Origin of the sequence: Dactylosporangium darangshiense, from assembly GCF_039537565.1 — a bacterium.
Taxonomy (GTDB): Bacteria; Actinomycetota; Actinomycetes; order Mycobacteriales; family Micromonosporaceae; genus Dactylosporangium; species Dactylosporangium darangshiense.
Genome location: NZ_BAABAT010000017.1, coordinates 1 through 114,065, shown reverse-complemented (window position 1 = coordinate 114,065; position 114,065 = coordinate 1). Strand labels below are relative to the sequence as shown.

Sequence of the window (114,065 nt, the reverse complement as noted above, 5' to 3'; positions counted from 1 at the left end):
TGAAGCCCAGCTCGACCGCCTCGTGCGCCGGCAGCGCCTCGTGCTCGCGGCCCACCAGGTGCGGGCACGTCGGCACGTGGTAGCGGGGCCGGCCGTCGATCACCAGGACCTCGGCGTCCAGCGTGGCGACGCGGGCGACGTCGGCGGCCGAGGAGTGCTGGATCGGCGGCTCGTCCGACAGCTCGTCGTCATCGTCGTCCTTGGCAGGTCCGGCGGCGCGGTCGTACCCGGACGGGAACTCCTCGTAGCGGCCCGGCTCGTCGCCGCCGTGTGCGGGCGGTGCGGCCTCGGGCTCACTGCGCACCTGCGCCGTCGTCTCGTCCGGTGCGCCGCCGATCGAGGGGCCGTAGGTGGTGCCGGCGCGGGCGCCCACGCCCACGGCCTGCCGCTCGGAGCGGCGGCCGAACTCGCCGGAGCCGGACAGGTCGAGCTCCTCGCCGAGGTGCGACGCGAGCGGGTCGTAGCGCTCCGAGGGCACCTGCCGCCCGGGGCGGGTGCGGGCCGAGCGCGCCGCCGCGGCCTGGCGACCGCCGACGATCAATGCGACCGCGGCCAGCAGGCTCGCCCCGAGCGACGCCACGAGCAGGGCGTCCGAGCCCTGCAGCAGCCCCAGCACGAGCAGGCCGACGGCCACCACGATCAGCAGGCTTCCGACGATCACGGCCCTGTCCCTCCGCAATGCCAATCCCGGTGCGAGTGTCTCTCAGCGGGTACAACGAACGAACCAGGCGGAAGTCTCCCAGAAGCGACCGGCGCCCCAGCCGAAATTCGACTGGGGCGCCGCGTGTCGCTTGACGGGCCGTTGGCTCGGTGCCGTCGGTTCACTCGTGTGGGTGCCTGCGCGTCCGGAGACGGGTCAGCGGCTGGCGCCCTCGTAGCCGCCCGCGAGGCCGGCCGTGGCCAGGCCGCCGCCGCCGCTGACGGCGGGACGCGCCGCGGTCTCGCCGCGAGCGGCCATCTCGGCCTCGAGGCTCTGCTCGCGGCCCGTGAGGTCGCGCAGCTGGCTCTCCAGGTAGGCCTTGAGACGGGTGCGGTACTCGCGCTCGAACTGCTTGAGCTCCTCGATGTGCTTCTGCAGCGCGGTGCGCTTGGCGTCGAGGCCGCCCATCGCCTCCTGGTGGCGCTGGCGGGCGTCGCGCTCGAGCGCGTCGGCCTTCGCCCGCGCGTCGCGCGTGACCTCCTCGGCCTTCGTCCGCGCCTCGGAGAGCAGCTTGTCGGCCTCGCGGCGCGCGTCCGACACGTGGTCGTCGGCGGTGCGCTGGGCCATCATCAGCACGCGCAGCGCCTGCTGCTCGCCGTCGCCGGAGCCGCTGGGGCCGCCCTGCGCCCGGATCTGGTCGAGCTCCTGCTGCATGCCGCGGGCGGCCTGCTCGGCCGACGTCTTCTCCCGCTGCACGCGCTCGAACTGCGACTTGAGGTCGGTGAGCTCAGCCGCGAGGCGAGCGTCACCACCGGCGCCGGGGGCCACGCGGGCCGGGCCGCCGCCGCGCTCGAGCTGCGCACGCAGCTCGTTGTTCTCTTCGATCAGCCGGGCGAGCTCACGCTCGACCTCGTCGAGGAAGGCGTCGACCTCCTCCTCGTCGTAGCCCCGCTTGCCGATAGGGGGCTTCTTGAAGGCGACGTTGTGAACGTCGGCCGGGGTCAGCGGCATCGAAACTCCTCGGGTCAGTTGCGGCCGCGTGGCCGCCGAGCGGTGCGTGTCACGAGAACGCCGCGATCAGCCGCCCTAACACGACGTACATCAGCACGAACAGGATAACCAGCAGCACAAGCGAAGACAGGTCCACGGCCACGGTACCAATACGCAGTGGACGAATCACCCGTCTCAACGCTTTGAGCGGCGGATCGGTGACGCTCCACACCAGTTCCATCGCGGCCGCGGCCCCCCGGCCGGGCTGCCAGCGACGTCCGAACTGCATGACGTAGCCCATCACAAAGCGTGCGAGGAGCGCCACCAGGAAGAGGTAGAGCAGCAGATGCACGATCTGCAAGGTGATGGACACCACGGTCGTTGAGTCCTCGCATCAGCTCTGGTTGAAGAACCCGCCCTCGGCGATCTTAGCTTTGTCCTCGGCGGTGACCTGGACATTTGCCGGTGAGAGCAGGAAGACTCGGTTGGTCACCCGCTCGAAGTTACCACGCAGCCCGAATACGAGCCCGGCGGCGAAGTCGACCAAACGTTTGGCGTCCGCCTCGTCCATTTCGGTGAGGTTCATGATCACTGGAACGCCGTCGCGGAAGTGCTCCCCGATCGTGCGCGCCTCGTTGTAGGTGGTGGGGTGCAGCGTGGTGATCGCGTAACGACGGTCGTCGCTGTCCTCTTCGACCTGCGCGCGCTCCCGGATCGAGCTCGACGGGGTCAACGCGAGATTGTCGCGCGTCGGGTAGCTGACCGACGCGCTCGGGCGCGTGATCGAACGCACGGTGCCGGCGCGGCTCGCGGCGCTGGCCTCGAGACGCTCGGCCGCCGACAGCCGCTCGGCCGCGGACAGCCGCTCGGACGCGCTCAGCCGGTCCGACGCGCTCAGCCGCTCCGAGGCCGACAGCCGCTCGGACCCGCCGAGGCGGTCGGAGGTGTTGAGCCGGTCGGAGGTCGTGCGGGCCCGCGGCGCCGGCACCTCGTCGAGCTCGTCTTCGTCGTCGAGCATGTCGTCGCCGCCATAGCGGTAGTGACGATCGTCGTAACCACGATCGTCCTCGTCCTCGACGAGACCGAGCCAGACGCCCGCCCTGCGCAGAGCACCCATGCGCGCTCCTCCGTCCACCGCCATGCGGCACTTCCCCCCGTTGCCGGTGCCACCGTTCACGTCGTGCGACACCGCCCGCCGGCGCAGAACCACACCCGTGTAGTTTTTTCCGTTCCCGCGGCCAGGCTACCGCAGCGGGGTGCGTTTTCCGAGCAATGCACTGCCGACACGGACATGTGTCGAGCCGTGCAAAATTGCGGATTCAAGGTCATCGCTCATACCGGCGGAAATCCAGTCCGGCTCTCCGTGCGGGCCGGAAAAGCGCTGGCGAATCCGCGCGGACATCGCGGCGAGGCGCCCGAACGCCTCATCGGGCGCCCAGTCCAGCGGCGCCACCGCCATGACGCCGAGCAGCCGCAGCGACGGGCTCGCCGTGATGGCCTCGGCGACCCGTTCCACCGCGCCGGTGACCGCGCCGCCGCGCCGATCGTCGTCGTCGAGGCTCACCTGCACGAGTGCGCCGAGCGGGCCCTCGCGGCCCGAGCGCGCCGCGGCCTCCGACAGCGCCTCGACCAGGCGCAGGCTGTCCACGGAGTGCACGACGTCGGCGTAGCCGGCGACCGAGCGCGCCTTGTTGCGCTGCAGCTGCCCGACGAAGTGCCAGCGCACGCCGGGCACGGCCGCGGCCTTCGGCGCCGCCTCCTGGTCGCGGTTCTCCCCGACGTCGTGCACGCCGAGCGCGGCCAGGCGGGCCACGTCCTCGGCCGGATAGGTCTTCGTGATCGCCACGAGCGTCACCGTGTCGGGTTCACGACCGGCGGCGCGGCAGGCGTTCGAGATCCGCTCGCGCACCGCCTCGAGATTGGCCGCGATCTCCTCGGTGCGCGCGTCCACGAAAACTCCCCCGAATATGCCGATGGGTAGGCCGCCAGAGGCGGCCTACCCAATTCAAGCAGAGCGCAATCAGGCGCCGTTCTTGAGGAAGTCCGGCACATCCACGTCGTCGAAGAGAACCCGCCGGGGCGGCGGCGGGGCCTGGCGCTCGGGCGCCGGCGACTCCTTGGTCTGGCTGTGCTGCGGGCCGTGCGACGTGCGCGGTGCCCGCGCCTCGACCGGGCGGTACGCCGGAGCGCCCCCGTCGAAGCCCGCCGCGATGACCGTGACGCGCACCTCGTCGCCGAGCGCGTCGTCGATGACCGCGCCGAAGATGATGTTCGCGTCCGGGTGCGCAGCGTCGGTGACCAGCTGCGCAGCGTCGTTGATCTCGAACAGGCCCAGGTCGGACCCGCCGGCGATGGACAGCAGCACCCCACGGGCGCCGTCCATGCTCTGCTCCAGCAGCGGGCTGGAGATCGCCGACTCCGCGGCCTCGACCGCGCGGTTGTCCCCGCGGGCGCTGCCGATGCCCATGAGGGCGCTCCCGGCGCCGCTCATGACGCTCTTGACGTCGGCGAAGTCGAGGTTGATCAGGCCTGGCGTGGTGATCAGGTCCGTGATGCCCTGCACACCGGAGAGCAGGACCTGGTCGGCCTGGCGGAACGCGTCCATCATGCTGATGCCGCGGTCCCCGAGGGCGAGCAGCCGGTCGTTGGGGATCACGATGAGCGTGTCGCACTGGTTGCGCAGCTCCTCGATGCCCGACTCGGCCTGCACCTGCCGGCGCTTGCCCTCGAACGAGAACGGCCGGGTGACCACGCCGATGGTCAGCGCGCCGAGCTTTCGCGCGATGTTGGCCACGACGGGCGCGCCGCCGGTGCCCGTGCCGCCACCCTCGCCGCAGGTGACGAAGACCATGTCGGCGCCCTTGAGCACCTCTTCGATCTCGTCCCGGTGGTCTTCGGCCGCATTCTTGCCGACATCGGGATTGGCGCCCGCACCGAGCCCGCGGGTCAGTTCCCGTCCGACGTCGAGCTTGACGTCGGCGTCGCTCATCAGCAGCGCCTGGGCATCGGTGTTGATCGCGATGAACTCGACGCCCTTCAGGCCAACCTCGATCATGCGATTGACGGCGTTGACCCCGCCGCCGCCGATGCCGACGACCTTGATGACCGCGAGATAGTTGTGCGGATGTGTCATCGGACCACCTTTCCTTTCGAGGTTGGCGAGCGCCGATCCCGCCCGGAGTCGTCGAACTGGAAACTCGGGTCCGGCCCCGCGGTGGGACCTGTCCCGAGCCCGACCCCCCGACGGGCGGCGTCCGCCAAATGCGAACGCACAGGATGGGGGTCCCGCAAACCCTCACCCTTTACTAGAGGCTTATAGTTATGTCAACTAATGCCTTATCGCAAGGTAAGGGCCCGACTGTCGTGATCCAAGGACCCCGCCTCGGCGTGTCGGCTAATCGCCCACGACGCCGTCGACGAATTCCCTAACGGCGTCCAGGTGCCCGTTGTGACGGGCGGTCTCCTCGATCATGTGCAGCAGCACCCACCGGACCGACACGACCTGGCCGTGACGCCGCCCGGCGCACATCGCGCCCGGGTCGAGGCCGGCGACGAGTTCGCGGGAACGATCACACTGCGCCTGGTATGCGGCCAGCGCGTCGGCCAGCCCGAACCCGGGCCGGGGCCGCCACTCCAGGTCGGGGTCCTCGTCGGTCCAGTGCCGCGGCACGTCGAGCCCGGCCACGGTCCGCTCGAACCAGTACGACTCCACCGACGTCAGGTGCTGGACCAGCCCGGCGACGCTCGTGAGCGGGCTGGCCGGCAACGGCGCCCGCCAGGCGTCCGCCTCGGCCACGCCGGCGCACTTGACGTGCACGGTCTCGCGGTGGAAGTCGAGCCAGCCGGCGAGCAGGTCGGTCTCGCCGCCGACGAACGGCACCAGGTCTCGGCTCATTTCTCCAGTACCACCCCGGGCGCGCTGACGTCCAGCGTGTGTCCCGGGTCGATCTTACTGAGCTGCAGGACCCGCACCTTGGCCGCGTTCTGGGTCGCATCGCCCCAGATCACGAGCCGCTCGTCGGTCAGCTCCAGCCGGATGCGCGTCGGCGACTCGGCGACCAGCGCCACCATCTGCGAGCGCAGCGCCGGCGGCAGCGCCGCGAGCACCGTCAGCGCGCTCGTCGTCGTGGCGTCGCCGGGCTCGGGCTGCGCCACGCGGATCACCGGCAGGCCCGGCGGCGCGGCGTCGACGGCGAGGTAGGCCACCCCGTCGGCGTCGAGCAGCGTGAAGCCGCCGACCTTGGGCACGACGGCGAGCGCGGTGCGCTCCACCACGGCGACCACGAGTGTGTGCGGGTAGCGGGCCGTGACCCTCGCCTCCCGCACGGGCTTGAGCGCCCGGACCCGGCGCTCGACGGCGCCCAGGTCCAGCCGGGCCAGCGGGGTGCCGTCGCGTACGGCGGCCGCCCGGCGTACCGAATCGGGATCCAGCGTCGAAGCGCCACTGACCTCGATCCGTTCGACGCCGAGGGCCGGGGTGAGGTAGACGACGGCCGCGGCGGCGCCGAGCAGCGCGATCACGCCCAGCACCACCAGCCAGGGCAGGGCCGCGCGGAGGCGCCGCTGCCGGGCCCGCTTCGCGAACCGCCGCACCGAGGGCGGGGCGTCGCGAGGGGCCAGGACAAGGCGCCAGCCGCGCGTCTGCGTCAAGGCAGGCTCAGTCGTCGGCTCGGGAGTGCCGGCCCACGTACCCCTCGGGCTCCGGCTCGCCCTTGAGCGCGGTGAGCAGCTCGTCGCCCATGAGCGAGATCGGCGGCGCACCCATTGTGACGACCACGTCGCCCTCGCGCACCCGGGCGACGACCTCGCCGGGCACGTCCTCCCAGGACGGCACGAACACCTTGTGCTCGTCGGGCAGGTCGACGGCGGCGGTGAGCGCCACGCCGCCCTCGCCCGGCTCGCGCACCTCGCCCGGCCCGAAGACCTCCATGATCACGGCCTCGTCGGCGAGCGAAAGCCCGGCGGCGATCTCGGCCTGGAAGTCCCGGGTGCGGTACACCCGGTAGGGCTGGAACACCACGAGGAGCCGCCCGTCGCCGGCCACCTCCCGCAGCGTGCGCAGCGCCGCGGCGATCGGCACCGGGTGGTAGGCGTACTCGTCGTAGACCCGCACCCCGGCCTCGGCGCCCTTGAACTCGAACCGCCGGCGCACGCCGGGGAAGGTCGCGAGCGTCTCGATCGCCGTCTCGGCGGGCACGCCCAGCCGCAGCGCGGTGAGGATCGCGCCGGCCGAGTTGAGCCCCAGGTGGGCGCCCGGCACCGGCAGGAACACCTCGCCGAGCGGCACGCCATCGTGGTGCGCCACGTAGCGCACGCCGTTGGCCGACGAGCGCACCTCGCTGATGCGCAGGTCGGCGTCCGGCGCGGTGCCATAGGTCACGACGTCGGCGCCGGCCGCACGGGCCCGCACCGCCATCCGCATGGCACCGGCGTCGTCGGCGCAGGTCACCACGAACCCGCCCGGCTCGAGCCGGCCGCAGAACTCGACGAACGCGTCCTCGAGCCCCTGCAGGTCGCCATACGTGTTGAGGTGGTCGGCGTCGATGTTCGTGACGACGGCGACATGGGGGTTGTACAACAGAAAGGAGCGGTCGCTCTCGTCCGCCTCGGCCACGAACAGCTCGCCGCTGCCGTGGTGTGCACTGGAGCCGGCCGCCGAGATCTCACCGCCGATCACGAACGACGGGTCGAGCCCGGCGTGCTGCAGGATCAGGGTGATCATCGACGTGGTCGTGGTCTTGCCGTGCGTGCCGGCCACGGCGATGCTGCGCCGCCCGGTCATCGTCGCGGCGAGCGCCTCCGAGCGGTGCATGACCCGCAGGCCCCGCTCCCGCGCGGTGACCAGCTCGATGTGGTCCTGCGGGATGGCCGTCGAGTACACCACCGTGTCGACGCCGTCGAGGTTGGACGGCGCGTGGGTGCTGAAGATCGTGCCGCCGAGCGCCTTGAGCGCGGCCAGTTGGGGCCACTCCTTCAGCTCGCTGCCCGACAGGGGGATGCCGCGGGTGAGCAGCAGGCGGGCGAGCCCGCTCATGCCGACCCCGCCCACCCCGACGAGGTGGACTTTGCCGAGCTCTTCCGCAGTGATGTCGCTCATGCCGTCACCTCCGCTTCGCTCCGGCGCCGGCCTGAGCCAAAGCTGTGCCTATTGTTCGCGGCCACTCCGCTGCGCTCCGTACCGCTCATGCCCCGACCACCTTCAGCACGTACCGACGAAGGGCCTCGTCGCCGTCGCGGCGGCCGTAGCCGGCGGCCGCGCGGCTCATCGCGGCGAGCCGGGCGCCGTCGCGCACCAGCGGCACCACGGTGTCCGCAATGAGCTCGGGCGACAGGTCGCCGTCCTCGACGATCAGGCCACCCCCGGCCTCGACCACCGGCAGCGCGTTGCGCCGCTGCTCGCCGTTGCCCCACGGCAGCGGCACGTAAACCGCCGGCATGCCGATCGCCGCGGTCTCCGCGCAGGTCATCGCGCCGCCCCGGCACAGTGCCAGGTCGCCGGCGGCATAGCCGAGCTCCATCTCGGAGAGGAACTTGATCCGCACGTACGGCGCGGCCAGGCCCTGCGGCACGTCGAAGTCCTCGTTGCGCGCGCCGATGATGTGCAGGACCTGCACGCCGGCGGAGGTGATCGCCTTCGCCGCGCCGGCCACCGCCTGGTTGATCGAGCGTGCGCCCGAGGAGGCGCCGAACACGAACAGCGTCGGCAGGTCGGGCGCCAGGCCGAAGTAGGCCCGCGCCCGCGCCCGCAGCGCCGCCCGGTCCAGGGTCGCGATGCTCTGCCGCAGCGGGACCCCGACGACCTCGGCATCGGCGACCGCCGGTATCTGCGCCCGCTGGTGCGGGAAGCCGAGCACGAGGTGATCGGTGAAGCGCATGCCCATCTTGTTGGCGACCCCGATCGGCACGTTGACCTCGTGGATCACCGTCGGGGTCTTGCGCCGCCAGGCGGCCAGGTAGGCCGGGACCGAGACGTAGCCGCCGAAGCCGACCACGACGTCGGCGTTGACCTCGTCCAGGATGGCGCGGGTGGCCCGGGCCGCCTTCCACATCCGGTCCGGGGTGCGCACGAGGTTCATATTGACCGAGCGTGGCAGTTGGTACGCCGGAACGTGGCGCAGGTCGTAGCCCCGCTGCGGGATGAGGTCGTTCTCCATCCCGCTCGGCGAACCGATGCAGGTGATGCGGACGGAGGGGTCGTGCCTGCGCAGGCAGTCGGCGAAGGCCAGCAGCGGGTAGATGTGCCCGCCGGTGCCTCCGCCGGCCAGCACCACCGAGCGCAGCGCTGCCATCAGGTGCTCCTTCCGCGGGGCGACCCGGTGAGCGTTTGGCTCACCGCCGGCCGGCCCGCCGTGCGTGTCGGGGGGTCGGTGCCGTCGCCGTCCTCGCGGGTGCGCGGAAGCGGCGGCAACGGCGCCCAGAGTAGTCGCACCCATTTCCGAGGCGGACGCGCGTGCATGGCTCGCGCGCAGTCCGGCTCGGCCCGGGCGGCGGAGGTGAGGATGCCGGCCGCGCCGAGCGCGACCACCAGGGCGCTGCCGCCGTCGGAGATGAACGGCAGGGGCAGGCCGGTGATCGGCATCAGCCCGACCACGCCGCCGATGTTGATGATCGCCTGGCCGACGAACCAGATGGTGATCGAGGCGGCGACGAGCCGGCGGAACGGGTCCTCGACGCGCCGGGCGATGCGCAGCCCCGTGTACGTCAGCATGCCGAACAGCAGCAGGACCACCATGCAGCCCACGACGCCGAGCTCCTCGGCGACGATGGCGAAGATGAAGTCGTTGTGCGCGTTGGGCAGCCGGCCCCACTTGAGGTTGCCCTGCCCGAGGCCGACGCCGAACCAGCCGCCCTCGGCCACCGCCCACAGGCCGTGCAGGTACTGGTACCGCCCGTTCTCCGCCTTGGGGTCGATGCTCGGGTCGAAGAAGACCTTGATGCGCTCGAAGCGGTAGGCCTTGTCGACCGGCAGCAGGATCAGCGCGACGACGGCGGTGGTGAAGAGCCCGCCGAGCCAGCCGAAGACCGACAGCCGGGCGCCGGCCGCCCACAGCAGGCCGGCGAAGAGCACGACCATGCAGATCATGGAGCCGAGGTCGTTGTAGCCGACCAGCAGCAGCAGCGCGACCGTGACCGGGAACAGGGGCATGAGCAGCTCGCGCCAGGACATGATCGTGCTGCCCTTGCGCACCAGCAGGTCGGCGCCCCAGATCACCAGGGCGAACTTGGCGAGCTCGGCCGGCTGCATCTGGAAGCCGCCGATGTGCAGCCACAGGTTGTCGACAACATCGACGAAGATCGGCCCGACGTGCACGGTGCTCCCCTTGCTGGCCGACAGCCAGCCGAGGAAGTCCACGATGCTCATCAGGACAAATGCGCAGAGCAGCAGCGGTGCCGCGAGAGCCCGGAACGTCATCGCGGGCAGGCGCTGGCAGACCCAGAAGGCGAGCAGCCCGACGACGGCGAAGAGCGCCTGCTTGGCGATCGACGTGAACGGGCTGCCCGTGGTCGCGTAGTTGTCGACGCTGGTCACCGAGAAGACCATGACCAGGCCGATGAACACGAGCAGCCCGACGCTGGACAGCAGCAGGTAGTAGGACGCGAGTGGCCGGTCCAGGAGACCACGCAGGGTACCGACGAAATTACTCGCCCAACCGCTGCTCGGAACTTCCTCCCCGTCGCTCCTCATGCGCCCATCATTCCTGCCGTGCGGCGCGTCCGGGTGTTACGACGCGCCGCTCATGACCCTCAGGAAGTCCGCGGCGAAGAGGCCGAGGGCGGCCGCGACGCCGAGACCGGCGATGATCCAGAAGCGCACGACGATATTGACCTCGCTCCATCCGGCCAGCTCGAAGTGGTGTTGCAGCGGGACCATCCGGAAGATGCGCTTGCCCGTGGTGCGGTACGAGCCGATCTGCATCACCCAGGTCACCACGATGATGACGAAGAGCAGGCCGAGCAGCGGCAGCAGCAGGATCGTCTTGGTCGCAACGGCCAGGCCGGCGATGAGCGAGCCCAGCGCCATGGAGCCGGTGTCGCCCATGAAGATCCGGGCCGGGGACGTGTTCCACCACAGGAAGCCCACGAGCGCGCCGACGGCGGCGCCGGCGATCAGGGCCATCTCCAGCGGGTCGCGCACGTCGTAGCAGTAGGCGGCCGTGTACTGCGGGTCGGCGCACCAGTGGCGGTACTGCCAGAACGCGATCGCCATGTAGCTGACGAGCACCAGGATCGAGGTGCCGGTGGCGAGGCCGTCGAGGCCGTCGGTCAGGTTCACCGCGTTGGACATCGACATGACCACGAACACGAAGAACACGACGGCGGCGATCTTGCCGATGTTGAGCCAGTCGATGTCGTGCACCCACGACAGCTTCGGGCTGGCCACGGTGGTGACGACCTGGTGGCCGGTCTTGGTGGCCGGCACGTAGAGGGCGATCGCGCCGAAGATGGCGCCGATGAGCGCCTGGCCGATGAGCTTGCCGCGCTTGTTGAGCCCGTCGCTGTTGCGCTTGGCGACCTTGAGGTAGTCGTCGAGGAAGCCCAGCAGGCCGGTGAAGACGAACAGGCCGAGGAGGACCACGGCGGTCGCGGTCGGCCCGGCGGGGCGCAGCTGCTTGTCGGGCAGCGTGGTGAGGGCGACGTGACCGCCGGTGTACGCGACGAGGGTGGCGAAGATGAACACCACGCCGCCCATCGTGGGCGTGCCCTTCTTGCCGAGGTGGGTCTGCGGGCCCTCGGTGCGGATCGGCTGGTCGGCCTTCAGGCGGGTGAAGTACCTGATCGCGATCGGCGTGCCGAACAGCGAGATGAGAAACGCCACGAAGGCCGCGACGAAGACGGCCCTCACTTCTGGACGCCTTCGGAGCGCAGGGCGTCGGCGACGTCCCAGGTCCGGTACCGCGATCCCTTGACCAGGACCACGTCGCGAGGAAGCAGCTCGGTGCGCAGCAGCGCCACGGCGGCCTCCTGATCGGTCACGAGCACCGAGTCTCCTCCCCAACTCGCCACGGCGGCCGCCCCGTCCAGGATCGGCGCGGCCTGCTCGCTCACGGCCACCAGACGGTCGACGCCGAGCTGCGCGGCGAGGCGACCGACCTCTTCGTGACCGGCTCGCTCGTACTCGCCGAGCTCCGCCATGAAGCCGAGCACCGCGATCTTGCGCCGCTCGCCGGCCACCGCGACGAGCGCGTGCAGCGCCGCCGCCATGGACGCCGGATTGGCGTTGTACGAGTCGTCGATGACCGTGACATCGTCGGCACGGTCGAAGACATCCATCCTTCGGGTCGACAAACCCTCTAGATCGCCGAGTCCGGCGGCGATCGCGGCCGGTTCGACGCCGGCGTGCGACGCGACGGCCGCGGCGAGTAACGCGTTGCCGACGCTGTGCCGGCCGGAGACGCCGAGGCGCACCGGGACCGGCTCGGCGCCGGGGATGTTCAGGGTGAAGCCGTACCGGCCGCGGTCCAGGGCGACGACCTCGGTGGCGCGCACCTGTGCGTCGGGCGCCTCGCCGACCAGCACGACCGGGGCGGTGGTGCGGGCGGCCATGGCGCGCACCCGCTCGTCGTCGGCGTTGAGCACCGCCACGCCGTCCGGCCCGAGCGCCTCGACCAGCTCGCCCTTGGCCTGTGCGATGCCCTCGACCGAGCCGAACTCCGCGATGTGTGCCACACCCACGTTGAGCACGACGGAGACGTCCGGAGGAGCGATCTCGCAGAGGTACCGCAGGTGCCCGACCCCGCGCGCGCCCATCTCGAGCACGAGGAAGCGGGTCTGCTCGCCGGCCTTGAGCACCGTGTACGGCGTGCCGAGCTCGTTGTTCTCCGACCCGGCGGTGGCCACGGTCGGGCCGTGCTCGGCCAGCAGCCGGGCGATGAGGTCCTTCGTGCTGGTCTTGCCCGAGGAGCCGGTGATCGCGACGACGGTCAGCCCGGGCAGCCGGTCCAGCATCGCCCGGGCGAGCAGCCCGAGCGCGTGGCGCGGGTCCTCGACCACGATCGTCGGCACGCCGGGCACCGGGCGGCTGCCGAGCACCCCGACGGCGCCGTCGGCCATCGCCTTGGGCGCGAACTCGTGCGCGTCGACCTTGGCGCCGGCGAAGGCGACGAAGAGCCCGCCCGGCCCGACCTTGCGCGAGTCGTACTCGACGGGCCCGTCGACGACCGCGTCCGCGTCGCCGTCGTGCAGCACCCCGCCGACGATGCCGGCGATCTCACCCAGCGACAGCGGGATCATGCTGCTACCTCCCGCAAGGCCGCGGCGAGCTCGACGCGGTCGTCGAACGGCAGGACCTCGCCGTTGATCTCCTGGCCGCGCTCGTGGCCCTTGCCCAGCAGCGCGATCACGTCGCCGGGCTTGGCCTCGCCGACGGCGTAGGCGATCGCGTCGCGCCGCCCGCCGACCTCGACCACGCCGGCCGGGCCGTCCGCGGTGCCGGCCAGGACCTCGGCGCGGATCGCCGCCGGGTCCTCGGTGCGCGGGTTGTCGTCGGTAACGATGACCAGGTCGGCGCCCTGCGCGGCGGCCCGGCCCATGAGCGGGCGCTTGCCGCGGTCGCGGTCGCCGCCGGCGCCGACCACGCAGATCACCCGGCCGCCGCGGGAGGCCGCGAGCGTGCGCAGCGCCTTGAGCACCTCGACCATGGCGTCGGGCTTGTGCGCGTAGTCGACCACGCCGGTGATCTCGCCGGGCGCGTCGACCCGCTCCATGCGGCCGGGCGAGCCGGGCGCGGCGGCGACGGCCGGGGCCGCGACGTCGAGGTCGACGCCGACCGCGACCAGGGCGGCGATGGCCAGCACGGCGTTGGCGACGTTGTGCCGGCCGGGCAGCTGCACGCCCGAGCGGGCCGTCCGGCCGCGCCAGTGCACGTCGAACGTCTGCCCGTAGCCGGCTGTGGTCACGCCCGAGACGGAGAAGTCCGCCGGCCCCTCGGCGGAGTGCTCGGCGACCGAGTACGTCCACGACTCCGGCTTGCGCAGTCGCATTACCGACAGGTCGTCGAGGTTGAGGATCTCGACGCCGGCCCGGCCGTCGAAGAGGCGGGCCTTGGCCGCGAAGTAGTCCTCGACGCTGGGGTGAAAGTCCAGGTGATCCAGGCCGAAGTTGGTGAAGCCGGCCGCCGCGAAGCGGACCCCGCCGACCCGGCCGACCTCCAGCGCATGGCTGGAGACCTCCATCGCCACCGACTGCACGCCGCGCTCCAGCGCCGCGGCGAAGAGGGCGTGCAGGTCGGTCGCCTCGGGCGTGGTGCGGATGCTCTCCACGGTCAGGTCGCCCAGCCGCGTCTCGACGGTGCCGATCAGGCCGGTGACCTGGCCGGCGGCCCGCAGCCCGGCCTCGATCAGGTAGGTCGTGGAGGTCTTGCCCGCCGTCCCGGTGATGCCGATCGTGGTCAGCCGCCGGGTCGGGTCGCCGTACACCTTCGACGCGACCTCGCCGAGCACGTCGCGGGGCTTGTCGACGACGATGAACGGCACGCCGGCGTCGGGGCGCAGGCCGGCCGGGTCGGTGAGCACGGCGACCGCGCCGCGCTGCAGCGCCTCGGGGATGAACTGGGCGCCGTGCGCCCGCGATCCGGGCAGCGCGGCGTAGAGATCACCGGGGCGAACCGCCGAGCTACTGTGTGTCACCCCCGTGACGGCAACGTCTCCAGAGCCGCCCAGCTCAGCGATGAGCACGGGGCGGACATTCCGCGGACGGGGATAGCCGGGCACGGGGTCAGACCCTACCCGCCCCGCCGCGCGGCACCGGAGCCGGTGTCACGGGTAGATCGTGAGCTTCGGCGGCTGGGTGCCGGTCGGCACGACGCCGAAGCTCGACAGCGTCACCGCCATCATGTCGCGGAACGCCGGTGCGGCCACCGAGCCGCCCGCGCCGCCCGGGACGTGCGCGGTCACGGCCACGACGTAGCGGGGCGCCTCGGCCGGCGCCATGCCGATGAACGACACCACGTCGCCGGGCGCGTACCCGCCGTTGAGGGGCAGCTTCGACGTTCCCGTCTTGCCCGCGATCCGGTACCCCGGGATCGCCGCCTGGTGCCCGGTGGCGTCGTCCAGCGTGGTCACGCCCTCGAGCATCGTGCGCAGCTCCTGCGCGACCTGCGGGTCGAGCACCCGGCGGGTCTGCTGCGGCGCCGGCTTCGACTGCGCGCCGTCCGGCGCGATGATCTTGCGGACCAGCGTCGGCTGCACCCAGAGCCCGTCGTTGGCGATCGCGCCGTACACCGCGGCCATCTGCATCGCCGTGGTCGCCACGCCGTTGCCGATCGGGATCGAGCCCGGGCTGGAGCCGGTCCACTTGTCCGGCGCCAGTAGCTGGCCGGGCGACTCGTTGGGCAGCCCCACGCCGGTGCGCTCGCCGAGCCCGAACTTGCGCTGGTACTCGTACAGCTTGTCCTTGCCCAGCTGGTCCGCGACGGCGATGGTGCCGACGTTGGACGACAGCGCCAGGATGCCCGGGATGGTCATCTGGGTGCCGTCCTTCTGCGGCGGGTGGTCGGTGTAGGTGGTGTCGCCCTTCTTCACCTTCGAGTTCACCGTGACCGTGCTGCCCGGGGTGATGATCCCCTCCTGCAGCGCGGCGCCCATGACGATCGCCTTGTGGATCGAGCCGGGGTCGAACACGGTCGCGGTGCACTGGTCCTTGCGCTGCTCCGCCGGCGTGCGGTCGAGGTCGGCGGGCGCGAACGACGGGTAGCTGGCCATCGCCATGACCTCCATCGTGTGCGCGTCGAGCACGATGGCGGTGGCGAAGTCGGCGTTGAGCGGCCCCATCCGCTCGGCGAGGGTGCTCTGCACCGAGTACTGCAGGTCCGCGTCGATGGTGAGCTCGACCGAGCTGCCCGGGCGGGCCGGCTTGAGCTCCTCGTAGCCGTAGGGCAGGGGCTTGTCGAGCTCGCCCTCGCCGTGCTCGTAGATGTGCAGCCCGTCGACGCCGCGCAGCACGGAGTCGTACTGCTTCTCGATGCCCATCTGCCCGGCGAGGTCGGTGCGCGAGGTGTACCCGATGACGTTGGACGCCAGGTCGTAGCCGGGGATCTCGCGCCGCTCGTCGCGGGCCACCTTGAGCGCACCGATGTGCAGCGCCGCGATCCGGTCGCCGTCGGCGACGTCGATCTGGTGCACCAGGTACTCGAAGCGCACGTCGGTCTTGCCGTTCTCGGTCTTGTGCGGCGTCATCTTGCGCACCAGGTCGGAGCGCACGACGCCGTACTTGTCGAGGATCGCGAACAGCTGGTCGGCCAGGGCCTCGGGGTTCTTGACGGCCATCGGGTCCGCGGCTACGTACCGCGTCTCGACGGAGTGCACGAGGATCTTGCCGTTGCGGTCGAGGATGGCGCCGCGGGAGGCGGGCAGCACCGCGTGCACGAGCCGGTCCTTGAGCCCTTCGGCGGCGTACGCGCTCGCGTCGGTGAGCTGCAGTTGCACGAGCCGCACGCCGATCGTGGCGAACATGACGAGCGCGAGCACCGTGGCCAGGCGCAGGCGGCGCCGCGGCTCGGCGAGCTTGGGCAGGCGGGTGCGGCGCGCGATCAGGCGAGGCACGCGCACGCGGCTCTCGCGGCGCAACGTGCGCAGGCCGCCGCCGGTGCCACCAGCGCCGCCGCCCCGCCCGGCGCCGCCGCCCCGTCCGGCACCGCCAGCCCGTCCAGCACCGCCGGCCCGCCCAGCACCGCCGGCCCGCCCGGCTCCGGCGCCGCGCCCGGCACCGCCCGCGGCCGTGCCGCGGACACCTGCGCGCGAGCGTCCGATGCGATCTTTGGAGGACCGGAGCGAACCGGACCGTTCCGTTCCACGCTCGCCGGCGCGGCGGAGCGGAGCGCTCCGTTCCGTGCCAGAGCCGGCGCCGGGGGTGCGACCTGCCGTTCGGCCGTTGGTCGGGAACGGATCGGTCCGTTCCGGGTCGCGCTCCTCGCCGCGGCGGACCCGAGCGGTCCGTTCCGAGGTGCGCTCTTCACCACGGCGGACCGGAGCGGTCCGTTCCGGACCGGCGTAGGCGTCGCGATCGTCCGGAGAGGTCTCGCGGTCGTCGCGCGGGCGGCGCGTGGCGGTGCGCCGCGGGTCGGTGCGGCGCGGCTGCTCGCTGCGGCCGCCCTGGATCACCTCCAGGGCGGGGCGGAACGGGTCCTTGCGGCCGCCGGCCTCGACCGACGCGTCGCGGACCGAGCGCCCGCGCGGGGTGTAGCGCTTGGCCTCGGACATCGTGCCGCGCAGCACCGGCTCAGCGGTACCGTTGCCGCGTTCCTCTGCTTTTCCGGCATCCGCACGGGAACCCCCTTCCGCGCGGGAACGGGCGGAGGCACCGGCACCCCCCGCGCCGGTGCGACCGCCCGTTCTCTGCCGGCCGGCGTCACCCCCGCGACCGGCCGGATCCCTGCGATCGGCGCCCCCGCGCCGTTCGCTTGCGCCCCGCCGATCTGGAGTGTCGCCAGCCATCGTCCCGACTTCCCTTGTCCGTCCACTATGGACCATCACCGGCCGCCGTCACGGGCATCAGATTCCTGAGCTTCGAGCGGCGGTCGTTGAACAGCCTTGGGTGGTTCCCTGCGTTACTTGCTCGGGCCCGGCATCTCCAGCTTGGTGCCGTCGGGCAGCACCAGGAAGGCCGGCGTGCGCGACGGCACGAGACCCAGCTGCTTCGCCCGCGACGCGAGCGTCACCGGCGACTCCTTGTTGGCCAGATCGCTGCGCAGCCGCTCCTCGTCGCGGTCGAGGTTGCTCTGCTTGGTCTTCAGCGCGTCCAGCTTGAAGGCGTTCTCGGCGATCCGCGTGTTGAGCACGAGGATGCCGATGACGCCGGAGAGCACCAGCACGAGCACGAGCGCCACGAACGGCGCCCGTGGCGCACTGACCGGCGCCGGCGGCGCCACCCGCAGTCGCGGGGACGCCTGCTTCGTGTCGGACGCGTGCCGTTCGGGCGTAACGTCCGGCTTCGTGGTCTCGTGCTCCGGCTGCAGTGCCGTCGCACCGTCGGTCGGGTGGTCCCGTCGCTGCTGTTCGTTGTGCTCAGCGTCGCGCCCCGTGGTCCGGCCCCCCGACCGCGGTGCACCCTGCTGAGTCCTGCGCTGCCGGCTGGCCGGCAGTGTCGTCACGTTCATCACACCTCCCCCGATGTGTCTGTCCTGTTCGGACGTTCCTTGCGTTCCACCGCGCGGAGTCGCACGGACGCCGCGCGCGGGTTGGCCGCTGTTTCGGCCGCGTCGGAGAGTTCTGCTCCCCGGGTGAGCGCCCGCAGCTCCGGTTCGCTGCCGGGCGGCTCGAACGGCAGCTCGACCGGGACGGTCGAGCGGGTCCGCTCCGCGATCGCCTGTTTGACCAGGCGGTCCTCGAGCGAGTGGTACGACAGCACGACCAATCGGCCGCCGGGCCGCAGCGCGTCGAGGGCGGCGGGCATGGCCCGCTCGAGCACGGCGAGCTCGCCGTTGACCTCGATGCGCAACGCCTGGAAGGTCCGTTTGGCCGGGTTTCCCCCGGTGCGTCGAGCCGGCGCGGGTATCGCCTCGCGGACCAGTTCGGCAAGGCGGGCCGAGCTGGTCAGCGGGGACTTCTCCCGCTCCCGGACGATCGACGCGGCAATGCGGGAGGCGAACTTCTCCTCCCCGTACACACGCAGGACCCGCGTGAGCTGGCCGTGGCTGTAGGTGTTGAGCACCTCGGCCGCGGTGGCGCCGCGCGTCTGGTCCATGCGCATGTCCAGCGGTGCGTCCTGGGAGTAGGCGAAGCCGCGCCCCGCCTCGTCGAGCTGCATCGACGACACGCCCAGGTCGAACAGTCCGGCGTCGATCCGCTCGTCGCCGAGGACCTCGGGCAGCTCGTCGTAGACGGCGTGCACGAGGCGGATCCGGTCGGCGAACGGCGCCAGTCGCTCACCCGCGAGGCGCAGGGCCTGCGAGTCTCGGTCCAGGCCCAGCAGCCGGGCCTGCGGGTGCGCCATGAGCACCGCCTCGGCGTGACCGCCGAGGCCGAGCGTGGCATCCAGGTACAACGCGCCGGGCCGGGTCAGCGCCGGGGCGAGCAGCTCGAGGCAGCGCTCGAGCAGCACGGGCACGTGAACGTCCCGCTCCCCCATCGTCGACCCCCTGCCGGCGGCGGGTTCGCGGCCCGCCGTGGTGCTACCGCGTGCATTAAGAAGCGTGCATCGAGAAACATGTGCTGAGTGCGCGAGCGCCGTACCGCCAGCTCCCCATCCGCCCCTCCGCCCTGGCGCCGGGGAAGTGGCGTCAGGACTTCGAGAAACTCTGAGCGGCTGGAGAGCTGCCGGTACGGCGGCCTCAAAGTCGGTAACTGCAGTTGGACCTCACAGCCCTCCCGGCAGCACCCCCTCCTCGATGCCCGCGAAGTCTTCCTCGCTCTCGGCGAGGTAGGTGTCCCACGCCTGGCGATCCCAGATCTCTACCCGGGTGCTCGCCCCGATCACGACCAGTTCGCGGTCCAGCCCGGCATATTCGCGCAGATGCTGCGGGATGGTGACCCGACCCTGACGGTCGGGGACCTCGTCGTGAGCGCTGGCGAAGAACACCCGGCCGTAGGCTCGGGCCGCCTTGTTCGTCATCGGTGTGGCGCGAAGCTGTTCGGCGATCCGGGCGAACTCGGCGCCAGGGAACACGTAGAGGCAGCGCTCCTGTCCCTTGGTGATCACGACACCTCCCGCCAGTTCGTCCCGAAACTTGGCCGGCAGGATCAACCGGCCCTTTTCGTCCAGGCGAGGAGTGTGGGTGCCCAGAAACATGCGGCAACCACCCCTTCCCACCGCGAACGGTCCCCCCGGGGCCGGCCGAGCCCCCCGGCTCCGCCATCGCGCTCCACTGTACTCCACTTCCCTCCACCGTCAACGGAAAACCACCCGATCGCGCGTCAGCGTCCGTGAAGAAATCCCACGTCAGATGGGGTGGTGACGGGTGGAGGAGCCCGGGCGTGCCCGATCGGTGGAGGGTGTTCCCCGTGCCGTGAAATTCGGACAAAAATCCCATCGGTGCGATGTAGCCCGGTGCCGGAGGGCTCGCGGAGGCTTCGGGGTGGCCCCGGTGGAGGAAAGTGGTGGGCCTCCGGCGCCCGGTGGGCCGATTGGGGGCGGCCCGCGCTCCGGGTAGGGTCAGCGCATCGCCGAATACCGTGGAAGCGAGATGACGGACAACAAGCTGCCGATGCGGGCCAAGCTCGCCACCTCACTGTCGCGCGGTGCCGCCGCGCTGTCACGCGCCACCGGCCGGGGCGACGGATCGGTCATCGGCGGCCGGATCGGCCTCATGGTCGACCCGAACCTGCTCGCGGAGCTCGCCGCCGGCCGGCAGATCGCACTGGTCTCAGGCACCAATGGCAAGACGACCACCACCAGGCTGACCGCCGCCGCAATGAGCGTGCTCGGGCCGGTCGCGACCAACAGCCTCGGCGCCAACATGCCGACCGGGCACACCTCGGCCCTGGCCAAGGCGGGCGCCACCCCCTACGCGGTGCTCGAGGTCGACGAGCACTACCTCAAGCAGGTGCTCGACCAGACGATGCCGAAGGTCGTCGCGCTGCTCAACCTGAGCCGCGACCAGCTGGACCGCGCCAAGGAGGTCGCCATGATGGCGGCCCTGTGGCGCGACGCGCTGCCGGGCCGCGGCCTGCACCTCGTCGCCAACGCCGACGACCCGATGGTGGTCTGGGCGGCCGGCAAGGCGGTCGCGCAGGGCACCGGCGTCACCTGGGTCGCCGCCGGCCAGCGCTTCCACGACGACTCGTGGGTGTGCCCGGAGTGCGGCGGGTCGATCGAGCGCAACGGCGAGCAGTGGGCGTGCGTGGAGGGCAACCTGAGCCGCCCGGTGCCGCACTGGACGATCAGCGGCGACGGCGTCGTGGACCAGACCGGCGCGTATCACCAGATCACGCTGCAGCTGCCCGGCCGCGTCAACCGCGCGAACGCCGCGACCGCGCTGGCCGTGGCCGCGCAGTTCGGCGTGCCGCCGGCGAAGGCGGTGCCGGAGCTGGCGAAGGTCGCCTCGGTCGCCGGCCGCTACGCCACCGTGGTCCGCGACGGGCGCACCATCCGGCTGCTGCTGGCCAAGAACCCGGCCGGCTGGCTCGAGTCGTTCGACATGGCCGAGGACGTGCCGACGCTGCTGTCCATCAACGCGCGGGACCCCGACGGCCTCGACACGTCGTGGCTGTACGACGTGGACTTCTCCCCGCTGCGCGGCCGCCGCGTGCTCATCACCGGCGACCGGGCGATGGACCTGGCGGTGCGCCTCGAGGTCAACGAGGTGCGCTTCGAGCACGTGCGCTCGTTCAACCAGGCCCTGTCGTTGGTACCGCCTGGCAGGCTCGAGGTCATCGCGAACTACACCGCCTTCCAGGACATCCGAGCGGAGCTGGACCGTGTCAACTGAGTCGCACCTGCGCCTGATCTGGCTCTACCCCGACCTGCTGTCCACCTACGGCGACCGCGGCAACCTGCTCATCCTGGCCCGCCGCGCCGACCTGCGTGGCCTGCCGGTCGAGTGCCACGAGGTGCGCGCCGACCACCCGGTCCCGACCGACGGCGACGTGTACCTGCTCGGCGGCGGCGAGGACGGCCCCCAGGCCCTGGCCGCCCAGCGCCTGGCCAACGACGGCGGCCTGCACCGCGCCGTCGAGCGCGGCGCGACGGTGTTCGCCGTGTGCGCCGGCTACCAGCTGCTCGGCCAGTCGTTCTTCGCGAAGGGCTCGAAGTACCCCGGCCTCAACCTGATCGACATCGACTCGGACCGCGGCGAGACCCGGGCCGTCGGCGAGCTGGCCGGCGAGACCCACCCGGCCCTGGGCCTGCCGACCCTGACCGGCTTCGAGAACCACGGCGGCCGCACCCACCTCGGCCCCGGCGTGAAGCCGCTGGCCAAGGTCACGACGGGCATCGGCAACGACGGCCAGTCGGAGGGCGCCTGGAACGGCCGGATTCTCGGCACGTACTCACACGGCCCGGCCCTGGCCCGCAACCCCGCGATCGCCGACCTGCTGCTGCGCTGGGCGACCGGCCTGAACATGGAGCCGATCGACGACCGCTGGCCGACGGCGCTGCGCAACGAGCGCCTGACCGCGATCGCCAGGTAAGCAACGAAGGAAGAGGGCCGTCCCCCGCGCGGGGGGCGGCCCTCTCTCTATATATAAACCGGTCAGACGACGACCGAGACCATGCGGCCGGCGACGACGATGACCTTCTTCGGGGTCTTGCCCGCCAGCTGCTCGGCGACCGCGTCCAGCGCCGCCGCGCGCACCGTGTCCTCGTCGGCGTCGGCGGGGACCTCGACCTTGCCGCGGACCTTGCCGTTGACCTGGACCGGGTAGGTCACCGACTCGGCGACCAGGTAGGCCGGGTCGGCCACCGGGAAGTCGGCGTAGGCGACCGAGGTCTCGTTGCCCAGGCGCTGCCACAGCTCCTCGCCCAGGTGCGGCGCGAACGGGGTGATCATGCGGATCAGCGGGTCGGCCACCTCGCGCGGGGTGCCGGCCGCCGAGATCTGCGTGACGCGGTTGGTCAGCTCGATCATCTTGGCGATGGCGGTGTTGAAGCGCATCTCCTCGATGTCGACGCGCACGCCGTCGATCACGCGGTGCAGCAGGCGGCGGGACTCGTCGTCCAGGGTGGCGTCGGACACGCGCACGGCATCGGTCTGCTCGTCGACGACCAGGCGCCACACGCGCTGCAGGAACCGCTGGGCGCCGACGACCGCGCGGGTCTCCCACGGGCGGGAGACGTCCAGCGGGCCCATCGACATCTCGTAGACCCGGAAGGTGTCGGCGCCGTACCGCTCGCACATCTCGTCCGGCGTGACGACGTTCTTCAGGGACTTGCCCATCTTGCCGTACTCCCGGGAGACCTCCCGGTCGCCGTAGAAGAACCGGCCGGCCTGGCGCTCCTCGACCTTTTCGGCGTCGACGTAGACGCCGCGGGCGTCCTTGTAGGCGTACGCCTGGATGTAGCCCTGGTTGAACAGCTTCCGGAACGGCTCCTCCGAGGACACGAAGCCCCGGTCAAACAGCACCTTGTGCCAGAAGCGCGCGTACAGCAGGTGCAGCACCGCGTGCTCGACGCCGCCGACGTACAGGTCGACGCCGCCGACGTCGCCGGGGGTCTGCGGGCCCATCCAGTAGCGCTCGTTGGCCGGCTCGACCAGCTTCGCGCCGTTGCTCGGGTCCAGGTAGCGCAGCTCGTACCACGACGAGCCGGCCCACTGCGGCATGACGTTCGTCTCGCGGGTGTAGGTGCGCGGGCCGTCACCCAGGTCCAGCGTGACCTCGACCCACTCCTTGGCCCGCGACAGCGGCGTCTCCGGCATGCTGTCGGCGTCGTCGACGTCGAACGTGCGCGGCGAGAAGTCCTCCACCTCGGGCAGCACGACGGGCAGCATCGACTCGGGCAGCGCGATCGGCAGGCCGGTCTCGTCGTAGACGATCGGGAACGGCTCGCCCCAGTAGCGCTGGCGGCTGAACAGCCAGTCGCGCAGCCGGTAGGTGATCGCGCCGACGCCGTGGCCGTTGGCCTCCAGCCACTCGATGATCTTCGCCTTGGCGTCGGCGACGCCCAGGCCGTCCAGGAAGGAGGAGTTGATCGCCGGGCCGTCGCCGGTGAACGCCTTGCCCTCAAAGCCCTCGCTCGGCTGGACGGTGCGGATGATCGGCAGCTCGAAGACCTCGGCGAACTCCCAGTCGCGCTCGTCCTGCCCGGGCACCGCCATGATCGCGCCGGTGCCGTAGCCGGCCAGCACGTAGTCGGCGATGAAGACCGGGACCGACCGGCCGTCGACCGGGTTGGTCGCATACGCACCGATGAAGACGCCCGTCTTCTCCTTCGCGTCGGCCTGCCGCTCGACGTCGGTCTTGCCTGCCGCGAACGCGCGGTAGGCGGCGACCGCCTCGGCGGGCGTTGCGGCGCCGCCGGTCCACTTGTCGTTGGTGCCCGCGGGCCACTGCGCCGGCACGATCGAGTCGACCAGCTCGTGCTCCGGTGCCAGCACCATGTAGGTCGCGCCGAACAGGGTGTCGGGGCGGGTGGTGAAGACCCGGATCGGCTCGCCGCCCTCGGTGGCGAAGTCGACGTGGGCGCCGCGGGACCGGCCGATCCAGTTGCGCTGCATCGTCTTGACCTTGTCCGGCCAGTCCAGCCGGTCCAGGTCGTCCAGCAGCCGGTCGCCGTACGCGGTGATCCGCATCATCCACTGGCGCAGGTTGCGCTTGAAGACGGGGAAGTTGCCCCGCTCGCTGCGCCCGTCGGGCGTGACCTCCTCGTTGGCCAGCACCGTGCCCAGGCCCGGGCACCAGTTGACCGGGGCCTCGGAGATGTAGGCCAGGCGGTGGTCGTCGATCAGCTGCCGGCGCTCGACGGCGGGCAGCGCGTCCCACGCCCGGCCGTCCGGCGTCGGGCGCTCGCCGCTGGCGAACTCCTCGATCAGCTCCTCGATCGGCCGCGCCTTGCCCTGGTCGGCGTCGAACCAGGAGTTGAAGATCTGCAGGAAGATCCACTGGGTCCAGTGGTAGAACTCGGTGTCCGTGGTGGCGACGCTGCGCCGGTCGTCGTAGGCCAGGCCCAGGCGGCGCAGCTGGTTGCGGTACCGCTCGATGTTCGCCTCGGTCGTGGTCCGCGGGTGCGTGCCGGTCTGCACCGCGTACTGCTCGGCCGGCAGGCCGAACGCGTCGAAGCCCATCGGGTGCAGGACGTTGTAGCCGGCCATGCGGAAGTACCGCGTGTAGCAGTCCGTGCCGATGTACCCCAGCGGGTGCCCGACGTGCAGGCCGGCGCCCGACGGGTAGGGGAACATGTCCATCACGTACAGCTTCGGCGCGCCCGCGCGGGGGTGGCCGGGGTCGCTGAGCGGGCCGGTCGGGTTCGGCGCGTGGAAGGTGCCGTTCTCGGACCAGTAGTCCTGCCAGCACGCCTCGATGTCCGCCGCCATCGCCGCGGTGTACCGGTACGGCGGGATGTCGACCGCTCCGTCGGTCACTGCCTCGCTCATGACTGTCGCCCACCTAATCTCGGCTTCATCTCGGGATTCCCCAGCAGCATTGTTCCTCATCGGAAAACGGCATGAAAAAACCCCTCACGCAGGAGGGGTCGCCGTGCCGCCGCAGCTAATGCGTCAGCACGGCCCGCTAAGAAGCAGGGACGTCCGGGTCATACGGGCAGTGTACCGCAGCGGACGAGCCGTTTTCCCGCCTGTCTGTCCGAACTCACCCAGCGTCACGCTGCCGTCACCGCCGGGCTGCCGTCCGGGCAGGACACGACGTAGCGCAGCCGCCGGCCGTCACGGTTGAACTCGACGTGCGCCTTGGTGTGCACCCCGAGGTCGGCGCCGACGAGTTCGGCGCCGGGGGCCGGCAGGACCTGCAGGACGGCGACCTTGTGCCCGGCGCAGGCGGCCACGACCACGCCGCCGCCGGTCGACAGGCTGGCGCTCGGCCCGGTGGCGACCCGACCGTTCCCGTTGCCTTCGTTACCCTGATCGCCCTGTTCGCCCCGGTTTCCGTGGTCCTCGGCGGCGGGCCGCGGCACGACGCCCGGGCCCGAGGGCGTGACGGTTGGGCCACCCTGCGTGGTCGCGCCGCCGAGCGGGCCGGCCTCCCCCGTCGCCGGCCCGACCGGAGGCGAGCCGCCGGCCTCGACGCCGGTTTCGGCGACGGGTCTCGTCAGGGTGTACGCCACGAGGAGCGCGGCGATCGCGGCGAGCACGCCGATGGCGGCCAGGACACGCCGGCCCTGGGCCACGGGCTCGATCGGCGTCGAACCGTCGATGCGCGCGACCGGCGCCACGACCCGTGTCGTGTGCTCGTCGGCGTCCGGAGCAGGCTCCTGGAGTACCAAAGAAAAACGCGGAACGATGCCCGCGGCCCGGGCCAGGCGGGCGGCGACCACGACGGCGGCCGGACGGTCCGCGGGGTCCTTGGCGAGGCAGCTCATGCACAGTTCGCGCACGTCGGGCGGGATTCCGGGCAGCTCGGGCAGCGGCTCCGGCGTGACCGTCATGTGCGCCATGACCATCTGCGTCGTCGTCTCGTTGTCCCAGGGCAGCCGGCCGGTGACGCAGCGGTACAGCAGCAGCCCGAACGCGTACACGTCGCTGGCCGGCGTGACGTCGTCGGAGACCAGCCGCTCGGGCGCCAGGTAAGCAGGAGTGCCGAGCACCAGGTCGCCGCCGGGCGCGTCGGGCACGCCCGCGACGCCGACGATGCCGAAGTCCAGCAGCTTGGCCGCGTCCGGCGTGAGCATGACGTTGGCCGGCTTGACGTCGCGATGCACGAGGTCCTCGGCGTGCGCGGCGGCCAGCCCGGCCGCGACCTCGGCGCAGACGCGCAGCGCCGCGGCCGGCGGGAGCGGCCCGGAGCGCAGCCGCTGGTCGAGGTTGGGCCCGCGCAGCAGCTCCATGACCACGAACGGTGCATCGCCGTCGGTCTCACCGTAGTCGTAGACGCTCGTGATGTTCGGATGCGAAAGACGCGCAACGGCCCGGGCCTCGGCGCGGATGCGCCGGCGCCACTCGGCATCGGCGCGAAGCCGCCGCGCGAGGACCTTGACCGCGACCTCCCGGCCCAGCACCAGGTCGTCGGCGCGCCACACCACCGACATGCCGCCCTCGCCCAGCCGTTCGACCAGCTGGTATCGGCCGTTGATGAGCTGACCGGCATCCACCCGCTCAAGTCTGCCCCAATCGACCGCGGCCGACATCCCGGGCAATCGTTTACCCCGGATTTGTCGGGGTACGTCCGGGCGTTCAAAAAATCGCCGCGACCCGCCGGGCGGGATGTCCGCAATAGACGGATTCCCGTCCGGCGCCTTGTCAATTCCCCGGCTAGCCTGAGGGGATACGACGGCTCGAGTTGCGATCCGATGACAACGTTTCTACGCAACCGGGCGGTTCACCTACGGGTCTTACACCTAACGGTGGCCACGGCACGACCATGAGGAGGCCAGTTGACCAGGCACCGCACGTTCGAGGAACTCGGAGCCCCGCTACCCACGCCCGAGTTCCGCGCCGCGACCGATGCGATCGTCGCCAACATCGAACAGGTCATCGAGGGCAAGACCGCAACCGTGCGGTTGGCCTTGGCCGTCCTGCTCGCCGAGGGGCACCTTCTGATCGAGGATGTTCCCGGTGTCGGTAAGACCAAACTGGCCAAGGCCCTGGCCCGCTCGATCGACTGCACGGTCCGGCGCATCCAGTTCACGCCCGACCTGCTGCCCAGCGACGTCACCGGCGTCAGCGTCTACAACCAGGAGACGCGCGACTTCGAGTTCAAGCCGGGCGCGGTGTTCGCCAACATCGTCGTCGGCGACGAGATCAACCGGGCCTCGCCGAAGACCCAGTCGGCGCTGCTGGAGAGCATGGAGGAGCGGCAGGTCACCGTCGACGGCGCGACCTACCCGCTCCAGGTGCCGTTCATGGTCGTCGCCACGCAGAACCCGATCGAGATGGAGGGCACGTATCCGCTGCCCGAGGCCCAGCGCGACCGGTTCACCGCCCGCATCGCGATGGGCTACCCGGACATGGGCGCCGAGCTCGCGATGCTCGACGTGCACGGGCGCCACGACGCCCTGGAGGACCTCGTCCCCGTCTCCGACGGCTCGTTAATCCGCCGGATGATCGCTACCGTCCGTGACGTTCACGTCGCCGATGCGGTCAAGCAGTATGCGGTCAACATCGTCACCGCCACCCGCGAGGCCGGCGAACTCCGCCTGGGCGCCTCCCCTCGCGCCACGCTGCAGCTGCTGCGTACCGCCCGCGCCGTCGCCGCCATCGAGGGCCGGGAGTTCGTGCTCCCCGACGACCTGCAGGCGCTCGCCGTGCCGGTGCTCGCGCACCGCGTCATCCCCACGGCCGAGGCCCAGCTGTCCCGCCGGACCACCGACGCGATCATCGCCGAGCTCGTGCACCGCCTGCCGCTGCCGTCGGACCGCCAGCAGCGCTCGCCGTACGACACGCGGCAGCAGCAGCGGCCCCAGCAGTACGGGGGCCGCTGAACATGCGAGAGGCGCTGCGGGGGCTCACCACCCGGGGTCGTAGTTTCCTGGCCGCCGCCGCAGCGGCCCTGATCGCCGCCCTGATCCTCGGCGAACGCGACCTGCTCCGCGTGGCGATCCTGCTCGCCGCGCTGCCGTTGCTGTCCGCGGCGTACGTCGGGCGGACCCGCTACCGCCTCTCGTGCAGCCGCACGCTCGACCCGCACCGCGTCCAGGTGGGCGCGAGCGCGCGGGTCATCCTGCGCCTGCAGAACCTCTCCCGCCTGCCGACCGGCACCATGCTGCTGGAGGACCGGCTGCCCTACGCGCTGGGCAGCCGGCCGCGCCTGGTGCTGGAGAAGCTCGGCGCGCACCAGGCCAGCTCCGTCGCCTACACGGTGCGCGCCGACGTGCGCGGCCGCTACGAGGTCGGCCCGCTCGTCGTGCGGCTCACCGACCCGTTCGGGCTGTGCGAGCTGACCCGGGCGTTCCCGTCCGTCGACCGGCTCACCGTGATCCCGCAGGTCGTGCCGCTGCCCTCGGTGCGCCTGGCCGGCGAGTTCGCCGGCTCCGGCGACAGCCGCGCCCGCTCCGTTGCCGTGCACGGCGAGGACGACGCGGCCACCCGGGAGTACCGCTACGGCGACGACCTGCGCCGGGTGCACTGGCGCTCGACGGCGCGCACCGGCGAGCTCATGGTCCGCCGCGAGGAGCAGCCGTGGGAGAGCCGGGCCACCGTGGTGCTCGACACCCGCGCGGCCGCGCACCGCGGCGAGGGCCCGACGGCGAGCTTCGAGTGGGCGGTGTCCGCGGCCGCGAGCATCGCGGTGCACCTGCGCCACGCCGGGTACAAGATGCGCCTGGTGACCGACGGCGGCGTCGACGTCGACGCGACCGAGATCGACGGCGACGGCCCGCTGCTCGACCAGCTCGCCGACGTGCGGCTGGCGCAGCGCGGCGACATTGGCACGCTCATCGAGCGGGTGCGCCGCCGCAGCGACGGCGGCCTCATCATCGGCATCTTCGGCCTGCTGTCCTCGGCCGAGGCCGAGCTGCTCGCCTCGTTCCGCTCCAACAACGCGACCTGCGTCGCACTGTTCATCGACTCCTCGACCTGGCTCAACCTGCCGACCGCGGCGCGCGAGGAGGCTGACAAGGCGCACGGCGTCGCGTCGCTCGCGCTGCTGCGCAGCGGCTGGCGGGTCGTGGAGGTGCCGCACGGGGCCAAGCTCTCCGCCCTGTGGCCACAGACCGGCCGGGGTTCGCAGGGCTTCGCCTGGCGGGCCGCATCGGCGGAGAGCGTCGCTGGAGGGGTCCGGTGAACCAACGCAAGCACCTGACGCTGATCGCGGCCGGATCGGCGTTCCTGGCGTCGCTGCCGCTGACCAACGTCTTCGAGAACTACACCTGGGCGATCCGCTCGTTCCTGGTCGTGGCCGTCATGTGCGGCGTCGGGCTGCTCGTGCGCAGCCTCCGGGCGCCGTCGTGGGCGCCGAGCGCGGCCATGGCGCTGTCCGGGCTGCTCGCGCTCACCTGGCTGTACCGCAGCCACGAGGAGTACCTCGGGATCGTGCCCTCGCCGGGCACGATCGTGCACTTCGGGCAGCTGCTGCGCACGGCGTCGGAGGAGATGAGCGAGTACGCGACGCCGGTCGGCGACCGCGAGGGCTTCCTCTTCCTGGCCACGCTCGGCGTCGCCGCGGTGGCCCTGCTCGTCGACCTGTTCGCGGTCGTGGTCCGCCGCCCGGCGCTGGCCGGCCTGCCGATGCTGGCGATCTACTCGGTGCCGGTCACCGTCGACACGGACAGCACCAGCTGGTTCCCGTTCGTGCTCGGCGCCCTGGGCTTCCTGTGGCTGCTCGTCACCGACAACGTCGACCGGGTCCGCCGCTTCGGGCGCCGCTTCACCGGCGACGGCCGCGACGTCGACCTGTGGGAGCCGTCCCCGCTCGCCGCGGCCGGCCAGCGCCTCGGCGCGCTGAGCGTCGTCGCCGCCGTGCTCCTGCCGCTCATCCCGTTCGCGATGCCGGCCGGCCTGCTCGACAGCCTCGGCGGCGGCGCGGGCGGCGGCAGTGGCGCCGGGATCGGCAACGGCAAGAACGGCAAGTCGGTCAGCATGTTCGCGCTGCTGTCCGGCCAGCTCAACCGCAACAAGTCGGTCGAGATGGTCAAGGTGACCGACCTCGACGACACCCAACCGTTCTACCTGCGCTTCAACGTCCTCGAGGACCTCTCCGCCAAGGGCTTCAGCGCCCGGCCGATCAGCGGCGGCGCGCCCGTCGGCAATGGCTTCGGCAAGCCGGAGTGGGGCCCGTCGGTGAAGTCGGCGACCCACACCGCCCGCGTCGAGGTCACCAACGAGCTCGCGATCAACTATCTGCCGATCTACACCTGGCCGACCAAGATCGACAAGGTCAGCAACAACTGGGCGTTCGACCCGAAGACCGCCGTCGTGTACTCCAACAAGGAGACGACGGCCAAGAAGTCCTACAACGTGACGTACACGCGCCCGGAGATCTCCCCCGACGACCTGCGCGCCGCCGCGCCGGTCGACACGAGCAGCCCGCAGCTCAAGGACCTCGCGACCGCCCCCGCCAACCCGGTGGTCAAGTCGAAGGTCGAGGAGCTCATCAAGGGCAAGACGACCGAGTACGACAAGGTCAAGGCGATCTTCGACTTCTTCTCGCCGGACAACGGGTTCACCTACGACACCTCGACCGGCGCCGACACCAGCGGCACGAAGATCGCCGACTTCCTGAACAACAAGCGCGGCTACTGCGCCCAGTACGCGGCGGCCTTCGGCTGGCTGCTGCGCGAGGCCAAGATCCCGGCCCGCGTGGCGTTCGGCTTCGCCCGCGGCGGCTCGCCGGCCGGCACCAAGGCCATGATGCTCACCAACTTCAACCTGCACGCGTGGACCGAGGTGTACTTCCCCGGCTACGGCTGGCTGCCGTTCGACGCGACGCCGTCGACCGCGATCGGCGGCTCCGTGCAGACCTCGTACATGCCGGCCGCCGAGACCGCCAACGGCAACGACGACCCGAACCGGCGCGGCAGCCAGCCGCTGCCGAGCGGCTCCGCCGCCGCGGGCGACCCCGGCCTCACCGGCCACGAGAACCCGGGCAACACGGGCGGCGGCGACATCAACACCAAGCTGTCGCTCTCGCAGCGCGTGGGGAACTTCGCCGCGAGCGCCCCCGGCATCGCGCTCATGGCCGCGGTCCTGCTGCTCCTGCTCCTGGCCCTGCCCGGCTTCGCCCGCGCACGCACCCGCCGCCGACGGCTCACCTTCGCCGCCGCCGGCCCCGGCACGCCCGTCGGCGTCCCGGTCGGCGACGGCCCGCAGATGACCGTCCTGCCGGAGGACGACCGCTCGGCCCTGGTCGCCCGCGACAACGCCCACCGCGCGTGGGACGAGCTGCTGGACACCATGACCGACTACCGCGTGACGATCGACGAGGCCGAGACCCCGCGCGCGACGGTCGACCGCCTCGTGCGCAAGGAGCGCCTGCGCGACAAGGCCGAGTCGGGCGCGCGCCTGCTCAGCACGGTCGAGGAGCACGCGCGGTATGCCCGCAGCCCGCTCTCGGCCCGCGAGCTGCGCACCGCCCTGTCCTCGGTCGAGTCCGCCTTCGCCGCGAACGCGACGCGCAAGGTCCGCCTGATAGCGCGGTTCCTGCCCCCGTCGGTCCTGCGCCGCTGGCGGACCAACGCGGGCATTCGCTCGAGCGCCCTGACGCTCTCGATCGGCCGCGGCTGGGACTCCTTGATGCGCACCTTGAGCGTGCGCCGCATGGTGGCCCGCCGATCCGGCCGCTGACCGCTGTCGAAGTCGAGGGGGACGTCCACCTTTGCCGGGGGCGTCCCCCTTTCTTTGGCGTGTTCGGGCGCTTTTCCGACAAGTCGGGCACTCCGTGCCACGACTTGTCGGATTTATACCCTGACAGCCTATAAATACGGGCAAAGGCCATACTCAGCGCGGCGATCGCCGCTCACCCGGCATTTTCTCTCCACGTTGACGCGAATGACGGCGACAAATCGGACATCGCGAAGAACGTGGAGACATCATGTACTCCCAGGTGCGCTATGTCTCCACGTTGATGGCCATGTCCGCTTGTCGCCGTCGCGCGGGCCTGATCGTGGAGAGAAAACGCCGCTCTGCTGCGAATAGGCGACACTCGCTGCGTGTCGCACGAGATCTTCCGCAGCGTCGAGTTCCCGTTCCCCGGCGGCCGCTTCCCACACCACCGTGGCGCCGTCATCCGGCGCACCGTGCTCACGGGCGAGGAACCGGCGCGCGAGGTGGTCCACGTCGAGGACAACAGCTGGCTGGTCGGCGACTGCGTGAACGACCCGAACCTCCCCGGCGCCGTCGTGGTCGCCCGCATCAGCCCGCTCGCGGACGCCGACCCGTCGCTGGCCGAGCTCGCCGCGCTTCCTCTGGGCCACGTCGCCGAGCGCGCCGACCGGGACCATCAGCATCCCCGAGTGGCTGGACTAGGCCGAATGGCCGCATGGCCGCACCATCGGCGCGGCCCGTCGAGGTCGGCGTCGCGATCGCGGCCGGAATCGGGGACGTCACCGAGCCGAGCAACATCCGAGGCGCCGACTTTGCGCGCCGGCTGAGCCAGTGGCCGGACTGATCATTGAGCTGGGCAACATCCGAGGCGCCGACGTTGCGCGCCGGCCGAGGCCGTGGCTCAGCGAGGTGGGTTGGGCCTTTGGGGGCGCTCGTGCGAGTACGAGGGGCGAGTGGTTCGGGGCCACGAAGGCGCGATGAACTCACAAAGCCCCGCACCGGCCATGGTCGGCCGAGGCAGGGCGTGTGGTACCCACTCTTCGACCTCCACCCTGTGTGCCTGCGGTGGTCGACCGTGGGTCAGTCAGGCCGTCGTCAGAGGTCGCCCTCCGGGCGGCGGCGCCAGCGTTCCTCGAGGCGATCCACCAGGCCGCCGCGCCGCTGTCGGGTGCGGCGCGAGGCCGTGCCGCCGACGGCGTGCAGGTCGGTGGTCTGGCCGCGGCGGTATGCCTGGACGCCGAACGCCAGAGCGCACAGCATGACCAGGAAGCCGCCCACGCCCAGGAGTGGGATGGAAATTGCCACGCCGTAGACAAGCAGCGCCATGCCGGCCAGCAGCAGGATCCCTGCGGCGATCATCCGGCGCTTGGCATGGAACCGCGGGTCGGTGGCGCGCACCGCCGAAGCGAACTTGGGATCCTCGGCTAGCGACCGCTCGATCTGCTCGAACAGCCGCTGCTCGTGCTCCGAGAGCGGCACGGCACTCCTCCCCGGTCGCGAAGGCCGGTCTTGAGGGACCGGCAGTCCGGCACAGCCGGACGGCTGCGTACTGGCAAGTTTACGAGGGGGTCAACGCGTCGGAAAGCGGGACGATGGTCCGGCCGTGCCGATTTTCCGACGAGTGTGGCTCCTATGTCCTTCCATTGTGTCGCCTCTGGGACTCTCCTGCCCCCTCCCCGCCCGGTGCGGCTCCATTTCCGTCGGTGCGCATGCCGTCGCCGCGCAGCAGGCTCGCGGGCTTGACGAGGCCGGCGCCGAACCGCGCGGCGACCGCGTCGGCGGCCCGTTCGGCGTCGCGCCAGCCATGATCACGCTCACCCAGCGTCATCTGCCGCGGGGTGCCATCGGCGTGGACGAGGCCCTCGACGCGCACGCCGACGAGGCGGATGCGCTCGCCGGGTCGGCCGGCCTGGAACAACGCCCAGCCGATCTCGAAGATCTCGCGGCTCACGTCGGTCGGCACGTCTACGGTGCGTGATCGGCTGAGCGTCTGGAAGTCGGCCAGCCGGATCTTGACCGAGACGGTCCGGCCGGCCTGCCCGGCCTGGCGCAGGCGGCGGGCGACCTTGTCCGACAGCGCCAGCATCGTGCGTCGGATGGTCGACAGGTCGCTCACGTCGACGTCGAACGTGGTCTCGGCGCCGATCGACTTCTCCACGTGGTCGGGAATCACCCGCCGGGGGTCACGAGCCCAGGACAGCTCGTGCAGGTGGTGGGCGGCGGCGTCACCCACCGCCGAGCGCAGCATGCCCACTGGCGCGGCGGACAGGTCGCCGATGGTCTTGAGCCCCAGCCGCTGAAGGGACTCGGCGGTGCGCTCCCCCACGCCCCAGAGCGCCTCCACGGGCAACGGGTGCAGATATTCCAGTTCACGCTCCTTGGGAATCACCACCATCCCGTCCGGCTTGGCGCGCGTGGAGCCGAGCTTCGCCAGGAACTTCGTCGCGGCCACCCCGACCGAGCAGGTGAGCCGCTGCTCCTGCGCCACCCGCCGCCGGATCATCGCCGCGATCCCGGCCGGCGGCCCGAGCAGCCGCAGCGCGCCGGCGATGTCGAGGAACGCCTCGTCGAGCGAGAGCGGCTCGACCAGCGGCGTCACGTCGCGGAAGATCGCCATCACGGCCCGGGAAGCCTCGGTGTAGGCCGAGAAGTCGGGCGGCAGGAAGATCGCATGCGGGCACAGCCGCTGCGCCCGGGCGCCCGGCATGGCGCTGCGCACCCCATACTTCCTGGCCTCGTAGCTCGCCGCCGACACCACCCCGCGCGGACCCGCCCCGCCCACGATGACCGGTTTGCCCCGAAGCTCCGGCCGCCGCCGGATCTCCACCGACGCGTAGAAGGCGTCCATGTCGACGTGCAGCACCGTGCAGCCGGTGTCGTCGGCGTCGGGCCCGAACTCCCCGGCTCCTCCACGCGGTACAACCTGACTTCGCCCCACATCGCGAACCTTAGCGGGACCCTCTGACAAAATTGACGAAAACTTAGGTTTGCCTTACCTTCCTGGCATGGCCTATGTCGCGATGACCTCGCCCCTGGCGCCGGTCGTCGCGGCGCTCGAGGGCCTCCGCCGCCGCCAGCCGGCCCTGACCCGCTGCGTCACCCCCGGCCTGGTGATCACTGCGACACCGGAGTGGTCAAGAGCCATGAACCCGGAAGCCGCAGCGGTACTCCTGGTCGCCGGCTGGACCCGAGCCCGCCGCGTCCCGTTGCTGATCCCGGGCGAGACGTTCGTCGACCGCACCGGCCGGCTTGGCGTGCGGCGCGCCCACGTCGCCGTGCTGTCCGACGACCCGTGCGCCGTCACCCCCGGCGTCGTGGTCGCGCGGGACCGCGCCGAGCTGCTGGACCTGGTCGCGGAGCACGCGGGCGACGAGATGCCGGCCTGGGAGCTGGCCCGCCACGTACGCCGCCTGACCGCACTCCTCGCCATCCCGGCTTCACCCCTGCCGGTCACCCGCACGAATCGCGCATTCAGCGCATAAGCACGTAGGCCGATCGACCGCGCTCCCGTTTCCCGGGCCACAGCGCCCCGACAGTCGGCCGATCGAGCGGGGCGCCGAGCAGGCGGTCGAATCGTTCTATCGGCGCATAAGTCAGACCCCGCGCCGGACCAAGACGCCGGCTAGCACCTTTCATCCGATTTTTCGCCTGGCGGGGTATAAATCCGACAAGTCGTGGCGCGCCAGCGCCCGACTTGTCGCAAAGCCCGAGCGGCCGAAGCTCAGCGGCGGACCAGCAGCAGAGGGATCTCCATCTCTGCCGCCGTTGCCGAGCCGTGGAAGGCGATCATCTGGGACAAACGAGCGGGCTCGTGTGCGCTGGCCAGGACCACCCAGCGCTCCCGGCAGGCCACGACCACGTCGCCGATGCGGGTCAGGTGCGACTCCGGGACGGTGCCGAACCAGCCGCGCGCGACCGCGTCCTCGCGGAGCAGGACGTCGGCGCCGTCGGACAGGATCTCGCGCCAGGCGGACAGGACGTCCTGCTCGGCGCCGGGCTGTGTGTGCAGGTAGCGGACCCGGGGCTCGCCGGCGACCACGGTCACGCCTGCCGTCAGGCGCGGGTCGAGGTCAAGGTCGATGCGGCGGTCCGGCGGAATGTCCAGCTGGCCGTGGTCGGCCGTGACGACCAGGGCCGAATCCGGGGGAAGCGCGTCGGTCAGGCGGGTGATCAGGCGGTCGGCGTCCGCGGCGGCGGTGTGCCATTCGGGGGTACCGATGCCGAAATCGTGGCCGGCGCGGTCCACGTCCGGGAGGTAGCCGTAGACCAGGCGCGACTCGGACAGGGCGCCGATCATCTCGTCGGCCACCGCGTCCGCGGCGGCGCCGGGGCCCAGGCGGGCGCCGCGGTACGCCGAGCGGGTCAGGCCGCTGTCGGTGAACGCCGGGTTGGTGACGACCGTCGGGGAAAGGCCGGCCTCGTAGGCGCGCGTGAACGCCGTCGGGACCGGCTGCCACTCGGCCGGGTCGGGCTCGTCGGTCCAGTAGAGGTGGTTGACGACCTGGTCGGTGCCGGGGCGGTTCAGGGTGAAGCCGACGATGCCGTGGCGGCCCGGAGCGGTGCCGGTGCCCAGCGTGACCAGGCTGACGGGGGTGGTGGACGGAAAGCCGGCCGTGATGCGGCGGGCCTCGCCGATGCGGCCGGCGGCGATGTCGGCGATCGTGGGTGCCGACGGGGCGGCGGTCGGGAGCTGGTGCCAGCCGAGGCCGTCGAGCAGCACGACGGCGATGCGCTGGACGCCGTCGAGCGAACGCGCCAGGGCCAGCGGGTCGGGCTCGCCGGCGACGCCCAGCGCGTGCAGGGCGCTGGGCATGATGTCGGCAAGGCTGCCCGAGCCGTACCGCGGCGAGACCGGCTCCAGCGGGTCCATCACGAGCGGCGGGCGAGCAGGTGCAGCTGGGTGGCGATGTCGCGATACGGCGGGGTGCCGGCCACGACGAGCTCGAACGCCGCCAGGGCCTCCGGCTCGCTCTCGGCGACGGTGCCGGGGACCAGGTCGGCGACGACCCGCACGCCGTGGATCTGCTCGACGGCCAGGCCGCACTCGTCCAGCAAGGCGGTTGCGGTGTCGGCGCTGTAGCGGCGGCGCAGGCGGTCGCGCGAGTCGCCGCTGCCGGCGGGGCTGGCCAGCAGCAGGGAGGCGGCGGCGATGTTGCCGTTGATGGCCCGGGCGAGCACGGCGGCGGCGCGGTTGGCCACCAGGACGCTCGCCGCGCCGCCGGGGCGCAGGGTCCCGGCGAGCGCGGCGACGACCTTGTGCGGGTCGTCCACTACCTCCAGCAGGCTGTGGCAGAGCACGAGGTCGACCGTCTCGGGCTCGACCAGGTCGGCGAGGCCGTCGCCGTCGCCCTGCACGGCCCGCACGCGCTCACCGACGCCGGCCTCGGCGGCGCGGCGGATGAGCGCGGCGAGCGCGTCGGGGCTGGCGTCGACGACCGTGACCGTGTGGCCCGCGAGCGCCAGCGGCACGGCGAACCCGCCGGTGCCGCCGCCCACGTCGAGCACGTTGAGCGGCCGGTCGGCCCGGGCAAGCTCACGGCGCAGCACCTGCCAGACCACTGCGGTGCGGGGTGCAGAAGACTCCACATGACCGACACTAGTGGAGCAGCGGCAGGTACACCTGACCGCCCGCCGCCGCGAACTCCTCCGACTTCTGCCGCATGCCGAGCTCGGCGTACTCGCGCAGGTCCTGGCTGATCTTCATCGAGCAGAACTTGGGGCCGCACATGGAGCAGAAGTGCGCGGTCTTGGCGGGTGCGGCCGGCAGGGTCTCGTCGTGGTACGCCCGCGCGGTGTCCGGGTCCATCGCCAGGTTGAACTGGTCCTCCCAGCGGAACTCGAAGCGGGCCTTGCTCAGCGCGTCGTCCCACGCCTGCGCGCCCGGGTGGCCCTTGGCGAGGTCGGCGGCGTGCGCGGCGATCTTGTACGCGATCACGCCCGCCTTCACGTCGTCGCGGTCGGGCAGGCCGAGGTGCTCCTTCGGGGTGACGTAGCACAGCATCGCGGTGCCGTGCATGGCGATCATCGCGGCGCCGATTGCGGACGTGATGTGGTCGTATGCGGGCGCGACGTCGGTGGTCAGCGGGCCCAGCGTGTAGAAGGGCGCCTCGTGGCACCACTCCTTCTGCAGGTCCACGTTCTCCTTGATCTTGTGCATCGGCACGTGGCCGGGGCCCTCGATCATGACCTGGACGTCGTGCTCCCACGCGATGCTCGTGAGCTCGCCGAGGGTGCGCAGCTCGGCCAGCTGGGCTTCGTCGTTGGCGTCGGCGATCGAGCCGGGGCGCAGGCCGTCGCCGAGGGAGAACGCGACGTCGTAGCGGGCGAAGATCTCGCAGAGCTCGGCGAAGTTGGTGTACAGGAAGTTCTCCTGGTGGTGCGCGAGGCACCAGGCGGCCATGATCGAGCCGCCGCGCGAGACGATGCCGGTGACCCGTTTGACGGTCAGCGGCACGTACCGCATGAGCACCCCGGCGTGCACGGTCATGTAGTCGACGCCCTGCTCGGCCTGCTCGATGATCGTGTCGCGGTAGGCCTCCCAGGCCAGCCGCACCGGGTCGCCGCCGACCTTCTCCAGGGCCTGGTAGATCGGCACGGTGCCGATCGGGACCGGCGAGTTGCGCACGATCGCCTCGCGGGTGGCGTGGATGTGCTTGCCGGTCGAGAGGTCCATGACCGTGTCGGCGCCCCAGCGGGTGGCCCAGGTGAGCTTGGCGACCTCCTCCTCCACGCTCGAGGAGACCGCGCTGGTACCGATGTTGGCGTTCACCTTCACCAGGAACCGCGACCCGATGATCATCGGCTCACTCTCCGGGTGGTTGACGTTGTTGGGCAGGATGGCCCGCCCCGCCGCGATCTCGTCGCGCACCAGCTCCGGCTCGACGTTCTCGCGGATCGCCACGAACTCCATCTCCGGGGTGATCACGCCCCGGCGGGCGTAGTACAGCTGCGTGCGCTCGGTCGGCCCGCGCTCGGCGATCCACGGCGCCCGCAGCGCCGCCAGCCCGACCGGCGGGTCGTTGAGCGGCCCCGACGTGTCGTACAGCCGGACCGGCGGGTTGTCCCCGGTCAGCTCGACCTCGGCGAAGGGCACCCGGAGGTCGGGCCGGGAGCCGGGCACGTACACCTTGCGTTTCATGCGCTCCTCCTGCAAAAGGGCATGGCGAACCAGGCCCCTCCACATCAAGGGGCCTGAAATGTCCGAAATCTCAGAGACCCCAGGCGAGCGGCCCGTGGCCGGACCCGAGGGTCCAGTCCGCGGACCGGACGAGGGCGGAGTGGACGTAGGACTTGGCGCCCGACAGCGCGTCGGGCAGGGACGAGCCGCCGGCCAGCAGGGCGGCGGTGGCGGCGGCAAAGGTGCAGCCGGTGCCGTGGTTGTTGGCCGTGTCGATCCACGGCGCACTCAGCAGCGTGACCTGCCCGTCGTGCCAGACCGCGTCGACGGCCTCGGCACTGCCGCGCAGGTGCCCGCCCTTGACCACCACGCAGCGCGGGCCGTAGGCGGCGAGGTCGGCGGCGGCCTTGACGGCGTCGTCGGCGTCGAGCACGTCGCGGCCGAGCAGTACCGACGCCTCGCGCAGGTTCGGCGTGACGACGGCGGCGTGCGGGAAGAGCAGCTCGAGATACGCCCGCTCGGCGTCGGCGGTGAACAGCCGGTCGCCGGAGGACGCGACGAGGACGGGGTCGACGACCAGGGCCGGCAGCCTCGGCGCGTAGCGCGCGACGAGCGCGACGGTCTCCGGCGTGGCGAGCATGCCGGTCTTCACGGCGGCGACGGGCAGGTCGTCGAGGACGGCGTCGAGCTGCGCGGCGACGAAGTCCGGCGCGACGGCCGAGATGCCGCGCACGCCCACGGTGTTCTGCGCGGTCAGCGCCGTGATCACGCTGGTGCCGAACACCCCGTGCGAGGCGAACGTCTTGAGGTCGGCCTGGATGCCGGCGCCGCCGCCCGAGTCCGAGCCCGCGATGGTCATCGCGACGGGAGGGTTCGGGCCGCTCATGCGGTCAGCAGCTCCTTCACGAACCGGGCCGGGTCCTCGGCCCGCATGACCGCACCCATCACGGCCACGCCGGCCGCGCCCTCGTCGAGGCAGTCGCGGACGCGGACCGCGGTGTCGACCCCGCCCAGCGCGTACACCGGGACCGGCGCGACCTGCGCCATGCGGCCCAGCGCCGCCAGGCCCAGCGGCGGGCCGTAGCCGGGCTTGCTGCGCGTCGGGTAGATCGGCGAGAGGGTGGCGAAGTCGACGCCGCCGTCCTCGCCGGCCGCGACCAGGTCCTCCTGGCAGTGGCACTTGCGCAGCGCCGGGTCCTCCTCGAGCAGCAGCCGCCCGCCGACGCCGTCGAGGGCGGTGCGCAGCGCCGAGGCGAGCTTGAGCCGCCGCCGCGGCGGGAGGTCGTGCTCGCGCAGGACGACCGCGCGGGCGCCGCCGTCGATCGCCATCGCGATCACCTCCTCCAGCGGCCGCTCGGCCTGCCGGCGGTCGGTGAAGACGATGAGGCCGGGCTCTACCACGGCATACCTCCGGTCGGGCTGGATGCGGTCGCGTGCAGCCGGCGCGGGATGCGCCCGGCGCCGTAGGCCAGCCGCCCGGCCCGCACCGCGAGGCGCATCGCCTCGGCCATGCGCGCCGGGTCCTCCGCCCGGGTCACCGCGGAGGCGAGCAGCACGCCGTCGCAGCCCAGCTCCATGGCCAGGGCCGCGTCGGAGGCGGTGCCGATGCCGGCGTCGAGGATGACCGGGACGGTGACCTTCTGCCGGATCAGCGCGATGTTGTGCGGGTTGCGGATGCCCAGGCCGGAGCCGATGGGCGCGCCGAGGGGCATCACGGCGGCGCACCCGGCGTCGGCGAGGCGCTGGGCGAGGATCGGGTCGTCGCTGGTGTACGGCAGGACGACGAAACCGTCCTCGACCAGCTGCGCGGCGGCGGCGACCAGCTCGACCCCGTCGGGCAGGAGGGTGTCCTCGTCGCCGATCACCTCGAGCTTCACCCACTCGGTGCCGAATGCCTCGCGCGCCAGGTGGGCGAGCTTCACCGCCTCGGTCGCCGTGTAGCACCCGGCGGTGTTGGGCAGGACGCGCACGCCGCAGCGCTCGATGACGCCGAGCAGCGACGGCGCGGCCGGGTCGAGCCGGCGCAGCGCCACGGTGACGAGCGCGGTCTCGCTGGCCCGGATCGCCGCCTCCAGTGCGGCGTGGCTGGTCGCGCCCCCGGTGCCGAGGATGAGCCGCGAAGAAAGCTCCTTGCCCGCGATGAAGAGGCCTTCATCCACCCTGCACCGCCGTGAGCACCTCGACGTGATCGCCGTCGGCGGGGCGGGTGTCCGCCCAGCGCGCCCTGGGCACCACGTCCCCGTTCAGCGCGACGGCGATCCCGCGCGGGTCATCCCCGGCGAGCGTGCGCACCACGTCGGCGACGGTGGTGTCGTCGTCGACGGTCGATGCGACGGCATTGACTACGAGGTGCATACGGCTCACTCCTGCCTCCCTGCGCCGGCATGATCCGGATCAGGTTCGACGGTCGGGGGCTCACAGCCCCCCTCTCAGCCCGGTCACACCGGACTCCCGTGGGGTACGCCTCGACCATAACGCCGCGGCCGGGCTCAGGTAAAGCGACCCGCCCCGAAGGGGGTAACGTCCACGCTGGTCGTTCCCCTGGTGACCAGGTCGGCGATGACCTCGCCGGTGACCGGGGCCAGCAGCACGCCGTTGCGGTGGTGGCCGGTCGCCACGAGGACGCGGTCCCCGTCCAGCCGGCCCAGGACCGGGGCGTTGTCCGGCGTGCCGGGCCGCAGGCCGGCCAGGGTCTCGGCCAGCGCGAGCTCGGCGACGCCGGGCACCAGGTCGGCCGCCGGGCGGAGCAGGTCGAGCACGCCGCCGGCGGTCACCGTCGTGTCCGCGCCGCGCTCCTCCTCGGTGGCGCCGATGACCAGTTCGCCGTCGGCGCGCGGGACGAGGTACACGTGACGGCCGCTCGCAACACCGCGGATCACGTGCGTGAGCAGCGGTTCGGGCCCGCGCAGCCGCAGCAGCTGGCCCTTCACCGGCCGGACGGGCAGGCCGGTCAGCGACGCCGAGCCGGCGCCGGTGGCGATGATGATCACATCCTCCCGCAGCGTGGACAGCTCGTCGATCTTGTGCGGCGCGAACCGCAGCGGCAGGCTCCGCAGGGCGCCCAGCAGCCGGCGCGGGTCGACCTGGTGGTCGCCGGGCGCGAACGCGCCGCCGCGGACCCGCGGTGAGAGCAGCGGCTCGCGCTCGCGCAGCTGCCGGCCGGTGAGCGGCTCGATCGGCGTTCCGGCGCGGCGGTAGTACCCCACCAGCCGGTCGATCTCGGCCTGGTCGTCGCCGGTGAGCGCGACGAGGAGCGTCCCTTCGGCGCGGTACGCCAGGTCGTGCCCGGTGCGCGCCTCGACCCGCCCGGCGAAGGACGCCCAGCGCCCCATCGACTCGAGCATGAGCGCCTGCAGCGCCTCCTCGCCGTAGTTGGACTCGGCGGTCGGCGCGAGCATGCCGGCCGCGACCTGCCCGGCGCCGGCGCTCGGGTCCGGGTCGTAGACGGTGATGTCCTCGACGCCGCGCTCCAGCAGCTCGAACGCGATCGACAGCCCGATGACGCCGCCGCCGATGATCCCGACGCTCATCGCACGAACTCCGCCGCCGCCGCGAAGGGGTCGGCCGCGCCGCTGACCGCGCCGACCACGGCCACCGCGTGCGCGCCGGCCGCGTAGAGCTCGCCCGCCCGGTCCGCGGTGACGCCGCCGATCGCCACCACGGGTACCGACACTGCTTGCGCAACGGCCCGGATCCCGGCCGGCCCGATCGCGTCCGGCAGCCCGGACTTCGTCGTGGTCGCGAACGCCGGCCCAACGCCCAGGTAGGAGGCCCCGTCGGCGACCGCGCGCCGCGCGGTCTGCGGGTCGCGCGCGGTCGCGCCGAGGATCGCGTCCGGCCCGAGGATGCGCCGGGCCGCGGCCACGGGCAGGTCGTCGGCGCCGACGTGCCCGCCGTCGGCACCGGCGGCGAGCGCGATGTGCAGCCGGTCGTTGACCAGGCAGGTGCGGCCCAGCTCGCGGCACATCGCCAGCACCCTGACGGTCAGCTCGTAGGCCTCGCGGTCGGTGACGTGGTCCTCGGGCCGCACCTGGATCACGTCGAAGCCGGCGCGCAGCGCGGCCGCCACGATGTCCAGCGGATTCCGGCCGGGCCGGGTGTCGGTCACGAGATGCAGTCGTCCGAACGTAGGCACCGCGATAGTTTTTCAGACATGAAACAGGTGCGACTCGGCCGGACCGGCCTCCAGGTTTCCGAAATCTGTCTTGGCATGATGAGCTACGGCGACCCCGCCCAGCGCCCGTGGGCCCTCGAGGAGGCGGAGGCCGACCCGTTCGTCAAGCGCGCCGTCGAGGCCGGAATCACGTTCTTCGACACCGCCGACGTGTACTCGCTCGGCGCCAGCGAGGTGATCACCGGCCGGCTGCTCGCGAAGTACTTCGCCCGCCGCGACGACTACGTGCTGGCCACGAAGGTCCACGGCAGGATGGGCGACGCGCCCAACGACGGCGGCCTGTCCCGCAAGCACATCCTGGCCGGCATCGACAACTCGCTGCGCCGCCTCGGCACCGACTACGTGGACCTCTACCAGATCCACCGCTGGGACCCGAACACCCCGATCGAGGAGACGATGGAGGCACTGCACGACGTCGTCCGCTCCGGCAAGGCCCGCTACATCGGCGCGTCGAGCATGTACGCCTGGCAGTTCGCGAAGGCCCAGTACATCGCCGCGAGCCACGGCTGGACCCCGTTCGTGTCCATGCAGAACCACTACAACCTCGTGTACCGCGAGGAGGAGCGCGAGATGCTCCCGCTCTGCGCGGACCAGGGCATCGGCGTCATCCCGTGGAGCCCGCTGGCCCGCGGTCTGCTGGCCGGCAACCGCGGCCGCGGCGGCGAGCGCCGCACGACCCGCGCCAACAACGACCCGTTCGGCGACAGCCTCTACACCGAGGACGACTTCGCCGTGGTCGACGTCAACGCCGAGGTCGCGGCGGAGCGCGGCGTCACCCCGGCCCAGACCGCCCTGGCGTGGCTGCTGTCCAAGCCCATCGTGACCGCCCCGATCGTCGGCGCCACGAAGCTCAACCACCTCGACGACGCGATCGCCGCCACGGAGCTCACCCTGGACGAGAAGGAGATCGAGCGCCTCGAGGCCCCCTACGTCCCGCACGCCATCTCCGGCCACTAACTAGTCCGCAGACGCGAAGGGGCCCGGCCGATCCATTCGGCCGGGCCCTCTGCGAAGCTGGGTCAGTTGGACGCGACGCCGAGGCCGGCGTCGCCGCCGTGGAACTCGGTGCCCTCGGCGAAGGTGGCGTCGAAGCGCTGCTGCAGCGCGTCGAGCTCACCGAACTCGGCCTGGTGCGAGTTCTCCGAGCCCTCGGCCGCGAAGACGTGGTCGTCGACCGACGCGTCGTGGCTGTAGTTGGTGTAGTCGTCCGACTCGAAGTGCTGGGCCGGGGCCTGGTCGTACTCGACGTGGTGGCCCTGCGAGAAGTCGGTCGACTCCGCGGCGTGGTGGTCCTGCTCGTACTGACCGAACTGGCTGTTGTAGTCAGCCTCCGAGCCGTGGGCCTGGTGGAGCTGGTCGAGACCATCGTGCTCCTGGCCCGACTCGAAGTGGCCGTAGTCGACGTCGTGGCCGCTGTCGCCGGCGTCGAAGTCGCTCATGCTGTCCCCTTGGTCGTCGTTGCGTTGCGTTGAACGGTAAGGCCACCGTCCCGTGGAAATATCCCGGAAACGTGCCAGTGGCGGGTAGCCGACAAAAAGTGAACCACGCTCATCGGCAGGGACGCGTCAGCCGGGTGGCCGAGGCCCGCGGCGGGCGCCCCGGGCTCGCGGGGTTACGCTGGCCGCCGTGATCGGGCCGCTGGCAGTCGCCACCCACGTGCTGTCGCTGGCGCTCGCCGCCTGGGCGTTCGTGGAGTTCTTCCGGCAGCGCGAGCCGAGCCGGGCGCTCTTCGCCGGCGTGTGGGGCGTCGAGGCGCTGGTGCTCGTGCAGGTCGTGGTGCTCGCGGTCAAGCTGGCGGGCGGGCAGGACCCGGCCGGCGGCGACCTGGTCACGCTCATCGGGTACCTGCTCACCGCCGTTCTGCTGCCCCCGGCCGGCATCGTGCTGGCCCGCATGGAGCCGACCAAGTGGGGCTCGCTGCTCATCGGCGCGGCGGCGGTCATCGTGCCGGTGCTCATCCTGCGACTCGGACAGATCTGGAATGGCTGAAACGAAACCCCTCAACCGAGGCTTCGGCCGCGTGCTCGTCTTCATCTACGGCGTCTTCGCGCTGTCGGCCAGCGCCCGCGCCGGCGTGCAGATCAGCACCAAGTTCGACGAGGCGCCGCTGGCGTACTCGCTGTCGGCCCTCGCCGCGCTCGTCTACATCGTCGCGACGGTCGCCCTGGCCCGCTCCAGCGCCGCCTCCCGCCGCGTCGCGCTCGCCGCGGTCGGGTTCGAGCTGATCGGCGTGCTCGCCGTCGGCACGGTCAGCCTGGTCGACGCCGGCGCGTTCCCGGACGCCACCGTCTGGTCGGACTTCGGCCAGGGATACGGATACGTACCCCTGGTGCTCCCGTTCGTCGGCCTGTTCTGGCTTTGGCGTACCTCCCGACGCGAACCCGTCGCGGAGGCGACTGCGCCGAGGGATTGACGTCCCCCACCATTCGCGCATGACCACATCCCGCGGCCCGGCCATCGTGCTGTACCTGGTGGCCGCCCTCGAAGGCGTCCTCGGCGTCGGCTTCCTCTCCGCCGGCACCGCCGGCGTCGTCCCCGAGGCGAGCATGACCTTCTCGATCGTCGGCACTGTGCTCATCCTCGGCGCCGTGCTGCTGTTCATGCTCGGCATGCGCTTCGCCCGCCGCGCGGCCATGGCCCGCTACCTGCGCGAGCGGGGCGTGCTGGGCACCGCGCAGGTGCTCGGCGCCCGCCAGACCGGCGTGACGCTCAACGACCAGCCGCAGGTCGCCCTCGACCTGCGGATCACCGCGCCCGGCCACGGCACCTACGACGCGAGCATCAAGGAGTTCGTGCCGTTCATCGCGCTCGGCATGCTGGGCAGCGGCCGGCCGCTGTCGGTGCGGGTCGACGCGCAGGACCGGCAGCGGATCCTCGTCGACTGGGAGTTCGTGCCGTCGGCCAGCGCCGACGAGATCCGCCGCGCGGTGGCCACCCCGGCGCCGGTCGACCCCGCCGAGGCGGCCCGGGCCAAGGCACAGATCCTGGCCACGGGCGTGCCGGGCACGGTGCGCGTGCTGTCCGCCGAGTTCGCCGGCAGCCTCGACGAGCAGGGCCGCCCGGTGTACTCCGCCCAGCTGCACATCCAGGTCGAGGGCCGCGCCCCGGTCGCCGGCCCAGCCGTGTTCGCCGTGCCGCTGGAGCGCGTCTCGGTCATGCAGCCCGGCGGCGTGATCCCGATCAAGGCCGACCCCTACGACCCGCAGAAGTTCGCCGCCGACTGGGACCGCCTGCCGGCCTCCTAACGGAAGTCGCGGGAGGGCGAGCGGATCGGCAGGCTCAGCACCGCGAGGTGATCGGCCCGCAGGTTGAGCACCCCTTCCGCCTTCTCGAGGATCCCCCGCACGATCATGGCGTTCGCCGTCCGGGCGACTTTGCGGTGCCGCTGCCAGAGCCCCGGCGTGCAGGTCACGTTGAGCATGCCGGTCTCGTCCTCGAGGTTGATGAACGTCACCCCACCGGCCGTGGCAGGGCGCTGCCGGTGGGTGACGATCCCGCCGACCGACACGCGCCGGCCCTCGGGCGCCTCTCGCAGCGCCTCGACCGACAGGGCGCCGATCGTGTCGAGGTAGGGGCGGGCGAACTGAGCGGGGTGCGCGTCCGGCGCCAGGCCGGTCGCCCACACGTCGGCGACCATGCGCTCCACGGCGTCCATGCCGGGCAGCATCGGCGCCTGCGTGCCGCCGGTCGTGCCGGGCAGCCGCCCCGCCGTCTCCTGCGCCGCCGCGCCGGCCGCCCACAGCGCCTCCCGCCGGGTCAGCCCGAGGCAGGCGAACGCGTCCGCGGTCGCGAGCGCCTCCAGGTGCGTCGCCGACAGCCCGGCCCGCCGCGCGAGGTCGCTCATCGAGGCATACGGCCCGCCGCTGCGCCTCTCCTCCTCGATGCGCTCGGCGACCTTGTCGCCCAGCGAGCGGACCGCCTTGAGCCCCAGCCGCACCGCCGGCCCGCCGCGGCCCCACTCGCTCGGCTTGTCGGATGTGCCCGATGTTTCGGATGTTTCGGCTAACGTCGCCGCCGCCGCACTGGCGTTGATGTCCGGGCGCAACACCGTGACGCCGTGCCGGCGGGCGTCGTCGACCAGGGACTGCGGCGAGTAGAAGCCCATCGGCTGGGCGTTGAGCAGCGCCGCGCAGAACGCCGCCGGGTGGTAGCGCTTGAGCCAGGCGCTGGCATACACCAGATAGGCGAAGCTCATCGCGTGGCTCTCCGGGAAGCCGTAGTTGGCGAACGCGGCCAGCTTGTCGAACAGCTCCTCGGCCAGGGCGCCGGTGATCCCGTTCTTCGCCATGCCGGCGAACAGGCGGGTGCGGATCGCGGTCATCCGATCCATCGAGCGCTTCGAGCCCATGGCCCGGCGCAGCTCGTCGGACTCGGCCGGCGTGAACCCGGCAACATCGATGGCCATCTGCATGAGCTGCTCCTGGAAGAGCGGGACGCCGAGCGTCTTCTTCAGGGACGGCTCCAGCAAAGCATGGGGGTACGACACTTTTTCGAGGCCGTTCTTGCGCCGGATGTACGGGTGGACCGAGCCGCCCTGGATCGGGCCGGGCCGGATCAGCGCGACCTCGACGACGAGGTCGTAGAACGTGCGCGGCTTGAGCCGCGGCAGGGTCGCCATCTGGGCACGGCTCTCCACCTGGAACACCCCGACGGAGTCGGCCCGGCAGAGCATGTCGTACACCTCGGTGTCGTCCAGCGGCATGTGCGCGATGTCCAGCTCCGAGTCGATCATCTCGAACGCGTACCGCAGTGCCGAGAGCATGCCGAGCCCGAGCAGGTCGAACTTCACCAGCCCGACGGAGGCGCAGTCGTCCTTGTCCCACTGCAGCACGGTGCGCTTCTCCATCCGGGCGTGCTCGACCGGGCACACCTCGATCACCGGCCGGTCGCAGATGACCATGCCGCCGGAGTGGATGCCCAGGTGCCGCGGGAACGAGAGCAGGTCGCCCGCGAAGTCCACGACCGGCGCCGGGATCTCCTCGAGCTCGGCGGTGGCCATCGAGCCCCAGCGCTCGACCTGCTTGCTCCACGCGTCCTGCTGCCCCGGCGAGTGCCCGAACGCCTTGGCCATGTCGCGGACCGCGGACTTGGGGCGGTACGAGATGACGTTGGCGACCTGTGCGGTGAACGTGCGCCCGTACTTGCCGTAGACGTGCTGGATGACCTCCTCGCGGCGGTCCGACTCGATGTCGATGTCGATGTCCGGCGGCCCGTCGCGCTCCGGCGACAGGAACCGCTCGAACAGCAGCCCCCACCGCACCGCGTCCACGTTGGTGATCTTCAGGGCGTAGCACACCGCCGAGTTGGCCGCCGACCCGCGCCCCTGGCAGTAGATGCCGTTGTCGCGGCAGAACGTGACGATGTCGTGCACCACCAGGAAGTACCCGGGGAAGTCCAGCTCCTCGATCAGCGCCAGCTCGTGTTCGAGCTGCTCGTGGGCCTTCTGGTTGCCGGGGTACCGCTCCGCCGCGCCCTGCGCCGTCAGGTGCCGCAGCCACTGCATCTCCGACACGCCCGGCACGGGCACCGGGTACGCCGGCAGGTTCGGCGCCACCAGCTGCAGGTCGAAGGCCAGTTCGGCGCCGAGGGCGGCGGCCCGCGGTACCGCATCCGGGAAGGCCGCGAACCGGGCGGCCATCTCCGCGCCGCTGCGCAGGTGCGCGGTCCCGGCCGCGGGCAGCCAGCCGTCGATCTCGTCGAGGCTGCGCCGGGCCCGCACGGCGGCGAGCGCGGTGGCCAGCCGGCGGCGCCCCGGCGCGGCGTAGTGCACGTTGTTCGTCGCCACGACCGCGAGCCGCCGCTCGAGCGCGAGGTCGGCGAGCGCGTCGTTGCGCTCGTCGTCGAGCGGGTCGCCGTGCGAGGTCAGCTCGACGGCCACCGACTCGCCCCCGAACAGCGCGACGAGCCGGTCCAGCTCCGCGCGCGCCGCGTCCACCCCCGCCGACAGCAGCGCCGCCGGCACGTGCCCCTTGCGGCACCCGGTCAGCACCATGACGTGGTCGCGCAGCGCCGCCGCGGCCTCCTCCAGGTCGTACACCGGCCGGCCCTTCTCCCCGCCGCGCAGGTGCGCCTCGCTGATCGTGCGCGACAGCCGGGCGTAGCCTTCGGGCCCCCGCGCCAGCAGCAGCAGGTGCCGCCCGAGCGGGTCCGGCTCGCCGTTCTGCGGCCCCGGCAGCCCCAGCGACAGCTCCGCGCCGAACACGGTGCGCATCTCCAGCGCCCGCGCCGCCTCGGCGAAGCGCACCACGCCGTAGAACCCGTCGTGGTCGGTGATCGCGACCGCGGACAGCCCCATCCGGGCCGCCGTCTCGACCAGCTCCTCGGGGTGGCTCGCCCCGTCGAGGAAGCTGAAGTTGCTGTGGCAGTGCAGCTCGGCGTAGGGCACGGCGTCGACGGGCCGCTCCAGTGGCGGCGCCGAGTACTCCGCGCGCTTGCGGGTCCAGGCCGGCGAGTCGCCGCCGTCGCCGTGATCGGCGGACAGGACGTCCGGGTGGTAGTCGGGCCCGGGCGTCTCCCAGCTCTTGCCGTCGCGCTTGCGGCCGGAGAGCCTCCGCTCCAGCTCGGACCACGGGACGTCGGGGTTGTTGAATCCCATCAGTCGTACAGCGCTTCCATGAACCAGGTTCCGTTCTGCAGTACCGCCAAATAGGCCCGGTCATCGGCCAGCTGCAGCTGGAACCGGGCCGCCCGCCACGACTCGCCGTCGGCCCACCAGCGCTCGTCGACGGGCCAGGGCCCGGCCCAGCCGACGATCCCGACCGGGTGCTCTTCCGTGCCGATTCGAGCCTTCGCTGGTACCCCGCTGAGCTCCAGCCGCCCGCCGACGCGCACGATCCGCCCGTCGGCGTCGAGCACCTCGGCCGGGATCGGTTCGACGTACACGGTGGCCGGGCTGGGCCCCGGCAGCCGACCCGGCCAGGGCGCCTCGACCCCTTGCGCGACCCGCTCGTCCCCCCAGGCCACGAGCCGGATGCGGCTGCGGTCGGCGCGCCCGCCGTCGAGCACCGCGGTGAGCACGGCGTCGGGTCCGAGCAGGCCTTGTACCCGCGTGAACGCCCGGTGCGCCCGGTCGCGCTCCTCGCCGGCCTCTCCCCACAGTCCCGGTTGCAGCCCGAGGTGCTCGACCACGCCTTCGGGTATGAGCCGCAGGCGGGTGATGCCCGCCGTAGGCGCGGCGTTTTGCCCATGCTTGTACAGCTCGGTGTGTTGCCCGCGCTTGTACGGCTCGGCGTTTTGCCCACGCTTGTACGGCTCGATGTTTTGTCCGGGCTCGTGCGGCTCGGCGTTTTGCCCGGGCTCGTACGGCTCGGAGTTTTGTCCTGATTTGCGCCCTCGGAGCCAGCCGTCGAGCTGCCAGCGCAGCCGGTCGGCGATGGCGTTCACGCTCAGCAGCCCGTCGTGGCGCCAGGTGCGCACCAGTTCCTCGCCGGTCTCGGTGACCGCCTCGATCGCGAGCCGCGTGCAGGCCAGCCCGTGCGACCCGAGCCGGTCGTGCAGCCGTTCGGCGAGCGCCCGGGCCGCGAACGCCGCCGCGTCGACCCGCTCGATCGGCTCGTCGAACGTCTCGGCCACGTCCAGGTCCGCCGGCGGCTTCCGCGGCGCCAAGGGCCGCTCGTCGCGCCCGCCGGCGAGCCGGTGCGCGAGCGCCGCGTCGAACCCGAACCGGTCCAGCACGTCGGCACCCGGCAGCGCCGCGAACTCCCCGAGCGTGTGAATCCCGAGCCGCCGCAGCAGGTCGACCAGCCCCGGCCGCCCGAGCGCCGAGATGCTCAGCTCCGACAGGAAGCCGGCGGTCTCCCCGTCCGGCACGACCACTCCCGCCCGCGCCGCCAGCCCTGCCGCGAACGTCCCGTCGGCGATGCCCACCTGCGCCTCGACGTCACACTGCTGCGCGATCTGCTCGACGATGCGCTCGGCCGCCACGGTCTCGCCCCCGTAGTACCGCGCGGGCCCGCGCGCCGCGAGCGCACAGGCCCCCGGCCGCAGCGCCTCGACCCCCGAGGCGATCGCCTCGACGGCCGCGAGCACCGGCTCGAACGCCCGCATGTCCCGCCCCGGATCGTGCTCGAGCACGATGAGATGCGGACACCGCCCTTGCGCCTCACGCTTGCGCAGCCCGCGCCGCACCCCTTCCTCCCGCGCCGCCGGCGAGGCCACGAGCACCCGGTTGGCGTGCATGACCGCCACCGCTTCGTGCGCCGGGTACCCGTCGACGATCTCGGCCGCGATCACCGGCCAGTCAGGGCACCACACCACGATCGTCCGCACGCTCTGTCACCCCACCCTGCGCAACCGCTGCTCTTTCACGACCGGCGTCTCTTTCGCGGCCGGCTTCACCTGGTCTGCTTGGTTCGCCTGGTCTGCTTGGTTCGCGCGGCCTTCTCGCTTTGCGTCGATTGCCGGTTTCATGGCGGAGTCGGGCACAGCGCGAAGGGACGGCGGCGAGCCGGGCACTCCAGACGGCAGCGCCCTGGTGACCGGCGGCAGAACCCCTTCCACCGCGGGCAGCCACAGCGTCACCTCGCGCGGCGCGGCGGCGGCCCCTCGCCCGCGGGCCTGGATGGTCATCTCGCGACTGCGCAACCGCCCTCGCCCCGCCCCGAGCCCGCCCCAGACCCCGCGCACCGCCGCAACGGTGAGATCGGCCCCGGCCCAGGCCCCCGCCGGCATGAGCACGCTCCCCCGCTGCCGCGCCCTGGCGGCCAGCCGCCCGGCGACCACGGGCGCAACCGGCCCAGGCGGCGCGGCAACGACGATGTCGACCCCGTCGAGCAGCGCCGCGACGATGGTGGTCCACTCGGTACCCGGATACGGCACCAGCGCCAGCCGATCGAGCGCGATCCCCATCTCGGCCGCGGCGATCGGACTGAGCGCCGGCAGCCCTACCACCGCACACCACGACCCGGCCCGCGAGGCCGCCGCAAGGAGCGCAAGCAGCACCGACGAGGTGTGCACCGCGATCGTCGCCCCGCGCCGCAGCCCACCCCCCGGCAGCAGCGCCCGCAGCCCGGAGAGCACCGGCAGCGCCCGCGCGCTCCCCACTTCACCGGCGGCATGCTCGCCCCCGGTGCGCACAACCCCACCCAGCCCGGCGGCCCGCACCACCTGCAGCCCTGCGGCCCGCCGAGCCGCGCTCCCACCCGCACCCCGCTCGACCAGCGCAAGGACGGACTCAACCGCGCCCGCCCGCACCGCCCCACCACGCTGCCCACCTCGTTCGTGCGCAGCGGTACGACCGGGGCGCCCTCCGACGACGGCGACCGATGCCCAGTCGTCGTCCTCGTGAGGCACATCGTCGTACGCCTCGTCATAGAACTCGGCGGCCGCCGAAGCCGACATGCCAGCCACGGCACCTGCTCCCCCACTGTCGCGCCATCCGCCCCCGCGTCATCCACCACGGGAGATAAATGCTGATAAATACGGTCAAATCGCCCAGATACGACGCCCTCCATCGCGGGAAGAACCTCGATCCGGCCTTCAGGCGACGGCAAGGCCACCCGAAGGTCGGATCCCCCAGGACCCGACAGCCCGGAACACCCCACCAGCGAACGCATGAACCCCGAACGCATGAGGGCCCCCGGCAATCGGAGCATTTGCGGCACCGCCACAGACCCGCCCCGGCAACCTCACCCCCGCAGGCAGCATTTTCTTTCCACGATCACGCCGTTTTGCGCCTGCTCGGACCCGGTTTTTCATCAACGTGGAGAGAAAACGCCGCCGGAGCCTTCGACCGCACCCCAGCGATGCGACACCGCACCCCACAGGCGCGGCGGCAATGAGCGCGGCGGCGGGCAACGACGCCGGCATGACGACGGCCGACGCGAGCACGAACGCAGAAGCCGGCCCGACGGGCACGGACGCAGCCACGGGCGCAGCGGCCAGCGCGGGCACGGCGACGAGCGCAACGGCGGCCAGCGCGGATGACGGCGGGGCCGCAGCCAGGGCGGGGGACGCGGCGACGAGCGCAACGGCAGGCAGCGCGAGCGCCGGCACAGAGGCCGACCCGACAGGCGCGGACGCGGCGGCGAGCGACGACACCGTGACGGCGGCCGACGCGGGCGCGGCGATGAGCACGGCGGCGGGCGCAACCGCGGCGGCGGGCGACGCGGGTAACGGCGCAGGGGCCAGCCCGACGGGCGCGGCGATGGACGCGGCGGCGGGGGGCGGGGGCGCGGGTGGGGTGAGGGGCGTGGTCGTGGGCATCGGGGCGCGGGAAACGGTGGGCACCGGTGGCGGTGGCTGCTGGTGGCGGCGGGCGTAGGCGCGGGGCGTCAGCTGGCCAGGCCCTCGAGGCGCGGCTGGTACGAGTAGCCCAGGGCGACCTCGACGACCGCGATGAACTGCTCGGCGGCGCGCATCAGGTCGTCGGCCTCGCGGGCGGTGACCACGCGCGGGATGCCGGCCTCGGCGGCGGAGCGCTTGCTGGCGCCCGCGGCGAAGAACGACGCCCACTCGGTCAGCTCCGGGGCGACGAGCACGAGCAGGGACCAGACGCTGGTGACGCGGCTGCGGCGGCCGGGTGCGGCCGGGACGGCGCGGGCGGCGAGCACCGCGGCGGCGGCGCGCAGGGCGGCCAGGTGGGCGGTGGCGTAGCGCATGCCCTCGGCGCGGATCTCCGCGGCCTCCTCGAGGCCGTGGCGGGCCATGGTCAGCAGCTCGCGCGGGGTGCGGTGGGGAAGCGCGTGCGCGGGGACCGGGAGCTGTTGCCGGGACGCACCGGCGCCCGGCGCGGGGGCCGGGAATCGACTGACGTTGGACGGGCTGGTCGAACGGTTCGTCGGCATCGGTGCTCTCCCTCTGTGGTGCGTCGGCAAGTGTGTGCCTGCGGTGGTGCTGCCTGCCGTGCCGCTGCGGGGGGAGTCACAGCGTCACGCTGGTCGAACGGGTGCCGTGCCCGCGATGGGCGACGGCGTGCCGGCCGGGCGTGGAGCTTCCCCACACCACACCCGGCCGGCTGGGTCGCCGCCCGTCGCCCGGGGGTCGTGGGCGACGAGCGGCGGCCCCGCCTGAGGCCAGACCCGCGAAAATCCGGCCTCCGCGGTGTCGCGGACCGCGCTCGGGTTGGACGCCGCGAATCGTCGTTTCCCGAAGCAGTTCGAACACTCGTTCGATGGAGTAAGACTACACCGGGGAGGGCGGGGGGTGGCAATGGTTGGGGGAGAATTTTCGAACAGGCGTTCGCACGATCACTCCCAGGCTGCGGTAAGGGGTTGGCCGAGGAACCGGGCCAGGTCCGTGACCTCGGCCTCCAGCGCCGCACGGGCCTCGGCGGGCAGCGCGTCCGGGCCGTCGAACGGCTGGAGCGCCACCTTCCGGCCGGCGCGTCGCCACAGGCCGGCCACCCGCCCGCCGACCAGCAGCGTCGCCGCCACCATCCCGCCGCCGGCGTTGACCCGCTTGGCATGCTCGGCCCCCACCACGAAATCGCGATCCCGATGGCCGAGCAGCACCGTGTCGAACGGCCCGAGCAACCGCGCCGGCAGATCACCATCGGCCGCCGGTGCATCACCGGAAACCGGCGTCGAACCATCGGGCGCCGGCGAAGCGCCGAGAGGCTCCGGGGCACGGGCACGCCGATCGGCCACCGGTGCATCACCGGAAACCGGCGTCGAATCATCGGGCGCCGGCGAGGCGCCGAGCAGCTCCAGGGCACGCCGAGCGGTCCCGATGGGCAGCCCGGACCAGGCGGCGAGGTCGGCCGCCCCGTCGTCGTCCAGCGGCCCGTAGCCGGCGACATAGCGCCGTGCCAGCTCGCGCAGCGCGGCGTCGCCCTCGAAGCGGCGCGGCCCGCCGGCCGCGCGGGCGGCCCGGACCTCCTCGGCCAGGATCACCGACGGGCGGCCGCCGGCGAGGTCGGGGCCGCGGCAGAGCACCCCCGCGGCCGCCGCATACGCCACCAGGTGCGCCGGGGCCTGGCCGGTCGGGTCGATGCGCACGCCGCGCCGGGCGAGCCGGGCGATCAGCTCCGCGCGGTCCATCGGACCCGCGCCGGCGAGGATGCCGGGCATCTCGGCCAGGGCGCGCTCGGCGACGGGGTCCTCGACCCCGAGCTCCTCGCGCCGACGCCGGCCGCCGGAGCGGTTGAGCGGGCCGAAGATCGCGGTCAGCCAGTCGAGGTCGGCGGCGGCGACCAGGTGCAGGGTGCCGCGCATCAGCCAGGTGCGGGCCAGCTCTCCCCCGGCCAGCGCCCGGTCGACGTCGGCGGCGACGAGCAGCCCGCTCGTGCGCGCCCGCACGGCCAGCCGGGCCGCGGACCAGGACTGCGCCTGTATCCCCACGACCCGCTCGACCGCGTCCAGCACCCCGCCGGCGGGCGGCCCCGCGAGCAGCTGGGACCGCATCCGCCGAGCTCGAAGCTCGTCCTGCCGCATACCCGCACCATAGCGAGGGGGTACGACAAAAACCTCGGCAAAGAGCCTCGGCAAGACCGCACGGTAAGGGGCGAAAAAACCAACACCCCTGACCGCTACGCTCAGCGGGTGAACCACCAGCCCCGCCCCGCCGTCGGCGTCGCGATGGTGCTCGCCGGCAGCATCCTCTTCGCCGTCAACGGGACCGTCTCGAAGCTCGCCTCCGCGACCGGCATCGACGCGCCGCAGCTGACCACCCTGCGCGCCAGCGGGGCCGCGCTCGGCCTGTTCGCGCTGGCGCTGGCGCTGCGGCCCAAGCGCCTGCGGATCACCCGGCGCGAGGTGCCGATGCTGGTGGCGTACGGCCTGGCGGGCTTCTTCCTCGTCCCGATGCTCTACTTCGTGGCGATCAACCGCATGCCCGTCGGCATCGGCCTGCTGTTCGAGTACACCGCCCCGGTCCTGGTCGCCCTCTGGGCCCGCTTCGTGCAGGGCCACGCCGTGCGCCCGCGACTGTGGGCCGGCCTCGCCGCCTGCCTGGCCGGCCTCGCCTGCGTCGCCGAGATCTGGGGCCGGCTGCGCCTCGACGCGCTCGGCGTTGCCGCCGCGCTGACCGCCGCCGTGCTGCTGGCCGCGTACTACCTGCTCAGCGCCCGCGGCGTGACAGAGCGCGACACGCTGTCGCTGACCGCGTACGCGTTCGGGGTATCCGCGCTCGCGGGCGCCGCGGTCCGCCCGTGGTGGAACTTCGACCTCTCCGCGCTGGGGGCCACCAGCGAGACCGGGCACCTGCCGGTGTGGCTGCTGCTGGTGTACATCGTGATCGGCGGCTCCATCGCCCCATACCTGCTGCTCGCGGGCGCCATGCGGCACCTGCCGCCGACCAGCGTCGGGATCATCGGCATGTCGGAGCCGGTGGTGGCCACCGCCGTGGCCTGGCTCGTGCTGCACGAGCATCTGAACGCGGCCCAGATCGGCGGCGGCGCCCTGATTCTGTTCGGAGTCGCGCTGGCAGAGACAGCCCGGGTCAAGGCCGAGCCGAGCGACCCCGCACCCGTGCCCCCGAACTGAGGTACCAGAGACGAAAGGCAAGATGGAACGCATGCAGCCTCATCCAAACGTCCAGGCGATCCAGGACGCGCTGGACGCCGCCGGTGCGCGCGACGCGGCCGGCGGGCCGTGCCGGGTCAAGGTGCTCACCGACGCCGTGCACACGGCGGCCGCCGCGGCCGAGGCGCTCGGCATCGAGGTCGGGCAGATCGCCAACTCGCTGATCTTCAACGCCGACGGCGAGCCGCTGCTGGTGCTCACCTCCGGCGCGCACCGGGTCGACACGGCCAAGGTCGCCGCGCTGCTGGGCCTGGCGAAGGTCAAGCGCGCCGATGCCGACTTCGTGCGCGAGCACACCGGGCAGGTCATCGGCGGCGTCTCGCCGCTGGGGCACCCGAAGCCGGTGCGCACCCTCGTCGACGTCGACCTCGAGCAGTTCGACGAGGTCTGGGCCGCGGGCGGCATCCCGCAGGCGGTCTTCCCGATCACGTACGCGGAGCTGGTGCGCGTCACCAGCGGTACCACTGCAGAAGTGGCGTGATCGTCCGGCTCCACGTCTGGCGGGTGCCGCCGCGCGCGGTGCCCGCCATGTTCTGGTCCATGGCCGTCGATCGCCGGAAAATCCGGAAAAATGCCCACTTCGCCAAGCTGCTGGGGACCGGCCGCCGCAGCGACTTCGGCGTCGGCGCGGCGGACCTGACCCGCTGGGCCGCCCTGATCGTCGCCGACGAGCCGGTTACGCCGCCGATGCGCGGGGCGAAGACCAGCTGCACGCTCACGCTGGAGCCGATCGCCAGCCGCGGCACCTGGTCCGGATCCACCCCCTTCAACCCCCTAAATCATGAAATATCGGATAAGTCCGGATTCGGTCACGAATCTGGACTTATCCGGAAGAACTCGAACGCACCGATCGCCGTCCTCACACGGGCAAGATTGCGGCCCCGGAAAGCGGTCGCGTTCTGGCGAGCCATCGATCCCGTGGCCCGCGACCTGCGCGCCGCCGAGGGGCTGCACTGCGCCTTCGGGGTCGGGGAGGCACCCGTAGGATTCCAGGGCACAGTGAGCGTCTGGCGCTCCGCGGCGGACGTCGTGCGGTTCGCGTACCGTCGTCCCGAGCATGCCGCGGTCGTGGAGCGCACGGCCACGCAGGGCTGGTATGCGGAGGAGCTGTTCGCCCGGTTCCGCGTGCTCGGCATCGACGGCGACCGAGAGGTGATCGGGTGGAGGGACGGCCAATGAGGCTGGTTCGGTGGCGCGGGGAGGACCTGCTCGATCGCCTCGACGACGTCATCGCCGTGTACGGCGAGGCCATGGGCTACTCCGTGCAGCTGCTGCAGACCCGCCGCGGCTACGTCGCCGGGCACACCCGCCGCGAGTCGTTCGAGGCGGTCGCGACGCTCGACGACGACAACAGCCTGCTCGGCTTCGGCTACGGGTACCGCGGCAGCTCCGGGCAGTGGTGGCACGACCAGGTGCGCAACGCGCTCAAGCGCGACGCCCGCAAGTACTGGCTGGCCGACTGCTTCGAGCTCGTCGAGCTGCACGTCCGCCCGCACGCGCAGGGCCACGGCATCGGCGCGCGCCAGCTCTACGAGCTGCTCACCCAGGCCGCGCACCAGACCGTGCTGCTGTCCACGCCCGAGGCGCCCGAGGCGACCTCGCGGGCCTGGCGGCTGTACCGCCGCTTCGGCTTCGTCGACGTCCTACGCCACTTCAACTTCCCGGGCGACGACCGCCCCTTCGCCGTCCTGGGCCGGCAGCTGCCCCTGTGACCAGCCCGCTGTGAAACTGTGGATCGGCCTCGCCGCCCTGGTGCTGGCCGAGATCGGCTACCCGCTGACCGAGGGCCGGGCGCGGGCGGCGCTCGTCGTCGTCACCGTGTGCCTGGGCTTCCTGCTGTCGATCGCACACGCCGCCGCGACCCGCGGGCCCCGCGCGGCCGGCCTGCTGGCGCTGGTCACCGCCGGCGGCGGGTTCGCCGTCGAGGCCGCCGGGCGCGCCACCGGCTACCCGTTCGGCGACTACGACTACACCGGCGCGCTCGGGCCGCGGCTGCTCGGCGTGCCGCTGGTGATCCCGCTGGCCTGGACGTGGATGGCGTGGCCCGCGTGGGTCGCGGCGGCGCGCCTGACCTCCCGCCCGGTCGCGCGGATCGCCGTTGCCGCGGTCGGGCTCGCCGCGTGGGACCTGTTCCTCGATCCACAGATGGTTTCCCAGGGGTACTGGCTGTGGCGCACGACCACCCCCGCCCTCCCGGGCGTCGACGGCATCCCGCTCACCAACTACCTGGGCTGGCTGGCCGTGGCGCTGGCGCTGATGGCCCTGCTGCGCCTCGCGCTCGGCGACGACCCCGCGCGGCCGGGCGCCGATGCGCCGATGTACGCGATGTACCTCTGGACGTACACCTCGAGCATCCTCGCCCACGGGATCTTCCTGGGCCTGCCCGCCTCGGCCGCCTGGGGCGCCGCCGGCATGGGCCTCGTCGCGATCCCGCTGGCGGTGCGGCTGTGGCGGCGCTGATCGGGTGCGCGGCCCTGCTCGCGCTGCTGGTGCACACGCTGGTCAACGCGCGGCTGCTGCGCCGCCCGCCCGCCGCCGCACCGCCCGCGGAGGCGGTCACGGTGCTGCTGCCGCTGCGCGACGAGGCCGCGCGGGCCGAGCCGTGCCTGCGCGCGCTGCTGGAGCTGCCGCCGCACGTGCGCATCCTCGCGCTCGACGACGGCTCGACGGACGGCACCGCCGAGCTCGTGCGGCGCATCGCGGGCCCGCGGGTGGAGCTGCTGACCGGCAGGCCGCTGCCGCCCGGCTGGCTCGGCAAGCCGCACGCCTGCCAGCAGCTCGCCGATGCCGCTGGGGATTCGGCGGTACTCGTATTCCTCGACGCCGACGTCGTGCTCACGCCTGACTCGATCGGCCGCGCGGCCGCGCTCCTGCGAAGCGCCGGGGCGGACCTGCTGAGCCCGTACCCGCGCATCGAGGGCGCCGGCGAGCGCCTCGTCCAGCCGCTGCTGCAGTGGTCGTGGCTGACGTTCCTGCCGCTGCGGGCGATGGAGCGCTCGCACCGCCCGTCGCTGGCTGCGGCCGGCGGGCAGTTCCTGGTGGTACGCCGCGACGCCTACGAGCGCGCCGGCGGCCACGCGGCGGTGCGGGACAAGGTCCTCGAGGACATCGAGCTCGCCCGGGCGGTGAAGCGGGCCGGCGGGCGCATCGCGCTCGCGGACGGTTCGGCGCTGGCGCGCTGCAGGATGTACAACTCCTGGCCAGAGCTCTTCGACGGCTACTCGAAGAGCCTGTGGGCCTCGTTCGGCTCGCCGCTGGGCGCCGCGGCCGTGCTCGCCGTGCTGCTGGCGCTCTACGTCGCGCTGCCCGCGGCCGTCCTCTTCGGGCAGTGGGCGGGCCTGCTCGCCTACGCCCTCGCCGTCGCGGGCCGCGCCGTCGCCGCCCGCGCGAGCGGCCGCCGCGCGTTCCCGGGCGCGCTGGCGCACCCGGCGTCGGTGGTGCTGTTCGCGTGGCTGGTCGTGCGCTCGTACCGCCGGCGCGGGCGCGCGACGTGGAAGGGGCGCCCGACATGGCAAGGGTGATCGTCGTCGGCGCGGGCGTCGGTGGCCTGGCGGCCGCCGCACGGCTCGCCGCGGCCGGGCATCGGGTCGACGTGTTCGAGCAGGCCGGGACGGTCGGCGGCAAGCTCGGCCGGCACGAGCGGGCGACCGCAGCCGGCGTGTTCCGCTTCGACACCGGCCCGAGCCTGTTCACCCTGCCGCAGGTCGCCGCCGAGCTCTTCGCGTCGACCGGCGGGGGCGGGCTGGACCTGGTGCCGCTGGACCCGATCGTGCGACACCACTTTCCCGACGGCTCCACATTGGACTCGGCCGCGGGCGAGGCGTTCGCCGAGCGGATCGCCGCGGCGTTCGGCGCCGAGGCGGCCGCGGACTGGCGGCGGCTGTGGCGACGGGCCGGGCGCGTCTGGGCGGCGTCCTGGCGGCACGTGCTTACCGCGCCGGTCGACTCCCCGCTGCGGATGGCCGGCCTCGCGTGGCGCCTCGGCGACCTCGCCGCGATCGCGCCGGGCCGCACGCTGCGGGGCCTCGGCCGCACGCACCTGCGTGACCCGCGGCTGCGGATGCTGCTGGACCGCTACGCGACGTACACCGGCGCCGACCCCCGCCGCGCACCGGCCGCGCTGCTGGCGATCCCCTACGCCGAGCTGGCCTTCGGCGGCTGGTACCTGCGCGGCGGCCTGGGCACCCTCGCCGACGCGCTGCTGGCGCGCTGCGAGTCGCTGGGCGTACGCGTGCACACCGGCGCCGCCGTGCGCTCGATCGCCGTCGCCGGCTCCCGCGCGGCCGGAGTCGTGCTCGCCGACGGCGCCCGCGTCCCCGCCGACGTCGTGGTGGCCAACGCCGATGCTTTGCACGTGTATCGCGACCTGCTGCCATCGCCCCGCCGCGCGGCCCGGCTCGCCGCGCGCAGCCTCGGCGGCTTCGTGCTGCTGCTCGGCGTGCGCGGCCGCACTCCGGGCCTGGCGCACCACACCGTCTTCTTCCCGCGCGACTACGACGCCGAGTTCGACGCCATCTTCGGTACCGCACCCGCGCCCGTCGCCGACCCGGCCGTCTTCGTCACCGTCGCCGACGACCCGCTGGTGCGCCCGGTGGGGTACGAGGCCTGGTTCGTGCTCGTGAACGCCGCGCCGCAGGGCCCGGTCGACTGGCGGGCGGCGGGGCCGGCCTATGCGGACCGGGTGCTCGAGGTGCTCGCCTCGCACGGCCACGACGTCCGCGAGCGGCTGCTCTTCCGGGACGTGCTGACGCCGGCCGACCTCGAGGCCGCCACGCGCTCCCCGGGCGGGGCGATCTACGGAACGGCCGGCCACGGGCTGCTCCGGCCGCCCAACCGCACCCCGGTGGCGGGGCTGTTCCTGGTCGGCGGATCGGTCCACCCCGGCGGGGGCCTGCCGCTGGTGATGCTGTCCGCGAAGATCGTCGCGGATCTCATCGGAGCCGCCTGATCAGCGGTACCAGCTCCCGTTCCTCCAGCGCGAAATGCTCGTCGAGCTCCCGGCCGAGGCGGTCCAGCACCGCCGGATCGGGCTCCTCCTCCAGCTCGGCGATGCGCCGGGCGATGTCGGCGTGCTCGGCCCGCAGCCGGGCGAGGACCGGCGCCGAGGCCGGGAACTGCGCCTCGAGGCGCGGGAACACGGCGTCCTCGTTGCGGTGGTGCGCGCGCAGGGCCGAGCAGAAGGCGAGGCAGTGCAGGAGCGGGTCCCGCCGAGCCGCGTCCAGGTCCGTCCGCAGCGCGGCGTGGATACGCGCGAGCTCGACCCCCGCGGCGCGCAGGCGACCGTCGTCTTGGTTGGTCATCGCTATCCTCGGTTTGCCGTGGTGAACATTTGCTTTGCAAGCAAAGCTAATTTGAGGAGAAAGCAGTGTCAACGTCGGTCGACGACGCGATCCGAACTTTGCTGCTACTCATGCCGCGGCTGGTCGGCCGCGCGAAGCGCACCCCGGTCCCGCCGGAACTGTCGTCGTTCAACCTGGCGCCGCGGCATTTGTCCCTGCTGGCGTACCTGTTGTTCGAGGACGAGCTGGGCGTCAACGAGCTCGCGGCGCGGCTCGAGGTCGCACCGGCGACGGTGAGCCTGATGGTCGGCGACCTGAGCCGGAAGGGCGTCCTGCTGCGGCGCGAGGACGAGACGGACCGGCGCCGGACGATCGTGAGCATCGCGCCGGAGCACCACGCCTCGATCGACGCCTGGCTTGGCCGCGGCGCTTCGGCCTGGCGGACGGCGCTGTCGCCCCTGACGCCGGAGCAACGCCGCATGTTCCTCGACACGCTGCTCGCGTACGAGCGCGCCATCGGCGAGCCCTCTGACGGGCCTTTACCCGGATAAATCCGGCGCTGGCGCGCCAGATTTATCCGACATTTCACGATATTCGTCGCGTCGGGCGACAGCTGCCACTTCCACGCGGTCGTGCCGACGCTTTCTCTCCACGATCACGCGTTCTTCGGGCCGCCTGGAGGCCGGTTTTGCATGATCTTGGAGACATAACGTACCCAGGGCGGCATTATCGCGCAAAACCGGCCCGTAGGAGGGTCGAAAACGCGTGATCGTGGAGAGAAAACGCCGCCGACGACCCGGTCAGCGCAGGGAGCGGCGCACGGCGGCGAGCAGCTGGGCGAGGCCGATCAGCGACACCGCCAGCGCGATCGCGAGGGTGGCGGTGGGGACGCGGGGGTCCAGGGACGCCAGCAGGAGCCCGAAGACGGCGATCAGAATGCGGGTCGGGCGCTCGGCGATCGTGACGGTGCCGATGTCGCTCATGCCGGCGACGGCCGCGCGGGCCCGGACGTACTCGTGCAGCCACATCGCGCCGCCGCACGCCGCGGCCAGCCAGGCGGGCGCGCCCAGCAGGGCGAAGGCGACCAGCCAGGCGGCCTCGGACAGGCGGTCGGCGACGGAGTCGTAGACCTGGCCCAGGCGCGTCGCGCGGTCGGCCACCACGGCCAGCACGCCGTCGATGGTGTCGGCGAACGCGGTGAACAGGACCAGCAGCGCCGTCCACGGGGCGGCGGCCGGGGCAACGGCGGCTGTTACGGGTACCGCTGCGGAGGCCAAAATGCCGGCCAAGGTCACCGCGTCGGGGTTGCGCACGCCGCGGCGAGCCAGGGCCGCGCCCATGCCGTGGCACAGGCGCAGCCAGCCACGGACCGGGGCGGGGGCCGTTCGCGGGTCGTAGCCGCCGTGTGCGGAGGACCAGCGTTGGCAGTACCCGTCCCAGTCGAGTGGTTCAGGCCGCCCGCGCACCGACGCCGAGCTGCTGCCACACCTCGCGGGTCGCAGTCGAGCGGTTGAAGGTGATGAAGTGGATGCCGGGCACGCCCTCGTCGAGCAGGCGCTGGCCCATCTCGGTGGCGTGGTCGATGCCGAGCCGCCGCACGGCCTGCGGATCGTCGGCGATGCGTTCGAAGCGCGCGGCCAGCGCCGGCGGGAAAGGAGCGCCGGACAGCTGTTGTGAGCGCGCGATGGTACCGATGGCAGTCACCGGCATGATCCCGGCGACGATCGGGGTGTCGCAGCCGGTCGCCGCCACGCGATCGCGCAGCCGCAGATAGTCGTCGACGTCGAAGAACATCTGCGTGATCGCGAAGTCCGCGCCGGCCCGGCACTTGCGCACGAAGTTGGCGGTGTCGGACTCCACGTCGGGCGAGCGGGGGTGCTTGTACGGGAACGCGGCGACGCCGATGCTGAAGTCGCCGGCCTCGTGGACGAGCCGGACCAGGTCCTCGGCGTAGAGCACGCCCTCGGGGTGGCGGACCCACTCCCCCATCGGGTCGCCGGGCGGGTCGCCGCGCACGAGCAGGAAGTTGCGGATGCCGGCGCCGGCGAGCTGCCCGATGACGTTGCGCAGCTCGGCGATCGAGTGGTTGACCGCGGTCAGGTGCGCCATCGGCAGCAGCGTGGTCTCGGCGGCGACACGCTCGGTGACCGCCACGGTGGTGTCGCGCGTGGTGCCGCCGGCACCGTACGTGATCGACACGAACGACGGCTGCAGCGACTCGAGCTCCCGGATCGCCTGCCACAGCTGCCGCTCCCCCTCGGGCGTCTTCGGCGGGGAGAACTCGAACGAGAACGTGGGCCCGTGATGCGCGATCAGGTCGCCGATCGACGCGGGTCCACCAGCCATGACAGAGGGAAGTCCGAGAGCCACGCCCTGACTGTAGTGCCCAGAGCGTGCCGATACGCACTTGATCTTGGGCGGGGAAATTCTGTCGTACCTCTGGGGTAGAACGGGGGCGGACATGGGTTTGGGCGGGGCGGCGGCTCCCTCGACCGGAGCCGCGCATCGCCGGCTCACGACGGCTCGCAAGGCGCAGGGGGTGGAGCAATGCGTGGAATGCCCGGCCGGGCGGACGGCGACCCGGCCGACACCGAGACGTTCGGCGCCCTACTCACCCGCCTGCGCCTGGCCCGGGGCTGGTCGCAGCTGCGCCTCGCGGAGATGCTGTGCGCGGCCGCCGGCGTGCCGACGATCACACGCCACGAGGTGTCGCGCTGGGAGCGCGGCGAACGGACACCGGGCCCGCCGTGGCTGGCCTGGCTGGCATTTGTACTGCAGGCGCCACTCGACGAGCTGGAGCCGGCCGCCGCCAACTCGCGCCGCCGCCGCGTCCCCGACGGCCCGCAACCGCCGGGCGAACGACCACGGCCCCCTGCGGCGCGGAGCCCAGGGCGTCGTCACGGATCGGATCCATCGGACATGAGGCACGAAATGGGTGAGGAGCGGGTCGCCGAGCTGCGGCGGATGGACGACCTGTTCTCGGGCGCGGAACTGGTGCGGATCGTGCGCGACGAGCTGGCCGCGGCGCTGCGGCTCGGTCGTGAGCGGCCCGACGGCTGGGTGCTCGGGCTGATCGCGCAGCTGGCGCAGCTCGCGATCTGGGCCGGGGTGGACGCCGGCGCCGCGATCGGCGGGCGCGCCGTCTCGGCGCTCGCCCGGCGGGGCGTGCGCGCGGCCGCCGAGGGAGGGCACCGCGCGCTCGCCGGGCACCTGCTCGGCTGCCTCGCGCAGCTGCATGCGGAGCACGGCGACGGACCCACGGCGATGCGGTTCGCGCGGGCGGCGCGGACGGCGGCCGCGCCCGCCGACGCCGGCACGCTCGCGGCCCTCTGGCTCCGGCAGGCGGCGGCCGCGGCGGCGTGCGGGGACCGCGCCCACTGCGATGCGGCGCTCGCGGCGGCGCAGCGAGCGCACGGGCTGCGGACCCAGGAGCACGACCCGCCCTGGCTGTACTGGCTGGACGACGCCCACCTCGCCGCCGCGGCCGGGCGGTGCCAGGCGACGCTGGGGCGCCACCGGCTCGCGCTGCCGCTGCTCTCCGCCGCCCTCGCACCGGCCGGCGTTGCATCGGCCACGGCGCCGGACCGGGCCGCGGGTGGTGCGACGTCCGCCGCGGGGCCCGGCCCTGCAACCGGGCGGGCGGCGAGCATCGGCGCAGCGAGGCCGGCCCGCGGGGCGGACGGCGCAGAGAACGACGGGCGACACGGAGCCGGAGCGGCCCACGGGGCGGACGACGCAAAGAACGACGCGCGGCGCGGAGCCGGAGCGGCCCGCGGGGCAGACGGCGCAGGGAACGACGGGCGGCGCGGAGCGGGAGCGGCCCGCGGGGTGGACGGTGCCGGGCCCGGGCGGCGGGGTCGGGCGCGGGACGGGTCGCGGCCGGGTGGGACGACACGGGCGAACGGGGGTGGGCAGGTGCGGCTTCGGGCGGCAGGGCTGGTGCACGGCGGGCGGGCGCGGGCGTTCCTGGCCGCCGGGGAGCGGGATGCCGCCTGCGCGGCGGCGATCGAGGCGCTCCTGGCCGGGGTGAGCAGCGGGTCGGTCCGGGTGTTGCGGGAGGTGGAAGGCGTCCGCGGGCGGCTGCTCGGCGCGGCGGACTATCGCGATTTTTCGGAAATGTACGAATCTTTGCGGCGCCTGCGAGGAGGTCGGGAGGGCACCGGCGCGGCGACAGGCGGCGAGTCGAGCTAGCGTCTCAGCCGTGACGCACCCCTTTCTCGACCGGGCCGAGCTTCGCGAACGGGTCCGGCGCGCCCTTGACGGGTTTCTGCGGCGGCGGCGCGAGCGGCTGGCCGAGATCGAGGACGTAGCGCTCGCGCCGGTGGCGGACGCGATCGAGGCGCTCGTGCTGGGGGGTGGGAAGCGGTTGCGGCCGGCGTTTGCGTACTGGGGGTATCGCGGGGCCGGCGGGGCCGACGCCGACGAGATCGTCGGTGCGGTTGCGGCGCTCGAGCTGGTGCAGGCCAGTGCGCTCATCCATGACGACGTGATGGACGGGTCGGAGACCCGGCGCGGGGAGCCGGCGGTGCACCGGCGGTTCGCCAACCTGCACGGCGGGAACGGGTGGCGCGGGGACAGCGACGGGTTCGGGACCTCGGCGGCGATCCTGCTCGGGGACCTCTGCCTGGTGTGGTCCGACGAGATGCTGCACGCCAGCGGGGTGGATCCGGTGACGCTCGCGCGGGCGCGGCCGGTGTTCGACGACATGCGGACCGAGGTGACCATCGGGCAGTACCTGGACGTGCAGACGCAGGCGACCGGGGACACGTCGACCGCGCGGGCCTCGTTGGTGGCGCGGTTCAAGTCGGCGAAGTACACGATCGAGCAGCCGCTGGTGTTCGGGGCGGCGCTGGCGGGCGACCTGGGTGCGACCGCCCGGGCGTACTCGGCGTTCGGGCTGCCGCTCGGCGAGGCGTTCCAGCTGCGCGACGACGTGCTCGGGGTGTTCGGGGACCCGGCGGTGACCGGCAAGCCCGCCGGGGACGACCTGCGCGAAGGGAAGCGGACCTACCTGATCGCGGCCGCGATCGAGGGAGCGGGTGCGGCCGTCTTCGACGAGCACCTGGGCGATCCGGAGCTCGACGAGCACGGGGTCGCGCTGCTGCGCAAGACGATCGTGGACAGCGGTGCGCTGCGGCGCACCGAGGAGCGCATCGCGGACCTCACCGCGGAGGCGCTGGGAGCACTCGCCGCGGCAGACGTCACGGACGAGGCGCGGGAGGTTCTGACGGGCCTGGCCCAGGCGGCGACGCAGCGCGCGGTCTGAGGAACGTCCAGAGCGACAGCGTGGCCAGCACCAGGGCGAAGCCGAAGGCCAGGTCCTCGACGGGGGCGTGCACCAGGCGCAGGCCGATGATCGCCGATGGGCGGTAGAGGACCACGCCGCGGCCGGTCAGGATGCCGTTGGAGAGCAGCTGGAAAGCGAACACGATCGGGTACGCGCACCAGAAGACCCGGCCGAGGACGAGGCGTGTGCGCAGGAGGAGCACATCGAGTACCACCGCGGAAATGACCCCGATGGCGGCGGCCGCGGTGTAGGTCATCTGCGGGACCAGCGGCGCAGCGTCAGGCGGGTGGCCTCGAAGCCGAGGATGGCGCAGACCGGGACGACCAGGAAGAACAGCAGCTCCTCGATCGGCAGGCCACCCGGCAGGATGACGCCGGTGATCTGGCGCGGGTCGAAGGTCCAGTGGCCGGCGTGGATCGCCAGGAGGTCCCAGGCCACGAAGACGGCCGCGACCGGCGCGACGGTCAGCACGAGCCGCCGCGCCTGCCGCAGGACACCCACCTTGAGCAGCGGCTCGAGCCACAGCGCGCCGGCCAGGCAGCCGGCCAGGACCAGCAGGTAGGTCCAGCGCACCGTCAGAAGCCCAGGGCCTGCGCGCGCCGTTTGACCTCCGTGGCCCGGTTGCCGCGCAGCGCCTCGGCGGGCGTGCCGGGCAGGGACTCGTCGGGCGTGTAGAGCCACCGCAGGGCCTCGTCGTCGTTGTACCCGGCGTCGTACAACAACGTCAGCACGCCCGGCAGGTGCTTGACCACGCCCGTCTCGGCGATGAACTCCGCGGGGACGCGCAGCACGCCGCTCTCCCGGACGGCGATCAGCGAGTGGTCGCGGACCAGTTGGTGCACCCGGTTGACGGGGATGCCGAGGCGCTCCGCGACCTCGGGCATGGTCAGCCATTCGGCCGGGCTGGCAGGTTGTTCGCTCACATCAGCAGATTAATGCTCAGGCGGCGGCGATGAAGGAACGGGCAACAGACGACGGCATCCCCCCTCGCCATCACTCTCCGTGTCCGATTGGTCGCCCTCACCGTGCCGGACGAAGCGCTCGAAATGGGATGAAACAGCGAGGACGGTGGCGGGCGCTGAGGATTCGCCCCCTCCAGCCGTACACTCGCAGCCAATGGATACCACGGTCGCCGATCCGCTTCTCGGTGCGCTTGTAGACGGGCGCTACCGCGTTCGCTCGCGTGTCGCCAAGGGCGGCATGGCGACGGTTTACACGGCGCTGGACGAGCGCCTCGAGCGCACGGTCGCGCTCAAGATCATCCACCCGGCGCAGTCGCGTGACCCGCATTTCGTCGACCGGTTCACCGACGAGGCGAAGACGATCGCGCGGCTCACCCATCCCAACGTCGTCGCCGTGTACGACCAGGGCACGCACCACGGGCTGCCGTATCTGATCATGGAGTACGTGCGCGGCGCGACGCTGCGCGAAGTACTCGCCGAGCGGCGCCGCCTGCAGCCGCAGGAGGCCCTGGCGATCATGGAGCAGATGCTCGCCGCGATCGCCGCCGCGCACCGATCGGGCCTCGTGCACCGCGACGTCAAGCCGGAGAACGTGCTGGTCGCGGAGTCGCCGGGCGATCAGCACAACCTCATCGACGGCGTGGTCAAGGTGGCCGACTTCGGCCTGGCCCGCGCGGTCGAGGCGAGCGCGGACGAGACCGGCTCGCACCTGATGGCCACCGTGGCCTACGTCGCGCCCGAGCTCGTCACCGACGGGCACGCCGACCCGCGCACCGACGTGTACTCCTCCGGCATCGTGCTGTTCGAGATGCTCACCGGCCGGGTGCCCTACGAGGCCGACCGCCCGGTGGAGGTGGCCTGGCAGCACGTGGACCGCGACGTGCCCTTCCCGTCGCGATACGTGCCGGGCCTGCCGCCGCAGATCGACGACCTCGTCGCCCGCGCCACCCGCCGCGACCCGGGCGGCCGCCCGACCGACGCCGGCGCGATGCTGGCCGAGGTGCAGGCGGTGCGCGAGGACATCGGCACCGCGATGAACAACCGCGCGCGCCCCGTCGCGCCGCCGACCGTCGTCGTGCCGCGGGTCGAGTCGGTTCCTCGCATGGAGCCGACCTCGCAGATGTACCAGGCGACCCGCCGCCCCTCCTGGGCCCGGCTGCCCGCCTCCGCTCCCCCGCAGGCGGTCGGCCGCCGGCACCGCACCGAGCCGGAGCCCGGCGGCGGCATGGCGGGAGTGCTCGAGCGGATCAACGCCAACCCGCGCACCCGGCTCGCCGTGATCGCCGCGTTGCTCACGTTCGGCCTGCTCGTCGCGGTCGGCGGCTACTGGTTCGGCGTCGGGCGCTACACCGACACCCCCGACCTGACCACGAAGACGAAGGAGCAGGCGGCGCACCTGGCCTCCACCGCCGGCTTCAAGGTCAAGTTTGCCGACCCGAAGTTCGACACGAAGATCCCCAAGGATCAGGTCCTCTCCCAGGACCCGCCGCCCGGCGGGCGCATCCTCGACGGCGGCACGATCACGCTGACGCTGTCGCTGGGCCCCGAGGTGTACAAGGTGCCGGACATCGCCGGCAAGGTGTGGGACCTGGCGCAGGTCGACCTGCAGGCGATGAACCTGGTGGGCAACCGCGCGGACAAGTTCGACGACGCCGTGCCCGCCGGCTACGTGGTCAGCACCGACCCGCCCGTCGGCACGCAGGTGAAGCCCGGCCAGGCGATCACCGTGTTCGTCTCCAAGGGCCCCAACCCGGTCAAGGTGCCGCTCGTCGTCGGCAAGCAGGTCGAGCAGGCCAAGTCCGACCTCGCCAGGGTGAAGATCCAGCTGGGCAAGGTCGAAGAGGTCGACAGCGACAAGCCCAAGGGCGAGGTCGTCGCGCAGAGCATCGGCGACGGCAACAGCGTTACCGACGGCATGGTCATGGACCTGCAGATCTCCAAGGGCCCGGCCCAGATCCCGATGCCCGAGGTGCGCGGCATGCCGCTCGACCAGGCGCGCGCTCAGCTCGAGGGCCTCGGCCTCGTCGTGGACGCGCAGGGCTTCGGCACCGTGCGCCAGCAGAACCCGCAGCCCAACACCCCGGTCGTCCCGGGACAGCACGTCAGCCTGTTCGCGTTCCTGTGATGGACGCGCTCGTCATCCCCGTCGGCGGGCACGCGCCCGCCGCGGGGGGCCTGGCCAAGGCCGCGCTGCGCTACGTCGAGCAGACGTCGGCGACGGCGGTGCAGGTGTACGTGTCCAACCCGCGCGGCTGGGCCCTGACCGCCGGCGACCTGCAACAGGACGATGCCTTCCTCAAGGGCTGCGCGGACCATGGCGTCACGGCATACGTCCACGCGGCCCTGCTCGTGAACCTCGGCTCGCCGACCGAGGCGACGGTCGAGCGTTCCGTCGCCACCCTCGAGCACGCGCTGCGCCGGGGCCGCGACATCGGCGCCCGCGGCGTCGTCTTCCACGCCGGCTCGGCGGTGGACGCCGAGCACGCCGAAACCGCCTTCTCGACGGTACGCCGGGTGCTGCGCCCGCTCCTCGACCAGGCCGAACGCGAGGGCTGGCCGCCCCTGCTCGTCGAGCCGAGCGCCGGCGGCGGACGATCCCTCGCGTCGCGGGTGGAGCACCTCGCCGAGTACCTGGCGGCCGTCGACCACCACCCGCATCTGGGCGTCTGCTTCGACACCTGCCACGCGTGGGCGGCGGGCCACGACCTGGCCACGCCGGGCGGCATGACGGAGACGCTCGACGCCCTGGTCACCGCCGCGGGCGCGGATCGCCTGTGGCTGATCCACGCCAACGACTCGAAGGACCCGTGCGGCTCGACCCGCGACCGCCACGAGAACCTCGGCCAGGGCACGATCGGCGCGGCCGCTTTCGCGGAGCTGTTGTCGCACCCGGCGGCCCGCGGCGTACCCCTGATCGTCGAGACCCCGAGCGGCACGGACGCCGCGTCGCACGCGGCCGACATCGCGCTCCTGCGCTCGTCGGCCCCGGCGCGCTAGCCCGACATGTCGGGCGCTGACGCGCCACGACATGTCGTATTTATACCCGGCCAGGCGTGAAATCGGGTATATGGCGTTTTTTCATACTTCCGCTTGACAGGGCACCGCGCGGGCACAAATCTTGCGGCGTGGAAAACGGGCGGGGGCCGGCGCGCACCGATCGCGCGGCGCGGTCGGTGCACGGCTGATGCGGCGCGATCTCAACCTGCTCGCCATAGGCCTGGCCGTATCGACCGCCGGCGACGCCGCCGCGCTCGTCGCGCTGCTGCTGCGGCTCCAGCCGCACGGCAGCGGGTGGGTGGCGGGGCTGCTCGCGGCCGAGCTCATCCCGTACGTCGTGCTGGCGCCGCTCACCGGGCGGGTCGTCGACCGGTTCGAGACGCGCTCGGTGCTGCTCGTCGCGCTCGCCGGGCAGGCCGTCCTCTGTGTACCGCTGGCATTCGCCACGAACCTGGGCGCGATCATCGCGCTCTTCGCCGCGGTCACCGCGCTGTCGGCGTTCGTGCGACCGGCCACTGCCGCGATGGTGCCGGCGATTGTGGCCGAGGGGTCGGCCCAGAAGGGGTACGCGAGGCTCGCCGCCGGCACCGGGCTCGGCTGGATCGCCGGGCCGGCCGCGGGTGGCCTGCTCACGGGCGCGTTCAGCCCGACGGTCGCGATCCTGGTCGACGCGGCGACGTTCGCGCTGCTGACGCTCGCGTGCACGGGGGTGCGCGCGCGGCGCCGGCCCGTGCCGCACGCCGGTACGGAGGCGGGCGGCAAGGAGCGCAAAAGCCAGGGCGGGCTTCGCCTGATCTTCGCTGATTCGGTACTTCGGACAGCCCTCATCGGCAGCGCCATCGCCATCAGCGCCGGCGTCATCGACAACGTCGCGGCGCCGTTCCGGTTCGTCGAGCAGCTCGGCGCGAGCGATTCGGGCTACGGGTTGTACCTGACGCTGTGGGGCGCCGGTGCGCTCGCCGGCGCGCAGCTCGTGCCGCGCATCCGATTGCTGCCGCAGACGATCCTGGCGCTGGGCAACCTGCTGGGCGGCGCCGGGATCGCCGGCATCGGGCTCGCGCCCAACCTCGGGCTCGCCTTCGTCGCCTCCGCGCTCGGCGGGATCGGCAATGGGTTCCTCAACGTGTCGCAGAACGCGCTCATCAGCGGCCGCACACCACAGGCCCAGCACGGCCGCGCGTTCGCCGCCTCCGGCGCGCTGATCCAGACCGCGATCGGCGTCGGCACCGCGGCGGCCTCGCCGCTGGTGGCGCTGCTGCACGCCGACGGCGCGATGATCACCGCAGGCGCGCTGACGTGCGTCATCTCGGCAATTGCCCTGGCCATGACCAGGCGGGCCGAGGAACCGGCCGATGAGATGATAAATCCGGATTTGGGGGATTTATCTGGACGCGCCAGCGGCCGGATAAATCCCCCAAATCAAGGATGATCAGTGCAGCAGCGTCGGGAGGACCTTCGCGGCGTGTGCGATGCCGTCGTCGGTCTGGTCCAGGTGTGTGACCAGGCGGACGAGTCGACGGCCGAGTACCGACACCAGGATGCCCTGCTCGCGTGCTGCGGCGGCGAAGGCCGGGCCGTCCACCGCGGCCCCGGTGAGGTCCAGCGGCACGATGTTGGTCCGGATGCGCTGCGGGTCCACGACGCCCGAGGGGGCCAAGGCCTCGGCGAGCAGGCGGGCCCGGGCGTGGTCCTCGGCCAGCCGTGGGATGTTGTTGCGCAGCGCGTAGAGGCCCGCCGCGGCCAGGATGCCGGCCTGTCGCATGCCGCCGCCCATGCGCTTGCGCAGCTTGCGGGCCGCGGCGATGCGCTCGGCCGAGCCCACGATCAGCGAGCCGACCGGGGCGCCGAGGCCCTTGGACAGGCAGACCGACAGCGAGTCGAACAGGCGGCCGTAGGTGGACAGCGGCACGCCGTCGGCGACGTGGGCGTGCCAGATGCGGGCGCCGTCGCAGTGCAGGTGAACGCCCGCGTCGGTCGCGGTCGCGCGCAGTGCCTGCAGCGTCGGCAGCGGGATGACCGCGCCGCCCTGGCGGTTGTGGGTCTGCTCCACGGCGATCGCGCGCGTCGGCACGGCGACGAAGCCGTCGGGGCGGATCATGTCGGCAACCACGGACGGGTCGAGGTCGGCGCCCGCGGACGGCCACGTGCGCGTCGAGACGCCGCCGATCGCCGCCGCGGCGCCGATCTCGTCGGTGACCACGTGCGCGGCGGCGTCGCAGAGCAGCTCCTCGCCGCGGGGCACGGCGAGCTGCAGCGCAATCTGGTTGGCCATCGTGCCGCTCGGCGCGAAGAGGGCGGCCTCGTGGCCGAAGAGGCCGGCGACGTGGTCCTGCAGCTCGTGCAGGGTCGGGTCCTCGTCGAACACGTCGTCGCCGACCTCGGCGTCGGCCATCGCCGCGCGCATGGCGGGCGACGGCCGGGTGAGCGTGTCGGAGCGGAAGTCAACGCGGACGTCAGCCACGCAGCATCTCCGCGACGAGGAAGGCGAGCTCGAGCGACTGCTGCGTGTTGAGGCGCGGGTCGCAGGCGGTCTCGTAGCGGTCCGGCAGGTCCTCGTCGACGATCGCCTGCGCACCGCCGAGGCACTCCGTGACGTCCTCGCCGGTCAGCTCGACGTGCAGGCCGCCCGGGTGCGTCTCGAGCTCGCGGTGCACCTCGAAGTACCCCAGGACCTCATCGACGATCCTGTCGAAGTGCCGGGTCTTGTACCCATTGGACGACTCGTGCGTGTTGCCGTGCATCGGGTCGCACTGCCAGACGACCCGGCAGCCGGCCGCGGTGACCTTCTCCACGATCGGCGGGAGCGCGTCGCGGACCTTCGTGCTGCCCATCCGGGACACGAACGTGAGCCGGCCGGGGATGTTCTGCGGGTTGAGCCTCTCGAACAGCTCGATCGCCTGCTCCGGCGACGTGGTGGGGCCGAGCTTGACGCCGATCGGGTTGGCGATGCGCGACATGAAGTCGACGTGCGCGCCGTCGAGCTGGCGGGTCCGCTCGCCGATCCACAGGAAGTGCCCGGACAGCCCATACGGCTGGCCGCCCGCGATGCGCACCAGCGGCCGCTCGTACTCCAGCGCGAGCGCCTCGTGCGAGCAGTACAGCGTGACGGTGCGCAGCGCCTCGTCGTCGTTGACCCCGCACGCCTGCATGAAGCGCAGCGCACGGTCGATCTCGCGGGCGATGGCCTCGTAGCGCTGGCCGGCCGGCGAGGTGACCACGAAGCCCTTGTTCCAGTCGTGCACCGCGTGCAGGTCGGCCATGCCGCCGCCGAGATACGCCCGCAGCATGTTCATCGCGCTGGAGGAGTTGGCGTAGGCGCGGACCATGCGCTGGGGGTCGGCGACGCGCGCCTCGGGGTCCTTGTCGAGCGAGTTGATCATGTCGCCGCGGTAGGCCGGGAGGCCCAGCGAGTCCAGCGGCGCCGAGCGCGGCTTGGTGAACTGGCCGGCGACCCGGCCGATCTTGATCACCGGCAGGGAGGCGCCGTAGGTCAGCACCACGGCCATCTGCAGCAGCGTGCGGGCGTTGCCCAGCACATGCGCCTCGGTGTTGTCGGCGAAGGTCTCGGCGCAGTCGCCGCCCTGGAGCATGAAGGCCTTGCCGTCGGCGACGAGCGCGAGGCGCTCCCGCAGCTGGTCGACCTCGTACGGCGCGACGATCGGCGGTACCGAGGAAAGCAGCTGGCCGACCTCGTCCACAGCGGTCTGGTCCGGCCACGGCGGGGTCTGCGCCCGGGGCAGCGTCCGCCACCGGTCGAGGCCGAACTCGTCGTCGTCCTGGTTGCCCGGAACGGCGACACGAGAGATCTCCGGACCGGGGTAAGTGAAGTGGTGCCACTCCTGCCGCATGAGGCAAAGCGTACCGAGGGACCGGCGGGGGCGGGTGCCGCCATCCCGCCGATCCCGTTGGCTGGACTCACATGTTGATCATGTGGCCGGAGAGGCCGTGGATGGCCTCCTTGACCGCCTCGCCCAGGGTCGGGTGCGCGTGCACGTTGCGGGCCACCTCGTGCACGGTCAGGTCCCACTGCTGGGCCAGGGTCAGCTCGGGCAGCAGCTCGGTGACCTCGGGGCCGATCAGGTGGCCGCCCAGCAGCTCGCCGTACTTCGCGTCGCTGATGAGCTTCACGAACCCGGTCGCGTCGCCCAGGCCGTGCGCCTTGCCGTTCGCGGTGAACGGGAACTTGGCGACCTTGACGTCGAAGCCCTTCTCGCGGGCCTGCTCCTCGGTCCAGCCGAAGCTCGCGATCTGCGGCTGGCAGTACGTCGCCCGGGGAATCATGACGTAGTCGAGCTCCATCGTCTCGGCGCCGGCGATCGTCTCGGCGGCGACGATGCCCATCGACTCGGCCGCGTGCGCGAGCATCAGCTTGGCGGTGACGTCGCCGATGGCGTAGATGTGCGGCACGTTGGTGCGCAGCCGCCCGTCGACCTCGATCGCGCCGCGCTCGGTCAGCTTGACGCCCGTCTTCTCGAGGCCGTATCCGTCGACCCGCGGCGCGAAGCCGATCGCCTGCAGGAGCTTGTCCGCCTCGAGCGTCTGCTGGCCGTCCTTGCCCGAAACGGTCACCCGGACCCCGCCCCCGGTCTCCTCGACCGACTCGACGCGGGTCGAGGTCAAAACCGAAATGCCCAGCCTCTTGTACCGCTTGAGCAGTTCCGCCGACACCTCGGCGTCCTCCAGCGGCACCATCCGGTCCAGGAACTCGACGATGGTGACCTTCACGCCGTAGTTGTGGAGCACGTACGCGAACTCGACGCCGATCGCGCCCGCACCGGCGATGATGATCGAGGACGGCAGGTCCTCGGTGAGGATCTGCTCCTCATAGGTGACGACCCGCTCCGACAGCGTCGTGCCGGGCAGCAGCCGGGTCGACGCACCGGTGGCGATGATGCAGTTGGCGAAGGTGATGGTCTCGTCGCCGACCTGCAGGGTGTGGTCGTCGAGGAACGTGCCCCTCGTGCTGTACTGCCGGATCTCGTTCTTCTTCATCAGAAAGTGCACGCCCTTGACCCGCCCGTCGGCCACCTTGCGGCTGCGCTGGAACGCGGCGGAGTAGTCGAACGTGACCTCACCGGAGATGCCGAACGTCTTGGCCTCGTGGGTGAAGATGTGCGCGAGCTCGGCGTTGCGCAGCAGCGCCTTCGACGGGATGCACCCGACGTTCAGACAGACGCCGCCCCAGTACTTCTCCTCGACGATGGCGGTGCGCAGCCCGAGTTGTGCCGCGCGCACGGCGGCGGTGTAGCCACCCGGGCCCGCGCCCAGGACGACGACGTCGAAGTGTTCAGTCATAGCCAGTCCTTGCGTTTGAAGGTGACGTACAGCCCTACAGACAGAAGCACGATCAACACGGCGGACGTCAGGAACCCGTAGTGCTTCTCATAACCCGGAAAGGGCAGATTCTGCCCGTAGTAACCTGTAACGGCCGTCGGCACCGCAATGATGGCCGCCCAGCTGGTGACCTTCTTCATGATGCTGTTCTGCCGGTTGCCCTGGACCGCCAGGTTGGACTCCAGAATCGTGGCGGTGAAGTCGCGCAGGGACTCGGTGAACTCCGTCACGCGCAGGACGTGGTCGTAGAGGTCGTGGTAATAGGGCAGCATAACGTCGTCCACGAGATGCTCACGGGCGCGCGTGAGGCCGTTGACCAGTTCGCGCATCGGCAGGACGACCTTGCGCATCCTGCCGAGGCTCTTGCGCAGCCGGAAGCTGCGCTGCTGCACCTGGCGGATCGCCTGCGGCGACTCGTCGAACAGCCGGTCCTCCAGCGCCTCGAGCGCCTCGTCGAGCTCCTGCACGGCGTCGAACTGCCCGTCGACGACGACGTCGAGCAGCCCGTGCGCCAGATACGCGACCCCGTGCCCGGCCAGCTCCGCGGTGGCGTCCCAGCGCTCGACGACGGCGTCGATGTCGAAGTCCGCCGCGTGCGCGGTGATCAACGCCCGCTCGGTGGCGAAGGCCGACACCTCGTGCACGTCGAGGTCCCCGGCGGCGGCGTCGAAGTCGATGGCGTACGCATTGAAGAAGACATGCTTGGCGTAGTGACTGAGCTTCGGCCGCTCGCGCGGCGACGAAGCGTCCTCGATCGCCAGTCGGTGCAGCCCGAACTCCTCCTGCACCCGGTCGTAGTCCGCGCGGTCAGGGTCGGTGAGGTCCAGCCAGATCACCGTGCCGGGGTCCTTGAGATGCTCGGATATATCGTCGAGCGGGAAGTCCTCGGCTTCCAGCCGACCGCCCCGGTAGAGCCGCGTGCGCGCCATACCGACATCCAAGCAGAAGGAGGCCCCGGTGGCCGGATTCGCGCAGGCAACCACGGTGTCGGACGGCGAGGCCCAGCTGGATCCACAATGGACCGTCGGCGGCCGCCCGAACGGCGGCTACCTGCTCGCCCTGATGGCCCGCGCCGCCGCGACGCCGACCCATCCGCACCCGATGAGCGCGAGCGCGGTGTACCTCTCCCCGCCCGACCCCGGCCCCGCCACGGTGGAGGTGGAGTCGCTGCGCGACGGCCGCTCCGCCAGCCAGGCCCGGGTGCGCCTGACCCAGAAGGAACGCACCTGCGTCGAGGCCCTCTTCACGCTGGGCGACCTGACCACGACCGGCGGCCCGCGCTGGACCGACACCGAGCCCCCGTCGGTCACGCCGCGCGACGAGCTCTCCCGCACCCCCGTCGACCCGCCGGGCGCCGGCGTCCGCATCGACATGCTGGAGATGGTCGACCAGCGCGTGACGATCGAGACCCCCGGCGACATCCGCGGCTGGCTGAGCTTCGACGACGGCTCCCCGTTCGACCCCATCTCACTGCTGTACGCCGTGGACTCCTTTCCCCCGGCCACGTTCACGCTGGGCGGCAGCGGTTGGACGCCGACTCTGGAGCTGACGGCGTACGTGCGCGGCATCCCCGCACCCGGCCCGCTGCGGGTGCGCCAGCGCGCCCGCCTGGTCACGGAGACCCTGCTGGACCAGGTCTGCGAGATCTGGGACAGCACCGACCGCGTGGTGGCCCAGGCAACCCAACTCGCGGCCTACCGCCTCGCGCGGCCTTAATACGGATCGTCACGGCTCGTCGGCGCTCTGCGGGGTAAAACTTTCACATGGAACCGCTCATCATCGTCGACGGCGCGAACGTGGTCGGTTCGGTGCCGGACGGCTGGTGGCGCGACCGTGCGGGCGCGGCGGCCCGCCTGCGCGACGCCCTCGCCGAACGCGACCGATCCGCTCTCCCGGGTGACGTGACCCTGGTCGTGGAGGGCGCCGCCCGCGGGGTGCCGCCGATCGACGGCGTGCCCGTCGAGGCTGCGCCGCAATCGGGCGACGACCACATTGTGGCGCTCGTGCGCGACAATGTCAGTCACCGGCCCGTCATCGTGGTGACATCGGATCGACGGCTGCGGCAGAGGGTGACGGACCTGGGGGCGAGTATTGTCACTCCCGGACGTCTTCGTGCCACGATCTCATATGGTGGACGACCCGAACATAGCTAACAGATAGGATTTGCGGGTGACGTTGTTCCAGCATGCACCCGTGGCAATGTGAGCACTCGTGACGATCTTCCAGTATATGGGAAATGATTGACCGCAACGGGCGACTCACTCAAAGTTATCGGGGTACCGGTCTCGTGAATTGCCGGTGAATACCGCCCCAAAACGTCAGACGAATTAGTGTCGATCTATTCTGTGCGGCACGTAACACGGCTGTCGCTTCTAGTGACGTTCCTGGTAAGGTCGATGCCATGTGCCCCGAGGTGCAGCTAGATCCAATGTGGATATCCCGCCGCGAGCACCATTTCGACGGCCTTTGTCGAGTGACACCCGGTTGAAATCGGCGTTCATTCAGAAGGTTTTCGAGAGGATTGAAAATGGCCGTTTCGGTCGCCGGTGTGCCTGACGTCGCACCCTCCGTGGTCACCATCACCGTTCACATCACGCTCAACGGGGAAGAGCTTCCGCCGGAGGCCTCGCGCCTGCTCAGCGACCTCGAGGCGCTCGCCGCCAGCCAGTCCACCCAGCAGATCCAGCGCAACGCACCGCTTCCCCGCACTCCGGCCGGCCAGGCGCCCGTCGGCCGCAACCTGCGGCTGGTCGAGCGCGCCGACGAGCCCGCGGCCGCCGAAGCCGGCCCCGCGACCCCGGCCGCAGCGGCCGGCGCCGACGCCAAGGTCCGGCGCATCGGCCGGGCCACGCCCGACGCGCCCTCGCTGTATCTGTGCACCGGCTCGCGACTGGTCCTGCAGGACGGCGCGCCCGTGCCGCTGACCCGCCGGGAGTACGACCTCTTCCTCTTCCTCTGCGAGCACCCGCGCCGCGTGTTCAGCCGCGCCCAGTTGCTGCGCCAGGTGTGGGGCTACGACATGGTGGGCACCGAGCGCACCGTCGACGTCCACGTCCGGCGCCTGCGGGTCAAGCTCGGCGACGCCGCGCGCATCATCGCCACCGTCCGCGGTGTCGGCTATCGTCTCGACGATGACGCCGCCGTTCAGGTCGTGGTTCGGGAGGACTGACCTCGCGGTCGCGGCCGGCGTCCTGCTGCTGGTCGATGTCCTGCGGGTGTGGCTCCCGTCGATCATCACGATCTTCGGGCAGGCGGCGTCGACGCCGGCCGAGCTCATGGGCGCGTTTGCGCTGGCCTGGTTCGTCGGTGCCGCCGCAGCGGTACCGCTGGCCGCGCGCCTCGGCCCGCCCCGCGTTGCCCTCGCCGGCGCCGTCGGCCTCGCGTGCGCCCGGCTCGCCCTGATCTTCGTCCATGGTGGTCAGCCGCAGCTGTACCTCGCATCGGCCGGCCTGCTGCTCGGCCTGGCCTGGCTGATCGCCACTGCGGCGGGCGGCGCGTCGGCCGGCGTCGGCGTCCCGGTCGGCCTGGCCGCGAGCGCGCTGCAGCACGCCGCGCTCGGCACCGTCGACCTGTCGTGGCGCCCCTGGTGGTGGGCGGCACCCATCGCCCTCGCCGAGTGCGCGGTGCTCGTCGCGGCGACGCGCACGGCAAGGTTCGGCACGCGCACCGGCGGCGGATGGCTGCTGGTCGGGCCCGCGCTGCTGCTCGGCGGCATGTACGCCCTCTCGCCCGCCGTCGCCGGGGTGGCCGCGTCGTACGGCGCGCAGGGGTACGCCTCGACGCCGCCCCTCGCCGTCCCGCAGCTCGCGATCGGGCTGGTCGCGCTCGCCTTCCTCGCCGTCGCGCTCGTGCCGCGCCTGCCGGCCGCGCTGTCCGGCCCGGCCGGGCGCGTCGCGGCCGCCGCCGCACTGGTCGCCTCGGCCGCGCTCTTCGCCTGGGACTTCGGCGCGCCGGCCCCGCTGTGGCTCGCGCTGCTGCTCGGCGCGCCCTCGCTCGCGCTCGCGCTGCGGCTGGCCTCGGGGCGGGCGGGCCGGCGGGCCGGGTACGCGGCGGCCGGCGGCATGCTGATCTTCGCGGTGGCGGCGATCGCGTACTACGCGGCGTACGACATCGGATATCCCAACCGCTGGGTGCCCGCCGCCGTGGCGCTCGTGGCGGCCGTCTCCCTGGTGCGCTCGGGCGCGCCGGCGCCCGACGGGCCGAGAATCGGGCGGGGCGGATGGGCCGCCATCGCGGCCGCGTGCCTGCTGCTGCCGCTGGCGGGGACGGCGGCGCCGGTCGAGGCGAGCGTCGGCAAGGGCGGGTCGATCAGGCTCGTGGAGTACAACATCCGGATGGGTTTCGGTCTTGACGGAACCTATCGTCCGGCCGAGGCCGCGCGGGCGATCGCCGCGCAGCACCCCGACGTCGTCGTGCTCTCCGAGGTCGACCGCGCGTGGCTGCTCAACGGCGGCCATGACGACCTCGCGGTCCTGGCCAGGATCCTGGGGATGCGGTACCTGTTCGGGCCCGCCGCCGACGCCGTGTGGGGCGACGCCGTCCTGACCCGGCTGCCGGTCGGCGCCGTGGAGTCCCGCCCGCTGACCGCCGCCGGCGCGCCGACGGGCGCACAGGCCCTCGGCGCGATCGTCACGTACGGCGGCCGCGAGATCGCGATCGTCTCCACGCACATCCAGCCACCCCCGGACGCCGAACCGCTCGTCCAGGCGCGCGAGATCGCCGCCTTCGCGACCAGCTTCGCCGGCGGTCGCCCGACGGTGATCGCCGGCGATCTCAACATCACGCCGGGCAGCACGTCGCTCGGCGAGTTCGAGGCGGCCGGGTACGCCGACGGCCTCGCCCCTTTCCGCCCGGTGCGCACCTTCCCCGCCGACCGCCCGGCCGAGGAGATCGACCACGTGCTCGTACGCGGCCTGACGTGCGCATCGGTGATCGTCGGCACCGCCGTGACGTCGGACCACGCCCTGGTCGCGGCGACCTGCGGTTGACCATCGGCGCGAATGGGCACTCCCCTTGCAAGAGAGAAAGGGGCAGCGATGAGCGTGAGGCATGCGAACGGCACCGTGACCGAGGCCCGCAAGGATCTCGGCGACACCATCGGCGATCTCACGAGCCAGACCAAGGCCGTGGCTCGGCGCCGGCCCGTTCCGCTGGTGACCGCAGCCGCTGCCGGGGTGGCCACCGTCGTCGCGACGGTGATCACGGTCGTGCGGCGCCGCAAGGCCAAGGCGACTCCTCGGCAGCGCGCCATGAACGCATGGCGGCGCACCAGCAAGAGCGTGAGGAATCGGATCAAGCGGTAACCTCCTCTCCGCACCGGCCGCGCCCCGCACCCTGCCTGGTGCGGGGCGCGGCTCGCTTCATCCACAGCCGCGAACACGATAAATCTGGCGCGCCGGCGCCGGATTTATCGGGCTCAGGCGGCCATCGTGGACAAATGGGCGAGCATGGCCTGGTTCGCCTCCCAGCCGTCGGGGAAGCGGACCGGGACGTTCAAGTGCACCGGCTCCGCCGACGGGTGGGTGTCCAGCAGCTCCGCGATGCCGGCGCGGGCCACGACCACGCAGGCGTGGCGGTGGCGGGACGCCAGGACACACAGGCGCCCGGCCTCCAGGTGGAAGGCGCTCGCGTCCCGGCGGCCCGAGAGCGGGTGCAGGATCACCGTCACGTCGTACTCGCGGCCCTGCAGGCGGTTCGCGGTGTCGACCGTGACGTCGGAGGCGACCGTGTCGGCGAGGGCCAGGCGGATCGCGGCGACCTGGTCGCGGTGGGCGGCGCCGACGGCGACGCGGTCGGCCGTCACCGGGCGGCCGTCGGGGGCGTGCTCGGAGTAGGCGACGGGGCCGCGGCGCAGCAGGTTGACGACGATGGTGGCGATCGCGGCGACGGCCTCGCGGTCGGTGCGCACGGTGTGGCGGGCCGGCAACTCGTGCAGCGCCCAGCCGGTGCGCCGGGCGGTTTCGAGCGTGGCGTCGACGAGCGGGTCGCCGCCGATGGCGCGGACCGAGAACTCCAGGCGGCGGTCCTCGGGGCGGGTGCCGGCCTCGAACGGGGTGAACGGGTAGAACGCCGCCGAGACGACGGACGCCGCCGACGGTGGGAGGCGCCAGGACACCGGCAGGCGGTGGACGGGCAGGTCGGGGTTGTGCCGCAGGAGCACGGCGACCGCGCTCTGCATCGGATCCCAGGACAGGCCGGCCCAGCGCTCGACGGCGACGACCGAGAAGGGGTCGAGCTGGCCGGGGTCGCCGACGAAGAGGCCCCGGGTGAAACGGCCGGCGACTCGCAAAAGCATGTCGGAGCGCATCTGGTACGCCTCGTCGACGATCGCCCGCTCCCAGGTGCCCTCGGTGACCGTCGCCCATTTCGCGGCCGTGCCGATCACGACCGCGCTGGTCTGCACGTCGGAGACGGCGCCGCTGACGGTGACGGAGCCGTGCTTGATGACGCGCTGCGCCGGGACGTACGTCGAGGCCGACAGGCGCCCGATCTCCAGGCCGGGAGCCGCCGTGGCGAGGCGGTCGATGAGGTCGTCGACCTGCTCGTTGGTCTGCGCGACGACCATGAGCCGCTCGCCGGCCTCGGCCATGGTGCGCGCGGCCCGCACGACCAGCGTCGACTTGCCGGCGCCGGGCGGCGAGTCGACGACCACGCCACGCCCGGCCGCGGAGCCGAAGTCGGCCAGGATGTCGTCGATGATCGTCATGCGACCTCCGCTTCGCTCCGGCCGCATGCCTGGAGGCTGATTCCATGGTGAGCGGCCCCTCCGCTTCGCTCCGGACCGCTCACGACCAGTCCTCGGCGGCGTCGGAGTCGGTGGGCTGGTAGTCCGGCGGCGGGCCGCCGTGCGTCCAGGGCGTCTCCTCGCGCGCCGGGAAGCGGCCGGGCGGCTGGTAGGCGTCGCTGACCGGCCCGTACGTCACGACCTCGCCCACCTCCGGCACCGAGCCCGGCGCCGGCTGCTTCGTCGAGCGGCCCATGCCCTTGCTGAGCTCGAGCACCACGTCGACGGAGGAGACCGACACGACCATCGCCTGCTGGGCCAGGCGGGCCGGCGAGACGAGCAGGGCGCCCGGCTCCAGGCGCACCGGGTCGTCGGTCTGCACGGTGATGTGCGGGCGCAGCGCGGCCTTCTTGCCGGAGGTGTCGACGCGGTTGGGCGAGGCGGACACGACGGTGCCGGTGAACGCCTCTCCCGACAGGCGGAACTCGGCCATGATCAGCGGGTCGTCGAGGGCGCGCTGCGCCTCGTAGCGGGCCTGCTCGCGCTCGAGCCGGTCGAGGCGCCCGGCGGCGGCGACGGCGCTGTCGCGCCTCGGCTGCGGCAGCGCGGTCCCTTCGGCCAGCGACATGTGGTACATCGTGAAAACATCGCGATCGACGGCCCATCGCGCCTCGACGGACGCGCCCGCCCGGCGCGCCCGCAGCAGGTCGACGGCCCGCCACATGAGCCCCCACGTCGGCTCCACCTGCTCGGCGACGGCGGCGCTCAGCGCGGCCTCGGCGCGGCTCTGCGCCTGCTCGTCCGCGGCGCGCGCGTAGGCGGCCAGCGCCGGGGCGAGCACCTCGTTGTCGAACGTCGGGTCGGTGCTCGGGCCGGCCGGCGGCCAGCGCAGCGGATCCTCGGCGATCTCGGCCGCGGCGGCGCCGTCGAGGCCGGCCGGCGGGTCGATCCAGCCCAGCAGCGCGGCCAGGTTGGCGTCCTCGAGGCCGCTCTGGCCCGTCGCCCAGTGCTCGCCGAGCACCTCGGTGAGCGCGAGCAGCATGCCGGAGCCGGGGTGGTCGGAGCGCTCGCGCAGGAACGTGAGCCACTGGCCGAGCAGCGGGACGGTGCGGTGCACGGGGTGCGGGCCGTACGGGCGGCGGAAGCGCGTGGAGCGGCCGAGCAGCCGGATGAACTCGATGCCGCCGCGGTTGGGCACGAGCACCTGCGGCGCCTCGGCGTACCGCAGCTTGGACGTCTGGCCGGTGTCGACGGTTCGGGAGCAGCCATCGACGTACGCCAGGACGACCCGCGCCAGCTGCGCCACGAACTGGAAGCGCTGGGTGCGGTCGCGCGGGTTGGCCACCACGAGCAGCCGGCCGGCGTCGCGGCCGGTGCCGACCATCGCCGCCAGGGGCGCCGCGGCCTCGCCGGCGAGCGCCAGCGGTACCAGCACCAATGGCTTCTCGGCGATGTGCGTGTGCCGGACCGTCGTCAGCGGCTGGGCCCGCCCCGACTCGACCGCCTCCGCACGCGCCAGCGCGGTGAGGATGCTCACGCTGCTCCGGCCTCTTGCAGGCACTCGGTGCGCAGGCGGTGCGCAAGGCGGAGCAGGCCGGCTATCTCCTCCTGGCCGGCGCCGGGGGGCAGCGTGCCGCGGGCGAGGCCGAGCACCGTCGACACGCTCTCGACGCCGCCGAGGTCGTCGCGGATCGAGCGGCCCAGCGCCGAGGTGGAGCCGGCCGACTCGTCGCGGCAGAAGAACGCCATCTCGCAGGAGCCGAGGCAGTCCGGGTTGTACCGCGCGTCGATCGCGCTGACGGCCTTGCGCAGCTCGTCCGGGTGGCGGGTGGCGTTGTGGTCGGCGTCGTAGGCGAGGTCGAAGGACAGCCCGGCGGGCAGCGCGTCGAGGATCTTGTCGAGCCGGGTGAGCCGGGACAGCTGCCGCTGCAGCACGGTCAGCTGCTTGCGCACGTCGACGAGGGTGGCGATCGGCCGGTTGGCGAAGTTCTCCGGGCAGACGAGCACCACGTTGTGCGACACGGACTCCGGCGGATGCCCGAGCTCGCCGAGCAGCTCGCGCATGGCCAGCACGTAGACGGCCGACTGCTTCGCCGCCGCGGCCGCCTTGCCCGGGTCGGCCTGCCCGTCGATCACCGCGAACGACTTGATCTCGACCACGTGGAAGCGGCCGCCGGCCCGGAACGCGATGAGGTCGGGCTCGAGGTAGGCGTAGTAGCCGGCGATGTCCAGGCGCAGCATCGGGTGGTCGAACAGCGTGCCGGCGTCCTCGCGCTCCGCGGCGGCGCGGGCCAGCAGGCTGCGGGTGCGGGCGTAGCGGACCTCGCGGCTGGCGTTGCCGCCGACGTTGGACAGGTCGTCGTAGGCCACCTCGGGTATCGCCAGCCCGAGCCGCTCGCGCAGCAGCTGCAGCAGCTCCGCCGCGCCGTCGGCCTTGACCTGCGCCTCGAATGCGTTGCCGCGCGCGATCGCGAACCGCGACTGGCCGAAGGCGGCCGGGAAGCCCAGCTGCCCGGCGACGGCGCCCTTGTTCACCCCGGCCGCGTCCATCAGCCCCCGCCGGCCGCAGCCGGGGTTGTTGGTGAGCGCGGCGATGGTGCGTGCGTTGTGGTTGCGCGGCGCCACGGTGCCGCGGATGCGGTCCAGCCGGTCTACCAGAGCGTCCATGGGGTTCTCATCTCGGGGAAGCGTGTGACTCAGTTCGCGGTTCTGCGCAGTCGCTGCAGCCGGGCGCCGAAGAGCGTCTCGGCGCCGTCGAGCCGTTCGTGAGCGCGCGCGGCCGCCGCGGCGCGGTCCGCGGCGTCGGCCTCGGCGTGCACGTCGAGCTCGGCCTGTGCCCGGCCGGCGACGGTCTCGGGGTCGGTGCCGCCACCGCCGGCCGCCGCGGCGCCCGGGATGCCGGCGGCGAAGCGCCACAGCAGCCGGCGGGCGTCGTGCGCGTCGTCGGGCAGCTGCGCCACCCGCTCGGCCACCTTGATCGCGCCGATGAGGAAGTCGACGCGGGCGCTGAGCGGCCCGACCACGCGGGCCGGCAGCGGCCAGGTCGAGATGGCCAGCAGCCCGCGCGCCGGCGAGAGCAGGTCGGCGGTGAGCGCCGGGCAGAGGTAGTACGGCCGGCCGTAGGGCGCGACCTTGAACGAGCGCTCCTCGTCCCGGCGCAGGCTGGTCAGGCGCGCGGCCACGAGCTCGCCCGGGAAGAAGGCGTCGTGGACGGCGATGATCAGCTTCGGCGCCGCGGGCACCGTCAGCAGGGTCAGCGCGTGGTGGACCTGCTCACGGATGGAGAGCATCGGTGGCGCCGGATTCTGCCGCGCGGCCGCGGGAGCCCGCTCCTCCAGCTCGGCGAGCGCGGTGTCCCAGGCGTACTCCACGCGGCGCAGCTCCGCGCGAAGGGTCCTGGCCTGTGCCCGGTCACCCGTCGTGGCCGCGCGGCGCAGCTCGCCGCGCAGCCGGTCGATCCGGCGCTCGAGCAGCTCGATCTGCTCATTGGGGGCCGAGATCGATTCGGACACGAACGGCACGGTAGCCGGTTCCAGCAAGTTCCAGCAAAGACCAGTGTCGGCGTGTCGCGCTTGCTTTTTGGTAACTGCTTATGCGGGTACCGGCTGAGGCTGCTCTTCGAGCCTGGGCACGGCGGCGCGCTTGGGCATCGGCACGATCTGCGGCTTGCGGCGCGCGGCGAGGTCCTCCACCCAGCCGAGGCCGAGCACCAGCAGCGCGACGAGGGCGGCCACCAGGCCGAGCTGGACGAAGTCGTGGTACCCGCCGACGAGCGTGATGCCGAGCCAGACGCCCACCATCCGCACGAACGTGATCGCCGCCTCGTGCCACAGGTAGATCGTCAGGGCGCGCCGGTTGACCGCCTCGACGACGGGCTCGGCGGCGCCGAGCGACATGGCCGCCGGCGCGGCGTTGAGCATGATCAGCAGGAACGCGGTCGACCACAGCGTGTCGGCGATCGGGGCGTCGTTCATGTCGTACCCGCGGGGGCCCGGCGCGTGGAAGAGGATCGCGAGCCCGATGCCGCCCATCACCAGGCACACCGGCCAGATGACCTTCTTCGAGATGCGCTGCAGCGTGCCGTCGTGGTGCGCGAAGCCGAGCATCCAGGCCGGTGCGTACATGAAGAAGTCGCGAAAGGTACCGCCGGTGCCGTGGCCCGTCTCCCACAGGATGACCAGCACCGTGAACGGCACCGCAATGCTCGGGATCGGCCAGCGGCGGAACAGCCACAGCAGGGCCGGCGAGGCGATGATGAACCAGAGGTACGAGCGGATGTACCAGATCTGGCTGAACCAGAGCCCGCCGCGCTCGGATGTCGGCGGGTCGTCGAGGGGTATGAACCACAGCAGCGTCCGCCAGCTGTGCTGCATGCCGCCCCACAGCGACATGAGCGCGATGGCGAACGCCCCGAGGACCCAGAACGGTATGACGATGCGGCGCATCCGTCGGCCGATCGCCTTGACGCCGGACCGGTCCAGCGAGGCGGCCATCAGGGAGCCACCCAGCGCGAACATGAGGCCCATAGCGGGGAAGGCTACGGTCAGCCAGGCGAACCCGAGCGTGTGGTACGTGACCACGCGGAGGATCGCGACGGCTCGCAGGAGGTCTACGTACCGGTTCCGCATCCCCTACAGGTTGCCCTGTGACCCTTAGGGGCAACCTTCACTAGCCTCAAAATTGCCTGTGTTTATTCTCAAAGATCGTAGGGTGCTGGTCCCGTGACCGTCTGGGCAATCGAACGGGTTCACCCTGTTCTCACCCGCCAATCACACGGCGTAGTGCCACACTGAGCGCGTCGAACCCGAACCCCTCCTCGTGCATGACGCCGTTGATGAAGAAGGACGGGCTGCTCGTGACGCCGCTGGCGCGGCCGCTGCGCATGTCGCGCTCCACCCGCTCCTGGTGTGAACGCCGGCCGCCCGTGTCGGGCAGGCCGAACTGGTCGGCGTACCGCGCCAGGTCCACGTCCTCGAGGGTGTCCTGGTGGGACAGCAGCAGCGCGTGCATGCCCCAGAACGCCCCGGCGTCGGCGGCGGCCTCGGCGAGCAGGGCGGCCGGCATCGCCCGGGGGAACTCGTCCACCAGCGGGAAGTGCCGGAACGCGAAACGCAGCTCGTCGCCGAAGGCCAGCTGGAGCCGCTCCACGACGCCGAACGCTCGGCCGGTTTCGGGGCAGGCGTAGTCGCCGTACTCCACGAGGGTGAGCGGCGCGCTGGGCAACCCCTGCACGTGGTCCTCGTTGGTGAGACTGGGAAGGGCGCTCATCGCAGCACCCTTCCCAATCTCTCCTGGTTGTCCCCTACGGGTCCCGGCTAGTCCAACAGCTCCGTCACCGTGCCGGCGCCGACGGTCCGGCCGCCCTCGCGGATGGCGAAGCCGAGCCCGACGTCCATCGCGATCGGCTTGCCGAGCTCGACGGTCAGGTCGACCGTGTCGCCCGGCATCACCATCGTGACGTCGCCGAGGTCGACCGACCCCATCACGTCCGTGGTACGGAAGTAGAACTGCGGCCGGTAGTTGGCGAAGAACGGCGTGTGCCGGCCGCCCTCCTTGGTCGTCAGCGCGTACACGTGCGCCTTGAACCGCCGGTGCGGCGCGACCGAGCCGGGCAGCGCGACCACCTGCCCGCGCTGCACCTCACCCCGGCGGATGCCGCGCAGCAGCAGGGCCGCGTTGTCGCCGGCCTGCGCGCTGTCGAGCTGCTTGCCGAACATCTCCATCCCGGTGACCACGCTGGACTGGGTGGGCCCCAGCCCGATCACCTCGACGGGGGTGTTGAGCACGAGCGTGCCGCGCTCGACCGACCCGGTGACGACCGTCCCGCGCCCGGTGATGGTGAGCACGCTCTCGATCGGCATCAGGAACGGCTCGCCGGTCACCCGCTCGGGCAGCGGCACGTACGCGTCGACGGCCTCGAGCAGGTCGACCACCGACTGCACCCACGCCGGGTCGCCGGCGAGGGCCTTGAGCGCGCTCGTCTTCACGATCGGCAGCTCGTCGCCGGGAAACCCGTACTCGCTCAGCAGCTCCCGCACCTCGAGCTCGACGAGGTCCAGCAGCTCCGGGTCGTCGACCGCGTCGGCCTTGTTCATGGCCACGACGAGGTACGGCACCCCGATCCGCCGCGCGAGCAGCACGTGCTCGCGGGTCTGCGGCATGACCCCGTCCACCGCGCTGACGACGAGGATCGCCCCGTCCACCTGTGCCGCCCCGGTGATCATGTTCTTGACGTAGTCCGCGTGCCCCGGCATGTCGACGTGCGCGTAGTGCCGCGTCGCCGTCTCGTACTCGACGTGCGCGATGTTGATGGTGATCCCGCGCGTGATCTCCTCCGGCGCCCGGTCGATCCCCTCGAACGAGGTGTACCGGTTGACCGACGGGTACCGCTCCGCGAGCACCTTGGTGATGGCGGCCGTCAGGGTCGTCTTGCCGTGGTCGACGTGACCCATCGTGCCGATGTTGAGATGAGGCTTGTTCCTCGTGAACGCCTGCTTGGCCATCTGACACTCCACAGTGGATTTGTGGCTATGGATGCGCAGAACCCTCAGGCGAGCCGGTCCTCGTTCGTGCATTTTGCACACGGGCGGGCGTCCGGCTCGGCCGGCTCACCCTCCTCCGTCGGTTCCGCAGGATGCTGCGGGAGGAGGGTCAGCGTCGCAGGCCGGCCTCTAGCGCCGCGTCTAGCGCTGAAGGCGCCCAGGCGACCGCCGAGCCGGCCAGCAGGCCGTGCTCCAGAAGGGCGGTCGTCGCGATCACGATCGGAAAGGTAGCTCGCCGCATCACCGCGCGGCAACGCATTTACCAGTGGCGTTGGCCACATACCCCGGGCGGGTATACAAATCGGATAAATACGGCGCTGGCGCGCCGCATTTATCCGATATTTCGCCTGACAGGTGATAAATCCGATAAGTCGTGGCGCGTCAGCGCCCGACTTATCGGGCAAAAGCCCCGATCAGCGAGGGGGTGGAAGGCGGAGCGCGATCGTCGGGGCGTCTGCCATGACCGAGGCGGGGGCGCTGCCCGTCGGGGCGTCCGCCGGCGGCCGGTCGGCCCGCCCGACCGTGATCTCCGGGTAGATCTCGACCTCGTCCCACTCCCCCAGGGCCTTGGGCTCACCCCGGTTGAGGTCCATCTCCCGCGGCGGCGCCGTCGGGCCGGTGCGGGCCAGGATCGCCGCGCCGTTCGTGCTCACGTCGGTGACCAGCAGCATGCCGTCGCGCAGTTCGAAACGGAGGTGGTTGCGGCTCACGCGGCGGCTCGACTCGTCGTCCAGCCAGTTGCCGATTGTCACGCCCTGCTGGTCGTCGGGGGCGCGGCCGACCACCACCGGGCGCACCGCGGTGACCGGGAAACGGGCGCGGACCTGGCTGTTGATGCGCACCGCCAGCATCATGGCCGGCGGGCGGGGGCCCGAGTCGATCAGGCGGTCGCCGTGGCGGGGGCAGATGGGGGCGCCGCTCGGCAGGGCCGGTGGGGCCTGGCCCGCGCCGCCGGACGGCGGGCGGCCGAGGACCGGGCAGTCGCTGGCGGGGCAGCGCCAGTACCGCTGCAGCACCGGATGCGTCCGCGTCGCGCCCGTCGCCGGGGCCAGCGTGAGCTCCAGGTTGCCGGGGGCGCCGGTGGTCAGGTAGACCGGGCCGGGGTGTCCGGGTAGCGGGGAGCGGCTGATCACCGGGACGCCGGTCAGGTGTGCCACCTCGCGGACGCGGGCGTTGACGCGCGCGCCGGGTGGCAGCATCTCGATGAGGCCGTCGTCGGACCAGCGGCGCAGGACCATCCGCTCGTTGGACGTGAAGTCGGTGTCGGACATCGCGCCGCGCTCGGTGATGGCGTAGAGAGCCGTGTTGCCGTCGCCCAGGCGGCGGCTGAGCGCGTCGATGTACTGGCCGAGGCGCAGCAGGGCGGCCGGGCGGCCGCCGTCGAGGTCCACGCTGCGGGCCGCGTCCACGAGGTCGATGACGCCGCCGGCGGCCAGCGGGTCGACGGTCAGTCGACGTTCGATCGCGTCCAGCGCCCGGCTTGTTTCGAATCGCACCCGAACATTCTGCATCAGCATCGGCCAACCGCGGCAAAGCCGCACAGGCCGCCCTGCGGACAGGCCGCCGCAAAGCCGCCGCCGACCACCTCTGCGGTCGACGGCGGGCCTTACGCCGCGCTCTCGGCGAACCTCGGGGGGGAGGTGGGGAAGGCGCCGGGCACGGTGACCACGACGCGAAGGCACGGGGGGTTGCCCTGTGCGTCGTGGGTACACGTCAGCTAACTGTTGGTAATGAAGGTAGATCACTGCCGAAGACGTCAACAACGGTGAATGCCTGAATGAACGGCGTCTTCACCCGCCGCACACCTTGGCGACCTCGGCGAGGCGATGTGCGTCGATGCCGTCGCGCTGCTCGACGGCGAGCGGGTGGTCGGTCGGCTCGAGCTCCACCAGGGGGCGCAGGCCCGGCTGCCGAGTATGCACCCGGGTCTTGAGCTGCAGCGTGTCGGGGTACCCGGGAATGTTGTTGGAAAGCCAGCCGAAGTAGGGCTTCTCCTCGTCGCGGGCCGGGTCGTCCCAGCGCTCGACCGCGCGCTCGAAGTTCGCCGGGCTCAGGCTGACCCAGACGTTGTACGTCAGGTGCTCGTCGCTGTCGCGCACCGGAACCTCGATGAGGCCCCGGATGAAGAAGTGCCGCTCGTCCAGCTCGGGCGCGTCGATGCAGCACAGCTCGTCCTCGAGGAAGGACTCGCTGCCCGCCTCCGGCGCACCCCAGTAGTCCGGGGCGGAGAAGGCCCACACGGTCGGCACCTCGCCGAGCTCGGCGCCGCAGCAGCCACAGACAATGGTCACCGCGGCAAAATACACCCGCGACGATGATCAGCTCTGCGCGGCAAGCTCCCGGGCGCGGTCGCGGGCGGCCTCGAGGGCGGCCAGCAGAGCGGCGCGCACGCCGTGCTTCTCCAGCTCCCGGATGGCGTTGATCGTGGTGCCGGCCGGCGAGGTGACCGCCTCGCGCAGCTTGACCGGGTGCTCGCCGGACTCGCGCAGCATGATCGCCGAGCCGATGGCGGTCTGCACGATGAGGTCGTGCGCCACCTGGCGGGGCAGGCCGAGCAGGATGCCGGCGTCGGTCATCGCCTCGACGAGGTAGTAGAAGTACGCCGGGCCGGAGCCGGACAGCGCGGTGACCGCATCCTGCTGCGACTCGGGCACCCGGATGGTGCGCCCGAGCGGGCGGAACATCTCCTCGGCGACGGCGAGGTGCTCGGCGGTGGCGTGCGGGCCGGCCGAGATCGCGGTCATCGCCTCGTCGACGAGCGCCGGGGTATTGGTCATCACGCGCACGACGGGGGTGCCCTCGGGCAGGTGCTTGGCGAAGAACGCCGTGGGCAGGCCGGCGCACAGCGACACGAGGAGCTTGCCCGCGGGCATCTTCGGGCCGATGTCGGCCAGCAGGGCGCCGGCGTCCTGCGGCTTCACGGCGACGGTGACGACGTCGGCCTCGAGCAGCGCGGTCTCGTTGTCGACGACCCTGATGCCGTACCGCTGCGAAAGCTCCTCCGCCCGCTCCGGACGCCGCGCCGTGGCGATGAGCCGCTCGGCGGACCATCCGGCGCGCAGCAGGCCGGACAGCAGGACCTCGCCGAGCTTGCCGGCGCCGAAGACCGCGATGGTGCGCAAGGCTGCACTCCCCCAACGACGGGCCTGGGGCCACCGGACGGCGGCCCCAGGCGTACGAACTGGCGATCAGGAGCCGAAGAAGACCTCGGCCTCGGTGTACCGCTCGACGGGCACCGTCTTGAGCTCGCGGGTGGCGTCGGCGAGCGGGACGCGCACGATGTCGGTCGACTGGAGCGCGACCATCTTGCCGAAGTCGCCCTCGTGCACCGCGTCGATCGCGTGCAGGCCGAAGCGGGTGGCCAGGACGCGGTCGAAGGCGGTCGGCGTGCCACCGCGCTGGATGTGGCCGAGCACGACGGTGCGGGCCTCCTTGCCGGTCTTCGCCTCCAGCTGCTCGGCGAGCCACTGGCCGATGCCGCCGAGGCGGACGTGGCCGAACGAGTCGAGCTCCTGGTTGTGCAGCACCATCTGGCCGTCGAGCGGCTGGGCGCCCTCGGCGACGACGACGATCGGGCTGTACTGCGTCTGGAAGCGCTTCTCGACGTAGCCCGCGACCTGGTCGACGTCGAACTGCCGCTCCGGCAGCAGGATCACGTTGGCGCCGCCGGCCAGGCCCGCGTGCAGGGCGATCCAGCCCGCGTGGCGGCCCATGACCTCGACGACGAGCGTGCGGTGGTGCGACTCGGCGGTGGTGTGCAGCCGGTCGATCGCCTCCATGGCGATGTTGACGGCGGTGTCGAAGCCGAAGGTGTAGTCGGTCGCGCCGAGGTCGTTGTCGATCGTCTTCGGCACGCCGACGACGTTGACGCCGAGGTCGGTCAGCTTGGCGGCCACGCCGAGCGTGTCCTCGCCGCCGATCGCCACGAGGGCGTCGACGCCCAGGTCGGCCAGGTTCGACTTGATCCGCTCGACGCCACCGTCGATCTTGAACGGGTTGGTGCGGGACGACCCGAGGATCGTGCCGCCGCGCGGAAGGATGCCACGGACCTGAGCGATGCCCAGCTCGCGCGTGATGCCCTCGAGGGGACCACGCCAACCGTCACGGAAGCCCACGAACTCGTGGCCGTAGGTGGAGATCCCCTTGCGGACCACGGCACGGATGACCGCGTTGAGGCCGGGGCAGTCGCCGCCCCCGGTCAGTACGCCGATACGCATGCTTGATCTTGCCTTCCTGGTTGCGTGCTCGACCGAGCGGACGGGCGCGGTCGAGCCGGAGGTACCCGCTCATGGCGACGCTGCCGATTCACAGCGCACTGTAGTCGCTCCAGCTGAACCCTCAGCAGTCGTCCCCGCGGATCCCGAACTTCTTCGCAGACTCGTGTTCTTGCGTCATACGCCGCAGCGCGGCCAGCAACGTGTCGCCGAGGATGGAGCCGACGACCGCGTAATAGAGCATGCCCTCCGCGTCGCGGGCGCGCCCGACGAAGTCCAGATCGTGCGCCGCAATGGTCTCCGCGACGTCCGCGTACTGGTCCAAAAGTACCCCGACATCGGCCCCGACCTGCTCAAACGCGGCGAGCACCTCGGCCGCGGCCTGCCGCGCGGGAGCGTTTCGCCCGACCATCCACATGCGCTCGTCGACGAGCTTGTCCACGCGGGTGCGGGCCGCCTGCACGACCTCGGGATCGACGGAGTCCTTGCCGCCGACCGCCATCGGCAGCGCCTGCCCGAGCACGTTGTGCACGTCCGGGTCCGGCTCGTCGAGCGCCACGAGCAGGTGACGGATCGTGGCGATCGGCAGCCGGCCGATGTCCAGCAGCACCCGCACGAGGCGCAGCCGCTGGACGTGGCGATCGTCATAGCGGGCCTGGTTCGGGCTCGTCAGCTCGCCGGCCGGCAGCAGCCCCTCACGCAGGTAGTACTTGATCGTCGGCACGGGAACACCGGTCTGCCGACTCAGCTCCGCGATGCGCATGGAACTCCTTCCGACCTTGATATGGATAGTGTACCTTGCCAATAGCAGACAGCACCGCTATCCATTTTACCGGGAGCATCCGATGCGTGTCGCTCGACTTCACCGGCCCCTCATGGTGGTAGCCGGTCTCATGGCCGCCCTGGCCCTCTTCGCCGCGGTCGGCATCTTCGCCGACGACCGCACGCTGCTCGGCGTGCCGATCTGGCTCAAGCCGTTCAAGTTCTCGCTGTCGATCGCCGTCTACGGCACCACGATCGCGTGGATGCTGGGGCTGCTGGCCGGGCGCCGCAGCCGCTTCGGCTGGTGGCTCGGCACCGTCGTCGCCGGCGCGATGCTGATCGAGATCGCGGTCATCGTGGGCCAGGCGGCCCGCGGCCGTCAGAGCCACTTCAACTTCCAGACCCCGCTCGACGGCGTGCTGTACAACGTCATGGGCGCCACCATCGCCACCGCCTGGGTGGCGACGCTGATCCTCGCGATCCTGCTGCTCATGCAGCGCATGCCGGACCGCGCGAACGCGCTGGCCGTGCGGCTGGGCATCATCGTGGCCCTCGTCGGCATGGCGGTGGGCTTCCTGATGACACTGCCGACCGACGCCGAGCTCGCGCAGGACGACCCGACGATCATCGGCGCGCACAGCGTCGGCGTGGCCGACGGCGGCCCCGGCCTGCCGCTGGTCAACTGGAGCACCACCGGCGGCGACCTGCGCGCCGGGCACTTCATCGGCATGCACGCGCTGCAGGCGCTGCCGCTGTTCGCCCTCGCGCTGACGCTGCTGGCCCGCCGCTTCGCCCGGCTGCGCAACGACCGCGTGCGCACCCGCCTGACCGGAGTCGCCGGCCTCTTCCACGGCGGCCTGACCGTCCTCGTCACGTGGCAGGCGCTGCGCGGCCAGTCGCTGGTACACCCGGACGCCCTGACCCTCGCCGCGGCCGGAGCGCTGCTGGTGGCCACGGCGGCCGGCGCGGCCTGGGCGGTCACCGCCCCGGCGCGTTCCACCGGCTCCCCCGAGCCGGTGCGGCCCGCCGCCCCCGCCGTCCCGGTCGAGGCCGTCTGATGGCCGAGACGCTGTTCCAGCTGGCATTTCTCGTCACGGTACCCTTCTGGGCCCTCATGATCCTGACGCCCACGTGGCGCTGGGCGCACCGTACCGTCTCCTCCCCGCTCATCGTCCTGCCCACGCTGGTCGTGTGGGTGTTCGCGATCGCGCCGGCCTTCGGCGACTTCGCACGGGAGATGCTCAACCCGGATCTGGCAGGCGTGCAGGCGCTGCTCGCGAGCGACGACGTCGTCGCCGCGGTGTGGGCCCAGGTGATCGCGTGGGACCTGTTCATCGGCCGCTGGATCTACCTGGACAGCCGGCGGCGGGGCCTGCACCCGCTGCTCATGGCGCCGGTGATGGTGCTGACGATCCTGCTGTCGCCGATCGGGTTCCCGCTCTACCTGGCCCTGCGCCTGCTGAAGCCGCTGCCAGCCACCGCAACTTCGGGTACTTCTCCCGGCGGGCGATAAATCCGATAAGTCGTGGCGCGCCAGCGCCCGACTTATCGGGCAAAGCCCACGTCAGCCGTGCATCACGCGCCAGCGCGCCAGGTTGTGGCGGGCGTCCACCAAGGCGTCGTGGCGGCCCTCCGCGACGGGCAGCGGGGGGCGGCCGGCGTCGTCCCAGAGCTGGCGCAGGTCCTTCGTGAAGCGCGGGATCTCGCGCGGCAGCGCCGGCATCGAGCCCCACAGCTGGGCCAGCGCGACGTGGTCGTAGGCGGCGTACCACGCCCACAGCTCCAGCTCGTCCGCCTCGCCCTTGCGCAGCGGCTCGGTCAGGAAGTCCAGCAGCTCCGCGCGGATCCGCTCGCGCGAGCGCCACGCCTTGTCCGACGGGGACGGGAGCTTGTCCAGCACGTTGCGGCGCACCCAGGAGACGGCGCGGGAGTCGTCGAACTCGGTCGAGACCGCGTAGTACTCGCGGCCGTGCTCGTCGACGACGCCGATCGAGACGAGGTCGATGAGCCGCCCGTCCTCGATGAACTCGCAGTCATAGAAGTACCGATACGCCGCCACCGGATACATCCTGCCCTATCGCGGCCGCGGAGATCACAGTGCGGTGCCGCCGTGCCGATGGACCCGCTCGGCGCCGGCGGCACGGCCGGGCGCGTGCCGGCCGCGAAACCGGACCCGCGGCGCGCGGGCACCCATTGCCGACGAAATTGGCCACCGTTGATCCCGGGCCGCCGTGCACCGCGGTCCGGCGGAATGCACGGGCCGGCCACGCTGCGCACCGTGCGACGTTACGCAGCGCCGCACCCGGTACTCGATGAACTCGCGGCCGGGACCCGGATGCTCGCACCATCCGGGGCCCGGCCGCGACCGTGCCATGCCCCCCGCCCCCCAGCGGTTTGCGTGGTGGCACTAGCCTGCCTGCGGACTCATGAACGGCGCTGTCGGTGAGCCGATGCGGGGGATGTACAGACTCCGACACGCCAGTCATGATCTGGTAGAAGTTTCGTACTGTCTTCGTGATCACCTAACGTGATCGCGAGTCCGATCACGCTGAACCGGGAGGGGTTTGACCGTGGAGGGTCGGCTGCCAGATCCCGGCGACGCACTGACCGGTGTGGAAATGTTCAGTGGTCTGGAGCCCGATGTGCGTCAACGGGTCATCCAGGCAGCGGTGCCACGGACATACCGCAAAGGCCAGCTGCTGTTCGTCGAAAACGATCCGGGCGAGTCGCTCATCGTGCTCAAGCGCGGTGCGGTGATGGTGTTCCGGACCGCGCCCACCGGCGAACGCGCGGTGCTGTCGGTCATCCGTCCGCCCGACACGATCGGCGAGGTGTCGCTGCTCGACGGCGCGGCGCGCTCGGCGTCGGCCGAGGCGATCGAGGACTGCCAGGCCCTGGCGCTGTCCCGGCACGCGTTCATCGAGCTGGTCCACGCCAACCCGCGGATCCTCGACGCCGTCATGCGCTCGCTGGGCCTGCTCATCCGGCGGCTCACGGAGCAGAACGCCGACCACGTCTTCCTGGACCTGCCCGGCCGGGTCGCCAAGACGCTGGTCCGCCTCGCCGGCGAGACCACCGCGCCGATGGTCACCATCGAGCTCAACCAGAGCCAGCTCGCCGAGATGGCCGGCGGCTCTCGGCAGAGCGTCAACCAGGCGATCGGTTCGTTCGCCAGCCGAGGCTGGCTGCGCACCGAGGGCCGGCGGATCGTGGTGACCGATCTGGGCGCGCTGCGGCGACGGGCGGGCATGCCCGATCGATGACCTTCGCCATCCTTTAGGCCGGCTTAAATGGCCTGACAGGATGGCATGACATCGGCTGGACGGCCGGGGTGCGGGGTGCCATTTCGGACACCTGGCCGCCCCGGCCGCCGACGTGTGAGGATGGGTTCTCACACGGCGAGGGAGTGTCGGCGATTTCCAGTCAGTGCGCACGCTGCGGCCGCCAGGCGGGCGAGGGTGACCGGTTCTGCGGCGGATGCGGCGCCGAGCTGAGCCCGCCGTGCCCGACCTGCGGACGGACGCTCTCCCCCGACGCCGTGTTCTGCACCGGCTGCGGCACGCCCCGCGCCGACACCACGGCGGCGCGCGGCCTGATCCGCACCGAGCGGGCCACCGGCCGCGCGTCCGTGCCGGCCATCCCGGCGGCGCGCAGCGAGGACCGCCGGCGCATCAGCGTGCTGTTCGTCGACCTGATCGACTTCACGCCGTACGTCGAGCGCGCCGACCCCGAGCTGGTGCGCGAGCTGCAGAAGAGCTTCTTCTCCACCGCCCGCGAGGTCATCGGGCAGTACGGCGGCGTCGTGGAGAAGTACATCGGCGACGCGGTCATGGCGCTCTTCGGCGCACCCGTCGCCACCGAGACCGACGCGGTGCGCTGCGTGCGCGCCGGCCTGGAGCTGCAGCGGGTGCTCGCCCGCTACGCCAGCACCGGCGAGGGCGAGCGCGAGCTGCGCTTCCGCGTCGGCGTCGCGACCGGCGAGGCCCTCGTCGACGTGGCCGCGGCCCGCGACGGCGGCCAGGCGATCGTCGCCGGCGACGTGGTCAACACCGCCTCGCGGCTGCAGTCGCTCGCCCCGCCCGGCGGCGTGCTGGTCTGCGGCAGCACCTACACGCTGACCAAGGCCTCGATCCGCTACGAGGCCCAGCCGCCGGCGACGCTGCGCGGGCGCTCCACGCCGACCGAGGTCTGGCTGGCCCTCGCGCCGCTGCGGCGCAACCACCCGGACCGCGAGGCGGGCTCGACCCCGCTGGTCAACCGCACACACGAGCTGAGCCTGCTGGTCAACGCGCTGTACCGGGGGTTGCGGGAGCGCACGCCGCAGCTGGTGACGGTGCTGGGGCACGCCGGCATCGGCAAGAGCCGGCTGGTGCACGAGCTGTTCCTGCACGCCGAGCGGCTCTTCGACGCGCCCGTGGCCTGGCGGACCGGGCGGTGCCCGCCGTTCGGGGAGAACGTGACGTACGCCGCGCTGGCCGACATCGTCAAGGCGCAGGCCGGCATCCTCGACACCGACACCGCCGAGACGACCCGCGAGCGGCTGGACACGGCGCTGGCCGCGATCGTCGGGCCGTCCGAGGCCGAGCGGCTCGCCGAGGCGCTCAGCCCGCTCGTCGGCCTGCCCGGGCCCAAGCTCGCGCCGGACGAGACCGAGTCGGCGTGGCGGCGCTTCGTCGTCGCGCTGGCCGCGCACCGCCCGACGGTCCTGGTCTTCGAGGACCTGCACTGGGCCGACGAGTCGATGGTCCGCTTCGTGGAGCGGCTCGGCGCCTCGGTGCGCGACGTGCCGCTGCTGCTGCTGTGCACCGCGCGGCCGGAGCTGCTGGAGCGCAACCCGAGCTGGGCGGGCGCCGTCGCCGGCGCGGTGTCGATCACGCTGCCGCCGCTGCGCGACGCCGAGATCGCCACGATGTACGCACACCTGCTGGGCGCCGCGAGCTTCCCGTCGCAGTCGCTGAGCTCCCTGGTGGAGCTGGCCGACGGCAACCCGCTCTACGCGCTCGAGTACACCCGGATGCTCGCCGAACAGGGCAACCTGCCCGCCACCGACGCGCTCGGGCGCCAGCTGCCGATGCCCGACAGCGTGCACGCCGTCATCGCCAACCGGGTCGACCTGCTCGACGCGGCCGACCGCGCCGTGCTGCAGGCCGCCGCCGTGGTCGGCATGAACTTCTGGCCGGGCGCGGTCGGCGCCGCCATGAGCCGCCCCGCCGACGGCATCGAGCGCTCGCTGCGCCGGCTCGAGCAGCGCGACCTCATCCACGAGCAGGCTGCCTCCACGATGGAGGGGCAGACGGAGTACCGCTTCGGCCACGTCCTGGTGCGGGACGTCTGCTACCAGCGGCTGCCCCGCACGGAGCGCGTGGCACGGCACGAGCTGACCGCCGAGTGGCTCTTCAACGTGGCCGCCGACCGGGACACCGACCTCGCTGAGGTGGTCGCCAACCACCGCTTCACGGCGTACGAGATCGCCCGCTCCCTGGGCCTGGACGCGGCGCGCTACAGCGTCCCCGCGCGCGACGCGATGCACCGCGCGGCCCGGCGCGCCTATGCGCTGCACGCGCTGGAGGCCGCCACGGCGCACGCAGGCAAGGCCCTCGCGCTGTGCGACGACTCCACCGACGCGCTCGAGCGGCTGCGGATCGAGCAGCTGAACACCGAGATCGCGTTCTACGCCAACCCGGAGGCCTTCCTCGGCACCGGCGGCGCCGACCGGCTCGTCGGGCTCGCCGAGCGGCTCTACGCGGCCGGCGACCAGGCCGGCGCGGCCCGCGCGTGGACGGTCAGGGGCCAGGCCGCCTGGCTGCGCGCCGACCGGCTCGACGCGCTGTCCTGCCTCGACCGCGCGGTGGAGCTCTTCGACGAGCTGCCCGACGGGCCGCAGAAGGCCGACGCCTACGCCGAGCTGGGCCGCCTGCACATGCTGAACTTCGAGGTCGAGCCGGCGGTCGCGGCGGCCAGCGCGGCCGCGGAGATCGCCGACCGGCTGGGCCTGGTCGACGTGGCGACCGGCGCGCGGATCACGATCGGCACCGCGCTGTTCCAGGCCGGCGACCGCTCCGGCCTCGTCGAGCTGCAGTCGGCGCTGGAGGTCAGCCGCGAGCGCCGGCTGCTGTCGGAGCACCGGGCCCTGCGCAACGTCTCGTGGGCGCTGCTGGAGGACGGCGACTGGACCGCCGCGGCGGCGATGCTGGACGACAGCCGCCACGCCGTCCCCGGCAGCCACACGCTCGCCACGGGGTACTCCGACGTCGCGCAGTCGGCGTACTTCACCGGCGACTGGCCGGCCTACGTCGCCGCGGCCGAGGCGGCCATGGCCGAGCCCGGCGGCGAGTGGGACCTGCAGGTGCGCGGCGTGCGCGCCTGGATCCGCACGCTGCGCGGCGACGACGGCGGCGACGACGTCGAGGAGACGGTCGCGGCCGGCCGTCGCAGCGGCTTCTACCGCCTGCAGTGGGTGGCGCTCGGCCACGGCGCCCTGTGCCGCGCCCTGCAGGGCCGCGACCGCGACGCCGAGGCGCTCATCGTGGAGCTGGCCAAGACGTGGCGGGAGGTCCGGGCGATCGCCAGCGGCGAGTGGATCGACGCCACCGCGCACGCCGCCGTGCTGTCGGGCCGCGTGGCGATGCTGGCGATCCGCGACATGCTCGCCGACGTGCCGCACCGCACCCCGTGGGTGGAGGCGTCGCTGCGCACGATCACCGGGGCGATCGCGTTCGTCGACGGCGACCACGCCCGGGCGGCGGACATGCACCTGGCCGCGGCGGAGCTCTACGGCGACATCCCGAACAACTCCGCCCGCATCCTGTCGGTGGCCTGGGCCGTGCAGGCGCTGGGCCGCAGCGGCGACGAGCGCATCGAGCCATGGCGGGCCGAGCTGGTGGCCTTCGCCGAGCAGGCAGGCACCCCCCGCCTGCTCGAGCTGGCCGGCCTCACGCCGCCACAGGCTCCGCCGGCGTAGGCGGGGACGCCTGCGCGTTCTTGACCTTCTGGGCGTACATGTCGATGTACTCCCGGCCCGACAGCGTCATCAGCTCGTACATGATCTCGTCGGTCACCGCGCGCTCGATGAACCGGTCGCCGGCCATTCCGGCATACCGGGAGAAGTCGAGCGCCGGGCCGAACTTGATGTGCACGCGGCGAAGATTGGGTAGCTTCTGCCCGATCGGCTGGACTTTGTCCATGTTCATCATGGCGACGGGGACGACCGGCGCCCCGGACTCCAGGGCCAGGCGGGCGACGCCGGTCTTGCCGCGGTACAGCCGGCCGTCCGGCGACCGGGTGCCCTCCGGGTAGATGCCGAAGATCCCGCCCGCCCGCAGGATGTTGAGGCCGACCTCGAGCGCGGCCCGGGCCGCCTTGCCGCCGGAGCGGTCGATCGGGACCTGGCCGGTGCCCGCGAAGAACAGCTTCGTGAGCCAGCCCTTGAGCCCCTTGCCGGTGAAATATTCCGCTTTGGCCGGAAAGGTGACGCGCCGCCTGATGCTCAGCGGCATGAAGATCGAGTCTGCGAACGAGAGGTGGTTGCTGGCGATGATCACCGGTCCCTCGTCCGGGACATGCTCGACCCCCTCAACCTTTGGGCGGAAGACGAGCTTCAGCCAAGGTCCGAGGACGATGTACTTCAGGAGCCAGTAGAGCACGGCCGCCCTTTCGGGATCGCGCGACAATCGGTGATGACCGTCGCAAAGAGCCTACGAAGCAGTACGGCACACCACAACGCACTCCCGGAACGACGGCCGGGCATGTCAGGATTTCGGTCAGCGGTTTTTTCGCGGCGCACCCGGTCGTCGCGAGGGCGGCCGCGGGGAGGGGCGAGCTGTGCCAGGGGGTGGGGCGCGGCGCGGTCGGCGGGACAACGGCCTGGTGGCGCAGGAATACGCGGTGGTGGGCGACGTCGACCCCCGCATCGGGGAGCATCTGCTCGACATGCTGGCCGAGGGCGGCATCGCGGCATACCTCCAGCCTGCCTCCGATCTGCATCCGCTGACGCGGACCACGACGCTGCCCGCACGGCCGACCGACCGGCTCTACGCCGACCGCGACCACCTGGCCACCGCTCAGGACTACCTGGCCCAGCTCACGGCGGCGGTGCCCGAGCAGCACACGCCGGTCGAGGCGCCGGCCGCGGAGCCGCAGCAGTCCGACGAGGACGCCTTCGCCGCGATCGTGGCCGGCTTCCACACCACCGTCGACCCGACGGTCGCCGCGCCGTGGCCGGCCGCCGAGGACCTGGACTCCTCCAGCACCGCCGCGCCCGACATGGACACCGAGCCGGCGCCGCGCACGTCGCTTCGCCGCCCGTCGGACGTGGTCGACCGGTCGCTGCTGGACAGCCTGGACACGTTCGGCAACGACCTGCCCGGCGACGACGAGGAGGACGAGGGGTACACGCCCCCGCCCCCGCCGCCGCTGCCCCGCGTCGCGCCGGTCACGATCGTCGCCATCCTCGCCCTGACCGCCGGCCTGGTCCTGCTCTTCTGGCCCGACGTGCTCCCGCTGGGCTCGCAGGCGGCGTTGTTCCTGGGCTTCGCCGGCGTGCTGGCCGGGTTCGTCACGCTCGTGCTGCGGCTGCGCCCCGGCGACGAGGAGGACGACGACCCGGACAACGGCGCCCGGGTCTAGGCCCTGGTCAGCGCACCTTCTCCAGCCAGTCGGCGATCGCGTCGATCGGCTCCTGCCAGCGGGCGTCGAGCATCAGGTCGTGCCCCATGCCCGGGAAGAGCAGGGGGGAGCCGCCGTAGCGGCGCGCCACCCACTCCAGCGCCGAGCCGGACACCACCCGGTCGTCCGGGCTGCCCACCACGAGCACCGGCGGCGCGCCTACCGGCGCCTCCGGCTGCTGGCGCCGCAGGAGCTGGCGCTGTGCGCCGCCCGGGACCCGCTGGAGCCGCTGGGCGTACGTCTGGGCCTGGTTGCCCGGCAGCGCCCGGCTGAACAGCTGCTCGCGCCGCAGCGACACCCGCCCGCCGAACGCGCCCGGCAGCGTGCCCGCCGGGTTGCGCCCGAGCAGCCCGAACGCCGTGCCGAGCCCGCCGAAGACCGGCGCGACGAGCACGCCCGCGCGCACCGGGTAGCGGGCCATGGCCATCGCCACCACGAGCGCGCCCGCGCCGTGCCCGACGAGCACCGCCTGCCGCGGCAGCGACGCCGCGACCTGCGTGACGTCGTGGACGTAGTCGCACAGCCGGGCCTCGGGCGCCGGCCCGCTGCCGCCGTGGCCGCGCAGGCTCATGGCGTACGCCGGGAAGCCCCGCTCCGCCGTGTGCTCCAGCCAGTGCTGCGCGAACGCCCACGCGCCGTGGCCGTAGCCGGGCACGAACAGCACCGGCGTCGCGGTACCCCCGGAGGAAGGCTGAGCGTCGAGCACCTCGCGCCGCACCGGCTTGGGCGGGTCCGCCCACTCCTGCGATCGCATCACCCGCGTCGTCAACGGACGGCCTCCAGCTCGTGCAGGGTCTTCTCCAGCTCCTGCAGGTACACGAAGTGGCTCACCTCGAACCAGTGGCGGGTCGAGTCGGTGACCTTCCGGGAGGTGTACCGGCGGTCGCCGTCGCCCCGCATCCGCGCCCAGATCGCCTGCGCCCGCTCCGGCGCGGCGTCGAGCACCCGCAGCCACTGCGCGATGAACACCGCCTGCCAGTGCGACAGCGTGAACAGCGCCGAGTCGGGCTGCAGCAGCCCGGCCACGGCCAGCGTCGGGTGCGTGCGGGACAGCATCTGCAGCGCCAGGCGCGGCCGCCCGGCCGAGTCGGTGGACAGCAGCTCCGGCGCGAGGAACTCGAACTTCGGCATGTACCCGGTGGCCATCACGACCAGGTCGGGGTCGATCACGCGCCCGTCGGTGAGCACGACCTCGTGCGCCTCGAAGTGCCGCACGTCCGGTACCGCGGTGATGTCGCCGTGCCCGAGGTAGTACGGCAGCTGGCTGTTCACCAGCGGGTGCATCTCGAGGATGCCGTGCTCGGGCTTCGGCAGGCCGAACCGGGTCAGGTCGCCCACCGTCATGTTGATCGTGCGGTGCAGCAGCCACTGGCGCATCTTCGTCGGCAGGCGCATCGCCAGGACCTTGTCGTTGACCTGGTCCGCGGGGCGCCCCAGCGCGAACTTCGGCGCGTACCAGTACCCCCGCCGCGTCGAGTGCCAGCACTTGGCGGCCTGCTGCGCCGCCTCGACCGCGATGTCGCACCCGGAGTTGCCGGCCCCGATCACCAGGACCCGCCGCCCGCGCAGCTGTGCCGCGTCCTTGTACTGGCTGGCGTGGATGATCTTGCCGCGGTACTCCGCCAGCCCGTCGTACTCGGGCATCTTCGGCGCCCAGTTGTGCCCGTTGGCCGCCACCACCGCCGAGTAGCGCATGGTCCGCGGCGCACCGCCGCGCGAGCCCTTGACCGTCACGTCCCACCGCGGCGGCCCGCCGCCCGGGTCCTCGGCGGGCTCCACCCGCGCGACCTCGGTGCCGAACCAGATGTGGTCGCGCAGCGCGAAGTGGTCGGCGTACTTCTCGAAGTACGCCAGCATCTGCGTGTGGTGCGGGTAGTCCGGCCAGTCGTCGGGCATCGGGAAGTCCGGGAACTGCGTGAACGGCTTCGACGAGATCAGATGCGTGCTCGCGTACACCGGGCTGCGGTCGTGCCGCCAGTTCCACCCGCCGCCGACGCCGGTCTCGCGCTCGTAGCAGTCGACCCCGAACCCGGCTTCACGGAGGTTCTTGATCGCGGTGAGCCCGGTGCCGCCGGCCCCGATCACACAGACCGTGTCACCCCGGTCGTACACAGGCTCGCCGTCCCGCCAATGCGTAGCGTTCCCGGCAAGATCATCGAACCGACCGTCAGCGCTCACCGCGGAATCCTCTTCCGAGAGTCCCCGTTTTGTCCAGTACCGAACTTTCGCGCACCGACGGCCACAGGGCCCTTTGCGCAGCTGCGCGCGCCGCGCCGACCGCCGCCGTCAGGCGTCGAGCTCGAGGTCGGCGACGATCGGGAAGTGGTCGCTCGCGGCGCGGGTCTGCGGCGTGTCGATCACGTCGTACTGCAGGACCCTGAAGCGCGGGTCCGCGAAGATCGCGTCGAGGCGCTCGCGCGCGGCCGTGGCCGGGAAGGTCGGGCGCTCGTCCGGGCCCGCGGCGTCGGTCAGGCCGTCGGCGATCATGCGCCAGGCCGCGCCGCCGGAGTTCTCGTTCAGGTCGCCGGCGAAGAGCAGCGGGTCGGCGGCCTCGTCCATGTGCTGCTTGAGCAGGGCGGCCTGCGCCGGGCGCTCGGCGGCGTCGGTGGACAGGTGCGAGCCCGCCGCCACGAACGTCGACCGGCCCACGCGGCACCGCACGAAGACGGCGCCGCGCATGTGCCGGCCAGGGGTCAGCGGGTAGCGCACGTTCCACTCCTCGAGCGCGCGCACCCGCAGGTTGGTGAGGATCAGGTTGCCCAGCGCCGGCAGCCCGCCGCCGGCGATGACCAGCTCGAGCTCGCGGGCCAGGTCCGCGGACTTCTGCCGCCATCGGAAGCGCCGGGGCGCCTCCTGGAGGATCGCGACGTCCGGCGCGGCCTCCCGCACGGCCGACGCGAGTGCGCGCCGGTCGTCCTTCAGCCCGTGCAGGTTGTACGAAAGCACCCTGATCTTCGTCATGTACGCCTCACATACGGGCCAGGTCCGCCGCTCCGACGACGCCGGCCAGGTTGCCCATGAGCGCCGGGCGGACCTCGGCGACGGGGAGCCGGCCGCGCTGGGCGAGCTGCTCCTCGTAGCTGGCCCGGGCCGGTTTGAGCAGCAGGTCGCCGGCGTCGATCACGCCGCCGCCGACCACGATCACCTGCGGGTCGAGGGTCTGGACGATGTCGGCGAACGCCACGCCGAGCCAGTGCCCGACCTGCTCGAAGGCTCCGGTCGCGACCGGGTCGCCGAGCCGGGCGGCCTCGGTGACGGCCGGGCCCTTGATCGCGTCCGGGTCGCCGCCGGCCAGCTGCAGCAGGCGCTCGGCGGCCTCGGGGCGGGTGCGTGCGTCGGCGCGGGCGAAGCGGACCAGGGCGTTGCCGCTGGTGTACTGCTCCAGGCAGCCGTGCCGGCCGCAGCCGCACGGGTGGCCGTCGGGGACCATCATCGTGTGGCCGAGCTCGCCGGCCACGCCGTGCGCGCCGCGGATCAGGCGGCCGCCGAGGATGATGCCGCCGCCGATGCCGGTGCCCACGGTGTACAACACCATCGAGTCGTCGGCATCGTGCGCCGCGCCGAAACGGAACTCGGCCCAGGCCGCCACGTTGCCGTCGTTCTCCACGACGGTGGGCAGGCCGACCGCCTGCTGGATCTTGTCGCGCAGCGGCTCGTTGCGCCAGGCCAGGTTGGGCGCGAACTGCACGATCGAGCGGGTCTCGTCGACCCAGCCGGCCGCGCCGATGCCGACGGCCTCGACCTGTTGCCCGGCGGACAGCTCCCTGATCACCTCGATGATGCGGTCGGCGGTCTCGCCCGGGTCCTGCGCCGGCGTGTCGCGCCTGGTCTGCACCAGCACGTCGCCCGCGGAGTCGACGACACCACCCAGCACCTTGGTACCGCCGATGTCGACGCCGATGGTCAGCCCCACTGCGGCAAGCTCCTTTCGTACCCGGCTTACGCCTTGTCGGGGTCATCCTCTGCGACGTCGCTGTCGGTGGTTGACGTTTCCCGGGTGGCCGACCGCCAAGTTGACGAATCGTCATCCGGAGCCTTGTCGGACACGCGCTCGCCGAAGGCGCGCAGCACCGAGGCGACCCCGGCGGCCAGGTCGCCCGCGCCCGTGGCCAGCCGCTCGGCGAAGTCCGGGTCGGGGTCGCGGGCCGCGGCGATGGCCTTGCACAGCGGGCAGACGCAGCACTCGGCCGAGCCGGTGGCGAATCCGGCGGTACTGCGCGCCGCCATCGACGCCGCCGCCAGCGCGGCGGCGACGAGGCGCTCGGCCTCCTCGCGCGGGTCCCTCATGAGCCCGCCTCGACCCGGCGCTTGAGCTCCTTGAGCGCGGTGTCCATGATCATCTTCTCGGCCTTGCGCTTGAACATGCCGAGCATGCCGATCGCCAGCTCCACCGACAGCGAATAGGTCACCGTGGAAGTGCCGTCGGGGTTGGCGGTAATGTCGTAGGAGCCGTCCTGCTGCTTCTGCATCTTCGACGGCGCCACCAGGCTCCACTCGATGCGGCTCAGGTCCTCGGCGTATTCATACTGCAGGGTGTACTCGTCGGACACCGGGCCGGAGTCGAGCGCGAAGCGGACCTGACTGGCGTAACCGTCCTCATACTCCTCGACCACCTCGACCGATTTTACCGCCGCGACCCACTCCGGGTAGCGGGCGAAGTCGGCGATGACCGCGGCGACCCGATCCGGGGTCGCGTCAATGACGATCGACTGCGTCGAAGTGTCGGCCATGCGTGGCAGGCTACCTCTGCCGCCGCGACCGCGGAGCGTCGGCTCACCGCCTGGCGGGCCCGCGCCGGAGCCGATACACCTACAGGTAGGTTCCCGGTACGGAAACGAAGTGGTAATAAGCGAGTCAAATAAGGAGTCGGACGTGCGCGAGTTCTCCGTCCCCGCCGCGGTGATCATCGCCGAGACGGCCACGCTGACCGACCCCGTCTGGGACAACGCCGCCGTTGCCCCCGACACGGTGCAGTTCGAGCGCCTGGTGGACGGCGCGTGGCAGGGCGTCACCTGCGCGCAGTTCCTCGACCAGGTCGTGGCGCTGGCCCGGGGCCTGCTGGCGGCCGGCATCGAGCCGGGCGAGCGGGTCGGGCTGATGTGCAAGACCCGCTACGAGTGGACCCTCGTCGACTACGCGATCTGGACCTGCGGCGCCGTCACCGTGCCGATCTACGAGACCTCCAGCCCCGAGCAGGTGGCGTGGATCCTGCAGGACTCCGGCGCGGTGGCCTGCTTCGTGGAGACCGACGCACACCGCGAGGCCGTGGAGCAGGTGCGCGACGGCGCGACCGCCCTGGCGCACGTGTGGCAGATCGACGGCCCGCGGGGCGCGCTCGACCAGCTCGTCGCCGAGGGCGCCGCGGTGCCTCGCGAGGACGTGGACCGGCGGCGCACCGCGACGGCGGCGGACGACCTCGCCACGATCATCTACACCAGCGGTACCACGGGACGCCCCAAGGGCTGCATGATCACCCACCGCAACATGCTCTCGGACATCGTCAACGCCGTCCCGGAGCTGCGTTCGCTGTTCAACGAGGGCGCCCGCACCCTGCTCTTCCTGCCCCTGGCGCACTCCTTCGCCCGCCTGATCCAGATCGGCGTCGTGCAGGCCCGGGCCACGATGGGGCACACGGCCGACACGAAGAACCTGGCTGAGGCGCTCAAGAGCTTCAAGCCGACGTTCGTACTCTCCGTGCCTCGCGTCTTCGAGAAGGTCTACAACACCGCCAAGCAGCGCGCGCAGGCCGACGGCAAGGGCGCGATCTTCGAGCGGGCCGAGCGCGTGGCCATCGACTACAGCGCGACCCCCTCCCCCGGCCTGCTGCTCAAGGCCCAGCACGCGCTGTTCGACCGGCTCGTCTACGGCAAGCTGCGCGCCGCGCTCGGCGGCCAGTGCACCCGCGCCATCTCCGGCGGCGCACCGCTCGGCGAGCGCCTGGCGCACTTCTACCGCGGCATCGGCGTCACCGTCTACGAGGGGTACGGGCTCACCGAGACGTCCCCGGCCACCAACGCCAACCGCGACAACGGCGTGAAGATCGGCACCGTCGGCCGGCCGCTGCCCGGCGTGACCATCCGCATCGACGACGACGGCGAGATCCTGGTCCAGGGCGACATCGTCTTCAAGGGGTACTGGAACAACCCCGAGGCCACCGCGGAGGCCATCGACGCCGACGGGTGGTTCCACACCGGCGACCTCGGCGAGCTCGACGACGACGGCTTCCTGCGCATCACCGGGCGCAAGAAGGAGATCATCGTCACCGCCGGCGGCAAGAACGTCGCGCCGGCCGTGCTCGAGGACCGGGTGCGGGCGCACGCGCTGGTCAGCCAGTGCATGGTCATCGGCGACCGGCAGCCGTTCATCGCCGCCCTGGTCACCATCGACCCCGACGCCATGCCGGCCTGGCTGCGCGACAACGGCAAGGCCGAGGGCACCGCGGTCGAGGACCTCATCGACGACGAGCAGCTGCGCGCCGAGGTCCAGAAGGCGATCGACGAGGCCAACCAGGCCGTGTCGAAGGCCGAGGCGATCAAGGTCTTCCGCATCCTGCCCCGCGACTTCACCGAAGCGACCGGCGAGCTCACTCCTTCGTTGAAGGTGAAGCGGAACGTCGTGATGAAGGAGTACGCGGGCGACATCGCCGCGATCTACGAGCGCTGACGACTTGAAGGGATCGCTGTTGACGGACCTGGCGAGCACCCCCGCGCGCGCCGAGGACCGCACCCCCGCTCCGGCCTCCCGACCTCGCACCGGGGTCGTGGCCGTGCGCGTGCTGCTCCTCGCGCTGGTCGCCGTGTTGCTGCTCTCCGACGGCGTGCGGGCGGCCGAGCTGCTCTGGCTCGCGCTGCTGCTCGCCGCGGCGCTCGTCGCCACGGCCGCGCCGCAGGGGCACGAGGTGGCCCGGCTGGGGCGCACGGCGGAGGTGCTGATCACCGCCTTCGCCGCCTCGACGCTCAACGGGGACGCCAAATACCTCCTGGTGTACCTCCCGGTGCCGATCGTCGCCGCAGCGCTCTCGGAGGGCCGCCGGATGGCCGGCGCCTACGTGCTGGCCTCCGCCGCGCTGCTGGTCGTCGGCGGCGCCGTCGAGGGCCGCCTCGACGACCGCAACTACCTGACCGCGGGCGGGCAGTGGCTCGTCATCGCCGGCGTCGCCGCGTTCCAGGCGACGATCCTGCAGCGGGTACTGCTGGCCCGCCGCCCCGACGACACCCCGCAGCCCTACGCCGAGGCCACCCGCCTGCTCACCCAGCTGCGCAGCGTGGCCCGCCAGCTGCCCGGCGCGACGCTGGACCCCGGCGGCCTGGCCGAGCATCTGCTCGACGAGGTGCGCGCGATCGTCCCCGCCACCCGCGGCGCGGTGCTGTCCGGCAGCGGCGGCGGCCGGCTGGTCGTGCTGGCACAGGCCGGCGTCGAGCGGCTGGACTGGGAGACGGCGCTGGACACCGAGAGCGCCGTCGCCGACTCCTGGGCGACCCAGCAGCCGGTCGTCTCGGGCCGCTCGCAGGCCCGCTCGGTCGTCGGCGGCGGCAGCATCTCCTCGATGGTCGTGCCGCTCATCGCGGGCGTGCGCACGGTCGGGCTGATCGTGCTCGAGACCGACTCCTCGGGCACCTACCCGCCGGCCCTGGTCGCCAAGGTCCAGTCGGTCACCGGCCCGGCCGCGCTGCGGCTGGAGGCGGCACTGCTCTTCGACGAGGTGCGGTCGCTGGCCACCACCGAGGAGCGGCAGCGGCTGGCCCGCGAGATCCACGACGGCGTGGCGCAGGAGCTCGTCATGGTCGGCTACGGCATCGACAACGCCGTCGCCGCGCTGCCCAACGCCGGGGCCGCCGAGGAGGAGCTGCGCGTCCTGCGCGCCGAGGTCACCCGGGTCATCACGGAGCTGCGCCTGTCGCTGTTCGAGCTGCGCAGCGAGGTCGACCGCTACGGCGGCCTCACCGCCGCGATCGCCGACTACGCCCGCACCGTCGGCGCCTCGGCCGGCCTGCGGGTGCACCTCTCGCTCGACGAGACCACCGCCCGGCTGCCCGCCGCCGTCGAGGCGGAATTGCTGCGCATCGCCCAGGAAGCCATCACCAACGCGCGGAAACACGCCGGTGCGGAGAATCTTTGGGTAACGTGCGCGGTCGATCCACCGTTCGCACAGGTAGAAATCTCCGACGATGGCAGCGGCATAGGTGAAAACCGCCCGGACGGGCGGTATGGTCTTGCGATCATGGCCGAGAGGGCGGAACGTATCCGGGGCCGGTTGGAGATCACGCCACGCGTGCCGAATGGGACCACAGTGGCGGTCGTGCTCGGAACCGCACCGCGTGCGCGGTAGCGTTAAGGCACCCAGAGGGAGAGAGCACCGGGAATGTCTACTACCGCGACGCCGACGACTCGCACCAAGGTGCTGCTCGTCGACGACCACGATCTCATTCGCCGAGGACTGCGGCACGCGTTCGAGCGCGACCGCCAGTTCGAGGTGGTCGGCGAGGCCGCAACGGCCGCCGAGGCGATCCGCCAGGCCGGCGCCCTGCAGCCCGACGTCGTGATCATGGACCTCCGCCTGCCCGACGGCAGCGGCCTGGAGGCCACCCGCGCCCTGCGCAAGACCAGCAACACCATGGGCATTGTCGTCCTGACGATGTACGCCGGAGACGACCAGCTCTTCGGCGCGCTCGAGGCCGGCGCCTCGGCCTTCGTGCCGAAGACCGCCCCCGCCGACGAGGTGGTCGCCGCGGCCCGCCACGCCGCCTCGGCGCCCAGCGCCTTCACCGCCGCCGACCTGGCCGAGGCCATGAAGCGCCGCCTGGCACCCAGCGGCCCGCAGCTGTCACCGCGCGAGGGCCAGGTCCTGCGCCTGCTGGCCGACGGCATGAGCGTGGCCGGCATCGCCAAGCAGCTGTTCGTCTCGGAGTCCACGGCCAAGACGCACATCTCGAAGCTCTACGAGAAGCTCGGCGCGGCCAACCGCGCCCAGGCCCTGATGACGGCGCTGCGCCTGGGCCTGCTCGAGGCCCCCGACGCCCCGAGCTTCTGACCCTTTTTTCCAACCCCCGGACCACGCGGACGGCCGGCTTTCCGACTCTTACCCCCGGCGAGCCGGCCGCGTCATTTCCCGGAATGACTTCGCCCGTTTTCCGCATTGTCGTCCGCTGATCGGCTATTCCTGTGCAAAAAGCGCGTGCAACCGCGCAGCCTGTGTTTCCCATCGCCACTCGGATTCGACCCAGGCCCGGCCGGCGGCCCCCATTCGCATGGCCAGTTCGCGATCACGCAACAACTCGATCAGCCGCCCGGCCACTCGGTCGACGTCTCTGCCCGGCACCACGAACCCGGTCTGCCCTTCCAGAACCGCGTCCGGCGCCCCACCGGAGTCCCCCGCGACGACGGGCAGCCCGGTGGCCGAGGCCTCGAGGTACACGATCCCGAGCCCTTCGACGTCCAACCCACGCCGCCGGGTCCGGCACGGCATCGCAAACACGTCCCCCGCCGCGTAGTGCGCCGGCAGTTCAGCCCACGACACCGACCCGGTGAACACGACGTCCCGCTCGACTCCGTGCTCACGGGCCAGCCGCTCGAGATCCCGCCGGTACGGCCCCCCGCTGACGATCAGCAGCGCCGCATCCGCGACGGCGGCCCTCACCTTCGGCAGCGCTCGGATGAGCACGTCCTGCCCCTTGCGCGGCACCAGCCGCGAAACGCAGACCACGACGGGCCGCCCGTCCAGCCCGTACCGCCGCCGGACCTCGCTCCCGTCCACCCCAGGCGCATAGGCCTCGACGTCCACTCCGGGCGCCAGCCGCTCGAGCGCGGTCAGCCCTCCGATCGCCCGCGCCAGCCGCACCCGCGTGTACTCCCCCAGGTACGTGACCACGTCGGCCCCACGCGCAATCCGCCGCAGCAGCCCACGCGCCCCCCGCAGCGCCGCCCACCCCACTTCGTGCCCGTGGGTCAGCGCAACGACTCGCTCCACCCCCGCCCGCCGCCGCAGCCCTTCCCCGAGCAACCCGAGCGGCGCCGCCGCCCCGAACCACACCCGGTCACACCCACGCGCACGCGCAATCTCAGCCGCCCGCCGCGCCACCCGAGGCGTCGGCAACAACATCCCGGTGTCTTCCCGCACCACCTCGAACGGCTGCTCGGCATCGAACTTGCCGGCCCCTTTCCAGGTAGACGCGTACACCACGACGTCCCCCGGCTGCCGAACGGCCAGGTTGTACACGAACTGCTGAATCCCTCCCGGCCGAGGCGGAAAGTCATTGGTAATCAGCAGCGTGCCACCCATTCCGAGCAGTGTATATAGCTCGCTGCACTGTGTCCCCAGCTCGCTACGCTCGCCCGGGGGAGCTCCGCTCCACCCGAACCCCCTCAAAAGCCGCAGCGGCCCTCATGGCGACGAGCGGGTGCTCGGTTCTCTTGGCTCGCTGCGCTCGCGCTGGGCTCGCTCTCGGGGAGCTTCGGCTCCGCGGAGTGCGCCGCCTCGGAACCTGCGGCGGCGCACTGGGCGACACGAGCAGGTGCTCGGTGCTCATCCCCGGTGGCAGGTGCGCATCGCGCCGTCCCCTCCGCCCGTGCGCGATCCGATCGACGTGCCCATCGCGTGGCCGAAGCCCCTCCGCAATGTCGCTCCGGAAGCCTCGAGCCCCGTCACCGCGGTCCCGACCTCGTGCGCACCTGCGAAATGCCACGCGCGCACCACTGGGCCGCCCTCGTGTCGCGGACCTCGCCTTCTCTCCCGCGCGGCGCGGAACGCGTGCGCGGGCGCGGGGCCCGTGCGCGGCGCAGAGAGCGTGACCCGGGGCGGCGGCGCGAGGCCTGTGCGCGGGACCCGGGGCGCAGGGCGCGAGGCGCAGGGCGCGGGGAGCGGGACCCGTGCAGGGAGCGGAGCGCGGGCCCGTGCGCGGCGCGGGGCGCGTGGCACGGGGCCTGTGCGCGGGGCCGCAGGGCGCGGCGCGGGCGCAGGGCGCGAAGCGGGGCGCGGGCGCAGGGCGCGAAGCGCGGAGCCCGTGTGGGGCCCGGGGAGCCAGGCTGTGCGCGGCGCGTGAGCGGGGCCGGTGCGCGGCGCGGGGAGCGGGACGCGGCGCGGGACGCGGGCGCGGGGCGCAGGGCGCGGCACGCGGCCCAAGGCGCGGCGCGGGGAGCGGGACGCAGGCGCGGGGCGCAGGGCTCGGCGCGCGGCCCAAGG

The 114,065-nt window shown here is 72.4% G+C and carries 103 protein-coding genes, 3 pseudogenes and 1 riboswitch (1 of these 107 running past the window's edge); of the genes and pseudogenes, 38 read left to right on the top strand and 68 right to left on the bottom strand.

Going from position 1 to position 114,065, the window contains the following annotated elements:
* The 18 genes from ABD901_RS28670 to mraZ form a co-directional block, all read right to left on the bottom strand.
* On the bottom strand, positions 1–661 hold the 5' portion of the coding sequence (locus tag ABD901_RS28670; RefSeq protein WP_345131120.1) for a hypothetical protein. Its footprint begins 50 nt before the window's first position; only the first 661 of its 711 coding nucleotides appear in the window; it begins with the start codon at positions 659–661; its stop codon lies off the left edge, out of view.
* A 195-nt stretch (positions 662–856) separates the two neighbouring features.
* Positions 857–1,651, bottom strand: a complete 795-nt coding sequence (locus ABD901_RS28665) for a DivIVA domain-containing protein (RefSeq protein ID WP_345131118.1) — start codon at positions 1,649–1,651, stop codon at positions 857–859.
* A gap of 49 nt (positions 1,652–1,700) precedes the next feature.
* The gene (locus tag ABD901_RS28660; RefSeq protein WP_345131116.1) at positions 1,701–2,006 is read right to left on the bottom strand and encodes a YggT family protein; all 306 of its coding nucleotides are present in this window, start codon (positions 2,004–2,006) and stop codon (positions 1,701–1,703) included.
* 18 nt (positions 2,007–2,024) lie between these two features.
* A complete protein-coding gene (gene sepF / locus ABD901_RS28655; protein WP_345131307.1) occupies positions 2,025–2,747 on the bottom strand; it encodes a cell division protein SepF in 723 nt (240 codons plus the stop codon).
* 126 nt (positions 2,748–2,873) lie between these two features.
* A complete protein-coding gene (locus ABD901_RS28650; RefSeq protein ID WP_345131114.1) occupies positions 2,874–3,581 on the bottom strand; it encodes a YggS family pyridoxal phosphate-dependent enzyme in 708 nt (235 codons plus the stop codon).
* A 69-nt stretch (positions 3,582–3,650) separates the two neighbouring features.
* Positions 3,651–4,763, bottom strand: a complete 1,113-nt coding sequence (gene ftsZ, locus ABD901_RS28645; protein ID WP_345131111.1) for a cell division protein FtsZ — start codon at positions 4,761–4,763, stop codon at positions 3,651–3,653.
* A 261-nt stretch (positions 4,764–5,024) separates the two neighbouring features.
* Entirely contained in the window at positions 5,025–5,525 is a 501-nt protein-coding gene (locus ABD901_RS28640; protein ID WP_345131109.1) for a DinB family protein, read from the bottom strand.
* Positions 5,522–6,280 (bottom strand): cell division protein FtsQ/DivIB, encoded by a 759-nt coding sequence (locus ABD901_RS28635; protein ID WP_345131107.1) that lies wholly within the window; start codon positions 6,278–6,280, stop codon positions 5,522–5,524. The genes ABD901_RS28640 and ABD901_RS28635 overlap by 4 nt, the downstream gene beginning before the upstream one ends.
* A gap of 7 nt (positions 6,281–6,287) precedes the next feature.
* The gene (gene murC, locus ABD901_RS28630) at positions 6,288–7,727 is read right to left on the bottom strand and encodes a UDP-N-acetylmuramate--L-alanine ligase (RefSeq protein ID WP_345131105.1); all 1,440 of its coding nucleotides are present in this window, start codon (positions 7,725–7,727) and stop codon (positions 6,288–6,290) included.
* 85 nt (positions 7,728–7,812) lie between these two features.
* A complete protein-coding gene (locus ABD901_RS28625; RefSeq protein ID WP_345131103.1) occupies positions 7,813–8,919 on the bottom strand; it encodes a UDP-N-acetylglucosamine--N-acetylmuramyl-(pentapeptide) pyrophosphoryl-undecaprenol N-acetylglucosamine transferase in 1,107 nt (368 codons plus the stop codon).
* On the bottom strand, positions 8,919–10,316 hold the full coding sequence (locus ABD901_RS28620) for an FtsW/RodA/SpoVE family cell cycle protein (protein ID WP_345131101.1): 1,398 nt from the start codon (positions 10,314–10,316) through the stop codon (positions 8,919–8,921). Before ABD901_RS28620 ends, ABD901_RS28625 begins: the two co-directional genes overlap by 1 nt.
* Before the next feature lie 36 nt (positions 10,317–10,352).
* Entirely contained in the window at positions 10,353–11,474 is a 1,122-nt protein-coding gene (gene mraY / locus ABD901_RS28615) for a phospho-N-acetylmuramoyl-pentapeptide-transferase (protein ID WP_345131099.1), read from the bottom strand.
* Positions 11,471–12,862 carry a UDP-N-acetylmuramoyl-tripeptide--D-alanyl-D-alanine ligase gene (locus ABD901_RS28610; RefSeq protein WP_345131098.1) on the bottom strand — a complete coding sequence of 464 codons (1,392 nt, stop codon included), beginning with the start codon at positions 12,860–12,862 and terminating at the stop codon, positions 11,471–11,473. The genes mraY and ABD901_RS28610 overlap by 4 nt, the downstream gene beginning before the upstream one ends.
* Positions 12,859–14,340: a UDP-N-acetylmuramoyl-L-alanyl-D-glutamate--2,6-diaminopimelate ligase gene (locus ABD901_RS28605; RefSeq protein WP_345131096.1), complete on the bottom strand. Its 1,482-nt coding sequence runs from the start codon at positions 14,338–14,340 to the stop codon at positions 12,859–12,861. Before ABD901_RS28605 ends, ABD901_RS28610 begins: the two co-directional genes overlap by 4 nt.
* A 45-nt stretch (positions 14,341–14,385) precedes the next feature.
* Positions 14,386–16,842 (bottom strand): peptidoglycan D,D-transpeptidase FtsI family protein, encoded by a 2,457-nt coding sequence (locus tag ABD901_RS28600; protein WP_345131095.1) that lies wholly within the window; start codon positions 16,840–16,842, stop codon positions 14,386–14,388.
* A 332-nt stretch (positions 16,843–17,174) separates the two neighbouring features.
* Positions 17,175–17,723, bottom strand: coding sequence for a cell division protein FtsL (gene ftsL / locus ABD901_RS28595; protein ID WP_345131093.1), 549 nt, complete (start codon positions 17,721–17,723; stop codon positions 17,175–17,177).
* Positions 17,723–18,694, bottom strand: a complete 972-nt coding sequence (gene rsmH, locus ABD901_RS28590) for a 16S rRNA (cytosine(1402)-N(4))-methyltransferase RsmH (RefSeq protein ID WP_345131091.1) — start codon at positions 18,692–18,694, stop codon at positions 17,723–17,725. The genes ftsL and rsmH overlap by 1 nt, the downstream gene beginning before the upstream one ends.
* A gap of 228 nt (positions 18,695–18,922) precedes the next feature.
* Positions 18,923–19,354: a division/cell wall cluster transcriptional repressor MraZ gene (mraZ, locus tag ABD901_RS28585; RefSeq protein ID WP_345131089.1), complete on the bottom strand. Its 432-nt coding sequence runs from the start codon at positions 19,352–19,354 to the stop codon at positions 18,923–18,925.
* Between the two features lie 394 nt (positions 19,355–19,748).
* Here mraZ and ABD901_RS28580 point away from each other — a divergent pair, with 394 nt between their 5' ends.
* Both ABD901_RS28580 and ABD901_RS28575 read left to right on the top strand, forming a co-directional pair.
* The gene (locus ABD901_RS28580; RefSeq protein ID WP_345131087.1) at positions 19,749–20,993 is read left to right on the top strand and encodes a Mur ligase family protein; all 1,245 of its coding nucleotides are present in this window, start codon (positions 19,749–19,751) and stop codon (positions 20,991–20,993) included.
* Positions 20,983–21,693, top strand: a complete 711-nt coding sequence (locus ABD901_RS28575) for a type 1 glutamine amidotransferase (RefSeq protein WP_345131086.1) — start codon at positions 20,983–20,985, stop codon at positions 21,691–21,693. Before ABD901_RS28580 ends, ABD901_RS28575 begins: the two co-directional genes overlap by 11 nt.
* Positions 21,694–21,755: 62 nt before the next feature.
* Here the strand turns inward: ABD901_RS28575 and leuS are convergent, their stop codons facing one another.
* Positions 21,756–24,593 (bottom strand): leucine--tRNA ligase, encoded by a 2,838-nt coding sequence (leuS, locus tag ABD901_RS28570; protein WP_345131084.1) that lies wholly within the window; start codon positions 24,591–24,593, stop codon positions 21,756–21,758.
* A gap of 224 nt (positions 24,594–24,817) precedes the next feature.
* Positions 24,818–26,263: a serine/threonine-protein kinase gene (locus ABD901_RS28565; protein WP_345131082.1), complete on the bottom strand. Its 1,446-nt coding sequence runs from the start codon at positions 26,261–26,263 to the stop codon at positions 24,818–24,820.
* A gap of 282 nt (positions 26,264–26,545) precedes the next feature.
* On the opposite strand from ABD901_RS28565, the gene ABD901_RS28560 reads away from it, so the two are divergent.
* The 4 genes from ABD901_RS28560 to ABD901_RS28545 all read left to right on the top strand — a co-directional run bounded on the left by ABD901_RS28560 (position 26,546) and on the right by ABD901_RS28545 (position 32,197).
* On the top strand, positions 26,546–27,592 hold the full coding sequence (locus ABD901_RS28560) for an AAA family ATPase (RefSeq protein ID WP_345131080.1): 1,047 nt from the start codon (positions 26,546–26,548) through the stop codon (positions 27,590–27,592).
* A 2-nt stretch (positions 27,593–27,594) separates the two neighbouring features.
* A complete protein-coding gene (locus ABD901_RS28555; protein WP_345131078.1) occupies positions 27,595–28,893 on the top strand; it encodes a DUF58 domain-containing protein in 1,299 nt (432 codons plus the stop codon).
* Positions 28,890–31,391 carry a transglutaminase TgpA family protein gene (locus tag ABD901_RS28550; protein WP_345131077.1) on the top strand — a complete coding sequence of 834 codons (2,502 nt, stop codon included), beginning with the start codon at positions 28,890–28,892 and terminating at the stop codon, positions 31,389–31,391. The genes ABD901_RS28555 and ABD901_RS28550 overlap by 4 nt, the downstream gene beginning before the upstream one ends.
* A gap of 365 nt (positions 31,392–31,756) precedes the next feature.
* On the top strand, positions 31,757–32,197 hold the full coding sequence (locus ABD901_RS28545) for a hypothetical protein (protein WP_345131076.1): 441 nt from the start codon (positions 31,757–31,759) through the stop codon (positions 32,195–32,197).
* Between the two features lie 268 nt (positions 32,198–32,465).
* Here ABD901_RS28545 and ABD901_RS28540 read toward each other — a convergent pair whose 3' ends face one another.
* Together ABD901_RS28540 and ABD901_RS28535 are read right to left on the bottom strand one after the other, a co-directional pair.
* Entirely contained in the window at positions 32,466–32,849 is a 384-nt protein-coding gene (locus tag ABD901_RS28540; RefSeq protein ID WP_345131074.1) for a DUF3040 domain-containing protein, read from the bottom strand.
* Positions 32,850–33,000: 151 nt separating this feature from the next.
* Positions 33,001–34,308, bottom strand: coding sequence for a DNA polymerase IV (locus ABD901_RS28535; protein ID WP_345131073.1), 1,308 nt, complete (start codon positions 34,306–34,308; stop codon positions 33,001–33,003).
* A 67-nt stretch (positions 34,309–34,375) separates the two neighbouring features.
* Here ABD901_RS28535 and ABD901_RS28530 point away from each other — a divergent pair, with 67 nt between their 5' ends.
* The gene (locus tag ABD901_RS28530; RefSeq protein ID WP_345131071.1) at positions 34,376–34,852 is read left to right on the top strand and encodes a hypothetical protein; all 477 of its coding nucleotides are present in this window, start codon (positions 34,376–34,378) and stop codon (positions 34,850–34,852) included.
* A gap of 239 nt (positions 34,853–35,091) precedes the next feature.
* On the opposite strand, the gene ABD901_RS28525 is transcribed toward ABD901_RS28530, so the two are convergent.
* From ABD901_RS28525 to thiE, 9 genes are all read right to left on the bottom strand, one after another.
* Complete coding sequence (locus ABD901_RS28525) at positions 35,092–36,240, bottom strand: alkaline phosphatase family protein (protein ID WP_345131306.1); 1,149 nt, start codon at positions 36,238–36,240, stop codon at positions 35,092–35,094.
* Complete coding sequence (locus ABD901_RS28520) at positions 36,240–36,956, bottom strand: methyltransferase domain-containing protein (RefSeq protein WP_345131069.1); 717 nt, start codon at positions 36,954–36,956, stop codon at positions 36,240–36,242. The genes ABD901_RS28525 and ABD901_RS28520 overlap by 1 nt, the downstream gene beginning before the upstream one ends.
* A 10-nt stretch (positions 36,957–36,966) precedes the next feature.
* Positions 36,967–38,508 carry a phosphomethylpyrimidine synthase ThiC gene (thiC, locus tag ABD901_RS28515; protein ID WP_345131067.1) on the bottom strand — a complete coding sequence of 514 codons (1,542 nt, stop codon included), beginning with the start codon at positions 38,506–38,508 and terminating at the stop codon, positions 36,967–36,969.
* A 70-nt stretch (positions 38,509–38,578) separates the two neighbouring features.
* Positions 38,579–39,373, bottom strand: a complete 795-nt coding sequence (gene thiD / locus ABD901_RS28510; RefSeq protein WP_345131065.1) for a bifunctional hydroxymethylpyrimidine kinase/phosphomethylpyrimidine kinase — start codon at positions 39,371–39,373, stop codon at positions 38,579–38,581.
* Entirely contained in the window at positions 39,370–39,888 is a 519-nt protein-coding gene (locus ABD901_RS28505; RefSeq protein WP_345131063.1) for a thiamine phosphate synthase, read from the bottom strand. The genes thiD and ABD901_RS28505 overlap by 4 nt, the downstream gene beginning before the upstream one ends.
* Positions 39,882–40,646 (bottom strand): thiazole synthase, encoded by a 765-nt coding sequence (locus ABD901_RS28500; protein WP_345131061.1) that lies wholly within the window; start codon positions 40,644–40,646, stop codon positions 39,882–39,884. Before ABD901_RS28500 ends, ABD901_RS28505 begins: the two co-directional genes overlap by 7 nt.
* Positions 40,639–40,842 carry a sulfur carrier protein ThiS gene (thiS, locus tag ABD901_RS28495; protein ID WP_345131058.1) on the bottom strand — a complete coding sequence of 68 codons (204 nt, stop codon included), beginning with the start codon at positions 40,840–40,842 and terminating at the stop codon, positions 40,639–40,641. The genes ABD901_RS28500 and thiS overlap by 8 nt, the downstream gene beginning before the upstream one ends.
* Positions 40,841–40,951: riboswitch (TPP riboswitch) on the bottom strand. (Overlaps the previous gene by 2 nt.)
* Before the next feature lie 25 nt (positions 40,952–40,976).
* The gene (gene thiO, locus ABD901_RS28490; protein ID WP_345131057.1) at positions 40,977–42,017 is read right to left on the bottom strand and encodes a glycine oxidase ThiO; all 1,041 of its coding nucleotides are present in this window, start codon (positions 42,015–42,017) and stop codon (positions 40,977–40,979) included.
* On the bottom strand, positions 42,014–42,622 hold the full coding sequence (gene thiE, locus ABD901_RS28485) for a thiamine phosphate synthase (protein WP_345131056.1): 609 nt from the start codon (positions 42,620–42,622) through the stop codon (positions 42,014–42,016). Before thiE ends, thiO begins: the two co-directional genes overlap by 4 nt.
* A gap of 18 nt (positions 42,623–42,640) precedes the next feature.
* Here thiE and ABD901_RS28480 point away from each other — a divergent pair, with 18 nt between their 5' ends.
* Positions 42,641–43,618, top strand: coding sequence for an aldo/keto reductase (locus tag ABD901_RS28480; protein ID WP_345131055.1), 978 nt, complete (start codon positions 42,641–42,643; stop codon positions 43,616–43,618).
* A gap of 62 nt (positions 43,619–43,680) precedes the next feature.
* Here ABD901_RS28480 and ABD901_RS28475 read toward each other — a convergent pair whose 3' ends face one another.
* Entirely contained in the window at positions 43,681–44,100 is a 420-nt protein-coding gene (locus tag ABD901_RS28475) for a hypothetical protein (RefSeq protein WP_345131053.1), read from the bottom strand.
* A 187-nt stretch (positions 44,101–44,287) separates the two neighbouring features.
* On the opposite strand from ABD901_RS28475, the gene ABD901_RS28470 reads away from it, so the two are divergent.
* Genes ABD901_RS28470 through ABD901_RS28460 form a run of 3 tightly spaced genes read left to right on the top strand, consistent with a single transcriptional unit; the run spans position 44,288 to position 45,906 of the window.
* Positions 44,288–44,650 carry a hypothetical protein gene (locus tag ABD901_RS28470; protein ID WP_345131052.1) on the top strand — a complete coding sequence of 121 codons (363 nt, stop codon included), beginning with the start codon at positions 44,288–44,290 and terminating at the stop codon, positions 44,648–44,650.
* Entirely contained in the window at positions 44,643–45,074 is a 432-nt protein-coding gene (locus tag ABD901_RS28465) for a hypothetical protein (protein WP_345131051.1), read from the top strand. The genes ABD901_RS28470 and ABD901_RS28465 overlap by 8 nt, the downstream gene beginning before the upstream one ends.
* Before the next feature lie 19 nt (positions 45,075–45,093).
* On the top strand, positions 45,094–45,906 hold the full coding sequence (locus ABD901_RS28460) for a hypothetical protein (RefSeq protein ID WP_345131050.1): 813 nt from the start codon (positions 45,094–45,096) through the stop codon (positions 45,904–45,906).
* On the opposite strand, the gene ABD901_RS28455 is transcribed toward ABD901_RS28460, so the two are convergent.
* From ABD901_RS28455 to ABD901_RS28445, 3 genes and pseudogenes are all read right to left on the bottom strand, one after another.
* On the bottom strand, positions 45,903–49,256 hold the full coding sequence (locus tag ABD901_RS28455; RefSeq protein WP_345131048.1) for an error-prone DNA polymerase: 3,354 nt from the start codon (positions 49,254–49,256) through the stop codon (positions 45,903–45,905). The genes ABD901_RS28460 and ABD901_RS28455 overlap by 4 nt on opposite strands.
* Complete coding sequence (locus ABD901_RS28450; RefSeq protein WP_345131046.1) at positions 49,256–50,929, bottom strand: DNA polymerase Y family protein; 1,674 nt, start codon at positions 50,927–50,929, stop codon at positions 49,256–49,258. Before ABD901_RS28450 ends, ABD901_RS28455 begins: the two co-directional genes overlap by 1 nt.
* A 114-nt stretch (positions 50,930–51,043) precedes the next feature.
* A pseudogene (locus tag ABD901_RS28445) lies at positions 51,044–51,772 on the bottom strand (hypothetical protein); the annotation flags it as partial.
* 694 nt (positions 51,773–52,466) lie between these two features.
* Between ABD901_RS28445 and ABD901_RS28440 the strand changes: the two are divergent.
* The gene (locus ABD901_RS28440) at positions 52,467–52,922 is read left to right on the top strand and encodes a hypothetical protein (RefSeq protein WP_345131041.1); all 456 of its coding nucleotides are present in this window, start codon (positions 52,467–52,469) and stop codon (positions 52,920–52,922) included.
* Between the two features lie 10 nt (positions 52,923–52,932).
* Here ABD901_RS28440 and ABD901_RS28435 read toward each other — a convergent pair whose 3' ends face one another.
* Positions 52,933–53,445: an SAV_6107 family HEPN domain-containing protein gene (locus ABD901_RS28435; protein WP_345131039.1), complete on the bottom strand. Its 513-nt coding sequence runs from the start codon at positions 53,443–53,445 to the stop codon at positions 52,933–52,935.
* Positions 53,446–53,847: 402 nt separating this feature from the next.
* Positions 53,848–55,032 (bottom strand): winged helix DNA-binding domain-containing protein, encoded by a 1,185-nt coding sequence (locus ABD901_RS28430; RefSeq protein WP_345131037.1) that lies wholly within the window; start codon positions 55,030–55,032, stop codon positions 53,848–53,850.
* A 108-nt stretch (positions 55,033–55,140) separates the two neighbouring features.
* Here ABD901_RS28430 and ABD901_RS28425 point away from each other — a divergent pair, with 108 nt between their 5' ends.
* Genes ABD901_RS28425 through ABD901_RS28395 form a run of 7 tightly spaced genes read left to right on the top strand, consistent with a single transcriptional unit; the run spans position 55,141 to position 61,069 of the window.
* Entirely contained in the window at positions 55,141–56,082 is a 942-nt protein-coding gene (locus ABD901_RS28425; protein ID WP_345131035.1) for an EamA family transporter, read from the top strand.
* Positions 56,083–56,113: 31 nt separating this feature from the next.
* Complete coding sequence (locus ABD901_RS28420; protein WP_345131033.1) at positions 56,114–56,602, top strand: YbaK/EbsC family protein; 489 nt, start codon at positions 56,114–56,116, stop codon at positions 56,600–56,602.
* 47 nt (positions 56,603–56,649) lie between these two features.
* A complete protein-coding gene (locus tag ABD901_RS28415; protein WP_425556725.1) occupies positions 56,650–57,300 on the top strand; it encodes a monooxygenase in 651 nt (216 codons plus the stop codon).
* The gene (locus tag ABD901_RS28410; protein ID WP_345131029.1) at positions 57,297–57,833 is read left to right on the top strand and encodes a GNAT family N-acetyltransferase; all 537 of its coding nucleotides are present in this window, start codon (positions 57,297–57,299) and stop codon (positions 57,831–57,833) included. Before ABD901_RS28415 ends, ABD901_RS28410 begins: the two co-directional genes overlap by 4 nt.
* Before the next feature lie 10 nt (positions 57,834–57,843).
* Entirely contained in the window at positions 57,844–58,581 is a 738-nt protein-coding gene (locus tag ABD901_RS28405) for a carotenoid biosynthesis protein (protein ID WP_345131027.1), read from the top strand.
* The gene (locus ABD901_RS28400; protein WP_380138649.1) at positions 58,569–59,642 is read left to right on the top strand and encodes a glycosyltransferase family 2 protein; all 1,074 of its coding nucleotides are present in this window, start codon (positions 58,569–58,571) and stop codon (positions 59,640–59,642) included. Before ABD901_RS28405 ends, ABD901_RS28400 begins: the two co-directional genes overlap by 13 nt.
* On the top strand, positions 59,630–61,069 hold the full coding sequence (locus ABD901_RS28395; RefSeq protein ID WP_345131025.1) for a phytoene desaturase family protein: 1,440 nt from the start codon (positions 59,630–59,632) through the stop codon (positions 61,067–61,069). Before ABD901_RS28400 ends, ABD901_RS28395 begins: the two co-directional genes overlap by 13 nt.
* Here the strand turns inward: ABD901_RS28395 and ABD901_RS28390 are convergent.
* Positions 61,053–61,421 carry a hemerythrin domain-containing protein gene (locus tag ABD901_RS28390; RefSeq protein ID WP_345131023.1) on the bottom strand — a complete coding sequence of 123 codons (369 nt, stop codon included), beginning with the start codon at positions 61,419–61,421 and terminating at the stop codon, positions 61,053–61,055. The genes ABD901_RS28395 and ABD901_RS28390 overlap by 17 nt on opposite strands.
* Positions 61,422–61,486: 65 nt before the next feature.
* On the opposite strand from ABD901_RS28390, the gene ABD901_RS28385 reads away from it, so the two are divergent.
* Positions 61,487–61,951 (top strand): MarR family transcriptional regulator, encoded by a 465-nt coding sequence (locus ABD901_RS28385; RefSeq protein ID WP_345131021.1) that lies wholly within the window; start codon positions 61,487–61,489, stop codon positions 61,949–61,951.
* A 249-nt stretch (positions 61,952–62,200) separates the two neighbouring features.
* On the opposite strand, the gene ABD901_RS28380 is transcribed toward ABD901_RS28385, so the two are convergent.
* The gene (locus tag ABD901_RS28380) at positions 62,201–62,866 is read right to left on the bottom strand and encodes a CDP-alcohol phosphatidyltransferase family protein (RefSeq protein WP_345131020.1); all 666 of its coding nucleotides are present in this window, start codon (positions 62,864–62,866) and stop codon (positions 62,201–62,203) included.
* The gene (gene metF / locus ABD901_RS28375; RefSeq protein WP_345131018.1) at positions 62,850–63,770 is read right to left on the bottom strand and encodes a methylenetetrahydrofolate reductase [NAD(P)H]; all 921 of its coding nucleotides are present in this window, start codon (positions 63,768–63,770) and stop codon (positions 62,850–62,852) included. Before metF ends, ABD901_RS28380 begins: the two co-directional genes overlap by 17 nt.
* A 177-nt stretch (positions 63,771–63,947) precedes the next feature.
* Here metF and ABD901_RS28370 point away from each other — a divergent pair, with 177 nt between their 5' ends.
* Together ABD901_RS28370 and ABD901_RS28365 are read left to right on the top strand one after the other, a co-directional pair.
* Positions 63,948–65,591 carry an NsdA family TPR-like regulatory protein gene (locus ABD901_RS28370; protein WP_345131016.1) on the top strand — a complete coding sequence of 548 codons (1,644 nt, stop codon included), beginning with the start codon at positions 63,948–63,950 and terminating at the stop codon, positions 65,589–65,591.
* A gap of 10 nt (positions 65,592–65,601) precedes the next feature.
* Entirely contained in the window at positions 65,602–66,666 is a 1,065-nt protein-coding gene (locus ABD901_RS28365; RefSeq protein WP_345131014.1) for a polyprenyl synthetase family protein, read from the top strand.
* On the opposite strand, the gene ABD901_RS28360 is transcribed toward ABD901_RS28365, so the two are convergent.
* The 3 genes from ABD901_RS28360 to ABD901_RS28350 are packed head-to-tail and all read right to left on the bottom strand — an operon-like array spanning position 66,602 to position 67,610.
* Positions 66,602–66,943 carry a lycopene cyclase domain-containing protein gene (locus ABD901_RS28360; protein ID WP_345131012.1) on the bottom strand — a complete coding sequence of 114 codons (342 nt, stop codon included), beginning with the start codon at positions 66,941–66,943 and terminating at the stop codon, positions 66,602–66,604. The genes ABD901_RS28365 and ABD901_RS28360 overlap by 65 nt on opposite strands.
* A complete protein-coding gene (locus tag ABD901_RS28355) occupies positions 66,940–67,260 on the bottom strand; it encodes a lycopene cyclase domain-containing protein (RefSeq protein ID WP_345131010.1) in 321 nt (106 codons plus the stop codon). The genes ABD901_RS28360 and ABD901_RS28355 overlap by 4 nt, the downstream gene beginning before the upstream one ends.
* A 2-nt stretch (positions 67,261–67,262) precedes the next feature.
* Entirely contained in the window at positions 67,263–67,610 is a 348-nt protein-coding gene (locus ABD901_RS28350) for an Rv2175c family DNA-binding protein (RefSeq protein WP_345131007.1), read from the bottom strand.
* A gap of 193 nt (positions 67,611–67,803) precedes the next feature.
* Between ABD901_RS28350 and ABD901_RS28345 the strand changes: the two genes are divergently transcribed.
* The 3 genes from ABD901_RS28345 to ABD901_RS28335 all read left to right on the top strand — a co-directional run bounded on the left by ABD901_RS28345 (position 67,804) and on the right by ABD901_RS28335 (position 72,075).
* Complete coding sequence (locus ABD901_RS28345; protein ID WP_345131005.1) at positions 67,804–69,774, top strand: Stk1 family PASTA domain-containing Ser/Thr kinase; 1,971 nt, start codon at positions 67,804–67,806, stop codon at positions 69,772–69,774.
* Complete coding sequence (locus ABD901_RS28340; protein WP_345131003.1) at positions 69,774–70,646, top strand: deoxyribonuclease IV; 873 nt, start codon at positions 69,774–69,776, stop codon at positions 70,644–70,646. The genes ABD901_RS28345 and ABD901_RS28340 overlap by 1 nt, the downstream gene beginning before the upstream one ends.
* A gap of 187 nt (positions 70,647–70,833) precedes the next feature.
* Entirely contained in the window at positions 70,834–72,075 is a 1,242-nt protein-coding gene (locus tag ABD901_RS28335; RefSeq protein WP_345131001.1) for an MFS transporter, read from the top strand.
* On the opposite strand, the gene ABD901_RS28330 is transcribed toward ABD901_RS28335, so the two are convergent.
* The 4 genes from ABD901_RS28330 to ABD901_RS28315 form a co-directional block, all read right to left on the bottom strand.
* Entirely contained in the window at positions 72,076–73,107 is a 1,032-nt protein-coding gene (locus ABD901_RS28330) for a threonine aldolase family protein (protein ID WP_345130999.1), read from the bottom strand.
* Positions 73,100–74,494 carry a class II 3-deoxy-7-phosphoheptulonate synthase gene (locus ABD901_RS28325; protein ID WP_345130997.1) on the bottom strand — a complete coding sequence of 465 codons (1,395 nt, stop codon included), beginning with the start codon at positions 74,492–74,494 and terminating at the stop codon, positions 73,100–73,102. Before ABD901_RS28325 ends, ABD901_RS28330 begins: the two co-directional genes overlap by 8 nt.
* A gap of 67 nt (positions 74,495–74,561) precedes the next feature.
* On the bottom strand, positions 74,562–75,941 hold the full coding sequence (gene lpdA, locus ABD901_RS28320) for a dihydrolipoyl dehydrogenase (RefSeq protein ID WP_345130995.1): 1,380 nt from the start codon (positions 75,939–75,941) through the stop codon (positions 74,562–74,564).
* Positions 75,938–76,909: a magnesium transporter CorA family protein gene (locus ABD901_RS28315; protein WP_345130993.1), complete on the bottom strand. Its 972-nt coding sequence runs from the start codon at positions 76,907–76,909 to the stop codon at positions 75,938–75,940. Before ABD901_RS28315 ends, lpdA begins: the two co-directional genes overlap by 4 nt.
* A gap of 28 nt (positions 76,910–76,937) precedes the next feature.
* Between ABD901_RS28315 and ABD901_RS28310 the strand changes: the two genes are divergently transcribed.
* The 5 genes from ABD901_RS28310 to ABD901_RS28290 all read left to right on the top strand — a co-directional run bounded on the left by ABD901_RS28310 (position 76,938) and on the right by ABD901_RS28290 (position 81,283).
* Positions 76,938–77,696: a thioesterase family protein gene (locus ABD901_RS28310; RefSeq protein ID WP_345130990.1), complete on the top strand. Its 759-nt coding sequence runs from the start codon at positions 76,938–76,940 to the stop codon at positions 77,694–77,696.
* 47 nt (positions 77,697–77,743) lie between these two features.
* A complete protein-coding gene (locus tag ABD901_RS28305; RefSeq protein WP_345130988.1) occupies positions 77,744–78,133 on the top strand; it encodes an NYN domain-containing protein in 390 nt (129 codons plus the stop codon).
* Between the two features lie 374 nt (positions 78,134–78,507).
* A complete protein-coding gene (locus ABD901_RS28300; protein ID WP_345130986.1) occupies positions 78,508–79,149 on the top strand; it encodes a winged helix-turn-helix domain-containing protein in 642 nt (213 codons plus the stop codon).
* The gene (locus tag ABD901_RS28295; RefSeq protein ID WP_345130984.1) at positions 79,112–80,968 is read left to right on the top strand and encodes an endonuclease/exonuclease/phosphatase family protein; all 1,857 of its coding nucleotides are present in this window, start codon (positions 79,112–79,114) and stop codon (positions 80,966–80,968) included. Before ABD901_RS28300 ends, ABD901_RS28295 begins: the two co-directional genes overlap by 38 nt.
* Positions 80,969–81,043: 75 nt before the next feature.
* Positions 81,044–81,283 (top strand): hypothetical protein, encoded by a 240-nt coding sequence (locus ABD901_RS28290; protein ID WP_345130981.1) that lies wholly within the window; start codon positions 81,044–81,046, stop codon positions 81,281–81,283.
* Between the two features lie 113 nt (positions 81,284–81,396).
* On the opposite strand, the gene ABD901_RS28285 is transcribed toward ABD901_RS28290, so the two are convergent.
* The 12 genes from ABD901_RS28285 to ABD901_RS28230 form a co-directional block, all read right to left on the bottom strand.
* Positions 81,397–82,686 (bottom strand): AAA domain-containing protein, encoded by a 1,290-nt coding sequence (locus ABD901_RS28285; protein ID WP_345130980.1) that lies wholly within the window; start codon positions 82,684–82,686, stop codon positions 81,397–81,399.
* A gap of 79 nt (positions 82,687–82,765) precedes the next feature.
* Entirely contained in the window at positions 82,766–84,241 is a 1,476-nt protein-coding gene (locus ABD901_RS28280; protein ID WP_345130978.1) for a hypothetical protein, read from the bottom strand.
* Entirely contained in the window at positions 84,238–85,371 is a 1,134-nt protein-coding gene (locus ABD901_RS28275) for a hypothetical protein (RefSeq protein WP_345130976.1), read from the bottom strand. Before ABD901_RS28275 ends, ABD901_RS28280 begins: the two co-directional genes overlap by 4 nt.
* 29 nt (positions 85,372–85,400) lie before the next feature.
* On the bottom strand, positions 85,401–86,216 hold the full coding sequence (locus ABD901_RS28270; RefSeq protein WP_345130974.1) for a hypothetical protein: 816 nt from the start codon (positions 86,214–86,216) through the stop codon (positions 85,401–85,403).
* Positions 86,217–86,294: 78 nt separating this feature from the next.
* Positions 86,295–87,332, bottom strand: coding sequence for an acyltransferase family protein (locus ABD901_RS28265; protein WP_345130972.1), 1,038 nt, complete (start codon positions 87,330–87,332; stop codon positions 86,295–86,297).
* A 130-nt stretch (positions 87,333–87,462) separates the two neighbouring features.
* The gene (locus ABD901_RS28260) at positions 87,463–87,972 is read right to left on the bottom strand and encodes a DsbA family protein (RefSeq protein ID WP_345130970.1); all 510 of its coding nucleotides are present in this window, start codon (positions 87,970–87,972) and stop codon (positions 87,463–87,465) included.
* 47 nt (positions 87,973–88,019) lie between these two features.
* The gene (gene tuf, locus ABD901_RS28255) at positions 88,020–89,207 is read right to left on the bottom strand and encodes an elongation factor Tu (protein WP_345130968.1); all 1,188 of its coding nucleotides are present in this window, start codon (positions 89,205–89,207) and stop codon (positions 88,020–88,022) included.
* Positions 89,208–89,659: 452 nt separating this feature from the next.
* Positions 89,660–90,742 (bottom strand): FHA domain-containing protein, encoded by a 1,083-nt coding sequence (locus tag ABD901_RS28250; RefSeq protein ID WP_345130965.1) that lies wholly within the window; start codon positions 90,740–90,742, stop codon positions 89,660–89,662.
* A 294-nt stretch (positions 90,743–91,036) separates the two neighbouring features.
* Positions 91,037–91,537, bottom strand: coding sequence for a DUF2199 domain-containing protein (locus tag ABD901_RS28245; RefSeq protein WP_345130963.1), 501 nt, complete (start codon positions 91,535–91,537; stop codon positions 91,037–91,039).
* Between the two features lie 27 nt (positions 91,538–91,564).
* Positions 91,565–92,368 (bottom strand): pyrroline-5-carboxylate reductase, encoded by an 804-nt coding sequence (proC, locus tag ABD901_RS28240; RefSeq protein WP_345130961.1) that lies wholly within the window; start codon positions 92,366–92,368, stop codon positions 91,565–91,567.
* A 66-nt stretch (positions 92,369–92,434) separates the two neighbouring features.
* Complete coding sequence (locus ABD901_RS28235) at positions 92,435–93,463, bottom strand: 6-phosphofructokinase (RefSeq protein WP_345130959.1); 1,029 nt, start codon at positions 93,461–93,463, stop codon at positions 92,435–92,437.
* 121 nt (positions 93,464–93,584) lie between these two features.
* Positions 93,585–94,223 carry a MerR family transcriptional regulator gene (locus ABD901_RS28230; protein ID WP_345130957.1) on the bottom strand — a complete coding sequence of 213 codons (639 nt, stop codon included), beginning with the start codon at positions 94,221–94,223 and terminating at the stop codon, positions 93,585–93,587.
* 112 nt (positions 94,224–94,335) lie between these two features.
* Here ABD901_RS28230 and ABD901_RS28225 point away from each other — a divergent pair, with 112 nt between their 5' ends.
* Both ABD901_RS28225 and ABD901_RS28220 read left to right on the top strand, forming a co-directional pair.
* Positions 94,336–95,280 (top strand): hypothetical protein, encoded by a 945-nt coding sequence (locus ABD901_RS28225; protein WP_345130954.1) that lies wholly within the window; start codon positions 94,336–94,338, stop codon positions 95,278–95,280.
* The gene (locus ABD901_RS28220; RefSeq protein WP_345130952.1) at positions 95,280–95,735 is read left to right on the top strand and encodes an ABA4-like family protein; all 456 of its coding nucleotides are present in this window, start codon (positions 95,280–95,282) and stop codon (positions 95,733–95,735) included. Before ABD901_RS28225 ends, ABD901_RS28220 begins: the two co-directional genes overlap by 1 nt.
* Positions 95,736–95,786: 51 nt before the next feature.
* Here ABD901_RS28220 and ABD901_RS28215 read toward each other — a convergent pair whose 3' ends face one another.
* The gene (locus ABD901_RS28215) at positions 95,787–96,281 is read right to left on the bottom strand and encodes a polyadenylate-specific 3'-exoribonuclease AS (RefSeq protein WP_345130950.1); all 495 of its coding nucleotides are present in this window, start codon (positions 96,279–96,281) and stop codon (positions 95,787–95,789) included.
* 511 nt (positions 96,282–96,792) lie between these two features.
* Here ABD901_RS28215 and ABD901_RS28210 point away from each other — a divergent pair.
* Both ABD901_RS28210 and ABD901_RS28205 read left to right on the top strand, forming a co-directional pair.
* A complete protein-coding gene (locus ABD901_RS28210) occupies positions 96,793–97,485 on the top strand; it encodes a Crp/Fnr family transcriptional regulator (protein WP_345130948.1) in 693 nt (230 codons plus the stop codon).
* Between the two features lie 143 nt (positions 97,486–97,628).
* Entirely contained in the window at positions 97,629–101,183 is a 3,555-nt protein-coding gene (locus tag ABD901_RS28205; protein WP_345130946.1) for an AAA family ATPase, read from the top strand.
* Here the strand turns inward: ABD901_RS28205 and ABD901_RS28200 are convergent.
* A complete protein-coding gene (locus ABD901_RS28200; RefSeq protein WP_345130944.1) occupies positions 101,155–101,865 on the bottom strand; it encodes a lysophospholipid acyltransferase family protein in 711 nt (236 codons plus the stop codon). The genes ABD901_RS28205 and ABD901_RS28200 overlap by 29 nt on opposite strands.
* Positions 101,866–102,043: 178 nt before the next feature.
* On the opposite strand from ABD901_RS28200, the pseudogene ABD901_RS28195 reads away from it, so the two are divergent.
* Positions 102,044–102,647, top strand: a pseudogene (locus ABD901_RS28195) (DUF308 domain-containing protein); the annotation flags it as partial.
* Between the two features lie 207 nt (positions 102,648–102,854).
* On the opposite strand, the gene ABD901_RS28190 reads toward ABD901_RS28195, so the two are convergent.
* From ABD901_RS28190 to ABD901_RS28165, 6 genes and pseudogenes are all read right to left on the bottom strand, one after another.
* Positions 102,855–103,640, bottom strand: a complete 786-nt coding sequence (locus tag ABD901_RS28190; protein ID WP_345130940.1) for an alpha/beta hydrolase — start codon at positions 103,638–103,640, stop codon at positions 102,855–102,857.
* Positions 103,641–103,651: 11 nt separating this feature from the next.
* Positions 103,652–105,064, bottom strand: coding sequence for a flavin-containing monooxygenase (locus ABD901_RS28185; protein WP_345130938.1), 1,413 nt, complete (start codon positions 105,062–105,064; stop codon positions 103,652–103,654).
* A 108-nt stretch (positions 105,065–105,172) separates the two neighbouring features.
* The gene (locus ABD901_RS28180) at positions 105,173–105,847 is read right to left on the bottom strand and encodes an endonuclease/exonuclease/phosphatase family protein (RefSeq protein WP_345130936.1); all 675 of its coding nucleotides are present in this window, start codon (positions 105,845–105,847) and stop codon (positions 105,173–105,175) included.
* A 7-nt stretch (positions 105,848–105,854) separates the two neighbouring features.
* Positions 105,855–106,799: an ROK family glucokinase gene (locus ABD901_RS28175; RefSeq protein WP_345130934.1), complete on the bottom strand. Its 945-nt coding sequence runs from the start codon at positions 106,797–106,799 to the stop codon at positions 105,855–105,857.
* A 53-nt stretch (positions 106,800–106,852) separates the two neighbouring features.
* Positions 106,853–107,173: pseudogene (locus ABD901_RS28170) on the bottom strand (hypothetical protein); the annotation flags it as partial.
* Positions 107,170–107,616: an SRPBCC family protein gene (locus tag ABD901_RS28165; RefSeq protein WP_345130932.1), complete on the bottom strand. Its 447-nt coding sequence runs from the start codon at positions 107,614–107,616 to the stop codon at positions 107,170–107,172. The gene ABD901_RS28165 and the pseudogene ABD901_RS28170, both read right to left, overlap by 4 nt.
* Positions 107,617–107,758: 142 nt before the next feature.
* Here ABD901_RS28165 and ABD901_RS28160 point away from each other — a divergent pair, with 142 nt between their 5' ends.
* From ABD901_RS28160 to ABD901_RS28150, 3 genes are all read left to right on the top strand, one after another.
* Positions 107,759–109,549 (top strand): AMP-dependent synthetase/ligase, encoded by a 1,791-nt coding sequence (locus ABD901_RS28160; protein ID WP_345130930.1) that lies wholly within the window; start codon positions 107,759–107,761, stop codon positions 109,547–109,549.
* 109 nt (positions 109,550–109,658) lie between these two features.
* Positions 109,659–111,215: a sensor histidine kinase gene (locus ABD901_RS28155; RefSeq protein WP_380139992.1), complete on the top strand. Its 1,557-nt coding sequence runs from the start codon at positions 109,659–109,661 to the stop codon at positions 111,213–111,215.
* A 33-nt stretch (positions 111,216–111,248) separates the two neighbouring features.
* Entirely contained in the window at positions 111,249–111,917 is a 669-nt protein-coding gene (locus ABD901_RS28150) for a response regulator transcription factor (protein WP_345130927.1), read from the top strand.
* Positions 111,918–112,040: 123 nt separating this feature from the next.
* Here ABD901_RS28150 and ABD901_RS28145 read toward each other — a convergent pair whose 3' ends face one another.
* Complete coding sequence (locus ABD901_RS28145; RefSeq protein WP_345130924.1) at positions 112,041–113,165, bottom strand: glycosyltransferase family 4 protein; 1,125 nt, start codon at positions 113,163–113,165, stop codon at positions 112,041–112,043.
* Positions 113,166–114,065 lie beyond the last annotated feature (900 nt).

Excerpts from the sequence above, each read along its gene's own strand:
- ABD901_RS28665 (WP_345131118.1), bottom strand. The coding sequence starts at position 1,651 with ATGCCGCTGACCCCGGCCGACGTTCACAACGTCGCCTTCAAGAAGCCC.
- sepF (WP_345131307.1), bottom strand. The coding sequence starts at position 2,747 with ATGGGTGCTCTGCGCAGGGCGGGCGTCTGGCTCGGTCTCGTCGAGGAC.
- ftsZ (WP_345131111.1), bottom strand. The coding sequence starts at position 4,763 with ATGACACATCCGCACAACTATCTCGCGGTCATCAAGGTCGTCGGCATC.
- ABD901_RS28640 (WP_345131109.1), bottom strand. The coding sequence starts at position 5,525 with ATGAGCCGAGACCTGGTGCCGTTCGTCGGCGGCGAGACCGACCTGCTC.
- murC (WP_345131105.1), bottom strand. The coding sequence starts at position 7,727 with ATGAGCGACATCACTGCGGAAGAGCTCGGCAAAGTCCACCTCGTCGGG.
- ABD901_RS28625 (WP_345131103.1), bottom strand. The coding sequence starts at position 8,919 with ATGGCAGCGCTGCGCTCGGTGGTGCTGGCCGGCGGAGGCACCGGCGGG.
- ABD901_RS28620 (WP_345131101.1), bottom strand. The coding sequence starts at position 10,316 with ATGAGGAGCGACGGGGAGGAAGTTCCGAGCAGCGGTTGGGCGAGTAAT.
- ABD901_RS28610 (WP_345131098.1), bottom strand. The coding sequence starts at position 12,862 with ATGATCCCGCTGTCGCTGGGTGAGATCGCCGGCATCGTCGGCGGGGTG.
- ftsL (WP_345131093.1), bottom strand. The coding sequence starts at position 17,723 with ATGAACGTGACGACACTGCCGGCCAGCCGGCAGCGCAGGACTCAGCAG.
- rsmH (WP_345131091.1), bottom strand. The coding sequence starts at position 18,694 with ATGGGGGAGCGGGACGTTCACGTGCCCGTGCTGCTCGAGCGCTGCCTC.
- mraZ (WP_345131089.1), bottom strand. The coding sequence starts at position 19,354 with ATGTTTCTGGGCACCCACACTCCTCGCCTGGACGAAAAGGGCCGGTTG.
- ABD901_RS28580 (WP_345131087.1), top strand. The coding sequence starts at position 19,749 with ATGACGGACAACAAGCTGCCGATGCGGGCCAAGCTCGCCACCTCACTG.
- leuS (WP_345131084.1), bottom strand. The coding sequence starts at position 24,593 with ATGAGCGAGGCAGTGACCGACGGAGCGGTCGACATCCCGCCGTACCGG.
- ABD901_RS28555 (WP_345131078.1), top strand. The coding sequence starts at position 27,595 with ATGCGAGAGGCGCTGCGGGGGCTCACCACCCGGGGTCGTAGTTTCCTG.
- ABD901_RS28530 (WP_345131071.1), top strand. The coding sequence starts at position 34,376 with ATGGCCTATGTCGCGATGACCTCGCCCCTGGCGCCGGTCGTCGCGGCG.
- ABD901_RS28525 (WP_345131306.1), bottom strand. The coding sequence starts at position 36,240 with ATGGACCCGCTGGAGCCGGTCTCGCCGCGGTACGGCTCGGGCAGCCTT.
- thiC (WP_345131067.1), bottom strand. The coding sequence starts at position 38,508 with ATGAAACGCAAGGTGTACGTGCCCGGCTCCCGGCCCGACCTCCGGGTG.
- thiD (WP_345131065.1), bottom strand. The coding sequence starts at position 39,373 with ATGAGCGGCCCGAACCCTCCCGTCGCGATGACCATCGCGGGCTCGGAC.
- thiS (WP_345131058.1), bottom strand. The coding sequence starts at position 40,842 with ATGCACCTCGTAGTCAATGCCGTCGCATCGACCGTCGACGACGACACC.
- thiO (WP_345131057.1), bottom strand. The coding sequence starts at position 42,017 with ATGAGCGTCGGGATCATCGGCGGCGGCGTCATCGGGCTGTCGATCGCG.
- ABD901_RS28480 (WP_345131055.1), top strand. The coding sequence starts at position 42,641 with ATGAAACAGGTGCGACTCGGCCGGACCGGCCTCCAGGTTTCCGAAATC.
- ABD901_RS28475 (WP_345131053.1), bottom strand. The coding sequence starts at position 44,100 with ATGAGCGACTTCGACGCCGGCGACAGCGGCCACGACGTCGACTACGGC.
- ABD901_RS28465 (WP_345131051.1), top strand. The coding sequence starts at position 44,643 with ATGGCTGAAACGAAACCCCTCAACCGAGGCTTCGGCCGCGTGCTCGTC.
- ABD901_RS28460 (WP_345131050.1), top strand. The coding sequence starts at position 45,094 with ATGACCACATCCCGCGGCCCGGCCATCGTGCTGTACCTGGTGGCCGCC.
- ABD901_RS28455 (WP_345131048.1), bottom strand. The coding sequence starts at position 49,256 with ATGGGATTCAACAACCCCGACGTCCCGTGGTCCGAGCTGGAGCGGAGG.
- ABD901_RS28440 (WP_345131041.1), top strand. The coding sequence starts at position 52,467 with ATGACGACGGCCGACGCGAGCACGAACGCAGAAGCCGGCCCGACGGGC.
- ABD901_RS28435 (WP_345131039.1), bottom strand. The coding sequence starts at position 53,445 with ATGCCGACGAACCGTTCGACCAGCCCGTCCAACGTCAGTCGATTCCCG.
- ABD901_RS28430 (WP_345131037.1), bottom strand. The coding sequence starts at position 55,032 with ATGCGGCAGGACGAGCTTCGAGCTCGGCGGATGCGGTCCCAGCTGCTC.
- ABD901_RS28420 (WP_345131033.1), top strand. The coding sequence starts at position 56,114 with ATGCAGCCTCATCCAAACGTCCAGGCGATCCAGGACGCGCTGGACGCC.
- ABD901_RS28415 (WP_425556725.1), top strand. The coding sequence starts at position 56,650 with ATGTTCTGGTCCATGGCCGTCGATCGCCGGAAAATCCGGAAAAATGCC.
- ABD901_RS28410 (WP_345131029.1), top strand. The coding sequence starts at position 57,297 with ATGAGGCTGGTTCGGTGGCGCGGGGAGGACCTGCTCGATCGCCTCGAC.
- ABD901_RS28395 (WP_345131025.1), top strand. The coding sequence starts at position 59,630 with ATGGCAAGGGTGATCGTCGTCGGCGCGGGCGTCGGTGGCCTGGCGGCC.
- ABD901_RS28390 (WP_345131023.1), bottom strand. The coding sequence starts at position 61,421 with ATGACCAACCAAGACGACGGTCGCCTGCGCGCCGCGGGGGTCGAGCTC.
- ABD901_RS28370 (WP_345131016.1), top strand. The coding sequence starts at position 63,948 with ATGCGTGGAATGCCCGGCCGGGCGGACGGCGACCCGGCCGACACCGAG.
- ABD901_RS28360 (WP_345131012.1), bottom strand. The coding sequence starts at position 66,943 with ATGACCTACACCGCGGCCGCCGCCATCGGGGTCATTTCCGCGGTGGTA.
- ABD901_RS28345 (WP_345131005.1), top strand. The coding sequence starts at position 67,804 with ATGGATACCACGGTCGCCGATCCGCTTCTCGGTGCGCTTGTAGACGGG.
- ABD901_RS28340 (WP_345131003.1), top strand. The coding sequence starts at position 69,774 with ATGGACGCGCTCGTCATCCCCGTCGGCGGGCACGCGCCCGCCGCGGGG.
- ABD901_RS28335 (WP_345131001.1), top strand. The coding sequence starts at position 70,834 with ATGCGGCGCGATCTCAACCTGCTCGCCATAGGCCTGGCCGTATCGACC.
- ABD901_RS28325 (WP_345130997.1), bottom strand. The coding sequence starts at position 74,494 with ATGCGGCAGGAGTGGCACCACTTCACTTACCCCGGTCCGGAGATCTCT.
- lpdA (WP_345130995.1), bottom strand. The coding sequence starts at position 75,941 with ATGACTGAACACTTCGACGTCGTCGTCCTGGGCGCGGGCCCGGGTGGC.
- ABD901_RS28315 (WP_345130993.1), bottom strand. The coding sequence starts at position 76,909 with ATGGCGCGCACGCGGCTCTACCGGGGCGGTCGGCTGGAAGCCGAGGAC.
- ABD901_RS28305 (WP_345130988.1), top strand. The coding sequence starts at position 77,744 with ATGGAACCGCTCATCATCGTCGACGGCGCGAACGTGGTCGGTTCGGTG.
- ABD901_RS28300 (WP_345130986.1), top strand. The coding sequence starts at position 78,508 with ATGGCCGTTTCGGTCGCCGGTGTGCCTGACGTCGCACCCTCCGTGGTC.
- ABD901_RS28295 (WP_345130984.1), top strand. The coding sequence starts at position 79,112 with ATGACGCCGCCGTTCAGGTCGTGGTTCGGGAGGACTGACCTCGCGGTC.
- ABD901_RS28285 (WP_345130980.1), bottom strand. The coding sequence starts at position 82,686 with ATGACGATCATCGACGACATCCTGGCCGACTTCGGCTCCGCGGCCGGG.
- ABD901_RS28275 (WP_345130976.1), bottom strand. The coding sequence starts at position 85,371 with ATGGACGCTCTGGTAGACCGGCTGGACCGCATCCGCGGCACCGTGGCG.
- ABD901_RS28265 (WP_345130972.1), bottom strand. The coding sequence starts at position 87,332 with ATGCGGAACCGGTACGTAGACCTCCTGCGAGCCGTCGCGATCCTCCGC.
- ABD901_RS28260 (WP_345130970.1), bottom strand. The coding sequence starts at position 87,972 with ATGAGCGCCCTTCCCAGTCTCACCAACGAGGACCACGTGCAGGGGTTG.
- tuf (WP_345130968.1), bottom strand. The coding sequence starts at position 89,207 with ATGGCCAAGCAGGCGTTCACGAGGAACAAGCCTCATCTCAACATCGGC.
- ABD901_RS28235 (WP_345130959.1), bottom strand. The coding sequence starts at position 93,463 with ATGCGTATCGGCGTACTGACCGGGGGCGGCGACTGCCCCGGCCTCAAC.
- ABD901_RS28230 (WP_345130957.1), bottom strand. The coding sequence starts at position 94,223 with ATGCGCATCGCGGAGCTGAGTCGGCAGACCGGTGTTCCCGTGCCGACG.
- ABD901_RS28225 (WP_345130954.1), top strand. The coding sequence starts at position 94,336 with ATGGTGGTAGCCGGTCTCATGGCCGCCCTGGCCCTCTTCGCCGCGGTC.
- ABD901_RS28220 (WP_345130952.1), top strand. The coding sequence starts at position 95,280 with ATGGCCGAGACGCTGTTCCAGCTGGCATTTCTCGTCACGGTACCCTTC.
- ABD901_RS28190 (WP_345130940.1), bottom strand. The coding sequence starts at position 103,640 with ATGCGATCGCAGGAGTGGGCGGACCCGCCCAAGCCGGTGCGGCGCGAG.
- ABD901_RS28180 (WP_345130936.1), bottom strand. The coding sequence starts at position 105,847 with ATGACGAAGATCAGGGTGCTTTCGTACAACCTGCACGGGCTGAAGGAC.
- ABD901_RS28165 (WP_345130932.1), bottom strand. The coding sequence starts at position 107,616 with ATGGCCGACACTTCGACGCAGTCGATCGTCATTGACGCGACCCCGGAT.
- ABD901_RS28150 (WP_345130927.1), top strand. The coding sequence starts at position 111,249 with ATGTCTACTACCGCGACGCCGACGACTCGCACCAAGGTGCTGCTCGTC.
- ABD901_RS28145 (WP_345130924.1), bottom strand. The coding sequence starts at position 113,165 with ATGGGTGGCACGCTGCTGATTACCAATGACTTTCCGCCTCGGCCGGGA.